The organism is Rhizobium sp. WYCCWR 11146 (genome assembly GCF_013591995.1).
Lineage (GTDB): Bacteria > Pseudomonadota > Alphaproteobacteria > Rhizobiales > Rhizobiaceae > Rhizobium > Rhizobium indicum.
In genome coordinates this window covers 90,689-195,085 of record NZ_JACCEY010000016.1, presented here as the reverse complement: position 1 = coordinate 195,085, position 104,397 = coordinate 90,689, and the positions used below count along the sequence as shown (strand labels likewise).

The 104,397-nt window shown below is 61.0% G+C and carries 94 protein-coding genes; 50 read left to right on the top strand and 44 right to left on the bottom strand.

Annotation, left to right across the window (positions count from 1 at the left end; genetic code table 11):
* The first annotated feature begins 81 nt into the window (after positions 1-81).
* Positions 82-612: a TIGR00645 family protein gene (locus tag HX899_RS10870; protein ID WP_138330357.1), complete on the top strand. Its 531-nt coding sequence runs from the start codon at positions 82-84 to the stop codon at positions 610-612.
* An 83-nt stretch (positions 613-695) separates the two neighbouring features.
* Here HX899_RS10870 and HX899_RS10865 read toward each other — a convergent pair whose 3' ends face one another.
* Entirely contained in the window at positions 696-2,378 is a 1,683-nt protein-coding gene (locus HX899_RS10865) for a hypothetical protein (protein ID WP_181292421.1), read from the bottom strand.
* A 481-nt stretch (positions 2,379-2,859) separates the two neighbouring features.
* Here HX899_RS10865 and HX899_RS10860 point away from each other — a divergent pair, with 481 nt between their 5' ends.
* Both HX899_RS10860 and HX899_RS10855 read left to right on the top strand, forming a co-directional pair.
* Positions 2,860-3,585, top strand: coding sequence for a helix-turn-helix transcriptional regulator (locus HX899_RS10860; RefSeq protein WP_138330685.1), 726 nt, complete (start codon positions 2,860-2,862; stop codon positions 3,583-3,585).
* Positions 3,586-3,631: 46 nt separating this feature from the next.
* The gene (locus HX899_RS10855) at positions 3,632-4,093 is read left to right on the top strand and encodes a PAS domain-containing protein (protein ID WP_171598465.1); all 462 of its coding nucleotides are present in this window, start codon (positions 3,632-3,634) and stop codon (positions 4,091-4,093) included.
* Positions 4,094-4,104: 11 nt separating this feature from the next.
* On the opposite strand, the gene HX899_RS10850 is transcribed toward HX899_RS10855, so the two are convergent.
* The 3 genes from HX899_RS10850 to HX899_RS10840 form a co-directional block, all read right to left on the bottom strand.
* Positions 4,105-5,235, bottom strand: coding sequence for a DUF2333 family protein (locus HX899_RS10850; RefSeq protein WP_138330354.1), 1,131 nt, complete (start codon positions 5,233-5,235; stop codon positions 4,105-4,107).
* A 151-nt stretch (positions 5,236-5,386) separates the two neighbouring features.
* Positions 5,387-6,460, bottom strand: coding sequence for a hypothetical protein (locus tag HX899_RS10845; protein ID WP_138330353.1), 1,074 nt, complete (start codon positions 6,458-6,460; stop codon positions 5,387-5,389).
* Between the two features lie 76 nt (positions 6,461-6,536).
* Entirely contained in the window at positions 6,537-7,139 is a 603-nt protein-coding gene (locus HX899_RS10840) for a thymidine kinase (protein WP_062944413.1), read from the bottom strand.
* Positions 7,140-7,375: 236 nt separating this feature from the next.
* On the opposite strand from HX899_RS10840, the gene HX899_RS10835 reads away from it, so the two are divergent.
* From HX899_RS10835 to HX899_RS10815, 5 genes are all read left to right on the top strand, one after another.
* Positions 7,376-8,332, top strand: a complete 957-nt coding sequence (locus HX899_RS10835; protein WP_181292420.1) for a choline ABC transporter substrate-binding protein — start codon at positions 7,376-7,378, stop codon at positions 8,330-8,332.
* A gap of 72 nt (positions 8,333-8,404) precedes the next feature.
* Entirely contained in the window at positions 8,405-9,250 is an 846-nt protein-coding gene (choW, locus tag HX899_RS10830) for a choline ABC transporter permease subunit (RefSeq protein ID WP_138330351.1), read from the top strand.
* Positions 9,247-10,299: a choline ABC transporter ATP-binding protein gene (choV, locus tag HX899_RS10825; protein WP_171598467.1), complete on the top strand. Its 1,053-nt coding sequence runs from the start codon at positions 9,247-9,249 to the stop codon at positions 10,297-10,299. Before choW ends, choV begins: the two co-directional genes overlap by 4 nt.
* A gap of 31 nt (positions 10,300-10,330) precedes the next feature.
* Positions 10,331-11,080 carry a HugZ family protein gene (locus tag HX899_RS10820; protein ID WP_138330349.1) on the top strand — a complete coding sequence of 250 codons (750 nt, stop codon included), beginning with the start codon at positions 10,331-10,333 and terminating at the stop codon, positions 11,078-11,080.
* 115 nt (positions 11,081-11,195) lie between these two features.
* Positions 11,196-11,513: a helix-turn-helix transcriptional regulator gene (locus HX899_RS10815; protein WP_003561417.1), complete on the top strand. Its 318-nt coding sequence runs from the start codon at positions 11,196-11,198 to the stop codon at positions 11,511-11,513.
* 230 nt (positions 11,514-11,743) lie between these two features.
* On the opposite strand, the gene HX899_RS10810 is transcribed toward HX899_RS10815, so the two are convergent.
* Positions 11,744-13,717 carry a PhoX family phosphatase gene (locus HX899_RS10810; RefSeq protein ID WP_181292419.1) on the bottom strand — a complete coding sequence of 658 codons (1,974 nt, stop codon included), beginning with the start codon at positions 13,715-13,717 and terminating at the stop codon, positions 11,744-11,746.
* A 292-nt stretch (positions 13,718-14,009) separates the two neighbouring features.
* Here HX899_RS10810 and HX899_RS10805 point away from each other — a divergent pair, with 292 nt between their 5' ends.
* Positions 14,010-15,335 carry an aspartate aminotransferase family protein gene (locus HX899_RS10805; RefSeq protein ID WP_181292418.1) on the top strand — a complete coding sequence of 442 codons (1,326 nt, stop codon included), beginning with the start codon at positions 14,010-14,012 and terminating at the stop codon, positions 15,333-15,335.
* A gap of 83 nt (positions 15,336-15,418) precedes the next feature.
* Here the strand turns inward: HX899_RS10805 and HX899_RS10800 are convergent, their stop codons facing one another.
* Positions 15,419-16,333 (bottom strand): HD-GYP domain-containing protein, encoded by a 915-nt coding sequence (locus tag HX899_RS10800; protein ID WP_181292417.1) that lies wholly within the window; start codon positions 16,331-16,333, stop codon positions 15,419-15,421.
* Between the two features lie 482 nt (positions 16,334-16,815).
* Here HX899_RS10800 and HX899_RS10795 point away from each other — a divergent pair, with 482 nt between their 5' ends.
* Entirely contained in the window at positions 16,816-17,919 is a 1,104-nt protein-coding gene (locus tag HX899_RS10795) for a branched-chain amino acid ABC transporter substrate-binding protein (RefSeq protein WP_181292416.1), read from the top strand.
* Positions 17,920-17,991: 72 nt separating this feature from the next.
* Here HX899_RS10795 and HX899_RS10790 read toward each other — a convergent pair whose 3' ends face one another.
* Positions 17,992-18,387 (bottom strand): hypothetical protein, encoded by a 396-nt coding sequence (locus HX899_RS10790; protein ID WP_181292415.1) that lies wholly within the window; start codon positions 18,385-18,387, stop codon positions 17,992-17,994.
* Between the two features lie 42 nt (positions 18,388-18,429).
* On the opposite strand from HX899_RS10790, the gene ade reads away from it, so the two are divergent.
* Both ade and HX899_RS10780 read left to right on the top strand, forming a co-directional pair.
* Positions 18,430-20,127, top strand: a complete 1,698-nt coding sequence (ade, locus tag HX899_RS10785; protein ID WP_181292414.1) for an adenine deaminase — start codon at positions 18,430-18,432, stop codon at positions 20,125-20,127.
* 58 nt (positions 20,128-20,185) lie between these two features.
* Positions 20,186-20,386 carry a hypothetical protein gene (locus HX899_RS10780; protein WP_072640662.1) on the top strand — a complete coding sequence of 67 codons (201 nt, stop codon included), beginning with the start codon at positions 20,186-20,188 and terminating at the stop codon, positions 20,384-20,386.
* A 255-nt stretch (positions 20,387-20,641) separates the two neighbouring features.
* Here HX899_RS10780 and HX899_RS10775 read toward each other — a convergent pair whose 3' ends face one another.
* On the bottom strand, positions 20,642-22,288 hold the full coding sequence (locus tag HX899_RS10775; protein ID WP_181292413.1) for an alpha-glucosidase family protein: 1,647 nt from the start codon (positions 22,286-22,288) through the stop codon (positions 20,642-20,644).
* Positions 22,289-22,574: 286 nt separating this feature from the next.
* Between HX899_RS10775 and HX899_RS10770 the strand changes: the two genes are divergently transcribed.
* From HX899_RS10770 to HX899_RS10745, 6 genes are all read left to right on the top strand, one after another.
* Positions 22,575-24,155, top strand: a complete 1,581-nt coding sequence (locus tag HX899_RS10770; protein WP_011653015.1) for a peptide ABC transporter substrate-binding protein — start codon at positions 22,575-22,577, stop codon at positions 24,153-24,155.
* A gap of 48 nt (positions 24,156-24,203) precedes the next feature.
* Positions 24,204-25,127 (top strand): ABC transporter permease subunit, encoded by a 924-nt coding sequence (locus tag HX899_RS10765; RefSeq protein ID WP_003541883.1) that lies wholly within the window; start codon positions 24,204-24,206, stop codon positions 25,125-25,127.
* On the top strand, positions 25,124-26,041 hold the full coding sequence (locus HX899_RS10760) for an ABC transporter permease (RefSeq protein ID WP_018495229.1): 918 nt from the start codon (positions 25,124-25,126) through the stop codon (positions 26,039-26,041). The genes HX899_RS10765 and HX899_RS10760 overlap by 4 nt, the downstream gene beginning before the upstream one ends.
* 2 nt (positions 26,042-26,043) lie before the next feature.
* Entirely contained in the window at positions 26,044-27,051 is a 1,008-nt protein-coding gene (locus HX899_RS10755; protein ID WP_138330340.1) for an ABC transporter ATP-binding protein, read from the top strand.
* Positions 27,044-28,030: an ABC transporter ATP-binding protein gene (locus HX899_RS10750; protein WP_138330339.1), complete on the top strand. Its 987-nt coding sequence runs from the start codon at positions 27,044-27,046 to the stop codon at positions 28,028-28,030. The genes HX899_RS10755 and HX899_RS10750 overlap by 8 nt, the downstream gene beginning before the upstream one ends.
* Before the next feature lie 130 nt (positions 28,031-28,160).
* Positions 28,161-29,081 carry a sugar kinase gene (locus HX899_RS10745; protein WP_138330338.1) on the top strand — a complete coding sequence of 307 codons (921 nt, stop codon included), beginning with the start codon at positions 28,161-28,163 and terminating at the stop codon, positions 29,079-29,081.
* Between the two features lie 240 nt (positions 29,082-29,321).
* Here the strand turns inward: HX899_RS10745 and gstI are convergent, their stop codons facing one another.
* Positions 29,322-29,513, bottom strand: coding sequence for a glutamine synthetase translation inhibitor GstI (gstI, locus tag HX899_RS10740; RefSeq protein ID WP_027664062.1), 192 nt, complete (start codon positions 29,511-29,513; stop codon positions 29,322-29,324).
* A 432-nt stretch (positions 29,514-29,945) separates the two neighbouring features.
* Between gstI and HX899_RS10735 the strand changes: the two genes are divergently transcribed.
* Positions 29,946-30,986 (top strand): glutamine synthetase beta-grasp domain-containing protein, encoded by a 1,041-nt coding sequence (locus tag HX899_RS10735; protein WP_003541898.1) that lies wholly within the window; start codon positions 29,946-29,948, stop codon positions 30,984-30,986.
* A 245-nt stretch (positions 30,987-31,231) separates the two neighbouring features.
* Positions 31,232-32,413 carry a glycosyltransferase family 1 protein gene (locus HX899_RS10730; protein WP_181292412.1) on the top strand — a complete coding sequence of 394 codons (1,182 nt, stop codon included), beginning with the start codon at positions 31,232-31,234 and terminating at the stop codon, positions 32,411-32,413.
* A gap of 6 nt (positions 32,414-32,419) precedes the next feature.
* Here the strand turns inward: HX899_RS10730 and HX899_RS10725 are convergent, their stop codons facing one another.
* Positions 32,420-33,433, bottom strand: a complete 1,014-nt coding sequence (locus tag HX899_RS10725) for an alpha/beta hydrolase (protein ID WP_181292411.1) — start codon at positions 33,431-33,433, stop codon at positions 32,420-32,422.
* 162 nt (positions 33,434-33,595) lie between these two features.
* Here HX899_RS10725 and HX899_RS10720 point away from each other — a divergent pair, with 162 nt between their 5' ends.
* Positions 33,596-34,033, top strand: a complete 438-nt coding sequence (locus HX899_RS10720) for a MarR family winged helix-turn-helix transcriptional regulator (RefSeq protein ID WP_138330335.1) — start codon at positions 33,596-33,598, stop codon at positions 34,031-34,033.
* A gap of 92 nt (positions 34,034-34,125) precedes the next feature.
* On the opposite strand, the gene der is transcribed toward HX899_RS10720, so the two are convergent.
* The 3 genes from der to HX899_RS10705 all read right to left on the bottom strand — a co-directional run bounded on the left by der (position 34,126) and on the right by HX899_RS10705 (position 37,040).
* On the bottom strand, positions 34,126-35,547 hold the full coding sequence (gene der, locus HX899_RS10715) for a ribosome biogenesis GTPase Der (protein WP_168270630.1): 1,422 nt from the start codon (positions 35,545-35,547) through the stop codon (positions 34,126-34,128).
* Positions 35,548-35,565: 18 nt separating this feature from the next.
* Entirely contained in the window at positions 35,566-36,249 is a 684-nt protein-coding gene (locus tag HX899_RS10710; protein ID WP_181292410.1) for a tetratricopeptide repeat protein, read from the bottom strand.
* A gap of 206 nt (positions 36,250-36,455) precedes the next feature.
* Positions 36,456-37,040, bottom strand: a complete 585-nt coding sequence (locus HX899_RS10705; protein WP_138386881.1) for an NnrU family protein — start codon at positions 37,038-37,040, stop codon at positions 36,456-36,458.
* A 121-nt stretch (positions 37,041-37,161) separates the two neighbouring features.
* Here HX899_RS10705 and HX899_RS10700 point away from each other — a divergent pair, with 121 nt between their 5' ends.
* Positions 37,162-38,148 carry a polysaccharide deacetylase gene (locus tag HX899_RS10700; RefSeq protein WP_181292409.1) on the top strand — a complete coding sequence of 329 codons (987 nt, stop codon included), beginning with the start codon at positions 37,162-37,164 and terminating at the stop codon, positions 38,146-38,148.
* A gap of 209 nt (positions 38,149-38,357) precedes the next feature.
* On the opposite strand, the gene sbmA is transcribed toward HX899_RS10700, so the two are convergent.
* Entirely contained in the window at positions 38,358-39,623 is a 1,266-nt protein-coding gene (gene sbmA, locus HX899_RS10695; RefSeq protein WP_181292408.1) for a peptide antibiotic transporter SbmA, read from the bottom strand.
* Positions 39,624-39,746: 123 nt separating this feature from the next.
* Positions 39,747-40,931 carry a YbfB/YjiJ family MFS transporter gene (locus HX899_RS10690; RefSeq protein WP_181292407.1) on the bottom strand — a complete coding sequence of 395 codons (1,185 nt, stop codon included), beginning with the start codon at positions 40,929-40,931 and terminating at the stop codon, positions 39,747-39,749.
* 166 nt (positions 40,932-41,097) lie between these two features.
* Here HX899_RS10690 and HX899_RS10685 point away from each other — a divergent pair, with 166 nt between their 5' ends.
* Entirely contained in the window at positions 41,098-41,673 is a 576-nt protein-coding gene (locus tag HX899_RS10685) for a PadR family transcriptional regulator (RefSeq protein ID WP_138386877.1), read from the top strand.
* 266 nt (positions 41,674-41,939) lie between these two features.
* Here HX899_RS10685 and map read toward each other — a convergent pair whose 3' ends face one another.
* The 6 genes from map to glpK all read right to left on the bottom strand — a co-directional run bounded on the left by map (position 41,940) and on the right by glpK (position 48,027).
* Entirely contained in the window at positions 41,940-42,698 is a 759-nt protein-coding gene (gene map, locus HX899_RS10680; RefSeq protein WP_181292406.1) for a type I methionyl aminopeptidase, read from the bottom strand.
* A gap of 146 nt (positions 42,699-42,844) precedes the next feature.
* A complete protein-coding gene (locus HX899_RS10675) occupies positions 42,845-43,906 on the bottom strand; it encodes an LLM class flavin-dependent oxidoreductase (RefSeq protein ID WP_181292579.1) in 1,062 nt (353 codons plus the stop codon).
* A 254-nt stretch (positions 43,907-44,160) separates the two neighbouring features.
* A complete protein-coding gene (locus HX899_RS10670) occupies positions 44,161-44,628 on the bottom strand; it encodes an SRPBCC family protein (RefSeq protein ID WP_138330325.1) in 468 nt (155 codons plus the stop codon).
* A 100-nt stretch (positions 44,629-44,728) separates the two neighbouring features.
* Positions 44,729-45,988, bottom strand: a complete 1,260-nt coding sequence (locus HX899_RS10665) for an RNA polymerase sigma factor (protein WP_181292405.1) — start codon at positions 45,986-45,988, stop codon at positions 44,729-44,731.
* Positions 45,985-46,359 carry a YciI family protein gene (locus tag HX899_RS10660; protein ID WP_003561490.1) on the bottom strand — a complete coding sequence of 125 codons (375 nt, stop codon included), beginning with the start codon at positions 46,357-46,359 and terminating at the stop codon, positions 45,985-45,987. The genes HX899_RS10665 and HX899_RS10660 overlap by 4 nt, the downstream gene beginning before the upstream one ends.
* A gap of 174 nt (positions 46,360-46,533) precedes the next feature.
* Positions 46,534-48,027, bottom strand: a complete 1,494-nt coding sequence (gene glpK / locus HX899_RS10655; protein ID WP_181292404.1) for a glycerol kinase GlpK — start codon at positions 48,025-48,027, stop codon at positions 46,534-46,536.
* Positions 48,028-48,183: 156 nt separating this feature from the next.
* On the opposite strand from glpK, the gene HX899_RS10650 reads away from it, so the two are divergent.
* From HX899_RS10650 to xdhC, 4 genes are all read left to right on the top strand, one after another.
* On the top strand, positions 48,184-48,960 hold the full coding sequence (locus tag HX899_RS10650) for a 3-hydroxybutyrate dehydrogenase (RefSeq protein WP_181292403.1): 777 nt from the start codon (positions 48,184-48,186) through the stop codon (positions 48,958-48,960).
* A 27-nt stretch (positions 48,961-48,987) separates the two neighbouring features.
* Positions 48,988-50,454, top strand: a complete 1,467-nt coding sequence (gene xdhA / locus HX899_RS10645) for a xanthine dehydrogenase small subunit (RefSeq protein ID WP_181292402.1) — start codon at positions 48,988-48,990, stop codon at positions 50,452-50,454.
* 181 nt (positions 50,455-50,635) lie between these two features.
* Positions 50,636-52,975, top strand: a complete 2,340-nt coding sequence (xdhB, locus tag HX899_RS10640; protein WP_181292401.1) for a xanthine dehydrogenase molybdopterin binding subunit — start codon at positions 50,636-50,638, stop codon at positions 52,973-52,975.
* Positions 52,976-53,268: 293 nt separating this feature from the next.
* Entirely contained in the window at positions 53,269-54,084 is an 816-nt protein-coding gene (xdhC, locus tag HX899_RS10635; protein WP_181292400.1) for a xanthine dehydrogenase accessory protein XdhC, read from the top strand.
* Here the strand turns inward: xdhC and HX899_RS10630 are convergent.
* Entirely contained in the window at positions 54,060-54,251 is a 192-nt protein-coding gene (locus HX899_RS10630) for a hypothetical protein (protein ID WP_181292399.1), read from the bottom strand. The genes xdhC and HX899_RS10630 overlap by 25 nt on opposite strands.
* Positions 54,252-54,352: 101 nt before the next feature.
* On the opposite strand from HX899_RS10630, the gene gcvA reads away from it, so the two are divergent.
* The gene (gene gcvA, locus HX899_RS10625; RefSeq protein ID WP_011653043.1) at positions 54,353-55,249 is read left to right on the top strand and encodes a transcriptional regulator GcvA; all 897 of its coding nucleotides are present in this window, start codon (positions 54,353-54,355) and stop codon (positions 55,247-55,249) included.
* 88 nt (positions 55,250-55,337) lie between these two features.
* Here the strand turns inward: gcvA and HX899_RS10620 are convergent, their stop codons facing one another.
* Both HX899_RS10620 and HX899_RS10615 read right to left on the bottom strand, forming a co-directional pair.
* Complete coding sequence (locus HX899_RS10620; protein ID WP_138330318.1) at positions 55,338-55,670, bottom strand: hypothetical protein; 333 nt, start codon at positions 55,668-55,670, stop codon at positions 55,338-55,340.
* Positions 55,671-55,833: 163 nt separating this feature from the next.
* Complete coding sequence (locus HX899_RS10615) at positions 55,834-56,520, bottom strand: Type 1 glutamine amidotransferase-like domain-containing protein (protein ID WP_171598471.1); 687 nt, start codon at positions 56,518-56,520, stop codon at positions 55,834-55,836.
* Between the two features lie 113 nt (positions 56,521-56,633).
* Between HX899_RS10615 and puuD the strand changes: the two genes are divergently transcribed.
* The 6 genes from puuD (at position 56,634) to HX899_RS10585 (ending at position 64,137) form a co-directional block, all read left to right on the top strand.
* Positions 56,634-57,872 carry a urate hydroxylase PuuD gene (puuD, locus tag HX899_RS10610; protein ID WP_138330316.1) on the top strand — a complete coding sequence of 413 codons (1,239 nt, stop codon included), beginning with the start codon at positions 56,634-56,636 and terminating at the stop codon, positions 57,870-57,872.
* Positions 57,869-59,179 (top strand): guanine deaminase, encoded by a 1,311-nt coding sequence (gene guaD / locus HX899_RS10605; protein ID WP_138330315.1) that lies wholly within the window; start codon positions 57,869-57,871, stop codon positions 59,177-59,179. The genes puuD and guaD overlap by 4 nt, the downstream gene beginning before the upstream one ends.
* A 121-nt stretch (positions 59,180-59,300) precedes the next feature.
* A complete protein-coding gene (locus HX899_RS10600; protein WP_138330314.1) occupies positions 59,301-60,443 on the top strand; it encodes an alpha-hydroxy acid oxidase in 1,143 nt (380 codons plus the stop codon).
* Positions 60,444-60,573: 130 nt separating this feature from the next.
* Positions 60,574-61,731: a PspA/IM30 family protein gene (locus tag HX899_RS10595; protein WP_181292398.1), complete on the top strand. Its 1,158-nt coding sequence runs from the start codon at positions 60,574-60,576 to the stop codon at positions 61,729-61,731.
* Positions 61,732-61,735: 4 nt separating this feature from the next.
* The gene (locus HX899_RS10590; protein WP_138330312.1) at positions 61,736-62,383 is read left to right on the top strand and encodes an OB-fold-containig protein; all 648 of its coding nucleotides are present in this window, start codon (positions 61,736-61,738) and stop codon (positions 62,381-62,383) included.
* Positions 62,380-64,137 (top strand): flotillin family protein, encoded by a 1,758-nt coding sequence (locus tag HX899_RS10585; RefSeq protein WP_138330311.1) that lies wholly within the window; start codon positions 62,380-62,382, stop codon positions 64,135-64,137. Before HX899_RS10590 ends, HX899_RS10585 begins: the two co-directional genes overlap by 4 nt.
* A gap of 76 nt (positions 64,138-64,213) precedes the next feature.
* Here HX899_RS10585 and HX899_RS10580 read toward each other — a convergent pair whose 3' ends face one another.
* The 8 genes from HX899_RS10580 to HX899_RS10545 form a co-directional block, all read right to left on the bottom strand.
* Positions 64,214-64,954, bottom strand: coding sequence for a metallophosphoesterase (locus HX899_RS10580; protein WP_181292397.1), 741 nt, complete (start codon positions 64,952-64,954; stop codon positions 64,214-64,216).
* A 3-nt stretch (positions 64,955-64,957) separates the two neighbouring features.
* Positions 64,958-65,314, bottom strand: a complete 357-nt coding sequence (gene uraH, locus HX899_RS10575) for a hydroxyisourate hydrolase (protein ID WP_003541961.1) — start codon at positions 65,312-65,314, stop codon at positions 64,958-64,960.
* Positions 65,311-65,832 carry an ureidoglycolate lyase gene (locus HX899_RS10570; protein WP_171598473.1) on the bottom strand — a complete coding sequence of 174 codons (522 nt, stop codon included), beginning with the start codon at positions 65,830-65,832 and terminating at the stop codon, positions 65,311-65,313. Before HX899_RS10570 ends, uraH begins: the two co-directional genes overlap by 4 nt.
* Complete coding sequence (locus HX899_RS10565; RefSeq protein WP_003541963.1) at positions 65,816-66,178, bottom strand: DUF86 domain-containing protein; 363 nt, start codon at positions 66,176-66,178, stop codon at positions 65,816-65,818. Before HX899_RS10565 ends, HX899_RS10570 begins: the two co-directional genes overlap by 17 nt.
* Positions 66,175-66,675 carry a 2-oxo-4-hydroxy-4-carboxy-5-ureidoimidazoline decarboxylase gene (uraD, locus tag HX899_RS10560; RefSeq protein ID WP_138330308.1) on the bottom strand — a complete coding sequence of 167 codons (501 nt, stop codon included), beginning with the start codon at positions 66,673-66,675 and terminating at the stop codon, positions 66,175-66,177. The genes HX899_RS10565 and uraD overlap by 4 nt, the downstream gene beginning before the upstream one ends.
* Positions 66,675-67,598 carry an allantoinase PuuE gene (puuE, locus tag HX899_RS10555; RefSeq protein WP_181292396.1) on the bottom strand — a complete coding sequence of 308 codons (924 nt, stop codon included), beginning with the start codon at positions 67,596-67,598 and terminating at the stop codon, positions 66,675-66,677. Before puuE ends, uraD begins: the two co-directional genes overlap by 1 nt.
* A gap of 114 nt (positions 67,599-67,712) precedes the next feature.
* On the bottom strand, positions 67,713-68,420 hold the full coding sequence (locus HX899_RS10550; protein ID WP_181292395.1) for a DUF1045 domain-containing protein: 708 nt from the start codon (positions 68,418-68,420) through the stop codon (positions 67,713-67,715).
* 114 nt (positions 68,421-68,534) lie between these two features.
* The gene (locus HX899_RS10545; protein WP_181292394.1) at positions 68,535-69,713 is read right to left on the bottom strand and encodes an FAD-binding oxidoreductase; all 1,179 of its coding nucleotides are present in this window, start codon (positions 69,711-69,713) and stop codon (positions 68,535-68,537) included.
* Here HX899_RS10545 and mnmD point away from each other — a divergent pair.
* The 3 genes from mnmD to HX899_RS10530 all read left to right on the top strand — a co-directional run bounded on the left by mnmD (position 69,712) and on the right by HX899_RS10530 (position 71,063).
* Positions 69,712-70,428 (top strand): tRNA (5-methylaminomethyl-2-thiouridine)(34)-methyltransferase MnmD, encoded by a 717-nt coding sequence (gene mnmD, locus HX899_RS10540; RefSeq protein WP_181292393.1) that lies wholly within the window; start codon positions 69,712-69,714, stop codon positions 70,426-70,428. The genes HX899_RS10545 and mnmD overlap by 2 nt on opposite strands.
* Positions 70,429-70,509: 81 nt before the next feature.
* A complete protein-coding gene (locus tag HX899_RS10535) occupies positions 70,510-70,758 on the top strand; it encodes a type II toxin-antitoxin system ParD family antitoxin (RefSeq protein ID WP_105006971.1) in 249 nt (82 codons plus the stop codon).
* Positions 70,755-71,063: a type II toxin-antitoxin system RelE/ParE family toxin gene (locus tag HX899_RS10530; RefSeq protein ID WP_181292392.1), complete on the top strand. Its 309-nt coding sequence runs from the start codon at positions 70,755-70,757 to the stop codon at positions 71,061-71,063. Before HX899_RS10535 ends, HX899_RS10530 begins: the two co-directional genes overlap by 4 nt.
* On the opposite strand, the gene HX899_RS10525 is transcribed toward HX899_RS10530, so the two are convergent.
* Positions 71,057-74,410 carry a response regulator gene (locus HX899_RS10525; protein ID WP_171598475.1) on the bottom strand — a complete coding sequence of 1,118 codons (3,354 nt, stop codon included), beginning with the start codon at positions 74,408-74,410 and terminating at the stop codon, positions 71,057-71,059. The two genes, HX899_RS10530 and HX899_RS10525, sit on opposite strands and share 7 nt — an antisense overlap.
* 319 nt (positions 74,411-74,729) lie before the next feature.
* On the opposite strand from HX899_RS10525, the gene HX899_RS10520 reads away from it, so the two are divergent.
* Positions 74,730-75,038 (top strand): hypothetical protein, encoded by a 309-nt coding sequence (locus HX899_RS10520; protein WP_138330303.1) that lies wholly within the window; start codon positions 74,730-74,732, stop codon positions 75,036-75,038.
* Positions 75,039-75,163: 125 nt separating this feature from the next.
* On the opposite strand, the gene HX899_RS10515 is transcribed toward HX899_RS10520, so the two are convergent.
* Entirely contained in the window at positions 75,164-76,549 is a 1,386-nt protein-coding gene (locus HX899_RS10515; RefSeq protein ID WP_138386855.1) for an MFS transporter, read from the bottom strand.
* Positions 76,550-76,745: 196 nt separating this feature from the next.
* The gene (locus HX899_RS10510; protein ID WP_171598477.1) at positions 76,746-77,693 is read right to left on the bottom strand and encodes a dihydrodipicolinate synthase family protein; all 948 of its coding nucleotides are present in this window, start codon (positions 77,691-77,693) and stop codon (positions 76,746-76,748) included.
* 161 nt (positions 77,694-77,854) lie between these two features.
* On the opposite strand from HX899_RS10510, the gene HX899_RS10505 reads away from it, so the two are divergent.
* The 3 genes from HX899_RS10505 to HX899_RS10495 all read left to right on the top strand — a co-directional run bounded on the left by HX899_RS10505 (position 77,855) and on the right by HX899_RS10495 (position 82,134).
* On the top strand, positions 77,855-78,883 hold the full coding sequence (locus HX899_RS10505; RefSeq protein WP_138330301.1) for a LacI family DNA-binding transcriptional regulator: 1,029 nt from the start codon (positions 77,855-77,857) through the stop codon (positions 78,881-78,883).
* A 155-nt stretch (positions 78,884-79,038) separates the two neighbouring features.
* Entirely contained in the window at positions 79,039-80,154 is a 1,116-nt protein-coding gene (locus tag HX899_RS10500; protein WP_138330300.1) for a DNA alkylation repair protein, read from the top strand.
* A 246-nt stretch (positions 80,155-80,400) separates the two neighbouring features.
* A complete protein-coding gene (locus HX899_RS10495) occupies positions 80,401-82,134 on the top strand; it encodes a DEAD/DEAH box helicase (RefSeq protein WP_029872329.1) in 1,734 nt (577 codons plus the stop codon).
* 53 nt (positions 82,135-82,187) lie between these two features.
* Here the strand turns inward: HX899_RS10495 and HX899_RS10490 are convergent, their stop codons facing one another.
* A complete protein-coding gene (locus tag HX899_RS10490) occupies positions 82,188-83,087 on the bottom strand; it encodes a DMT family transporter (protein WP_138330299.1) in 900 nt (299 codons plus the stop codon).
* A 469-nt stretch (positions 83,088-83,556) separates the two neighbouring features.
* Here HX899_RS10490 and HX899_RS10485 point away from each other — a divergent pair, with 469 nt between their 5' ends.
* The 4 genes from HX899_RS10485 (at position 83,557) to HX899_RS10470 (ending at position 88,174) form a co-directional block, all read left to right on the top strand.
* The gene (locus HX899_RS10485; protein WP_138330298.1) at positions 83,557-84,966 is read left to right on the top strand and encodes a circularly permuted type 2 ATP-grasp protein; all 1,410 of its coding nucleotides are present in this window, start codon (positions 83,557-83,559) and stop codon (positions 84,964-84,966) included.
* Positions 84,966-85,907, top strand: coding sequence for an alpha-E domain-containing protein (locus HX899_RS10480; protein ID WP_003561792.1), 942 nt, complete (start codon positions 84,966-84,968; stop codon positions 85,905-85,907). Before HX899_RS10485 ends, HX899_RS10480 begins: the two co-directional genes overlap by 1 nt.
* Before the next feature lie 12 nt (positions 85,908-85,919).
* Positions 85,920-86,744, top strand: a complete 825-nt coding sequence (locus tag HX899_RS10475) for a transglutaminase family protein (protein ID WP_138330297.1) — start codon at positions 85,920-85,922, stop codon at positions 86,742-86,744.
* 368 nt (positions 86,745-87,112) lie between these two features.
* On the top strand, positions 87,113-88,174 hold the full coding sequence (locus HX899_RS10470) for an HD domain-containing phosphohydrolase (protein ID WP_171598479.1): 1,062 nt from the start codon (positions 87,113-87,115) through the stop codon (positions 88,172-88,174).
* 79 nt (positions 88,175-88,253) lie between these two features.
* On the opposite strand, the gene araD is transcribed toward HX899_RS10470, so the two are convergent.
* From araD to chvE, 6 genes are all read right to left on the bottom strand, one after another.
* Positions 88,254-89,993: an L-arabinonate dehydratase gene (araD, locus tag HX899_RS10465; RefSeq protein ID WP_138330295.1), complete on the bottom strand. Its 1,740-nt coding sequence runs from the start codon at positions 89,991-89,993 to the stop codon at positions 88,254-88,256.
* Positions 89,994-90,054: 61 nt separating this feature from the next.
* Positions 90,055-91,488 (bottom strand): aldehyde dehydrogenase family protein, encoded by a 1,434-nt coding sequence (locus tag HX899_RS10460; protein WP_181292391.1) that lies wholly within the window; start codon positions 91,486-91,488, stop codon positions 90,055-90,057.
* Between the two features lie 68 nt (positions 91,489-91,556).
* Complete coding sequence (gene araD1 / locus HX899_RS10455) at positions 91,557-92,552, bottom strand: AraD1 family protein (protein ID WP_181292390.1); 996 nt, start codon at positions 92,550-92,552, stop codon at positions 91,557-91,559.
* Between the two features lie 118 nt (positions 92,553-92,670).
* A complete protein-coding gene (gene mmsB, locus HX899_RS10450) occupies positions 92,671-93,876 on the bottom strand; it encodes a multiple monosaccharide ABC transporter permease (protein WP_011653085.1) in 1,206 nt (401 codons plus the stop codon).
* Positions 93,873-95,411, bottom strand: a complete 1,539-nt coding sequence (gene mmsA / locus HX899_RS10445; RefSeq protein ID WP_181292389.1) for a multiple monosaccharide ABC transporter ATP-binding protein — start codon at positions 95,409-95,411, stop codon at positions 93,873-93,875. Before mmsA ends, mmsB begins: the two co-directional genes overlap by 4 nt.
* Positions 95,412-95,503: 92 nt before the next feature.
* A complete protein-coding gene (gene chvE, locus HX899_RS10440; protein ID WP_029872335.1) occupies positions 95,504-96,568 on the bottom strand; it encodes a multiple monosaccharide ABC transporter substrate-binding protein in 1,065 nt (354 codons plus the stop codon).
* Positions 96,569-96,839: 271 nt separating this feature from the next.
* On the opposite strand from chvE, the gene HX899_RS10435 reads away from it, so the two are divergent.
* From HX899_RS10435 to HX899_RS10425, 3 genes are all read left to right on the top strand, one after another.
* Positions 96,840-97,844, top strand: a complete 1,005-nt coding sequence (locus tag HX899_RS10435) for a LysR family transcriptional regulator (protein ID WP_129421650.1) — start codon at positions 96,840-96,842, stop codon at positions 97,842-97,844.
* A gap of 160 nt (positions 97,845-98,004) precedes the next feature.
* A complete protein-coding gene (locus HX899_RS10430) occupies positions 98,005-98,478 on the top strand; it encodes a hypothetical protein (RefSeq protein ID WP_138330293.1) in 474 nt (157 codons plus the stop codon).
* 311 nt (positions 98,479-98,789) lie between these two features.
* Positions 98,790-99,674: a Hint domain-containing protein gene (locus tag HX899_RS10425; RefSeq protein WP_180195029.1), complete on the top strand. Its 885-nt coding sequence runs from the start codon at positions 98,790-98,792 to the stop codon at positions 99,672-99,674.
* Between the two features lie 347 nt (positions 99,675-100,021).
* Here the strand turns inward: HX899_RS10425 and HX899_RS10420 are convergent, their stop codons facing one another.
* On the bottom strand, positions 100,022-100,303 hold the full coding sequence (locus HX899_RS10420; protein ID WP_181292388.1) for a hypothetical protein: 282 nt from the start codon (positions 100,301-100,303) through the stop codon (positions 100,022-100,024).
* A 281-nt stretch (positions 100,304-100,584) separates the two neighbouring features.
* Between HX899_RS10420 and iolG the strand changes: the two genes are divergently transcribed.
* Entirely contained in the window at positions 100,585-101,577 is a 993-nt protein-coding gene (gene iolG, locus HX899_RS10415; RefSeq protein ID WP_138330291.1) for an inositol 2-dehydrogenase, read from the top strand.
* A gap of 350 nt (positions 101,578-101,927) precedes the next feature.
* Here iolG and HX899_RS10410 read toward each other — a convergent pair whose 3' ends face one another.
* On the bottom strand, positions 101,928-103,178 hold the full coding sequence (locus tag HX899_RS10410; protein WP_138386850.1) for an ROK family transcriptional regulator: 1,251 nt from the start codon (positions 103,176-103,178) through the stop codon (positions 101,928-101,930).
* 227 nt (positions 103,179-103,405) lie between these two features.
* Between HX899_RS10410 and xylF the strand changes: the two genes are divergently transcribed.
* Positions 103,406-104,397, top strand: a 992-nt coding sequence (gene xylF / locus HX899_RS10405; RefSeq protein ID WP_181292578.1) for a D-xylose ABC transporter substrate-binding protein, incomplete at its 3' end; no start/stop codon positions are given.

The following is a 104,397-nucleotide window of genomic DNA, read 5'->3' as shown; positions in this document are numbered from 1 at the left end:
CGAAAATCGATTTCGATTTTCGGGTCGATGCGCTAGGCGTTTATGTGGCGGTCAACGATTGCGGCTTCTTAGGGTGAAGACATGAAAGCATTGGAAATCTTCGTCGAGCGGATCATCCTGTCGAGCCGCTGGATCCTCGTGGCCTTCTATATCGGCCTGGTGCTGGCGCTCGCTGTTTATGCCGTTTCCTTCGGCTACAAGCTTCTGAAGATTGCCGCCAGCGTCTTCGTACTGGACGAAGCTGGGATGATCCTTGCCATGCTCAGCCTGATCGATGCGGCCCTCGTCGCAAGCCTGATCGTCATGGTGATGATCTCCGGCTACGAGAATTTCGTCAGCCGCTTCGACGAGGTCGACGAGACCGACAGCGAAGTCTCCTTCCTCGGCAAACTCGATTCAGGCAGCCTCAAGATCAAGGTCGCCTCCTCGATCGTCGCCATCTCCTCGATCCATCTGCTGCAGGTCTTCCTCAACGCCGACCAATATGCGGACGGCAAGATCATGTGGCTGACCCTTATGCACCTTGCCTTCGTCGCCTCCGCCGTCATGCTCGGCTTCCTGGAGAAGCTGATGAGCGTCACGTCGAAAAATGATCTGAAGGATAAGGACTGACAGGCGGCACGAGGCGCCTTCGGCGCTTGAACAAACAGAAGCCCCACGCAAAACGCCGAGCTCTGCTCTTTCGCGCCCTGAGATCAATTGACCGAAGCAGCGACAGGAGCGATCTCTGCCTCAGCTTTTCGCGGGCATCGAAGGCTTTCCTTCGCCTCCGGCCCACAGACACGCAAGCCGGGCTCTTCATCATAAGGGATGATACCATTAATGATGCCAAGCTTGAGCGCCTCAGTAGGAAGTATGATCCTTCCTCGCTCGGTTGATGTGGCGGGCATCATCGTCCCGTATGTCTCGGCATTGACGCCCATCTCGTCGAAATAAGCGAAAAATGTCGTATATTCAGTCGTTGTGGGCCTAACGACGCCGATCGCAGAATATCCGACAAGCCGCGGCGTTCCGCTCATCAGGACAAGAGTACAGGTCGAAAGGCAGTACGCCCGCCCGGCAAAGACTTCGCCCTCGGTCCATCCGTTTTTGGCGATGCTGGCTTTGCAACGCGGATCCAACTTTGGACAATTGGGCAACAGCGTTCTGCCAATCGAGGTCTCCAGACCTGCAGCACGGATCATACGCCCCATCGCGAAAGCCGCATCCATGTCCCCGCCATTAGATTGAAGGACGATCGGCAGCTTTCTTTCGCCGAGCGTCGTCAACATCGCCTTCAGCCGAGCCGGCGTATCCGGCGTGATGTCTCCGTCCGCAGAAATCCACTGCGTGCACTCTTCCCGGCAGTTGCCATTGGACATCAGGAGGAAGTCCATCGGCTGGGTTTTTGGCAGTTTCTCGCTTGTCTCTGCGGCCGCATCCTGCACGGGGGCTTGAGGGACAGGCGCCTTAGCCACCACAGGGGCTTCGGCTACCGGATGGCTATGACAGACAGTCTCTGCCACTGCATCCGGGGCGCAGAGCGGCATACCGGGCCACTCATTGTAGGACAACATGTCCGTGATGAGACCTGTTCGAAGTGCCTCTGTAGCCGGTACGATATTGATGTTGTCAGGCGTGGCGCTCATCATCAGACCGATCACATCTTCGCTGACGCCCATTTCCTTCAAATAGGCCGTCAAAGCAGCGGTAGCCTTCTTTCCAAGTTTGGTGGAACTGCCCTGCCCCGCCACCTTGCGTCCAACCTCCTTGCGGGAGATCTCCTTCTTCTTGCCGTTCACGATCTTGTATTCGATGCGATAGGAAACACGCACCTTGTTGTAGACGGTCGTGATCTGGTGGACGCCGATAAAGGCCCATTGCGACGAGACACGCGACACACCGCCCGCCAACGCCAGCGGACAAGCAGAAAAGCAGTATGCACCGGACGAATAGGTGTAACCGACCGCGCTACCGTCCTTGGCAATAGCGGCTTGGCAGCGCGTATCCCCAACCGGGCAATCTTTGAGCCGCGTGCCGCCGACCGCCGTTTCCAGCCCGGCCTTGCGGATCATCCGGCCCATCGCATAGGCGGCATCGACGTCGCCGCCTTCCGAACGGAAAACGACAGGCAATTTACGGCCGCCGATCTTCTTGAGTATTTTTCTCAGCCGCGCGGGCGTATCGGACGTTATGCGCCCCTCCGCCGATATCCATTCCGGACAGTTTTCCTGGCAGAGGAGACTACGCACGAGGATGAAATTCATCGGGGGATGCGCTGCCTTCTTCTCCCCGGCGGCCTGCGAGGTTGCCGCGCCGATCGGCAAGGTCAAAAGGAGAAAAACAAGTAACAATCTGGAAAATAGACACTTCACCAAAAAGGAAATTGCAAAGCGCACGATTAAATTGCCTCAGTTGTACTGAGCATACGCTTAGCAATTGGCTTGACTGGCAGCAAGTCGGATTTCGCCGCCTGCTACCATCCCTTCTTATCTCTGTTCTCTCACCCCAATCAGGCTGACATGGCGACCCGCTGCGGCGGCCTTCACGCAGTTCACTTGCTCCCGCGCAAAGTGCTGCACGTAGGCCGGTCTACCGCCTTTGCGCCCGTGCCGGAGAGACCCGAGCTCTCCCCCCGAAACTCTCCCAAGTGATTCTCTCCTTGCCCGGTTGCGCAAGACCATTGCTGTGCCGCCATGAAAGAACTCTAAGGTACCGCTACGCTATTTTCGCAAGTCGAAACTCAACCAAAGCGCGAATTGCCGTGGCTAATTTTTCACAATTCGAATGAATCAGCTTGCGTTAGGTCAATTGGGGCTAGCATCTCGCCGATTTTCTGTATTTGATAGCGGTAACATTGGGGCTGCCGGGGGCGTACAAATGTCTTACATGACTACCTCTGAAAGACAGTCATTGCTTTCGGCAGAACTTTCGACCGCACGAACGCGCAACCTGTTTGCACAGGCGCTTGGCAGGGTCTCTACAGCCTTCGGATTGTCGCATGCGACGCTGATGCACGCCCCCTCCCCAGAAGATCTTCTCTTGAAACCCCTGCTGATCGAGAGCTCGCTTCCGGCCGCCTATGTCAGGGATTTCGACCGCGCCCACATGATGCGCGGCTGCCCTTTCGGCGTAAGGTTAAGAGCGTCTGCCGTGCCGCCGGCCTGGCACCTCAACGACGCCTCCAATGGTCAGGCTTTCCCCGCCGAACTTCGTGCCCTGATGCTGCGCCATGCCATACCAGCAGGCGTTGCCATGCCGACCATTGCAGCCGACGGCCAGCGTCTGGTCTTTTGGTTCTGCGGCGAGCGCGCCGCACTCGGCCAGAGCGAAATCAACGAGCTGGCAATGATCATTCTCCATGCACTCGATGCATACAATGCAGTCAAACGCAACGAGGAATGCGCGCATAACGCGCTATCAACTCGAGAACTAGAGGTTGTGCGCTGGACTGCCCAGGGCAAGACCTCGATCGAAATCGGTCAGATCCTCACGCTCTCGGATCATACGGTGAACGCCTATATGACGAACGCGATCAAAAAACTCGATTGCGTCAACCGGACCCAGTTGGTAGCTAAGGCAATTCGATTGAAGCTGATCAACTGAGGAATCAGAAGAGAGTCGGCACGTCGTCCCGTGATCTGGGGGAATCGTGCCTCTTCACTTCGAACAGCCCGTTATTGACAAGACAGAACAATCCCGCGCCCACATCGGCATCACCGATGCGGAAGTCGTCCAGATGCTTGCTGCCTATCGTCTTTTCGGCTTCTGGCGCATCGACATCGAGACCGGACATTTCTTTGCAAGCGAGGATGTCCACGCGATCTTCGGACTCTCCTACAGCGACGGCCCTGTCAACCTGACAGAGCTGATGTCGCGCATCCACGAGGAGGACCGCAGCCTGATCGCCCAAACCTTCGAAGAGGCGAGCCTTCACGGCGTCGGCTTCCATTTCGTTTATCGCGTCGACAACCGGCTTGGCGGCTACAAGCTGGTGCGTAGCGTCGGCCGCTTCCGAAACGATGGAAGCGGCCGCGGCATCGTCGGCATCACCTATGAATTCGTCGAGAAACTGCGCGTCGTCGGCTTCGAGGACAACACGAAACCCCGCTGACTCCAGACGTTTTAGCGGTCAAGCACCGAGCGGACCTCGACGAGGTTCGAGCGCACCCTCAGAATATAGAAGCCCATGGTGGCGAGATGGCTCGGCATGATCCAGCCATCCTCGCGCCCGTTCGAGATGATCGCCGGCTGGATGCGCAGCGCCGCCTGAAACTGCCGCATGGTCCCGCCCCAGATCGCTCCGAGATTGCGTTCCGCCAGCACCTGCGAGAAATCCGCCTGGGCGGCGGCCATGATCGCGTAATAGCCGTAGAGCTGGCCGTAAGCGAACCAGAACCGGTCGTCGGCGCGTGTATCGAACCAGCCGCGATTGTGGTTTTCCGAGCGCTCGGCGAGCATGTCGGAGGTGCCGCCGAGATCGTTGGCAATACGGTCGATGAACTGCATCAGATTGTCGGCGCGGCCGTCGAAAACGACGTTGCAGAGGGCGAGATCGGTGTTGAATTTGCGCAGGCTGCCGATCGCAGAGCGGTAATAGGAGGGCGTCGGCGTCTTCGGCCCGAAGGGGTTGAGGCCGAAATACCAGCTGTTTTCGTCGAACTGCAGATTGCCGCGCGCGCTCTGCAGGTCGTTGTTGATGCCCGAGGTGCCGCGCACACGCCCGAGCGTATCGACAAGCTCCGCCGAAGTCCGCCGGACCGCCTGGTTGATGCCGCGCTGGAAAGAGGCCTTGTTGTCGAGGAAGGGGGTGTGATCCCAGTCGATGCCGAAGAAGCCCATCTTGTAAAGCAGCATGGAGGAGATCCATGCGTTCTGGTTGACATTGAAATCGGTCAGATCGGCCGCGACGTCGACGATCGCCGAGCGTTGGCAGGTCTTCGGCGCCGTCGCATTGGCGCTCTCGGCGGCCGGCACTTCCTGCCCGGCGGCAACCTTGCGTTCGGAAAGCCGGTACTGATCGACGAAGGCGGGGTTGAAATTCGTCCAGACCTGCGTCTGCAAGAAGAAATAACCGTAGAGTACGACCAGCAGCGCCACGAAAGCGATGACCGGCAGCCGGATCATCCAGCTCCGGCGCTGATACCAGCCGTGCGCGGCAAGAAAGGGCCAGAAGGCCCAGGCGGAAAAAAGGCGGGCCCAGCGGCCGATCGTCTGGCCGATCAGCCTGAAAAAACCGGCTATCCGGTCAAGCATCGTCGTCTCCTGTCAGGCGAGGCGAACATCGGGACATTGCCGCCCCGCTGCATCCCACATATGCGCTCGATGGGCAGAGCACAACACGAGCCCTTCGATTTTTCGGAATGAAAGCATTGCGCAAGAGCGATACTGCCCGCGCCCTTGCTGGTCAGGAGCGCAGGAAAGGCAGGCTGAAACGAAAAGACCTGCGCGCCGTGTCGATCAGAGGCGCTCCCGATGTTTCCGGCGGCGGCTCGGCATAGGTCGGAAACCTTCTGGCGAATTCGAGATCGGCGCGGCTCTTGCGCCGCTCCAGATCCTGGGCGACCAGCATGCCCTTCTCGAACAACCTGATCGGTGCCGCGATATCGGGAAAAAGTTCCGGCTTGATCCTCACCTTCATGCCCGGTCGGTCGGTGTCGACCTGCGCCTGGTAGATAATCAGCCGCTCTTCCACGTCGATCAATAGCTTGCGCAGCAGCACGTTGCAGGCGGCGATCCGGCCGTTCAGCGAATCGACGAAGGCCTGGAACAGGCCGATGAAGCGCTCACGCCGCTGGCTGTCGTCGCGCATCTCGTGCTCCCCGGCGGAAATCCGCTCGGCCTCCGCCTTCAGCGCCCGCCGCTCCGCCTCCATCTGCTCCCAATGCGCCCTGTTGCCATAGACGCCGATACGGCCTTGGGTCGTCAGCGCTTTGGCATTGAGCTCCTTCATCTTGAGGCGGGCGATATCGATGGAAACGACCAGCCGACGCCTCTGCTCAACGATATCGACAAGGCTGAGTTCGGCGGCCTTGTGCCGTTCGGTGAGCACGGCGCGCTGGCCGGCGATTAGCCCCGCGAGCGCGTCCGATTTCGTCAAAAGGTCGAGCAGCCGCTCGATGACGGGCGCCTCACGCACGCGTTCGGTATACATGCGCCACATCCGTTGACGCGACACCCAGCCGGCCATCTTCTCGCGCAGCGTCAGCCCCCGGAAACTGTCGAGATCGGCTGAAACTTCGGCCGTCAGCCGATCAAGGCAAAAGACCAGCTCGGCCAGTTGACCGTCGAGCGCCGCAGCATCGGCGATGTAGGCCTGGAAGCGGGCATTCTGCTCGAGGAAGACCTCGTCGGCCGATCGCGTTTCGTCGCCGCCGAAGGAGCTGATCGCAGCCACGCAATAGGCTCCCTCGGCCGCAATCCTTTCGGCAAGGCTGCCTGCGGCTTCATACTGGCTGTCGAATGGCGGGGGTTTGCGCACCAAGTCTCTCCAGGGAATCTCCTGCCTCCAAGCTAGTCGCTTGCGGCGCCAAAGAAAACAGGCAGCGTCACCGGCTTCAGACCGGCTCGGCGATCCAGGCACCGTTCATTGCGTCGTCCCAGTGCCTGCGGCAGAGCGAGACATATTTCTCGTTGCCGCCGACATCGATCTGCGCGCCTTCGTGCAACACTTTTCCTTCCGCGTCGAGCCGCACGACCATCGTCGCCTTGCGCCCGCAATGGCAGATCGTGCGCACCTCGCGCATCTCATCGGCGATCGCCAGCAGTTCTTGCGAGGCCGGAAACAGCTTGCCCTGGAAATCGGTTCTCAGCCCGTAGACCATCACAGGGATGTTGAGCCTGTCGACGACGCGGGCAAGCTGCCAGACATGGACAGGCGTCATGAAATGCGCCTCGTCGACGAAGATGCAGGAAATCGGCGCGCCCTCGCCACTCAGTCCCTTGATCAACCGGAACAGGTCCTCGTGCGACTCGAAAGGAATGGCGCTCGCCTCCAGCCCGATCCGCGAGCCGATGACGCCCCGACCAGTGCGCTCGTCGAAGGCTGCGATCAGCTGCACCGTGCGCATGCCGCGCTCCTGGTAATTATAGGAGGCCTGCAGCAGCATCGTCGACTTGCCGGCGTTCATCGTCGAGTAGTTGAAATAGAGTTTTGCCATCCGATTTCTCCTTGATCGGCTTATTGAAAGCTCGGAATGGCAAAGAAAAGCCCTGAGTGAGCGATAATCACAGGAATCCGGCTCGAAAACCGCCGAAAGCCCCGAAAACAAGGCATTGCCAAAAAATCCGCGGACGTCGCAATCGCATGGGTCGATACGGCGCAAACGCACTGAGGTCGCTTGTCAAACTCGGTTATTGATGGTTGGCTTGGGAACTTAAAGACTGGGAGTCTAAAATGAAAACAACAAGCACGTTCAAACTCGTTACCGCAACTGCCGTCGCCGCCCTCTCCGTTGCGACCGCCGCCTTCGCCGCAGACCCTGACAGCTGCGCCACCGTCCGCTTCGCGGACGTCGGCTGGACGGATATCACCGCCACCACTGCCACCGCATCCGTGATCCTCAAGAGCATCGGCTATGAGACCGACGTCAAGGTTCTCTCGGTGCCGGTCACCTACACGTCGCTGAAGAACAAGGACATCGACATCTTCCTCGGCAATTGGATGCCGACGCAGGAAAAGGACGTCCGTCCCTATATCGACGATAAGTCGGTCGAATCCTTCGGCCCCAACCTCGTCGGCGCCAAGTACACGCTCGCCACCAATGCTAAAGGCGCCGAGCTCGGCATCAAGGACTTCAAGGACATTGCCGCCCACAAGGACGATCTCGACGGCAAGATCTACGGCATCGAGCCTGGCAATGATGGCAACCGCCTCGTCATGGACATGATCGAGAAGAACGAGTTCGGCCTCAAGGATCTGGAAGTCGTCGAGTCCTCAGAGCAGGGCATGCTCGCCCAGGTCGCCCGTGCCGACAAAGCGGGCAAGCCCGTTGTCTTCCTCGGCTGGGAACCCCATCCGATGAACACCAACTTCAAGCTGACCTACCTCACAGGCGGCGACAACGTCTTCGGCCCTGACTTCGGCGGCGCCAAGGTCTTCACCAATGTCCGTGCCGGCTATCTCGACGAATGCCCGAATGTCGGCTTGATGTTGAAGAACCTGACGTTCTCCCTCGACATGGAGAACCAGATCATGGGCAAGATCCTCAACGACGGCAAGGAACCGGAAGCTGCGGCTTCCGAATGGCTGAAGGCCAACCCCGCAGCACTCGAGCCCTGGCTTGCGGGCGTTAAGACCCGCGACGGCAGCGGCGAAGCCCTCGCGGCCGCCAAGACCGGCCTCGGCCTCTGATGATACGAACGGGGCGGCTCGCCGCCCCGTTTCATTTTTGTCCGATTGTTGTTTTTCTGGATAGGCGCGCCCTTGAACTGGATCACCGAATTTAAGATTCCCGTTGGCCCCTGGGCCAAGTCCTTCGTGGATTGGCTGACCTCGAACGGCGAATGGTTCTTCAACCAGATCGCCTTCCTGCTGTCGAGCGCCATAGACGGCCTGCTCTTCGTGCTGCAGAAGCCTCATCCGTTGATCGTCATCGCGGCCATCACCGCCATCGCCTTTTGGCTGCGCCGGTCGATCGCGGTCGCCGTCTTCACCTGTCTCGGGCTGCTGCTGATCGTCAACCAGGACTATTGGAAGGAAACGACGGAGACGCTCGCCCTCGTGCTCGCCGCTACCTTCGTCTGTATGGTGATCGGTATTCCGCTCGGCATTGCCGCCGCCCGCCGCCCTTGGGTCTATGCTGCCATGCGCCCGGTGCTCGATCTTATGCAGACCATACCGACATTCGTCTATCTGATCCCGGCGCTCATCCTGTTCGGCCTCGGCATGGTGCCGGGCCTGATCGCGACCGTCATCTTCGCAATCCCCGCCCCGATCCGGCTGACGCGCCTCGGCATCATCTCGACGCCGCCGTCCCTCGTCGAAGCCGCCGTCGCTTTCGGCGCGACGCCGTTACAGGTGCTGCGCAAGATCGAGCTTCCCTTTGCCACGCCGCAGATCATGGCGGGTCTTACCCAGACCATCATGCTGTCGCTGTCGATGGTCGTCATCGCCGCTCTTGTCGGCGCTCCCGGGCTTGGCGTGCCCGTCGTCCGTGCGCTGAACACCGTCAATATCGCCAAGGGCTTCGAGGCGGGCTTCTGCATCGTTATCCTGGCAATCATTCTCGACCGGATGTTCCGCACCGCGGGTGAAGGAGGCGCTGCATGACCGCGGTAAGCTTTAACAATGTCAGCATCGTCTTCGGCGATCGGCCGGAAACCGCGCTTGCCATGGTCGACCAGGGCAAATCGCGCGACGAGATCGGCGCCGCCACCGGTCTGGTGCTCGGTGTGGCCAACGCCTCGCTGACGATCGAGGAAGGCGAGATCCTGGTGCTGATGGGTCTTTCCGGCTCCGGCAAGTCGACGCTGCTGCGCGCCGTCAACGGGCTCGCTCCCGTGGTGCGTGGCGATGTCGCGGTCTCGGCGGCCACCGGCCCCGTCAACCCCTACAGATGCAATGCCAAGGCGCTACGCGAGCTGCGCACCCACACCGTCTCCATGGTGTTCCAGCAATTCGCCCTCCTGCCCTGGCGCACCGTCGCCGACAATGTCGGCTTCGGTCTCGAGCTCGCCGGCATGCCGGAAGCCGAACGCAAGCTCCGAGTCGGCGAGCAGCTCGAACTCGTCAACCTGACGAAATGGGCCGATCGCAAGGTCAACGAGCTTTCCGGCGGCATGCAGCAGCGTGTCGGGCTCGCCCGCGCCTTTGCCACCGGCGCCCCGATCCTGCTCATGGACGAGCCTTTCTCGGCGCTCGACCCCTTGATCCGCACCCGCCTGCAGGATGAACTCCTGGAATTCCAGCGGCGGCTGAAGAAGACCATTCTCTTCGTCAGCCACGATCTCGACGAGGCCTTCCGCATCGGCAATCGCATCGCCATCATGGAGAGCGGCCGCATCATCCAGTGCGGGACGCCGCACGATATCGTCAAGAACCCCGCCGACCAGTATGTCGCCGATTTCGTGCAGAACCTCAATCCGATCAACATGCTGACGGCGGCCGACGTCATGCAGCCAGGCCTCGGCCAGACTGCCGCCGGCATGAGCGTCAGCGCCACTGCCCGCGCTGCGACTCCGCTCATCGATATCCTCGATGCCCTTGCCCGCCAACCGGGCAGTATCGGCATCGTCGAGAACGGCGCGATCGTCGGCACCATCTCGGCTCAGGATATCGTTGCCGGCCTCACCCGCCATCGCCGGAAGGAGGAAGCTTGATGTTTTCCATCCGCTTTGCCACAAAGCGGATATGAAAGATCAGCCTTCCCCCTTACGCGAAACAGACGACGATGCCCGCAAGCTCGCCCGCGTGCTGCTGCGCTCCGCACGGCACGCGGCGATTGCCGTTCTCGATCCCGAGACCGGCTTTCCCTCCGCCAGCCGCGTGCTGATCGCCACCGATATCGACGGCACGCCGGTCATCCTGGTTTCGCAGCTGTCGGCCCATACCAGGGGGCTCGCCAGAGACCCGCGCGCCTCGCTCCTGACCGGCGAGCCCGGCAAGGGCGATCCCCTTGCCTATCCTCGTCTGACGACCCAGTGCGTGGCAGAACCCATCGAGCGCGGCAATGCATTCTACGAGCGCATCCACACGCGTTTTCTCGCTCGCCACACCAAGGCGAAGCTTTATATCGACTTTCCTGATTTCCTGTTCTTCCGACTCAGACCGGAACAGGCCAGCCTCAATGGCGGCTTCGGCCGGGCCTACCAACTCGATGGGAACGATCTCATAATCCAGTCGGCCGCGAACGAGGAGATTGCCGCCGGGGCAACAGAAGCAGTGCGAGATTTAGTAGAACGTCACCCCGATGTGGAGGAAAGCCTCGCTATCAGGCTAAAGGCGCCGGAATCGGGTTCTTGGCGCATTTGTGGTATCGATCCCTCAGGTTTCGACATGATTTCCGGCGATTTTCTGTTGCGATACGAGTTCGAAACCCTCGCTGTGGATGTCGATCACATTTGTTCAAACATATCTAAAATAGCATACTCGATACCTTAAATTTAGGTATATACAATCTTCGAGCCCAGTTGCTAGTTTTTGATGTCAGTCAAAATCCCGGCTGGCGGCCTGCGCCAACACGCTTGATGTACGTTTCGCATTAGGAAGATAACATATGGAAACCTCTGATTTGGCCGATCACACGAACGTGGCGGCAGCTTTATTGTCGGCCATGGCAAACCCGAAGAGATTGCTGATCCTGTGTAGCCTCGTGAAGGGAGAAGTGGCCGTCGGCGTGCTTGCGACGCAGGTCGGGCTTAGCCAGTCGGCTCTCTCTCAGCACCTGTCGAAACTGCGCGCCCAAAAGCTGGTCAAGACCCGCCGGGACGCACAAACCATCTATTATTCGAGCACCTCCGAGCCGGTCATGAAGATCCTGGCAACGCTCGAAGACATCTACCTCGTGCAGAACCGGAATAGATCCGCCGCTTAATGATAGCGCTGACATGAATGTCGGCCGATGCCATGCTGCAAGGGAATGTTCCCAGAGGCTTGGCAACGATATTTCAGCACGTGAACCTTATGGCACGACCGGCAAATTTGCGATTTGCCGGTCGTGCTTTTGGAATGGCAACCCGGTCGCGCCGGAGCGCCCGTCCCGCAATCGATCTTTTTAGCGCAATTCCAGACGTAAAACTGCCGCGCACTTTTGCCGGAATTGTTTTAACTGCCGACCACGTCGTTGTTGATGCGGCTCAGCACCACCAGCGACGGACGGGCAGGCATGCCGGGTTTGAAGTCCGGCCAGTTGGTGCCTGCATCCTCCATCGAAGTCGCATCCTCGTTGTCAGCCATCCGCAATTCGCCCGGATGCTGGACCGAGAGGAAGACGCTGCTGCCGTCCGGGGTGAAGGTCGGCGAACAGGCTTCCGAACCGACGGGCGCAATATAGAACAGTTTCGGCAACGCACGGCCCGGGCCTTCGGTATCCATCACATAGACGGAATCGGCAATGCCTTCTGGCGGCGGGCCGTCGGTGGTGACCCAGAGGCGCCCGACCGGATCGACCGCGAGATTGTCGGGGTCGGTGAACCAGCCAGCGGAGGTCGTGGCCGGATGGAACATCGCCTGATCCTCGGCCTTGGCAGGATCGCCACAGAGAATGAAGACATCCCATTTGAAGCTGTCGGCTGCATAATCCGGCTTTTCGGGGCCGCCAGGTGCTGCGAGTTCCAGCAGGTGGCCATGCGGGTTGGGGCCGCGCGGATTGGCGATGTTGACCATCTCCTTCTCGTCGTCGCCCTCACCCTTCGGCAGCCGGTCCTCGTTCTCCGTCATGGCGACGTAAAGCTTGCCGGTGCCGAGATGCGGGATGAAGCCTTCCGGCGCGTCCATCGGCGAGGCGCCGACGAGATCGGCCGCAGCGCGCGTCGCCAGTACGACGTCGGCCTGGCTCTTGAATCCGGCTTCCGCCGTCAGCGGCCCCTCGCCGGCAATGAGCGGGATCCAGCGCATCGTGCCGTCGCTTTCGAACTTGGCGACCGAGAGGGTGCCGTGGTCGAGCAGGTTCCTGTTGGCGGCGCGGTCGTTCGGGTTCCAGGGATCGTGGGTGACGAAGCGGTAGATATATTCGAAGTCGTCGTCGTCGCCCATGAAGACCACCACGCGGCCGTCAGGGGCGACGCAACACTGGGCGCCCTCATGCGTCATGCGGCCGAGCGAGGTGCGCTTGATCGGTTTTGCGGAGGGATCGAACGGGTCGATCTCGACCACCCAGTCGAAACGCATCCATTCGTTCGGCTCTTCCTCGAACTTGAAGCGCGGCTCGACGCGGCTGATGGAATAGATGTCGTTTTCGTCCTCGTCCCAGCCCTGGCGCTCGACCAGCTCCTGGTTCGGCAATTTCTTGTAGTCGCCGGAAAAGACGTCCATCGCGCCTTCCTCGCCTGAAAGCATCGTGCCCCAGGGGGTGATGCCGCCGTTGCAGTTCGAGATCGTGCCGAAGACGACCGTGCCGGTCGGATCGGCCTTGGTCTTCAGACGGTCGTCGCCGGCAGCGGGACCGGAGATGCCGATTTCCGTGCTCATGTGGACGCGGCGATTGTATTTGCCGTCCTTGACGATCGCCCACTTGCCGTCCGTCTTCCTCACTTCGAAGATCGAGACGCCGAGGGCGGCCATGATCGCGCGGATCTGGTTATCCGTCAGCTTCTCGCGGTAGTTTTCGTCGGTCAGGCCGGGAAACATCAGGAAAGGCGTTGCATATTCATGGCTGACGACCATCAACCCATGGTCGGAGCTCTTCCCGCCCCGGGGCAGCGGCAGAAACTGCGTGAAATCGTTATTGTAGCCGAACTGTCGCTCGGCAGCCTTACCATCAAGCGTCGCGATATCGAATTCCGGGCTGTCGGCAAACAGTGCATCACCCCAACGCGCCAGGATCTGGCGCTCATAGCCCTCCGGCCAGTGGTCGGCGGTATCGCGCACGCGCTTGAGTTCCGGAAAAGTCAGGCTGGAGCCGGCAGCCTCGGCATGACCGGTTCCGAGCGCCGGCGAAAGTGCCGCAGCGCCCATCGCTGCGAGAAAGCCCTTGAGCACGCTGCGGCGGCGAACGCCCTCTTCGAGAATGGCGCCATAACTTGGCGCGAATGCATGGCGCCGCGTCGGGCGCGCCCTTGTCTTCTGGCGGTCAGACATCAGTATCTCCGATCGAAATATCGTTTGATTTCAGTGAATTGATGAAATGCAATTGCGCCCTTCGAGCCATCGGTTCTTGTAACAAGCCGAGGCAAAGGATTGATGACGGGCCGCCTGCAGTGCCTGACCCTGGATATTTCCGGATCGAGCGACGCTCGTTGAACCTCCCATCAGGAGGGGCTCTGGGGACTTTTCCCGTTGACGCCTTGGGAAGCCCTGATAATTTGACCGGGCAGTAAAAATATGGGCGTAAAGCCCCCGGGAAAGGGCCGTCGGCGGCCAGGAGAACAGCATGTCCAATCGCCTCAATGCACCGAACGATCTTCGCGCCTTCTGGATGCCGTTTACGGCAAATCGCCAGTTCAAGAAGGAGCCGCGCTTGTTCGTCGGCGCCAAGGACATGTACTATACGACCCATGACGGCCGTCAGGTGCTGGACGGCACGGCTGGCCTCTGGTGCGTCAATGCCGGCCACTGCCGCCCGAAGATCACTGAGGCGATCCGCGAGCAGGCCGGCGAACTCGACTACGCGCCCGCCTTCCAGCTCGGCCATCCCAAGGCCTTCGAACTGGCGAACCGCCTGGTCGACATCGCCCCGGAAGGCCTGAACCACGTTCTCTACACCAATTCCGGCTCCGAATCCGTCGAGACGGCGCTCAAGGTGGCACTCGCCTATCATCGTGTGAAGGGCAATGGATCACGCTTCCGCCTGATCGGCCGCGAGCGCGGTTATCACGGCGTCAACTTCGGCGGTATCTCCGTCGGCGGCATCGTCACCAACCGCAAGATGTTCGGCACGCTGCTGACCGGCGTCGACCACATGCCGCACACCCACCAGCCCGGCAAGAACAACTTCACCCGCGGCGAGCCCGAGCATGGCGGCGACATCGCCACCGAACTCGAGCGCATCGTCACCCTGCATGACGCCTCCACCGTCGCCGCCGTCATCGTCGAGCCGGTGGCGGGCTCCACCGGCGTCCTGATCCCGCCGAAGGGCTACCTGCAGAAGCTGCGCGAGATCTGCACCAAACACGGCATCCTTCTGATCTTCGACGAGGTCATCACCGGCTTCGGCCGCCTCGGCGCCCCCTTTGCCGCGCAATATTACGACGTCAAGCCCGACATGATCACCGCTGCCAAGGGACTGACCAACGGCGTCATCCCGATGGGCGCCGTCTTTGTCACCTCCGAGATTCATGATGCCTTCATGAACGGCCCGGAACACATGATCGAGTTCTTCCACGGCTACACCTATTCCGGCAACCCGATCGCCTCCGCCGCGGCACTCGCCACGCTTGACACCTACAAGGAAGAGGGGCTGCTGACACGCGCCGCCGAGCTTTCCGACTATTGGGCCGACGCGCTGCATTCGCTGAAGGACTGCCCCAATGTCATCGACATCAGGAACACCGGCCTGATTGGCGCCATCGAACTCAACCCGATCGCCGGCGAGCCCACCAAGCGCGCCTTCACCGCTTTCCTGAAAGCCTATGAAAGCGGCCTGCTGATCCGCACCACCGGCGATATCATCGCACTCTCCCCGCCGCTGATCATCGAGAAGCACCACATCGACGAGCTCTTCGGCAAGCTGCGGACCATCCTCCAGAACAACATCTGAGAAAGCGCTGAAGGCCTCCGGCATCACGGCCTGCGCGGCGCTGTAAGTCCACGCAGGCCTTTTGTTGGGAAGACCGACAGCCCTCAGGTCACGGCGGCGACGGAAAGGCAGAGGGCGAATTTCTTCAGCAGCCGGCGATCGAATTGCCCTTCGTTGCCAAACATCCATTTCAGCGCTTGGCTCGCGCTCCATGGCGCCTTGTACGGCCGCACGGAGGTCATGGCGTCATAGACGTCGCAAATCGCAGCAAGACGCGCATGGAAGCTGACCTGCGCTTCGGAAAGCCTGCGGGGATAGCCCTTGCCGTCGATACGCTCATGATGGTTGAGGCAGACGTCGAGAACGATCTCCGGCAAGCCTTCCTGTCGTGACAGGATTGCGTGCCCCTTTTCCGGATGATCGCGGATCATCTTGATCTCGTCCTCGTCCAGGCGCCCTTCCTTGTTGAGGATCTCGAGCGGAATTTCGAGCTTGCCGACGTCGTGGAGCAATCCTGCCGTGCCGAGCATCTGCACGGTAGCCTCATCAAGTCCGAGGTGACGGCCGAAAAGGATCATCAGCGCACTCACCGAAAGGGAATGCAGAAACGTCACTTCGTCCTTGGATTTTAGACGCGTAACGCTGAGAAAGACAGTGGGATTGTCATCCATCGACTTGGAGACCGAGGAAATCACCGGCGCCACCTGATCGAAGCTGATCCCATCGCCATGCTGGAGCCGGCCGAAAACGCTTTCTAGGACCTGCACGGATTTCTGGATGGTTTCGCGTGCCGCCTTGGTGTCGATCTCGATATTGCCGCCTACCAGACCGTCGATGTCGAGGCCTCTGCTGGTGTTGATGATAACACCTTCAATGCCGCTCTTGCGAAGCCTCAGGGCATCGACTTCACGGCGCAGCAGAAATCTTCGCTTGGACAGAAGAGGGTCCTGCCATGCACCCTCGATCGCCTCCACAAACATTCCGTTGCGCACCTGTCTGGCTTCGATACGCTTGAGCATCCAGATCTCTGTTCCTGAAATATCTCTCTGTTTATTATCGACCGTTCTTTTGCATCGCAGCAATATATGCACGAACTATAATTCTACTCTAATTGGTAGAATCAAGTGTTAATCTCGAAACCGAATTCGACTATTCAGAAAGACGAAGAGTTTCGCGAAATTCGGCAGGTTCATCGACACCGCGCAGATGCGGGTACAGCACCCTCCAGAGATCTGCAGACGGCGCCACGATCGACGATTTTGGATTATTTCGCGCCGGATCGGCTCGATTTTCGTTTCATTTTGTTATCAACTTGCGAAATCTCACCAAAATTCCTAGAAATCTTGCCGTTGCACCCATTCGAGCCAAATATGGCCGGAGGGCGCATCGATCGCGCCGATATCGATCGTCCTTGGCACGGCCTGAGGGCCGTTGAACGATCCGGAAAATCCGGCGCGGCACCTCATCGCGGGTCGAATGACCCCATCCAAGGAGACAGACAATGACCCTCAAGACATTGACGGCGACCCTCGTCGCGTCGCTCGCCTTTGCGCCGCTTGCCCATGCCGATATCACCATCGGCCTGATCGCGCCGCTGACCGGCCCCGTCGCCGCCTATGGCGACCAAGTGAAGAACGGTGCGCAGACCGCCGTCGACGAGATCAACAAGAAGGGCGGAATTCTCGGCGAGAAGGTCGTCCTCGAACTGGCCGATGATGCCGGCGAACCGAAACAGGGAGTTTCCGCCGCCAACAAGGTCGTCGGCGACGGCATCCGCTTCGTCGTCGGCCCGGTGACATCGGGCGTCGCCATTCCCGTTTCGGACGTGCTTGCTGAAAACGGCGTGTTGATGGTCACCCCGACCGCGACGGCCCCCGACCTGACCAAGCGCGGTCTGACCAACGTGCTCCGCACCTGCGGCCGCGACGACCAGCAGGCCGAAGTCGCCGCCAAATATGTGCTGAAGAATTTCAAGGACAAGCGCGTCGCCATCGTCAACGACAAGGGCGCCTACGGCAAGGGCCTCGCCGACGCCTTCAAGGCGACGCTGAACGCCGGCGGCATCACCGAAGTCGTCAATGACGCGATCACGCCTGGTGACAAGGATTTCAGCGCGCTCACCACCCGCATCAAGTCCGAGAAGGTCGAAGTGGTCTATTTCGGCGGCTACCACCCGGAAGGCGGCCTGCTCGCCCGCCAGCTGCATGACCTCGCCGCCAACACGACGATCATCGGCGGCGACGGACTCTCCAACACCGAATTCTGGGCAATCGGCACGGATGCGGCAGGAGGCACGGTCTTCACCAACGCTTCGGACGCCACCAAGAGCCCGGATTCCAAAGCCGCAGCCGATGCGCTCGCCGCCAAGAACATCCCGGCCGAGGCCTTCACGCTGAACGCCTATGCCGCCGTCGAAGTGCTGAAAGCCGGCATCGAGAAGGCCGGCAGCGCCGAGGATGCGGAAGCCGTCGCGACCGCGTTGAAGGACGGCAAGGAGATCCGGACCGCCATCGGCAAGGTTACCTACGGCGAGACCGGCGACCTGACCTCGCAGAGCTTCTCGCTCTACAAGTGGGAAGCCGGCAAGATCGTCGCCGCCGAGTGATTGGCGGACCTAGTAAAACAGGATCGGGCGCTTCGCGGCGCCCGATTTGTATTTTGACAGAGGGGCTGCCGGTCAATCCCGCTGCCTCTTATTCTCATGCAGATAGCTTTCCACTGTCGGGTGTTTATTAAGCACCATCGGCTGACGATAAGTCCAACTGGGTGTCGGGTTCGAAACACGCGCGTAGAAACTGGAGATCAAGACACGCTTCAGATCTTCGTCAGAAGCGACACTTCCGGTCGACTTTTCGAGAATGACCTCACTCACCTTCCCATGCTTGTCGGTCCTGAGTATCGCAGAGTTGTTCACACATCCGCTCAACAACAGGACAGCCGCGCAAGCTGCCGAAATAATTGCTTTCATATCATGGCCTTGAGTTGGAAATTGACATCTGTATTCTCGCTTCACTAGCACTGCTGCCACAGAGGCAAAAGCCACCGGAAATACAACCCAAATGTTTTCCAGCATTCGTTCGGCATCAGCGGCAAAAATCAGTCGAAGAGGTAGATTATGACCACCAAGCTCGAACGTCTCATCGACCAGGGCGTCGGCCGCGTGCCGGCTGACATCGTGTTGAAGGGCGGCCGCTTCTTCGACCTCGTCACCGGTGAACTCGTCCGGTCCGACATCGCCATCGGCGCCGATCGCATCGTCGGCACCTCGGGCAGTTATAACGGCGAGAACGAGATCGATATCTCTGGCAGAACAGTCGTTCCCGGCTTCATCGATACACATCTGCACATCGAATCCTCGCTGGTGACGCCGCATGAATTCGATCGCTGCGTGCTGCCTTATGGCGTCACCACAGCGATCTGCGATCCGCACGAGATCGCCAATGTGCTTGGCGTCGAGGGCATCGAATTCTTTCTCGCTTCGTCGCTTGAGACGATCATGGACATCCGCGTCCAACTGTCCTCCTGCGTGCCGGCGACACATCTCGAAACCTCCGGTGCCGATCTGCCGATCGAGCGCCTCCTGCCCTTCCGCCACCATCCGAAGGTGATCGGACTTGCCGAATTCATGAATTTCCCCGGCGTGATCCACAAGGATCCCGTCTGCATGGCCAAGCTCGACGCCTTCCAGGGCGGCCATATCGACGGTCATGCGCCGCTGCTCTCAGGCAACGACCTCAACGGTTACCTCGCGGCCGGCATCCGCACCGAGCACGAATGCACGACCGCCGGCGAAGCCTTGGAGAAGATCCGCAAGGGCATGCATATCCTCGTGCGCGAGGGTTCGGTCTCCAAGGATCTCGCGGCGCTGATACCCATTATCACCGAGCGGCTTTCACCCTTCCTCGCGCTTTGCACCGACGACCGCAATCCGCTCGATATCGCCGAACAGGGTCATCTCGATCACATGATCCGCACGGCGATCGCAAGCGGCGTCGAGCCCCTGGCGATCTACCGCGCCGCCTCGATTTCGGCCGCCCGCGCCTTCGGCCTCAAAGACCGTGGCCTGGTCGCGCCGGGCTGGCGCGCCGATCTGGTGGTGCTCGACAGTCTGGAAAACTGCCGCGCCGACATGGTTTTCTCGGCCGGCCGCCGCGTCACCCATGCGCTCTTTTCCTCGCGCAGACCGGTTGCCCCGATCGGCCTCGACAGCGTCAAGGCCCGCCCCGTCAATGCCGCTCATTTCGGCGTGCCGGTCGCCGAAGGCGAAACGCCTGTCATCGGCGTCATGCCCGGCAAGATCATCACCGAGCATCGCCGCTATCGCCTGCCCGTCAGGGGCAACGAGACTGCGGTCGACCTTGCCAACGATATCATCAAGGTCGCCGTCATCGAGCGCCACGGCAAGAACGGCAACCATGCCAACGGCTTTGTCCAGGGCTTCGGCCTGAAGAAGGGTGCGATCGCCTCGACCGTCGGCCATGACAGCCACAATATCTGCGTGGTCGGCGTCAGCGAGGACGACATGGCGCGCGCCGCAAATCGCCTCAGCGAGATCAAGGGCGGCTTCGTTGTCGTCGAAGACGGCAAAGTCACCGGCGAAATCGCCCTGCCTATCGCCGGCTTGATGAGCCTCGAGCCCTACGAGACGGTCCGCGACACGCTGCACCATCTGCGTAAAGCCGCCTTGGCGTTGGGCGCCACGCTGGAAGAACCCTTCCTCCAGCTCGCCTTCCTGCCACTGCCGGTCATCCCGCACCTGAAGATATCCGACCGCGGCATGATTGACGTCGACAAGTTCGCACTGATTGGGTGACGGGATCCTTGGCAAATTCCGCGACAGCGCTTATTTTGCGGTAACGTTGGAGCCGATCATGACGAAGCTGGAACAGATTGAAAAAATCGTTACCGAACTCGATAAGTACGAGTTCGAAGCCTTTTCGGCGTGGTTTGAAGCCCTTCAAGCCGAACGCTGGGACAGGCAGATGGAAGCAGATGCTGCTGGTGGCAAACTCGATCATCTCGCTGAGAAGGCCTTTGCCGATTTTCGTGCCGGAAAGACAAGGCGGCTTTGAAACACCACGCAACTCCCGCCTCCTGGGAGACCTATGATCGCTTGCCTGAACAGATACAGAAGCTGGCTGACGAAAACTTCGATCTGCTCAAACAAGATCCCAGACATCCCTCCTTGCATTTCAAGCGCGTCGGTCGCTTTTTGGTCGGCGCGCGTCGGCACATCCTGGAGAGCTTTAGCTGTCTGGGATGGAGATGACGTCATCTGGTTTTGGATCGACTCGCACGCGGATTACGATAAGCTTTTGAAATAGCCATCAAACCCGCGCACAAAACCCGTCCAGCGCCGCAAGCTTCACGAGCCCCGCGCCAGCCACCGCCTCGAAGCCCGGCATCTCGAGCGGTTCCCCGAGCACCATGCCATCGGGCAGGCGGAATTCCGCCGGTTTGCGCGTCAGGTTGAAAACGAAGAGCAGTTTTTCTCCGTTCTTTTCGCGGGTGAAGGCGAGCAGATCCTGGTTGGTGCCGATGAAGGTCATGTCGCCGTCGATCAGCGCCAGGTGGCTCTTCCGAAATGCGAGCGTCCTGCGATAGTGATGCAGCACAGAGCTTTCGCTCTCTTCCTGCGTATCGACGGAAAGCGCTGCCTGCTCGTAAGGCACCGGCAGCCAGCTCTTTTCCGCCGAGGTGAAGCCCGCATGCGCCTTGCCGGCTTCCCAGGGCATCGGTGTGCGAGATCCATCGCGGCCCTTGAAGGCCGGCCAGAAGCGGATGCCGTAGGGGTCGCGCAGATCCTCGAAGGCGAGTTCCGCCTCGGGCAAGCCGAGTTCCTCGCCTTGATAGAGGCAGATCGAGCCACGCAGCGCCGCAAGCACCGAGATCGCCAGCTTGGCGATGACAGGCCGCTCTTCCTCCGTCCGCGCGAAACGGCTGACATGGCGCATGACGTCGTGGTTGGAAAAAGCCCAGCAGACCCAGCCGTCCGTGACTGCTTTCTGGAAGGCCTCGACGCAGCCCCGAATATGCTCGGCGGTGAAATCCGGCCCGAGCAGGTCGAATGTGTAGCACATGTGCAGCTTGTCGCCGCCACTCGTATAGGCGCCAACCGTCTTCAGCGAACGCGCCCCATCGCCGACTTCGCCGACGGTCGTGCGATCCTCGTACTGATCGAGCAACGCCCGGAAGCGCTTGAGGAAATCGACATTTTCCGGCTGCGTCTTGTCGTAGAGGTGGTTCTGCATGCCGTAGGGATTGCTGTCGGGCGCATCGAGGCCTGCGTCATCTTCATCAGGCTCGTGCGGCGGATTGCTCCTCAGCAGCTTGTCGCAGAAATAATAGTTGACCGTATCCAGCCGGAAGCCGTCGACGCCGCGGTCGAGCCAGAACTTCACCGTCTCCAGCACCGCATCCTGCACGGCCTTGCTGTGGAAATTGAGGTCCGGCTGCGAGGTCAGGAAATTGTGCTGGTAATATTGCCGGCGCACGCCATCCCATTCCCAGCCCGGCCCGCCGAAGATCGACAGCCAGTTGTTCGGCGCCGTACCGTCAGGCTTCGGATCGGCCCAGACATACCAGTCCGCCTTGGGATTGGTCCGGCTCGATCGGCTCTCGACGAACCAGGGATGCCGGTCGGAAGTGTGCGAGATCACCTGGTCGATGACGACCTTGATGCCCAGCCTGTGCGCTTCGCCCATCATTTCGTCGAAATCGGCCAGCGTCCCGAAGATCGGATCGACGTCGCAATAATCGGAAACGTCGTAGCCCATGTCGGCCATCGGCGACTTGAAGAAAGGCGAGAGCCAGATCGCGTCGACGCCGAGGCTGGCAATATGCTGCAGCCGGCGGGTGATTCCCCTGAGATCGCCGAGACCATCGCTGTTGGTGTCCTGAAACGAGCGCGGATAGACCTGATAGATCACCGCGCCACGCCACCAGTCCGCACTCCCGCCTGCCTGCAATGCCATCGGCTACATCTCCTGCCTCGTTTGCGCTCGTCACACTAAAGCGGACGAAACAAAAGACAACCATGTGAAGCGGTTATGAAGGTGTTGCGAAACGCCGCGACACGTCGTCGCGATCCGACAAGGGGGAGACGTATATAGGCTTGTCCACAACCCGTTTCCACCCTCCGGATTTGGGGTTGCAACGCAAAGCCTTTGCGATAATGTGCGCGCTGACCTGCACGTAAGAGGTCAAACACCGGGAACAAATGTCTAATAAAGGCGAAAAGCCTAGAAAGGTGGACCCACCATGAACCATTTCGCGAAAAAATTTCTCGCCTCTGCAATGCTTGGCACATTGCTGGCGTTTTCGGCCCATGCGGCCACGCTCAACATTCACAATGGTGGCGACCCGCAGTCGCTCGATCCGCAGAAGCTTTCCGGCGACTGGGAGAACCGTATCGCCGGCGACATTTTCGAAGGCCTCGTCACTGAGGACGCCAAGGATAATCCGATCCCCGGCCAGGCTGAAAGCTGGACGATTTCGCCTGATGGCAAGGTCTACACCTTCAAGCTTCGCGACGGCATCAAGTGGTCCGATGGCCAGCCGGTAACGGCAGGAGACTTTGTCTTCGCCTTCCAGCGCCTCGTCGACCCGAAGAACGCCGCTGACTATGCCTATCTGCAGTTCACCATCAAGAATGCGGAAAAGATCAACAAGGGCGAGATCACCGATCTCAACCAGCTCGGTGTTAAGGCGATCGACGACAAGACGCTCGAAATCACCCTCGAAAACTCGACCCCTTATTTCCTCAATGCCTTGATGCATTACACCGCCTATCCGCTGCCGAAGCATGTCGTCGAGGCGAAGGGGCAGGATTGGGTCAAGATCGGCAACATCGTCACCAACGGCCCTTACAAGCCGGTCGAATGGGTTCCGGGCTCGCATGTCACGACGGTCAAGAACGACCAGTGGTACGACACCAAGGACCTGAAGATCGATGGCGCGAAGTTCTTCGTGCTTGAAGACCAGGAAGCCGCGCTGAAGCGCTACCGCGCCGGCGAGTTCGACATCCTCACCGACTTCCCGACCGACCAGTACGAGTGGATGAAGAAGAACCTGCCTGGCCAGGCGCATGTCGCTCCCTTCTCCGGCCTCTACTATTACGTCGTCAACTCGCAGAAGCCGCCCTTCAGCGACAAGCGTGTCCGCCAGGCTCTCTCCATGGCGATCAACCGTGAAGTGATCGGCCCGCAGATCCTCGGCACCGGCGAACTGCCGGCCTATTCATGGGTTCCACCGGGCACGGCGAATTACGGCGAGCCGGCCTATGTCAGCTGGAAGGACCTGCCCTATAGCGAGAAGGTCGCCGAAGCCAAGAAGCTTCTGACCGAAGCCGGTTTCGGTCCGGACAAGCCGCTTCACGCTGTCCTCAGCTACAACACCAACGACAACCACAAGCGCATCGCCGTCGCCATCGCTTCCATGTGGAAGCCGCTCGGCGTCGATGTCGAGCTCGTCAATGCCGAAACCAAGGTGCATTACGACCAGATGCAGCGTGGCCAGGTCGAAATCGGCCGCGCCGGCTGGCTCGCCGACTACAACGACCCGGACAACTTCCTGAACCTCCTGGTGACAGGCGTCCAGATGAACTACGGCCGCTGGTCGAATCCCGAGTACGACAAGATGATCAAGGAAGGTAACGCCGAGACCGATCTCACCAAGCGTGCCGCGATCTTCAAGAAGGCCGAGCAGCTGGCGCTCGATGAATCCGCCGCCCTGCCGATCTACTACTACGTCTCGAAGAATGTCGTTTCGCCGAAGATCGAAGGCTTCGTCGACAATATCCAGGACATCCACCGCACCCGCTGGCTGTCGATGAAAGAGTAAGGGAAAACGGTCCTTTCCGCGCACTGCGGAAAGGACCGGCCCACGATCATGATCAAATACGCCCTCCGTCGCCTGCTATCGACGATCCCCGTTCTGTGGATCGCCGTCACAGCCTGCTTTTTTGTTTTGCGCCTTGCCCCCGGCGGCCCTTTCGATGGCGAAAGGCCATTGCCGCCGGTGATCTTGAAAAACCTTGCTATCCACTACAATCTCGACAAGCCGCTCATCCAGCAGTACCTGATCTATGTCGGTGACCTGCTCCGAGGCGATCTCGGCCCGTCCTTCGCCAGCGAAGACTTCACCGTCGCCCAGCAGATCATGATCGGTCTGCCCTACACCTTCACCATCGGTACGGCTGCCTTCCTGATTGCCATCATTGTCGGCGTGGCGGTCGGCTGTCTTGGGGCGCTCTACCAGAACAAGGCGCCGGATTATATTCTGGGCGCGCTCATCCTGATCGGCGTCGTACTGCCGAACTTCCTGATTGCGCCCATCCTGCAGCTCGTCTTCGGCATCCATCTTGCGTGGTTTCCGGTCGGCGGCTGGGGTGACGGCTCGATCAAATACCTCATCCTGCCGATCGTCGTTCTAGCCCTGCCGCATGCCGGCCGTATCTCGCGCATCACCCGCGGCTCGATGATCGAGGTAATGAACCAGAACTTCATCCGCACCGCTAAGGCCAAAGGCATCGGCCCCCGCCTGACGGTCATGCGCCATGCGCTGAAGCCCGCGCTGATGCCTGTGGTCTCTTATCTCGGACCGGCTGCAAGTTACCTTCTCACCGGCTCGCTGGTTGTCGAAAGCATCTTCGGATTGCCCGGCATCGGCCGCTATTTCGTCAACGCAGCGCTGAACCGCGATTACGGCATGGTTCTCGGCACGGTCATTTTCTACATGGTGCTCATCGTGTTCCTGAATCTTCTCGTCGATATCGCCTATGCGTGGCTCGATCCGAAAGTGAGAAACCGATGATCCTCAACCCCGCAAAACGCGAGCTGCTTGCCCAGGAGCTTCTGGAGGCGGAGGGCCTTGCGCCCGAAAGCCGCTCGCTCACCAAGGATGCCTTGCGCCGACTCGGGCGCAACAAGGCGGCCGTCCTGTCGATCGTTGTCCTGACGGTTCTGATCCTCGCCGCCTTCCTCGGCCCCTGGTTCATTCCCTTCAACTACGAGGATCCGGATTGGGCGGCCTTCCGCATACCGCCCTCGATCGAGACCGGCCACTATTTCGGCACCGACCCGAACGGCCGCGACCTTCTCGCTCGCGTCCTTTACGGCACCCGCGTCTCGCTTGCCGTGGCGTTGACGGCGACCGTCGTCTCCGTCTTCATCGGCGTGCTCTACGGTGCGGTCTCAGGCTATATCGGCGGCAGGCTGGATGCGATCATGATGCGCTTCGTCGACATTATGTACGCGCTTCCCTATATCCTCTTCGTCATCCTGCTGATGGTGATCTTCGGCCGCAACGTCTATCTGCTGTTTGCCGCGATCGGCGCGCTGGAATGGCTGACCATGGCCCGCATCGTGCGCGGCCAGACGCTGTCGATCAAGCATCGCGAATTCATCGAAGCTGCCCGCGCATCCGGGCAGCGGCCGTTCAAGATCATCATCAAGCACATCATCCCGAACCTCGTCGGACCCGTGGTCATCTTCGCAGCGTTGACGGTGCCTGAAATCATCGCCACCGAAAGCTTCCTTTCCTATCTCGGCTTCGGCGTGCAGGAACCGCTGACCTCGCTCGGCACGCTGATCGCCGAGGGAACCGATGCCATGGAAAGCATGCCGTGGCTGCTGGTCTTCCCGGCGAGCTTCCTCGTGGCCCTGCTGCTCAGCCTGCTCTTCATCGGCGACGGCCTGCGCGACGCGTTCGACCCGAAGGATCGATAAGAATGTCCCAAGAAACACAAAAAGACACCCTTCTCGAACTCAAAGACTATTCGATCACCTTCAAAACGCCGGATGGAGAGGTCAAGGCAGTCTCCAACATGAACCTGACGGTCAAACGCGGCGAACGCATCGCCATCGTCGGCGAGTCCGGTTCGGGCAAGAGCCAGACCTTCCTCGGCATCATGGGCCTGCTTGCCAAGAACGGCAAAACCACGGGACAGGCGCTGCTCGAAGGCAAGGACGTGCTGGCGCTGAAACCGCGCGAGCTCGACCAGATCCGCGGCAAGGACATGGCCATGGTCTTCCAGGATCCGATGACCGCCCTCAATCCATCGCTGAAGATCTCCCGGCAGTTGACGGAACAGCTCGAGGTTCACGGCGGGCTAACGGCGCGCGCCGCATCCGCCGCAGCGCTCGACATGCTGAAACGTGTCGGCATCCCCGACCCGACACGGCGCTTTCACCTCTACCCGCATGAGCTCTCCGGCGGCATGCGCCAGCGCATCGTCATCGCCATGGCGCTGCTCACGAGGCCGAAGCTTCTGATCGCCGACGAGCCCACGACCGCACTCGACGTCACCATCCAGGCGCAGATCCTCGATCTCTTCAACGACCTGACGGCGGAGATGAACACGGCCCTGATCATGATCACCCACGACCTCGGCGTCGTTGCCGGCCTCGCCGACCGCGTCGCCGTCATGTATGCCGGCCGCATCGTCGAGGAGGCGCCTGTCGACGAGCTCTTCGACAACCCGGCCCATCCCTATACCGCGGCACTGCATGCCTCGATCCCGCGGCCGGACCAGGATGTCGACGACCTCGTCGTCATCCCCGGGCGTCCGCCGAACCTGCAGCACCTGCCGAAGGGCTGCAATTTCTCGCCGCGCTGTTCGCAGGTCCAGGACGATTGCATCGACCGCCCGCCACCGCTCGAAACCCTGGCGCCGCACCATTGTGCCGCATGCTACCACCCCTTCCCGCGTCGCGAGGAGCTGTTGAATCATGGCTGAACGATCGCTTCTGAGGGTCGAGAACCTGACGACCCAATTCGAACTGCCGGCGAAAGGCCTCTTCAAGCCGCCGATTTTTCTCACCGCCGTCAACAATGTCAGCTTCGACCTCAGCGAAGGCCGCACGCTCGGCATTGTCGGCGAATCCGGCTGCGGCAAATCCACGCTCGGCCGCTCCATCCTGCGGCTGTTGAAATCGCAGAAGGGCCGCATCCTCTGGCAGGGACGCAACCTTCTCGACCTTTCGGACGAGGAAATGCGCGCCGCCCGCCGCGACATGCAGATCATCTTTCAGGATCCGATCGCCTCGCTCGACCCGCGCATGACTGTTGGAGACATCATCGCCGAGCCGCTCACCGTCTTCGAGCCGAAGCTTACGAGAGCCGAGCGCACCGAACGTGTCCGCGAGATCATGACCGCCGTCGGCCTGGTGCCGGAAATGATCAACCGCTATCCGCACGAATTCTCCGGCGGCCAGGCGCAACGCATCGGCATCGCGCGCGCAGTCATCACCAAACCGAAGCTCATCATCTGCGACGAGCCGGTTTCGGCCCTCGACGTCTCGATCCAGGGTCAGGTCATCACGCTTCTGCGCAAGCTGCGCAAGGAATTCGGCCTGACGCTGATCTTTATCAGCCACGACCTCTCCGTCGTGCGCCTGATCTCAGACGATGTGCTGGTGCTCTATCTCGGCAGGGTGGTGGAAGCAGGCAGTTGTGCTACCGTCTTCGATCACCCCGCTCATCCCTATACGCAGGCGCTTTTCTCCGCCGCGCCGATCCCGGATCCGAAGCTGGCGCGCCTGCGCACCCGCATCCGCCTGCAGGGTGACCCGCCCTCGCCGCTCAATCCGCCGAAGGGCTGCGTCTTCTCACCGCGCTGCTGGAAGGCGACCGACATCTGTCGCACCGAAATGCCGCCGACCGAGGAGGTCCGCCCCGGCCAGAAGGCCGCCTGTTATCACATGGACAGGCCATGAGTGATACGAAGGCCGCGCAAGCGGCCTTTGCCTAGCCCGCGAAGGCGGGTTTCCATTCCCGAATATAGGCGCTTGCCACCTTCATACTCTCCGCGTATCAGCGGATGAAGACCAATGCCGGGAGGACAAGGTGAGCAGACGGTTTCTATCGATCGGTGAATGCATGGTGGAACTCTCGCAGGCAGGCGATGGTCTGCTGCGCAAGGGCTTTGCCGGCGATACCTTCAACACCGCCTGGTATGCCCGCGCCTGCCTTGCCGCCGACTGGTCGGTCGACTACTTCACCGCGCTCGGCGACGACGCCATGTCGGACGAGATGGCGGCCTTTATCGACAAGGCGGGCATCGGCACCAGCCTCATTCGCCGCATCAGGGGCAGGACGCCGGGCCTTTACATGATCAACCTGAAGGACGGCGAACGCTCCTTCAGCTACTGGCGCGACAGCTCGGCTGCCCGCAGCCTGGCCGCCGATCCGGACCGCCTGCGCGAGGCGGTGGAGAGCGCTGAAGTCGTCTATTTCTCCGGCATCACGCTTGCCATACTGCCGCATGAGGATGCCGAGACTTTGCTTGCCGAAGTCCGTCGCGCCAAGGCCGCAGGCAAGCTCGTCGTCTTCGATCCGAACATCCGCCCGCGGCTCTGGTCGAGCTACGACGTAATGCACACGACGATCAGCGAAGGTGCCCGCTCCTCCGTGCTCGTCATGCCGAGCTTCGACGACGAGGCGGCCCATTTCGGCGATGATTCCATCGAGGCGACGATCCATCGCTACCGCGCATTGGGTGCCGTCCATATCGTCGTCAAGAACGGCGCGGAGGGTGTTACGCTGAATTTTGCCGGCGAGCAGACCTTCGTTCCGGCCGAAAAGGTGGAGAAGGTGGTCGACACGACCAGCGCCGGCGACAGCTTCAACGGCGCTTTTCTCGCACGATATCTCGAAGCAGGCGATGCACCTGCCGCCGCCCGCTTCGCAGCAAAGGTCGCTGCCCGCGTCGTCAGCGAACATGGTGCATTGGTCGTAAGGGAAAAGCTTGGATTGGATGGCGGCTAAAGCGGCGCGATCTTTCAGATTCGCTTAGCGAGACATGCTTTTAGGCCGCACATGCTGACGCAGTATGAACGCCATGTGCGAGCGCTCCCCGCCTTGTCGGCATCGTTTGCCCCGCTGCTAGAGCATGATGCCGAAAAGTGTGCGCGGTTTTCGGACGACATCATGCTCTATTTCTTTGATCTAGATCAGGATTCAGATTTCAGGCCGATCAGGCCTAAAATCATCCTGATCTAGGGGAAATCAGGACTTCGTCGGCCGATCGGCGTCGCGAACTGCCTCGTCATGGTACCAACAGCTGTCGAGCGCAGCATCGCAGACGTCTGCGGCCTCGCGCTCCATCAGCCTGGCGCGTTCGAACCGGTTGGCGTTTCGTATCGCCTTAACGGGAAACTGGTAGATCGTTGCGGATTCACGATGGAAACCGGTGGGCATGAGATCGCCTCCATTCAGCTCGGCGCATCAACATTTCAGGACCATCTACATAGCACAATGCACATAGTTTATGCAAATTGCATAAAATAACGGCAATGTTGCAATTGTAATCGGTCGGCATGCTGTCTCAGCTAAAAGCTTCCGATAATTTGTTTAACACTTCATCATTTCAGCCTAACGCCACAATTTTCATCCGGTTCCAGATGAAAAAACTGCGTTTTGATGGGCGATACCGCCTGCGAGCGTTAAAAACAGCCCGATTTTCCAAAAGGGAAAAAATCGGCCGGCACGCTGATTCGCGATCTTTCTTTCGCATAGCGCCAAAACTGGCACGCTACGTGCTTTTAAAGCGTCATCCCTGGCGGTCGGATGCGCTTGCGCGCCGAGATCACCTCCGGATTTGCTCACCTTCGTAGCATTGAGAGAGTCACGATGACAAAATATAAGCTCGAGTATATTTGGCTCGATGGGTACACTCCGGTACCGAACCTGCGTGGCAAGACGCAGATCAAGGAATTCGACGTATTCCCGACGCTGGAACAGCTTCCGCTCTGGGGCTTTGACGGCTCCTCGACGCAGCAGGCTGAAGGCCGCAGCTCCGATTGCGTGCTGAAGCCGGTCGCCATCTATCCCGACCCGGCCCGCACCAACGGCGCTCTCGTCATGTGCGAAGTCATGATGCCGGATGGCGTCACGCCGCACGCATCGAATGCCCGCGCCACCATCCTCGACGACGAAGACGCCTGGTTCGGCTTCGAGCAGGAATATTTCTTCTACCAGAACGGCCGTCCGCTCGGCTTCCCTGAGCAGGGCTACCCCGCTCCGCAAGGCCCTTATTACACCGGCGTCGGCTATTCGAACGTTGGCGACGTTGCCCGCGAAATCGTCGAAGAGCATCTCGACCTCTGCCTCGCTGCCGGGATCAATCACGAAGGCATCAATGCCGAAGTGGCCAAGGGCCAGTGGGAATTCCAGATTTTCGGCAAGGGCTCCAAGAAGGCTGCCGACCAGATCTGGATGGCACGCTACCTCCTGCAGCGCCTGACCGAAAAGTACGGTATCGACATCGAGTATCACTGCAAGCCGCTCGGCGACACCGACTGGAACGGCTCGGGCATGCATTGCAACTTCTCGACCAAGTACATGCGCGAAGTCGGCGGCAAGGCCTATTTCGAAGCGCTGATGGCGCAGTTCGACAAGAACCTGATGGACCACATCGACGTCTACGGTCCTGACAACGACAAGCGCCTGACCGGCAAGCACGAGACGGCTCCGTGGAACAAGTTCTCCTACGGCGTTGCCGACCGTGGTGCCTCGATCCGCGTGCCGCACTCCTTCGTCAAGAACGACTACAAGGGCTATCTGGAAGATCGCCGCCCGAACTCGCAGGGCTGCCCCTACCAGATCGCTTCGCAGGTTCTGAAGACGATCTCGGAAGTTCCGACCGCAAGCTCGGCTTCCGCTGCAGCTTGACCTCCCAGGCGGCGCCGGTCCACGACCGGCGCCGTGACTTTCTTCTTTCGAATGAAAAAACGCCGCCAGCCACTGACATAATCGGGGCGATCAGGCCGGCGAAAGCCCTGCAATCCCTGCAATAGGGGCTGTAATATTTCCATCATGGTCATGCCTCAAAATAGAGAAGCGGGAATCGCCGTTCCGGAACCCCGCTTTGGGGTTGAGCGTTGGCATATCACTGCGACGCGGATGGAAATCGTGACATGCTGCAACGTCCGGCAAACACTTATAGCGGCGAGAGCTGGGCCAATGCCGCAGCCGCCGGGACCCTGCCTGAGAGGCTGGTGATTGTCACCGATGCCTGGCACCCACAGGTCAACGGCGTCGTGCGCTCGATCGAGAACACCAACCGCGAACTGGCGAAGATGGGCGTCGAGGTTTCGATGGTGACGCCGGAGCGCTTCAACAGCATCCCCTGCCCGACCTATCCAGAGATCCGCCTGTCGATCGCCAATTACCGCCGCATCGCCCGCGAGATCGAAAAGCACAATCCGTCCTACGTGCATATTGCCACCGAAGGTCCGCTGGGGCTGACCGCCCGCCGCTGGTGCCTGAGAAACCGCATGCCGTTTTCGACGAGCTACCACACCCGCTTCCCGGAATACGTTTCCGCGCGCCTGCCGATACCGAAGAGCTGGCTCTACTCCTTCGTTCGCTGGTTCCACAATGGCGGCGCCGGCTGCATGGTGGCGACGCCGAGCCTTGCCCGCGAACTGTCGGAAAAGGGCATCCGCAACCTCATGCCCTGGAGCCGCGGCATTGACGCCACGCAGTTCCGTCCGATGGCGCTCGAGGAAACCCCGTTCGGCTTGGCGCGCCCGATCTTCATGACCGTCGGCCGCGTGGCGCTGGAAAAGAACCTGCCGGCTTTCCTCGATCTCGATCTGCCGGGCTCCAAGGTCGTCGTCGGCGACGGTCCTGCCCGCGCTGAGCTTGAAAAGCAATATCCCGACGTCTTCTTCGCGGGCGTGCAGTTCGGCGAGGATCTGGCGAAAACCTACGCCCAGGCCGATGTCTTCGTCTTTCCCTCGCTCACCGACACCTTCGGCAACACCATCCTCGAAGCACTGGCATCGGGCGTGCCGGTCGCAGCCTATCCGGTCACCGGCCCGCTCGACATCATCGGCGAGGATAGCGAAGTCGGGGCGCTCGACCAGAACCTGCAAGCCGCCTGCCTTGCCGCTCTTTCCGCCTCGCGCGGCAAGGCGCGTGAGCTTGCCATGCAATATTCCTGGGAAGCGGCGACGCTGCAGTTCATCAACAATATCCGCGCTGCCAACGGCGTCATCACGCCGAAATGGAAGAAGGCCTGGCAGTTTGCCAAATCACTTCCAAGAAGCAGAAAGCCCGGCGAAACCGCCGGGCCTCTCCCGTCTGCAGACTGATTGGTTTTACTTGTGAAGCGCGCTGCGAAGCGTGTCGTTCGCGACCGCAATCGCACTGCGCGCCGCAGGCGTTTCGGCAATCGCGTTCAGCAGCACAAAGTCGTGGATCGTGCCGTTATAACACATCGACGTGACCTTGACGCCGGCCTGGCTGAGCTTGCGGGCATAGGCCTCGCCTTCGTCGCGCAACACGTCGTTTTCGTCAACGATGACCAGCGCCGGCGGCAGGCCGTTCAACTGCTCCAGCGACGCCTGCAGCGGTGAGGCCGTCGGCTCCTTGCGCTTGGTCTCGTCGGGCAGATAGGCGTTCCAGAACCACTTCATCGCTTCCTTGGTCAGCCACGGCCCATCGGCGAACTGGTTGTAGGACCCATTGTTGAAATTGGCGTCGGTGACGGGGTAGAACAGCACCTGCTGGTCGATGGCAGGACCGCCACGCTCCTTGGCAAGCAGCGTCACCACCGCCGCCATGTTGCCGCCGACGCTATCGCCTGCGACCGCGAGCCGGGAGGCATCGACCTTGAACTCCTTGGCATGTTCGGCGACATATTTGGTCGCAGCATAGGCCTGCTCGATGGCAACGGGATAGCGGGCTTCCGGAGAGCGCTCGTAGTCAACGAAGACGACGGCGGCATCGGCGCCGTTGGCGATCTCGCGCACCAGCCGATCATGTGTATCGGCATCGCCCAGCACCCAGCCGCCGCCATGGAAATAGAGAATGACCGGCATCGTGCCCTTGGCATGTTCCGGGCGGACGATGCGCAGCTTGATGTTGCCTGTCGGACCGGCCCTGATGACCCTGTCCTCTTCCTGGGCGGCAAGCTTCTTCACGTCGCCCTTCTGCGCGCCCGCCAGAACATTGCGGGCATCGGCCGGCGACAGCGTGTAGATCGGCTTGCCGCCGGCAAGCCCGTCGATGAATTTCTGCGTTGTCGGTTCGAGTACCGGATCGGCAAGCGCGCCGACGGCGGAGGCTGCGAGCAGTGCTGCTGCGGAAACTGCGGTCTTGATGGTCGACATTGTCTTGTCCTCTCGGGTTCGATGTTCGTCCTGAACACCGTTTTTATATCGCGCACAATTGTTTATTGGACAATTTAAACTTGCGCATAGCAGCCATGCATAAAAATCGCTTACGATTATTTATCGCGCGATATAACTTCCATCAGTTCTGGAGATAACCCCATGCAGGATCAGCTGAAGCTCGACAATTTCATCTGCTTCGCCGTCTATACGGCAAGCCACGCACTGAACCGCGTTTACAAGCCGCTGCTTGAGACGCTCGGTCTCACCTATCCGCAATATCTGGCGATGGTTTCGCTCTGGGAACAGGACGGCCAGACAGTCGGCGGCTTGGGTGAAAAGCTCTTCCTCGAATCGAGCACGCTGACCCCGCTGCTCAAACGCCTCGAAACCGCAGGTTATGTCAGACGCGAACGCAGCCGGGAGGACGAACGCGTCGTCGTCATCCGCTTGAGCGACGAAGGCATTCGCCTCAAGGAAAGGGCGATCGGCATCCCGGGTTGCATCGCCGCTGCCAGCGGTCGCGATGCAGTCGACCTCACCCGCCTCCAGGCCGAGATCGTGGCGCTGCGTGAGGCGCTGAATCGAAGCGTGGTTTAGCTGCTAACCGGACTGGGTATCACAGTGCTTATGGTACCCCCTCTGCCCTGCCGGGAAGAGGGGGTGTTCCCACTACGAATGGCCCCCGAACCCTACGTTCGTCTCTTCTTGCCTTCGAACGGATTGTCAGGCGAGCGGAAATGGATGCGGATCGGCACGCTCGGCATGTCGAAATCGGCGCGCAACCCGTTGATCAGATAGCGCGTATAGGATTCCGGCAGCGCATCGGACCGGGTGCACGAGATCATGAAGGCCGGCGGGCGGGCCTTCACCTGCGTCATATATTTCAGCTTGATGCGGCGGCCGGAAACGGCCGGTGGCGGATGCTGGATCTGCTGCGTCTCCAGCCAGCGGTTGAGCCGCGCCGTCGAGATGCGTTTGTTCCAGACCTTGTCGGTATCGATGATCGACTGCATCAGCTTGTCGAGCCCCCAGCCGGTCTGGCCGGAGATCGGCACGGCGCGGATACCGCGCGCCTGCGGCAGCAACCGGTCGGTCTTTTCGCGCAGATCCGCAAGCACCGCCTGCCGATCTTCGATCATGTCCCACTTGTTGAACGCGAGCACGGCGGCACGCCCCTCGCGCAACACCAGGTCGACGATCTGCAGGTCCTGCTTCTCGAAGGGGATGGTCGCATCGAAGACGATGACGACGGTTTCGGCGAAGCGGATGGCGCGCAGCGCATCGGCGACCGAAAGCTTCTCCAGCTTCTCGATCACCCGCGCCTTGCGGCGCATGCCTGCCGTATCGAACATCTTGATGGTGCGGCCGCGCCAGTCCCATTCGACCGAGATGGAATCGCGGGTGATACCCGCTTCCGGTCCCGTCAGCAGCCGGTCCTCGCCGAGGAAGCGGTTGATCAGCGTCGACTTGCCGGCATTCGGCCGCCCGACGATCGCCACGCGCAACGGCTTCGTATCGTCATAGGTCGGCTCTTCGTCCTCGTCGCCCTCGTCTGATGATTGCGGAATGTCGACGTCGGTAACCGCCACATCCTCTTTCTCGGGATAGGCACGGTCCTCGCCGATCGCCGCGACGATCGCATCGCGCAGGTCGAGCATGCCCTGCCCGTGTTCTGCCGAAATCGGCGTCGGCTCGCCGAGCCCTAGCGTATAAGCGTCATAGAAGCCGCTGTCGGAGCCGCGCGCTTCGGATTTGTTGGCGACAAGCACCACCGGCTTGCCGCGCCGGCGCAGCATTTCGGCAAGGTCGGTATCGACGGGCGTCAATCCGCTCTTGGCGTCGACGACGAAAAGCGAAAGATCCGCCTCGTCGATCGCCGCTTCGGTTTGCGCCCGCATCCGGCCCTGCAGGCTTTCCGCGTCGGCCTCTTCCAGACCAGCCGTGTCGATGATCGTGAAGGTCAGGCCCATCAGCCGCGCATCGCCCGGCCGGCGGTCGCGGGTCACACCCGGCGTGTCATCGACAAGCGCCAGCTTCTTGCCTACCAGCCGGTTGAAAAGTGTCGACTTGCCGACATTCGGACGACCGACGATCGCGACCGTGAAACTCATATCTTGTCCTTAACGCGATCAGCCCTGAGCGGCGGGCGCCTTGCCGGATGCGGTAATCAGATCAAGCATCATGTGGGCGCGATTGGCAACATTGCGTGGGCTGTCGGTATCGTCGACGATCGACTGGAACCACTGCCGCGCCTGCGCCATGTTGCCGGCTTTGTAAGCGGCAAGGCCGAGTGCCTCGCGCGCCGAATGACGGAAGGCGTTGCCCGGAACGGCCATTTCCTCGATCGCCGCCGAAACCTGTTCGTAAGTGCCGTTCTCGATGAGCAACCAGCCGGCACGCATCTTGGCGGCATCGCGCACGGCAGCCGGAACGGCATTGTCCTTGCCGATCTCGTTGAAGGCGGCGATCGCCGCGGCGGCATCGCCCTTCTGCACCTGGACGGTCGCGGCCCGCATGCGCGCCAGCACGGGGTAGGCGCCATGGCCTTCCTTCTCAAGCTTGTCGAGCGCGGCCAGCGCCTCGTCGTTCTTGTTCTCGTCGGCTAGCTTCATCGCCGCCAGGAACTGGTCGCCGGTGCCGGAGGAGCGGTTGTCGTCCCAATAGTCGTAGAGAACCCTGCCGGCGGTGCCGACGACGATCAGGATGGCGACGACGACGATATAGCGGCCGAACCGGCGCCAGACGCCCTTCATCTGGTCAGACCGCAATTCCTCATTGACTTCACGGATGAAGCTGTCGTCGTTGAATGCCATTCTCGTCTCCGGCCGCGGAAATACCCATACACCATGCAAAACGCATATTGTCGGGCCTTCTACTCCATTTTGCCGCCGTTGTAAGGGGGATGTGAAAGATTAGAGCGCCGCACGTCCGACAGGACGCGCTAAGGACGCTCTAAGACTTTGAATCCGCGCATAATCCTTTCCAAAAATCGGAATCGATTTTTGGGGTTATGCGTAGGTCAGATGACGAGCGGCGAAACCCCGATCAACCATTCGTGCAGCTTCCAGATGATCAGCGCCCAGACGACGATGCCGATGACGATCGCATAGAGGTCGTATTTGGCCGAGACGAACGGTCGGAGCGTGATTTCGCCTGACCGCTGCCGCCGTTTCAAGGAAATGCGCAGGATGACGCCCCAGGCGAGAAAGGCGGTAAACAGCAGAACCGACGACGTCTCGCCATTGGCGAGCAGGTGCGCCAGCGCCCAGATCTTCACCGACAGCACCATCGGATGTTTGGTCTTGGTCGCGATATGCCCCGCCGGCAGCAGCGAGGCGACGAGACAGATCATCGCGATCAGCATCAGCGTGATTGCTATATGCGCCATCCAGACCGGTGGATTGTAGAGCATTCCGGTCACCTGCCGCGCCTGCCCGAAGCCGTAGATCAACAGGATCAGCGTGGCGATGCTGGCAATGGAATAGGCCGCCCGCCAGCCCTTCTCGCCGAGGCTTGCGATCATCGAACGGCGAAAGTCCGGCACCAGCACCCGCACCAGATGCACCCCGAGGAAAAGTATGATGCCGACGATAAGCAATGTCATTGCGGATCCCTTCCGTGCCGTTTGTCATGGCTTACCGGCTGGCGCGAGAAAATGCCAGCGCGACCGCAGCTTCGCCGCAATTCTGTCGGAGGGAAACCGCGAACAAATTGTCGCGGTGCCCATGTCTCGTTCCCTCCTCTCCGCCTGCCTTTCTGTTTCGCTCCTCGTTCCGGCAATTGCCCAGGCGGTCGACCGGCCGAAACAGCTCGTCATCATTTCCTTCGATGGGGCCCACGACAACGCGCTGTGGCTGAAGAGCCGCGAGATGGCGGCGAAAAACGGCGCCCATTTCACCTATTTCCTTTCCTGCACTTTCCTGATGAACGAGGCGGCGAAGAAGGCCTACCAGGCGCCGCACCAGAAACGCGGAAAATCCAATGTCGGCTTCGCCCAGAGCGACGACGAGATCCGCGAGCGCCTCGGCAATATCTGGCACGCCCATCTCGAAGGACATGACATATCGAGCCATGCCTGTGGCCATTTCGACGGCCGCCTCTGGAGCGAGGCCGACTGGTCGGCCGAATACGCCACCTTCCACGCGACGCTTGAGAATGCCTGGAAGAGCGTCGGCCTGCAGGAGCCGGCCGGCTGGCAGGATCTGGTCGATCACGGCATCAAGGGCTTTCGCGCCCCCTATCTCTCGGCAACTGCGGGCGCCGACATGATCGCCGCCGAAAAGAAGGCGGGCTTCAGCTATGATGCGAGCCTCGTCACCAAGGGCCCGGCCATGCCTGTCGAGGAAGACGGCATCATCCGCTTCGGCCTGCCGCTGATCCCGGAAGGCCCGAACGACAAGCCGATCATCGGCATGGATTACAATCTCTTCGTCCGCCATTCCAAGGGTGAGGAGGATACGGCCGATTCCGCGGAATTCGAGGACCGCGCCTATGCCGCCTTCAAGGAGGCTTTCGACAAGCAATATGCCGGCGCCCGCATCCCACTACAGCTCGGCTTCCACTTTGTCGAAATGAACGGCGGCGCCTACTGGCGTGCGCTCGACAGGCTGGTCAGCGACGTCTGCCACCGAAAGGATGTGGCCTGCGTCAGCTATTCGGAAGCGATCCCGATGATCGAGGCGCGCGGGAAGCTGCAGACGTCAGGTCTCTGAAGAGTCAATTATCTGGACGAACCGACGTGCCGTGCGGCCCCTCATCCGCCTGCCGGCACCTTCTCCCCGCTGGGGGAGAAGAGATTCGTTGCAACGCTGCGATTCCCCCTTCTACCCGGCGGGGAAAAGGTGCCCGATAGGGCGGATGAGGGGGGGGCCCAAGCGCGAACTTTCCGATTGCTCGCAGAATATCCCCTACCCCTCAGCCATCAACCGTCGGCATGAACGACGCCCGCGTCACGCTCCAGGTAGCGCTGGTCAATCTCCGGCAACGGCTCGTCGTCGATTGCCGCCTCGAAGGCCTTGAGGCGTTTGTGGATCGAGAGCAGTTCAATGATCGTCGTCCAGGAGTTGACGAGATACTGGAACGAATTGCTGACCTGTCCGAAGGCGGTCGAGATCTGCTGGAAGATACCGTAAGTGATGGTGCCCGCCACGATCGTCGGCACCAGCATGAAAACCACGAAGAGCGCGTCGGCCTGGATATAGAAATAACGGGCGACATTGAAATACATGTAGTGGAAATACATGCGGTAATAGTTGCGGCGAACATTGCCGAAGAGCTCCCTGACTGTCAGCGGCTCAGCCCGTTCCGCATGGTCCTCGCCATAGACCAGCTCCTTGCGATACGCCGCTTCGACGCGCTGGTTGCGAAAATTCAGCCCCGGCAGCTTGACGCCGGCGACCGCCAGCAGAAGCGTCCCGAACGCCGACCAGAACAGCGCCAGCCAGAACAGCGAATTCGCCACCGGCCCGATGAACGGCAGTTCGGTCACGTAATGCGACAGCGCCAGAAGGATCGGAAGGAATACCACGAGCGTCATCACCGAGTTGATGAGGCTGATACCAAGACCTTCGAGCGTGCTCGAAAAGCGCATCGTATCCTCCTGAACGCGCTGGGAGGCACCTTCGATGTGACGAAGCTTTTCCCACTTCGACATGTAGAAATTGTTCATCGCCGTTCGCCAGCGGAAGATGTAATGGCTGGTGAAGAAGTCGGTCATGATCGATACAAACATGCTGAGGAATGCGATCTGGCAGAAGACCCACATCAGGCTGTAGAAATTGTCGACGGAGATGCCTGGCTGTTTCGACAATGCGTTCTGCAGAAGGTCACCAAACGGCCGGCGCCAGTTGTTGATCACAACGCTGATCTGGACGCCGAAATAGGTCACGAAGATGATCAGTGCCGAACCCCAGATCGACCAAATCTTCCAAGGGTGGTTCAGCGCCTTCAGATGCCATGCACCGCAGAAGATTACTGCCGATAGAAGGAAATAGCCGTAGAACCAGACATTTTCGGGCAGCAGGAAGAACGAAAGGTCGATCGGCTGCTGCTCTTCTGGAACCGACGCATAGCCGAGCGATGCACCAAGGCTGGCGGCGAAGAGATACCAGCCGGCAATGGAAATCAGGGTCCAAACGACGAGCGAAGTAAAGAACGCCTTTGGCTGCGGAAAGAAGGAATGAAACACGGGGAGCTTTGCTTTCCTGAACTGTGAGTCTCGAAAGTGTCGTGACACTGATTGTGCCGGAAACTAAGGCAGTTCGAAGGAAGCAGCAATGGGTTCAGCCGATTGTTACGGAGATGTAACCGGTTAGGCGATTTTCTTGATCACCGGCATTACCAGCGCTGCGCAGGCGACAAGTGCCACGGCGGCGATCATCGTGGGCAGGGTGAAGCTGCCTGTGCGCTCGGCGATCCAGCCGGCAACGACAGGCCCGACGATCTGGCCGACACCAAAGGCGGCCGTCATCATCGCCAGGATCCGCCGCGGGCTCTCAGGCGAAAGCTTGCGGCCGATCTGCAGCCCGTAGGCGGTGATTGCCAGGAAGGTCGCCCCGAACAGCGCGCCGCCGATCAGCGGTGCAACGGAAGGCGGCAGCGCCACGGTCGCAAGCACGCCGGCGGCCTCGACCAGAAGGGCTGCGACATAGACGCCGCCCAGCCCGAGCGGCTTGACCAGCGGCTTCCAGGCAAACAGCGCCACCGCAGCCGTCAGGCCGGCGATGAACCAGCAGAGGAATTCGACGAAGGGCCCGGTTGCAGAAAGGCGCGCGATGGTGACGAGGAAGGTCGCGGTGATGACATAGCCGAAGCCGAACAGGCCGTAGGACAAAGTCAGCAACACCATCGGCCGGTTCCAGATGAGCGCCGGCTCCTTGCCCGACTGCGCCGATTGCGCCGGCGCCGACGGCAGCAGCAGGAAAACGACGACGAGGCTTGCCGCGCAATAAAGCGCCCCGCCGATCCAGTCGGCGCGCCAGCCGCCCGGCCCGTCGTGAAAGCCGAGGCCGATCAGAAACACCATGACCGAGGACAGGGCGATGCCCACCCCTGGCCCGCCGAAATGTGCCGCCTGCACATGATCGTTGCCGGCAGCAGCCCCGTGGCTGAGCACGATCGACGATGTGAAGACCATCGCAAAGGCGCTGGCGACACCAGCCAGGAAACGAATGATGGCAAAGACGGCGACGGAATCGGTGGCGGCCATGGCGGCAAGCAGGATGGCGGTTGCTAGCAGCGACAACAGCGCCACCAGCCGCTCCCGCCCCGCCGCCCAGCCATAGGCTGCAAGCACGGCGCCGACGAGATAACCGACGAAATTGGCCGACGCGATGAAGCCTGCATCCGCTGTCGAAAGTGGCACGCCGCTGATCATCCCCGGCAGGATCGGCGTGTAGGAGAAGCGCCCGAAGCCCATGGCGGCGGCCATGGCAACGGCACCGGCAGCGGCGGTGGAGACAAGGTTCGGCGGGGAGTTTCGGGTGCTGACGAGCATGCCGCGTTTATCACGCCGCAGCACCGGCATCACAATCAAGTAATTCTGATCGATCGATCAATTTCCCGAAACATCAAAAATTCTCTGTCGCGCTTGAAAGCTACTATCGTACGATATATGTTTTACGACATAGCTAACGATACGTCTAACGATGAAAGGAAGAACCATGAGAGGTTTTAAAGGCGGCATGTTCGGCGGCGATTTCCGCATGGGCCGCAAATTCGCGGCGGGCGACCTGCAGCTGGTCATCCTGGCGCTGCTCGCTGAGCAGCCGCGCCACGGCTACGAATTGATAAAGATATTGGAGGAGCGCTCCGGCGGCTTCTATGTGCCGAGCCCGGGCGTCATCTATCCCGCGCTGACCTATCTCGAGGAAACCGGCCTCGCCGAGGTGGAGGCCGAGGGCGCCAAGAAGCTCTACCGCATCACCGAGACCGGCCGCAGCCGTGTCGAGGAAAATCGCGCCATGATCCTGCAGACCTTCGCCAAGCTGGAACGCATCGGCGAGAAGATGGCCCATGTGAAGCGTGTCTTCGAAACCGACCAGCGTGGCGGCGACGAGGGCGATGACGGCGACTTCATGCAGGACGGCGGCGATATCCGCGCCGCCCGTATGCTGCTGCGATCGGCCCTGCGGATGCGCTATCCCTGGTCTAAACCCGAAGCCGCCCGCATCGCCACCATCCTCGAACGCGCCGCCACCGAAATCCTGCAGGGCGGCAGGCCGGGAACGCGGGGTTAAAAAGGAAGGCTGGCCACCAAAGCTCGGTGAGTTGACGTGTGCGCTAACCTCTCCTCCCTCATTCCTGTGCTCGTCACAGGAATCCAGTGCGCCCAAGTCCTTGGGCGCGGGAAACTCTCTTCAACTCCCATATGGAGTCATTCACCGCGCAGACGCGCGTTGGCTGGATTCCTGTGACGAGCACAGGAATGAGGGAGGAGAAGTGGGCGCGCGTCACAAGACGTCCTGGAGATGCCAACCTCGAAGGGCGAGGCACCCCTAACGCCCTACCCTCGCTCATCCGGCAAGGTCAGAACCACCGGCCCGTTGCGCGTCGCCACCACCGTGTGTTCGTATTGCACGGTCGGCGCCTTCGGATCGGCATAGAGCGTCCAGGCATCGTCGCCGCCTTCGGCCCATGTCGCGCCGAGTGAGAGAAACGGCTCGACGGTGAAGACGAGACCTTCCGTCATCATCCGTTTTTCCGAAGGGTCCGGCCACGTCGAGAGCTCGGCCGGCTCCTCATGTAGGGAGCGGCCGACGCCGTGGCTCGCCAGATTGGCGACCAGCGTATAGCGGTTCTTCTGCGCGAAGGCGCCGACGGCTGTGCCGATCTTCGCCAGCGGCTCGCCCGATTTGACCTGGTTGAGCCCGATCCAAAGCGCCCGCTTGCCGTCGCGGCAGAGCCGCTCGATCTTCGGCTTGACCGGCGGCATCGTGAAAGAGGCGCCGGTATCGGCGAAGAAGCCATCCTTTTCCGCCGAGACGTCGATATTGATGAGATCGCCGGCGCGGATGACGCGCGGGCCGGGAATACCGTGGGCGATTTCCTCATTGATGCTGATGCAGGTGGCGCCGGGAAACTGGTAGCAGAACTCCGGCGCCGAGCGCGCGCCCGAATCCTCGAGCACTTTGCGGCCGATCTGGTCGAGTTCCAGCGTCGTCATGCCGGGTTCCATCGCCGTCGCCATCACCTGTATGGCGTTGGCGCAGATGCGGCCGATCTCCTTGAGCTTTACCAGTTCGTCGTCGTTTGCGATAACCATTCGTCTGTTCCGGCCTTGCGCAGGACGGCCGCGGCCGCCTCAGAGCGCCGCGCGTTCGACAGGACGCGCGAAGTACGCTCATCACGTTGAAGTGGCGCACAATCTTTTTTCGAAAATCGATTCCGATGTTCGACGTTATGCGCTCGTCAGGCCGTGGCTTTCGCCTCTTCGCTGCTATCAGTCAACGCCTTTCTGACGATCGGCGCGACTTTCGTTCCGTAAAGCTCGATGCCACGCATGATCTCGGCATGCGGCATCAGGCCGATCGCCATCTGCAGCAGGAAGCGGTCGTTCTTGAAGAGCGCATGATGGGCGATGATCTTTTCGGCGACCACTTCGGGATCACCGATGAAGAGCGCACCGTTCGGCCCGCGCGACATGTCGAAATGCGCTCGGTTCGTCGGTCCCCAGCCGCGCTCGCGGCCGATGCGGTTCATCACCTCGGCCTGCGGACCGTAAAACTGGTCGGCGGCGGTGGCCGTCGTATCGGCGATGAAACCGTGGACATTGATGCTGGTCTTCAGCTTCGACTGATCCTGCCCCGCCCGGCGCGCGGCCTCGCGGTAGAGATCGAAGAGCGGCGCAAAACGGCGCGGCTCGCCGCCGATGATCGCCAGCGCCACCGGCAGGCCCAGCGCGCCAGCGCGCGCCACCGACTGCGGCGTACCGCCGACCGCGACCCAGAGCGGCAACGTATCCTGCAGCGGCCTGGGATAGACGCCGCGCCCGTTGATCGGCGCGCGAAGTTCACCCTTCCACTCCACAACCTCGCTGTCGCGCAGCGCCAGCAGCAGATCGAGCTTCTCCTCGAAAAGCTGGTCGTAATCTTCAAGATTGTAGCCGAACAGCGGGAAGGACTCGATGAAGGAACCACGCCCCGCCATGATTTCGGCCCGGCCGTTGGAGATCAGATCGAGCGTCGAAAACTGCTGGAAAACGCGCACCGGATCATCGGAGGAGAGCACGGTGACCGCACTGGTCAGCCGGATATTCCTGGTCTTGACGGCAGCCGCCGCCAGCACGACCGCCGGAGCAGACGCTGCATAGTCCGGCCGGTGATGCTCGCCGAGCCCGAAGACGTCGAGCCCCACCTGGTCGGCAAGCTCGATTTCCTCGATAAGATGCTTCAGCCGCTCCGCCCCTTCCGCGCCCTTGCTGCGGGAGGGGTTGGGATTGACGTCGGCGAATGTGTAAAGCCCCAGTTCCATCATCGGCATCCTGTTGAATTCTCGGCTGAGATAAGGATGCCGGGGATAGAGCGCAAATACAAATTCTGGAACGGAATGTTCGAGAATTTCGATGGGCGGCATGATGTCTTTGGGAATCTGGAAGATCGATCGGCGACCAATTCGAATCTGAATTCAACGACTTCGAAGCGCCGGCGGAATCATCTTTCGAACGGTCTTAGACGATGCTTCAACTGCCAGGACAACGCGGTCTCGCCGCGCCGCCTCGCCCCCGCTCACATCTTCGCCAGCAACTCCGCCAGCTGGTCCGCTGCCTTGCCCCATCCTTCGTGGAAGCCCATCTTCTCGTGCGCCTCCTTGTCCTCGGCGCGCCAGTGCAGCGCCTTGGCCGTATATTTCGTCCGGCCGTTGCCGAGATCTTCGAGCAGGATGACGCCCGTGAAGAAAGGTTTCTCGGAAGGCACCCAGGCGCTTGTATAGGCATCGGTGAAGACGATCTTTTCGTTCTCGACAATCTCGAGATAGACGCCGTGGTTCGGGTATTGATTGCCCTCGGGGTCATGCATGACGACGACACTGGAACCGCCGGGGCAGACGTCGAGCGTTGCTTCCGCCACCCCCCAGGGACGCGGCACGAACCACTGCTTCAGCAGGTCGGGATCGGTCCATGCTTTGTAGATCTTCTCGCGCGGCGCGTCGAATTCGCGAACGAGGACGAGTTCATGCTGCGTGCTGGCGGTCATGTCGACATCTCTCCATGTGAATGAAACCTGTTTCCTGTCAGGTTGTTACAAGGACGTGTCGAAGTTCGCCGTTCCGACAGCCCGCCGGCTTTTTCGCATTTTATTTTGCGATCGGCTGCGGGGTCTCTTCCTGCATCTTGTCGATCTGCCGGCGGATATGGGCGGCCTCAGCCGCCGAATGCGCCAGTGCAATGGCGCGGTCGAAGGCTTCTCGGGCTTGGCTGGTCAGACCAAGCTGCTTCAGCAGCCCGCCCCGCAGGCCATGATAGTAAAAGTAGCCGCCGAGTTTTTCGCCAAGCGGATCGATGAGGTCGAGCGCATCCTGCGCACCCTGGAGCTTGGAGACTACCACCGCCCGGTTGAGCGTTATCACCGGCGATGGCTGGAGACGCTCCAGCGCGCGATAGAGCAGATCGATCTCCACCCAGTCGGTATCCTCGGCGCGTTTTGCGCGGGAATGAACAGCGGCGATGGCTGCCTGAATCTGATAAGGAGCGGGCTTGCGGTGGCGCAGCGCCTTGTCGAGCAGCGCCAAAGCCTCGTTGATGAACGGCCGGTTCCAGAGCGACCGGTCCTGATCTTCGAGCAGCACGATCTCGTCTCCGGCATCGAAGCGCGCCGGCCGGCGCGAGATCTGCAGGAGCATGAGCGCAAGCAGCCCCATCAGCTCCGGTTCGGATGGGAAGATATGCAGCATCAAGCGCGCCAGCCGGATCGCTTCGTCGCTGAAGGCAGCCGCCTCATGCCTGGGATCGGCCTGGCTGTAGCCCTCATTGAAGATCAGGTAGATCATCGTGCTGACGATCGAGAGCCGTTCGGCTCTTTCCTGCGGACTCGGCGTTTCGAAAGGCACCCCAGCCTTGGCGACGCGCGCCTTGGCCCGGGTGATGCGCTGTTCCATGGCGCTTTCGGAAACCAGGAAGGCACGCGCGATCTGCTGCACCGAAAGGCCGGAGACGATGCGCAGCGCCAGCGCGATCTGCTGGGTTGCCGGCAGATCGGGATGGCAGCAGATGAACAGCAGCCGCAGAATATCGTCGCGATAATTGGAATCGTCCAGCCGCTCGGCGATATCGCTTTCGGCATCCTCGGTATCGGAGATGACGTCTTCATCAGGCAGAGCCTGGATCTTCGCCCGTTTGCGCACCGCATCGATGCCGCTGTTGCGGCCGACGAAGATGAGCCAGGCTGTGGGATCACGCGGTGGCCCTTTCTCCGGCCATGTCCGGATCGCCCTCAGACACGCTTCCTGAAACGCCTCTTCCGCGGTATCGAGATTGCGGAAATAGCGCAGCAGCGCGCCGAGCGCCTTCGGACGGGCCGATGCAAGCGCGAGGTCGATCCAGGCAATGTCTGTCATGATGAAGCATCTCCGGGCCTGAAGACGTAGAAAGGCCGAATTTCGTAAGAAGTGGAACCTGGATTGACGGATGAAAGCTGCTTCGAGAAGGCGATCGCCTCGTCGAGCGTTTCAAAGTCGACGACGTAGAAGCCGAGAAGCGCCTCCTTCGTTTCCGCAAAAGGCCCGTCAATGACCAAGGGCTCGTCCTTGCCCTTGCGCACCGTGGTCGCAGCCGTCGTCGGCATCAGCCGGCCGACGGGGCCGAGTTTGCCGGATGCAGCAAGCGGCTCCTGCACGGCGTAGAGTTTCTCCATGACGGCAGCTTCTTCCTCCTTGGTCCAGGCGAAGACGGTTTCCTCATGGGCGTAACAAAGGATTGCATAAAGCATCGCTCACTCCTCTTCTTGAATGACGAAGGAGTAACCGCTTACCCGACAGGCCGCATCAAAAAATTATTGATGGGAAATTCGTGATCTTCTCGAGCACGGCAACGCCGTGGTTGCAGAAATAGCCGAGTACCTCGCAGAAACGAGCGGAGTTATATCGCGGCTCCATCCGTCCCCTTACCCCTCGCTCAGCGTCCGCTTGACCGCATTCTTCCAACCCTTGAGCTTTGCCGCCCGCACCTTCTCGTCCATCTCGGGCTCAAACCGCCGATCGCGTTTCCACGTCGCCGAAAAACCGTCCCGGTCCGGCCACACCCCTGCCCGGCTGCCGGCGAGCCAGGCGGCTCCCAGCGCCGTCGTCTCGAGAATGACCGGGCGGTCGACCGGGGCATCGAGCAGGTCGGCGAGGCGCTGCATCGTCCAATTAGAGGCGACCATGCCGCCGTCGACACGCAGCACCGTGTCGTCGGCGCCGTTCTTCCAGTCCTTCTGCATGGCATCGAGCAGGTCGCGGGTCTGGTAGCAGACGGCCTCCAGCGCCGCCCGGGAGAGTTCGGCGGGACCGCTGTTACGCGTCAACCCGAAGATCGCGCCGCGCGCCTTGGCATCCCAGTGCGGCGCGCCGAGGCCGGTGAAGGCGGGCACGAGATAGACCTCCTGGGTCGGATCGGCGCTTTCGGCAAGGGCGTTGGTCTCCGCCGCGCTGCCGATGATCCCGAGCCCGTCCCGCAGCCATTGCACGGCGGCGCCGGCGATGAAGATCGAACCTTCCAGCGCATAGGTCGTCTCGCCGTTCAGTCGGTAGGCGATGGTGGTCAACAGCCGGTTTTTGGACCGCACCAAATCGGCGCCGGTATTGAGCAGCGCGAAACAGCCGGTGCCGTAGGTTGATTTCATCATGCCCGGCGCAAAACACGCCTGACCAATGGTCGCTGCCTGCTGGTCGCCGGCAACGCCGAGGATGGGGATGGCAGCACCGAAGATATCTGAATCGACAGTGCCGAATTCGGCGGCGCAATCCTTGACCTCGGGCAGCATGGCTGCGGGCACGCGGAGAATATCGAGCAGGTCTTCGTCCCAAGCATTCTCGGCGATGTTGTACATCAGAGTGCGCGAGGCGTTGGTGGCGTCGGTGACAAAGCTTTTGCCACCCGTCAGCCGCCAGATCAGGAACGTATCGATCGTGCCGAAGCAGAGATCGCCCCTGGCGGCGCGCGCCCGCGCGCCCTTCACGTTAGCCAGCATCCAGGAGAGCTTGGTGCCGGAAAAATAAGGATCGAGGATGAGGCCGGTCTTCTTCGTGAACAGCCGCTCAAGATCCTGCCTTTTCAGATTGTCGCAATAGCTTGCCGTGCGCCGGTCCTGCCAGACGATGGCATTCTGGATCGGACGGCCCGTCTCGCGCTCCCAGACGACAACGGTCTCACGCTGGTTGGTGATGCCGAGTGCGGCAAGATCCCTAGCCTCGATCCCGGCGTCGCGAAGCGCCATGTGGACGGTGGAGACGACCGAATCCCAGATTTCCTCGGGATCGTGCTCGACCCAGCCGGAGCGCGGATAGATCTGGGTAAATTCTTTCTGGCCCTTGCCGGCGACATGCATGTCGCCATCGAAGACGATCGCCCGCGTCGACGTCGTTCCCTGATCGATCGCCAGAACATATCCGCTCATGAAAACCTCCCTCAGCATGTCAATTGTCGAAGCAAATCAATAGGACACGGATGCGGGCGAGAAAAGCGAATAAAGCGGAATTGCCAGCCCGCGGGCTTTGGGCATAACTTCGCAGCCAACGCTGCAACGCAGCATCGCGATTTCAGGGAGAACAGCATGAGCAGAACAGTCGTCGTCACCGGTTCCACCAGCGGCATCGGCCTTGCGATCGCCACTGCCTTCGCCGAAACGGGCGACAACATCGTCATCAACGGTTTCGGAAAGGCCGATGAAATCAAGGCGATCGTCGAACGGCTTGAATCATTGTCCAAAGGCCGGGCGCTCTATCATCCGGCCGACATGACGAAGCCCGCCGAGATCGCCGACCTGATCGAAACGGCAGCCAAGACCTTCGGCGGCGTCGATGTCGTAGTCAACAATGCCGGCATCCAGCACGTCGAGAAGATCGAGGATTTCCCGATCGAGAAATGGGACCAGATCATCGCGATCAATCTGTCGAGTTCATTTCATACCATGCGCGCCGCGATCCCGCTGATGAAGGCGAAAAAACACGGCCGCATCATCAACATCGCCTCCGCCCACGGGCTCGTCGCCTCCCCCTTCAAATCCGCCTATGTCGCGGCAAAACATGGTATATTAGGCCTGACGAAGACGGCGGCGCTGGAGCTTGCCGAATTCGGCGTAACCGTGAACGCCATCTGCCCCGGCTACGTGCTGACGCCGCTCGTCGAGAAGCAGATACCGGATACCGCCAAGGCCCGCGGCATGACCGAGGAACAGGTAAAGAGCGAGGTCATCCTCAAGGCGCAGCCGACGCATGAATTCGTCAAGGCCGAGGAAATCGGCGCGCTATCGCTCTACCTTGCCAGCGATGCGGCCCGGCAGGTGACCGGAACGCATATCTCGATTGACGGTGGCTGGACGGCGGCTTAACCATTTGGAAAAACAACCGGGAATATCATGAACGACAGCATCCGCTTCATCCTGAATGGCGAGGACATCACGCTCACTGATGTCAGGCCAACCGAGACGCTTCTCGATTTTCTGCGGTTGAAGCGACGCCTGACGGGCACCAAGGAGGGATGCGCGGAGGGCGATTGCGGCGCCTGCACCGTGCTCGTCGGCCGGCTGGCGGACGGCAAGCTCGCCTATGAATCCGTCAATGCCTGCATCCGTTTCATGGGCTCGCTGCACGCCACCCATGTGGTAACGGTCGAGCATCTGGCCGGCAGGGACGGCGCGCTGCATCCGGTGCAGCAGGCATTGGTCGATTGTCATGGCTCGCAATGCGGCTTCTGTACCCCGGGCTTCGTCATGTCACTTTATGGTCTCTGGCTCGCCAAGGAAAAGCCGAGCCGCCAGGAAATCGAAAAGGCGCTGCAAGGCAATCTCTGTCGCTGCACGGGCTATGAGCCGATCGTCAAGGCCGCCGAGCAGGTGAGCCTGATGCGGCCGAGCACGCTCTTCGACCCGCTGGAACGGACGCGCTCTGAAATCGTTGCGCGGCTTTGGGCAATGCAGGCGAGCGGCACGATCAGGATTGCCAATGGCGAAGACCGGCTGATCGTGCCGGCTTCGATGCAGGCACTGGCCGAAGTCCTCTCGCAGGAACCCGACGCAATTATCGTCGCCGGCGCGACCGATGTCGGCCTCTGGGTGACGAAGCAGCTGCGCAGGCTAAGCCCGGTCGTCTTCATCAGCCACCTCAGCGAATTGCAGTCGGTCACGGAAGGCGAGGACGGCGTTACCATCGGCGCCGGCGTCAGCTACACCAAGGCCTTCGAGGCGATCTCCACGAAAATCCCGGCGATCGGGCGGCTGATCGATCGCATCGGTGGCGAGCAGGTGCGCAACATGGGCACGATTGGCGGCAACATCGCCAACGGCTCGCCGATCGGCGACAGCCCGCCACCGCTGATCGCGCTCGGCGCGACACTGACGCTGCGGTCCCTGCAAGGCCAGCGCAGAATGCCGCTCGAGGATTTCTTCATCGCCTATGGCAAGCAGGACCGAAAGCCCGGCGAATTCGTCGAGAGCGTCTTCCTCCCCTATCCGGCAGCAATGAGCCGCTTTGCCGCCTACAAGATCACTAAGCGCCGCGACGAGGACATCACTGCCGTGCTCGGCGCCTTCCTCCTGACGCTCGACGAGGCCGAAATCGTTACCGACATCCGCATCGCCTTCGGCGGCATGGCGGCAACGCCGAAACGCGCCCGCACGGTGGAGGCGGCGCTGATCGGCAAATCATGGACGGAAGCGACGATCGACGCAGTCCGCCCCGCATTCGACGCCGATTACCAGCCGCTGACCGACTGGCGCGCCACGGCGGAATACCGCCAGCTGACGGCGAAGAACCTGTTGACGCGGTTCTATCTGGAAACGGTGGGAGCGCCGGCGGAGCTGAAGCGGTTTGAGGAGGTGGCGTGATGAAGATGATACATGTCAGCGCAAAGCACCCCCCTCATCCGGCTGCCGCCACCTTCTCCCCGCTGGGGAGAAGGGACTGCCGCGCCGTCTCTTTTCCCCCTTCTCCCCTCGGGGAGAAGGTGCCCGAAGGGCGGATGAGGGGGCCGCACGGCACCACACGTTCTCGCGAAGGAGGTATCTAATGGACAAATCCACCTTCGAAGACCGCAAGGCCATCATCGCAGGCCCGATGCACGGCTCGCTGCGGCATGATTCAGCGCATAAGCATGTCACCGGAACCGCCGATTATATCGACGATATTCCCGAACCCGCAGGTCTGCTGCATGGCGCCCTCGGCCTCTCCGACCGGGCGCATGCCGAAATCCTCAGCATCGACCTTTCCGCGGTCGCCGCCTATCCCGGCGTCGTCTGGGTCTTCACCGGCAAGGACGTGCCCGGCGTCAACGACGTCAGCTCAAACGGGAGCCATGACGAGCCGCTGCTGGCTGAAACCTTGGTTCAGTTCCACGGCCAGCCGATCTTTGCCGTCATCGCCGAGACGCGTGATGCCGCCCGCTGCGCCGCGCTACTGGCAAAGATCGACTATCGCGACCTGCCGCATTGGAGCGATATCGACGGCGCCCTCGCCAATGGCAGCCCGCTCGTCATCACCCCGATGACGCTGCGGCGCGGCGAGCCGGACACGGAAATGACCAATGCTGCCATGCGTCTGAAAGGTCAGATGCGCATCGGCGGGCAGGAGCATTTCTACCTCGAAGGCCATATCGCCGTGGCGATCCCCGGCGAGGACGACGAGGTCACCGTCTGGTCCTCGACGCAGCACCCGAGCGAGATCCAGCACATCGTCGGCCACGTGCTCGACATTCCTTCGAACGCCGTGACCGTCAATGTGCGCCGCATGGGCGGCGGCTTCGGCGGCAAGGAGACGCAAGGCAATCAGTTCGCAGCCCTCGCCGCCATCGCCGCCAAAAAGCTCGGCTGCGCGATCAAATTCCGCCCTGATCGTGACGAGGATATGAGCGCCACCGGCAAGCGCCACGATTTCCTCGTCGATTACGAACTCGGCTTCGACGCCGAAGGCCGCATCCATGCGGTCGACGCCACCTATGCGGCGCGCTGCGGCTTCTCCTCCGACCTCTCTGGGCCGGTGACCGACCGTGCCCTCTTCCATGCCGATTCCAGCTATTTCTATCCGCATGTGCATCTGACCTCGAAGCCGTTGAAGACGCACACCGTCTCCAACACCGCCTTTCGCGGCTTCGGCGGGCCGCAGGGCATGCTCGGCGCCGAACGCTTCATCGAGGAGATCGCCTATGCCGTCGGCAAAGACCCGCTCGATGTCCGCAAGCTGAATTTCTACGGTCAGCCGGGTTCGGAGCGCATACTCACCCCCTACCATCAGGAGGTTGAGGACAACATCATCGCCCGCATCGTCGAGGAGCTGGAGGAAACGGCCGAATACCGGGCGCGGCGCAACGCCATCATCGCCTTCAACCGCGACAGCCGCTATATCAGAAAGGGCATCGCGCTGACGCCGGTGAAATTCGGCATCTCCTTCACCATGACCGCCTTCAACCAGGCCGGCGCCCTCGTCCACATCTACCAGGACGGCTCGATCCACCTGAACCATGGCGGCACCGAAATGGGCCAGGGCCTCTATACCAAGGTGGCGCAGGTGCTGGCCGACAGCTTCCAGGTCGATATCGATCGCGTCAAGATCACCGCGACGACGACGGCCAAGGTGCCGAACACCTCGGCCACCGCCGCCTCCTCCGGCTCGGACTTGAACGGCATGGCCGCCTATGACGCCGCCCGCCAGATCAAGGAACGGCTGGTCGCCTTTGCCGCCGAGAAATGGGATGTTGGGGCCGCCGACGTCGTCTTCCTGCCGAACCGCGTGCGCGTCGGCGAGATCGAGATCCCCTTCCCCGATTTCATCAAGCAGGCCTATTTCGCCCGCGTCCAGCTTTCTGCCGCCGGTTTCTACAAGACGCCGAAGATCCACTGGGACCGCAAGGCCGGCCGCGGCACGCCCTTCTATTATTTCGCCTACGGCGCCTCCTGCACCGAGGTTTCGATCGACACGCTGACGGGCGAATATCTGATCGACCGCACCGACATCCTCCACGATGTCGGCCGCTCGCTGAATCCGGCGATCGATATAGGCCAGGTCGAAGGCGCCTTCGTGCAGGGACTGGGCTGGCTGACGACGGAAGAACTCTGGTGGGACGACAAGGGCCGGCTGCGCACCCATGCCCCCTCGACCTACAAGATCCCGCTCGCTTCCGACCGTCCGAAGATCTTCAACGTGCGCCTTGCCGAATGGTCCGAGAACACTGAGGCCGCCATCGGCCGCTCCAAGGCCGTCGGCGAGCCACCCTTGATGCTGGCGATCTCGGTACTGGAAGCCTTGTCGATGGCGGTAGCAAGTGTGGCCAACTACAAGGTCTGCCCGAGGCTCGACGCCCCGGCGACGCCGGAACGGGTGCTGATGGCGGTCGAGCGGATGAAGCGGGTGTAAGAGATGGAAACGCGTCCGGCTCGTTTGTTGGTTGAGCAGGACGGGCAGAGAGCTTGGAGTGAGCGATACCCCCCTCTGTCCTGCCGGACATCTCCCCCACAAGGGGGGAGATCAGCAAGACGGTATGCTCTGCGCCTCGCTATCCTGCCGCTACATCACCAAAGTTCGGTTCTACGCTACGATTTCTCTGTTCCGGGAGGCCGCCGCCTCATACCGATCTCCCCCCTTGTGGGGGAGATGTCCGGCAGGACAGAGGGGGGTGACACACCTACCAACGCATCGACCATCCACCGATGACCGACATCCTCCCCTTCCTCACCGCCCACCCCGACAGCATCCTCGTCGACATCACCGGCACGCAGGGCTCGACCCCACGCGAGGCCGGCACCTTCATGCTGGTATCGCAAACCGCATTGTGGGGCACGATCGGCGGCGGCCAGTTCGAATTCATGGCGATCGCGAATGCGCGGGACATGTTGGCAGGAACCGGCGGGATGGCGGAGATGGATATCCCGCTCGGGCCCGACATCGGTCAGTGCTGCGGTGGGCGCACGCAATTGTGGTTTCGCCGGGTGACGCAGGCGGTTGCCGAAGAAATCGAGGCCAGGCTAACCAGTGAGATCGAGCGCCTGCCCGAGGTCTATCTCTTCGGCGCCGGCCATGTCGGCCGGGCGCTGGCAACAACCCTTGCGCCGCTGCCGCTTTCGGTGACGGTCGTCGAAACACGGCAGGAGGAACTCGCCAATTTGCCTCCCGAGACGAAGGCGCAGCTCGTGCCGATGCCCGAAGCGCTGGTGAAGGATATTCCGGCCGGCGGCGCGGTCGTCATCCTGACGCACGACCACGCGCTGGATTTCCTCATCGCCCGCGAAGCGCTGGAAAGAACGGATCTCGCCTATGCCGGCATGATCGGCTCGGCAACCAAGCGCGCCACCTTCGCCAGCTGGCTTTCCCGTGAAGGCGGCGGTGAGCGTGCCTGGCTCGAGCGGCTGACGCTGCCGATCGGCGGCGCGGCGGTCAGGGACAAGCGCCCTGAAGTGATCGCCGCCATGACCGCCGCCGAGATCCTGACGGCGCTTGGCGCCTACCGCATGCGCTCGTCTTCGTAATAGGGATCGCGCCCGTCGAGGAAACCGAGATCGCGCTTGACGCGATCGGGCGCCGTGTCGGGATCGAGGCTGGGCATGCGCCAGATCCGCGCCAGCCGGCCGCCGATGCGCCGGAAAATTCCGATGGTCGGCTGCGGCGGGCTCTGTTCGATAGCATAGCAATCCATGACATCACCTCGATAGTTTGATGGTATGAGTTGCAGTTTGCGGCCAAAAATGCTGCAATTCCAATCGAACAACCGTCTGCCTGCATCAAGAGAACTTATCCATGAAACTGTCCAAACAATTCCCGCTGAATGCGTTGCGCGTCTTCGAGGCCGCTGCCCGGCTCGGAAGTTTCACCAAGGCGGGCGATGAGCTCGGCATGACGCAGACCGCCGTCAGCTACCAGATCAAGCTGCTGGAGGAGAATGTCGGCGAGCCGCTCTTCCTGCGCCGTCCCCGCCAGATCGCACTGACAGACACCGGCGAGCGGCTGGCGCCGAAGGTGACCGAAGCTTTCGCTATGCTGCACGACGCGATGGCAACGGCCCGCGACAGCGTCGAAGGCACGCTCGCCATCAGTTCGACCCATACCTTCGCCTCGAAGTGGCTGGCGCCGCGCCTCGGCTCCTTCCACTTGAAGCATCCGGCCATCGCGGTGCGCTTTCAGGCGAGTTCGGATATCATCGACTTCGCCCGCGAGCAGATCGATGTCGGCATCCGCTGGGGCGACGGCAACTGGCCGGGGCTGGCGCTGCACCGGCTGATGGGACTGGAGTTTACGCCGATGCTGAGCCCGAAGCTGGCGGAGGCGGCAGGCGGCATCAGGGAGCCACGCGATCTCCTGAACTTCGACCTCTTCGACGCCGGCGACATCTGGTGGAAACAATGGTTCGAGGCAGCCGGCGTTACGGAGACGGATCTCGATCGGCGTCCGCGCAACCAGCTCGGCTCTCAGGCGGTGGAAGCCGATGCGGCGATCGCCGGCCATGGCGTCGCCATCCTTCATCCTGCCTTCTATGCGGCCGAGATCGCGCTCGGCCGGCTCTATCAACCCTTCGAACTGACCCGCAGCGACGGCAAAGCCTACTGGCTCGTCTACCCGGAAAACCGTCGCAACGTGCCCAAGATCAAGGCCTTCCGCAACTGGATCCTCGAAGAGATGAAGGCAGCCGGAAATTGATACATGTCACCTAAAAATGTGCAGCCAATTTCAGACAACGACATGCCGGACCCGGTTCGTGAGCCGGGTCCGGTCCGCTGGCTCGGCTTCAAAATCCCATTTCCGGCGCATAGAAGCAGCGCGGCGTGTCCTCGTTCGGGAACAGACAGAGATGATAGTCGTTGTCGCCGGATTGCATCGCCTTCGTCATCGGCAGCAGGAAGACATGAGCATGGGTGACCAGCCGGTGGTCGCCCGGCATCAGCGTCACACGATATCCGCCTGGCGTCACCGCCACGCTTTTCGAAGGGATCATTTGGCAATCGCCATTATGACTGTTGCCGTTGCAACAATAGGGGTCATAACTCCACCCCGAAGGTGCGTCGTGAGCCGTCGCCAACGACGCATACGCAATCATCACACACGTCAGAATGCTGCGCATGGGCATCTTCTCCGTCGATGAATGCGCCGCCGATGATCTAACGGTTCTTATTTTATTCCGGCGGCCCGCAAAATAACTGTAATCGAGTCGTCGTAGTTCAAGGCCTGCTGAATTAGCAGATCAAGTATGAGGCAGAGATAATACACAGCCTTCTCGGCAGCTTTTAGGCACGCGACAGCAGATCGGCGATGCGGCTGCGATCGGCAGCTTCGGCAAAACCGCCGGAAATCGTCAGCGGAGCGCCGAAGATCTCGACGAACCCGTTGCCGAGGATGAGACCTTCGCCGTCCCGGCACGCGAGAATGGGTCTTGCCGTCGTCTCGCTGTAGCGCAGCAGCGCGGAGAGATAGCCGGGATCGTCGTTCAGATGCGGGAAGAATTCGAAGGGCAAGAGATCAAGAGCCGCGCCATCCTGCACCGCATCAGGCGGACCGCCGGAAAAGAGCGCGTCGACGGCGATGGTCGGCGTCATCAAAATCGCCCCGGCGCTGGTTCCGACGAGAATGCCGTCGTCCAATGCCCATGAGCGCAGCTTGTCCAGCATGCCGTTTCGGCGCAGCCGTCTCAGAAAATCGCCGGTATGCCCACCGGAAAGATGGATGGCGTCGCAGGAAAACAGCCGGCCGATCTCTTCGTCACCGGAAAGCACGTCGAGATCGAAGAAGAGATCGAGGGAAAGCCCGTAGCTGCGATAATACCGCCGTTTCTCGTTGAAAGACTCCCGCTGCGGGTCCGGACCGGATGCGATGTAGCCGATGCGGTTTCCGCGCGCGAGGACGAGCGCGGCAAGCCGGCGGTCCATCGGCGCGTTTTCGGCGATGACCTGATCGCTGTAGAGTGCGGTGATCATTCCATTGCTCCTTTGGCCGCGTCAGCGATTGAGCGTGTGGTCCTTCAATCTCCTCTTCCCTCCCCGCCAAAATTTCCGCAATGTCACGAGTCGGAGGAAGATAGGGGAACTCGATGTATGAATATGCCATAGCATGGGAATGGCTCGCCTTCGCGGCGCGCTGGTTCCATGTCATTACCGCGATCGCCTGGATCGGATCGTCCTTCTATTTCATCGCGCTCGATCTCGGACTGGTGAAACGCCCGCATCTGCCGCCCGGCGCCTATGGCGAGGAATGGCAGGTCCATGGCGGCGGCTTCTATCATATCCAGAAATATCTGGTGGCGCCCGCCCAGATGCCGGAGCACCTGACCTGGTTCAAATATGAGAGCTATTTCACCTGGATATCAGGCTTCCTGATGCTGTGCATCGTCTATTACGGCGGCGCCGACCTCTTCCTGATCGACCGGCATGTGCTGGATATCAGCCCGCCCGTCGCGATCCTGATCTCGCTGGCATCGCTTGCCCTCGGCTGGGTCGTCTACGATCTGCTCTGCAAGTCGCCGCTCGGGCGGAACACCTGGGGACTGATGGCGGTGCTCTATGTCGTGCTCGTCTTCATGGCCTGGGGCTATACGCAGCTTTTCACCGGCCGCGCCGCCTTCCTGCATCTCGGCGCCTTCACCGCGACGATCATGTCGGCCAACGTCTTCATGATCATCATTCCGAACCAGAAGATCGTCGTCGCCGACCTCATCGCCGGACGGGTTCCCGATCCCAAATATGGGCAGGTCGCCAAGCAGCGCTCGCTACACAATAACTACCTGACGCTGCCCGTCATCTTCTTCATGCTGTCGAACCATTACCCGCTGTCTTTCGGTACGCAGTTCAACTGGGTGATTGCGGCTCTGGTCTTCCTGATGGGCGTCACCATCCGCCACTGGTTCAACACCACGCATGCCAGGAAGGGCCGGCCGACCTGGACCTGGATCGTCACCGTCATTCTTTTCATCCTGATCATGTGGCTTTCGACCGTGCCGAAGCTGCTGACGGGCGAAACGGATGCGGCGGCGGTCGCGCCCGCCTTCCAGCAATTCGCCGGCGATCCGCATTTCCCCGCCGTCAAACAACTGGTCTCGACGCGCTGTTCCATGTGCCACGCGGCCGAGCCGGTGTATGAGGGTATCGTGCGGCCACCCAATGGCGTGATGCTCGAAAACGACGCGGAAATCGCCGCCCATGCCCGTGAGATCTATATACAGGCGGGCCGCAGCCATGCCATGCCGCCCGGCAACATCACCGACATCACGCCGGACGAGCGCAAGCTGCTGGTCGCCTGGTTCGAGAGCGCAGTCGAAGGCAAGAAACAATGACGACGACACTCCTGCGCGGCCGCCTGCTTTCCTTCCATCGCGCGCCGCTAAGCCTCGTTGACAGCCAAAGCTACCTTTACGAAGAGGATGGCGGCCTGTTGGTCGAAGATGGGCTGATCACGGCTATCGGCCCCTATGCCGACGTCAAGGCAAAAGCAGCCGCGGACACGACCGAAATCGACCACCGCCCGCATCTGATCATGCCGGGCTTCATCGACATGCACCTGCATTTTCCGCAGATGCAGGTGATTGCCTCCTACGCCGCCAACCTGCTCGAATGGCTGAATACCTATACCTTTCCCGAGGAATGCCGTTTCGTCGAAAGCGCGCATGCCGAAAGGATCGCCACGCATTTCTACGACGAGTTGATCCGCCACGGCACGACGACGGCGGTCGCCTATTGCTCCGTGCACAAGACCTCGGCCGACGCTTTCTTTGCCGAGGCGATGAGGCGCAACATGCGAATGGTCGGCGGCAAGGTGATGATGGACCGCAATGCCCCGCAAGGCCTGCTCGACACGCCCGAGATGGGCTATGACGAGACCCGCCAGGTGATATCGGACTGGCACGGCAAGGGCCGCAACCACGTCGCCATCACTCCGCGCTTCGCCATCACCTCGACAGCGGCGCAGATGGAAGCGACATCAGCGCTTGCCCGTGAATTTCCCGACATGCACATCCAGACGCATCTTTCGGAAAACCACGACGAAATCAAATTCACCTGCGAGCTTTATCCCGACGCGCTCGACTATACCGACATCTACGCCCACTACGGCCTGCTCGGGCCGAAAAGCCTCTTCGGCCATGCCATCCACCTGTCCGAGCGCGAAGCCGATGCCATGAGCGAGGCAGGTGCCGTCGCCGTCCACTGCCCGACCTCGAACCTCTTCCTCGGCTCCGGCCTGTTTCCGCTGAAGGCGCTGGCGCGGCGGGAAAAGCCTGTTCGCATCGGGGTAGCGACCGATATCGGCGGCGGTTCCAGCTATTCGATGCTGCGGACGATGGACGAGGCCTACAAGATCCAGCAGTTGCTCGGCGAACGGCTGAACCCGCTGGAAAGCTATTACCTGATGACGCGTGGCAATGCCGAGGCCCTGTCGCTGGCGGACCGGATCGGCACGCTGGAACCCGGCACCGAGGCCGATCTCGTCGTCCTCGATGCGACGGCGACATCGGCGATGGCACTAAAGATGGAAGTGGTTAAGACGCTGCCCGAGGAGCTTTTCCTACTGCAGACGATGGGCGACGACCGAGCTGTTGCAGAGACCTATGTGGCCGGTGTTGCGTTGAAAGCGCAGCTACGATGACACATCTCGTTGCTCTTGAAATCACCCCGTAACAGCTGTCCGACAAGGCCAATTTCCCATAACGCTTCTGCCAATTTCATGTTATGGCCGATGGCCGTATTCAGACGTGAAGGTTCAATTCATGGCCACTCCGCTCACCATCGCCGACTTGAAAAAGCTCGCACGGCGCCGTGTGCCGAAGATGTTTTTCGACTATGCGGATTCGGGTGCCTGGACGGAATCGACCTATGCGGCAAACGAGAGCGATTTCAGCCAGATCAAGCTGCGCCAGCGGGTGATGGTCGACATGACCAACCGCACGCTGGAAACGACGATGATCGGCCAAAAAGTGTCGATGCCCGTGGCCCTGGCGCCGACCGGCCTGACCGGCATGCAGCATGCCGACGGCGAGATGCTGGCGGCACGCGCTGCCGAGGAGTTCGGCGTTCCCTTCACGCTTTCGACGATGAGCATCTGCTCGATCGAGGACGTGGCGTCAGCGACGACACGCCCCTTCTGGTTCCAGCTCTACGTGATGAGGGACAAGGATTTTGTCCTCAATCTCATCAACCGCGCTAAGGCGGCCGGATGCTCGGCGCTGGTGCTGACGGCTGATCTGCAGATCCTCGGCCAGCGGCATAAGGACCTGCGCAATGGCCTGTCGGCGCCGCCGAAATTCACCCCGAAACATGTCTGGCAGATGGCGACCCGGCCCTTCTGGTGCCTGGACATGCTGCAGACCAAGCGCCGCAACTTCGGCAATATCGTTGGCCATGCGAAAAATGTAACCAATATCGCCTCGCTCGCCGCTTGGACACATGAGCAGTTCGATCCGCGGCTTTCCTGGGCGGATGTCGCCTGGATCAAGGAACAATGGGGCGGCCCGCTGATCATCAAGGGCATACTCGATCCGGAGGATGCGAAGGCCGCCGTCGACACCGGCGCCGATGCGATCGTCGTCTCCAATCATGGCGGGCGTCAGCTTGACGGAGCCCCCTCATCGATCAGCATGCTGCCGAAGATCGTCGACGCCGTCGGCGACCGTATCGAGGTCCATCTCGACGGCGGCATCCGCTCCGGCCAGGACGTGCTGAAGGCTGTGGCGCTCGGCGCCAAGGGCACCTATATCGGCCGCCCCTTCCTCTACGGCCTCGGCGCCATGGGCAAGGAAGGCGTATCTCTGGCGCTCGGCATCATCCGCAAGGAGATGGACATCACCATGGCGCTCTGCGGCAAACGCGACATCAACGACGTGAATTCATCGATCATCGACGGGCGGCAGTGACCTGCCGCCAGCGACGGACGCAGCAACGGCTCCCTAAATATCTCGATACTGGACGCTGCCCTCAGTCCTTCTAACTGCGCGTTAAGGCTAGGTTGTATTTTTAGCGCGACCTCTTGAAAGCACAAAAGCGGTGCTTTATGTTTTGCCTATGGCTACCACAGGCAAGACACCGCATCCATCGCTGCTGCGCTACACGCTGGCGCCTGACGACAGTGCCCGGCACGCGCTGGACGACACCATTGCCGCCTACCTCAGGATGATCGAAATCCTGACCAGCCTCGTTGCCGATAAGGCGGGCGCCAATCTCGTCGTGCTGCATGACCTTGCCTATGAAACTGTCCGCGAGCAGACGGGCCTGCCGGCAAGGCTGGTCACGCTCGGCCTTCGCGATTTCGCCGCCAATCGCGGCGTGACCGCCGATCCGCCGCATCTGCCGCTCGATGACAAGCTCTTCGCCATCAAAGGCCCCTCGGACCTGACGATCGCCACGGTGCACGGACGCGTTGCCGTGCCCTTCGATGTCGCGGGTTATTCACGGGGATGGGAGAGTATTTTTCCAGCCTACCTCGTTGCGGGCCAGGACCGTTACGAGATTCACATCGGCGTCACGCCGAATTCCGCTCGGATGGAGGAAAACATGACGAACGAAGGCATTCTCTCACGCATGGGTCGCCTGATCGCGGGCATCGCGAATGCGGCGGTCGACAAGGCGGAAGGCGTCAACAAGATCGCCGTCATCGAACAGGCGGTCCGCGAGATCGATGCGGCGGCTGATGAGGCCCGCACCGATCTCGGCAAGGCGCGCGCGGAGGAATACCGCATCCAGAGCCGCAGAGACGAAATCGTCGAAGACATGAACGCGCTCGACCAGAAGATCCGCCTCGCCGTCTCCTCCGGGAGGGATGACCTGGCAAAGGCCGGCGTCGCCCGTCAGATCGATCTCGAATCCCAGATCGCAGCGCTCGACAAGGCGCTGGCCGATGCCAGGGAACAGTTGGATGAAGGCCAGAAAGCCTTGCAGGCCGTGCTCGCCACACGCCGCGAGGCGGACGCCCGCCTTGCCGATTTCAAACGCAGTCTCGCCCGGCATCCCGAACAGGCAGCGGCCGGTCACAGCCAGCCCGCACCGGGTGCAGATGCTGCGCGCGCTGCTGCGGCGGTCTCGCGGCTGACCGGAGTTCCCGCTGGCGAGCATGGCCACAGTTCCGAATTGGACGAACTCGACCGACTGCACCGCGAACAGGCAATCGAAGCCCGGCTCGCACGCTTCAAGGCGGATAACCGATAACACGATGGCACTCCTTTTCGCCCCTGAATGTGCGCCCTTCGCCATCGCCGCAGCGATCCTTGTCGGCCTGACCGCGATCGAGATGCTCGCGATGGTCATGGGTTTTTCGATGACGGAATTCCTGGGAAAGCCGGAGGTTCATGGCCATGACGGCATCCTGGCTTATCTCTCCTGGCTCAATCTCGGCGGTGTTCCGCTGCTGATTCTCATGATGCTGACGCTCGGCTTCTTCGCGATGACGGGCTTTGCGTTGCAGGCCGTCGCCAACGCCTTCTGGGCGCCGCTGCCAAGCTTGATAGCCGTCATACCTGCCGCGCTCGCAACCATCCCCATGGTCAGGGCATCGAGCAGAACCGTGGCGCGGATCGTACCGCACGACGAAACCTATGCGGTCGATCTCGACGCCTTGCTCGGCCGGACAGCCGAGGTGTCGATCGGCCCGCTCGATCAGGGATTGCCGGGCCGCGTCCGCGTCAAGGATCAGCATGGAAACTGGCATGTGCTTCGAGCCCGAGCCGCCAAGGGCGAAGGTCCACTCTCGATCGGCGCTTCGGTTCTTCTCGTGGATCACAAGGCAAATGTATTTATCGCCATTCCCGCGCCGGTCGACCCCACCGATGCGGACAATCAATCTTTGAGGGAGCAGCAATGATGTACGACGTTATTCTACCAGCCGGCATTGGGATTGTTCTGATCTTCGGCATCGGTTTTGTCCTCGCCTCGCTTTACACGCGTTCCAGCAGAGACGAGGCCTATGTGCGCACCGGTCTCGGCGGCCAGAAGGTAGTGCTCGACGGCGGTTCGGTCGTCCTGCCGATCTTCCATTCGACTGCCCGGGTTAACCTGAAGACACTGCGGCTCGAGGTTCGCCGCGGTGAAGGCGATGCACTGATCACCAAGGACCGCATGCGCGTCGATATCGGCGCCGAGTTCTATGTGCGCGTGAAACCCGATGCCTCCTCGATTGCGCTTGCAGCTCAGACACTCGGCAACCGCACCAACGACGCCGAGGCTCTCCGCATCCTGATCGAGGCGAAATTCGTCGACGGCCTTCGCTCGGTGGCCGCGACGATGAATCTCGACGCGCTGCAGGAACAGCGCATGGATTTCGTCAAGGCCGTGCAGGAAGCTGTCGGCGCCGATCTCCAGTCGAACGGCCTCGAACTCGAATCCGTGTCGCTGACACGCCTCGACCAGACGGATATCAAGCATTTCAACGCTAACAACTTCTTCGACGCGCAGGGTCTTGCGGCATTGACCCGCATCACCGAGGGACGCAAGAAGGAGCGAAACGAGATCGTTCGCGACACCGAAGTCGCCATCGCCCAGAAGGATCTCGAGGCCCGCCAGCAATCGCTAACCATCGAGCGGACCAAGCGGGAAGCCGAACTCAGCCAGGAACGGGACATCGCCAACAAATCCGCGGCGACACGCGCTGAAACCGCGCAGCAGGAGCAGGCCGCAAAACGCGCCGAGGAGGAAGCCCGCATCGCTTCCGAACAGGCGATCGCCGAACGCGAGGCATCTGCCAAGCAGGCTCGCGAAAGCGCCAACATCGACGCCGCCCGCGCCGTCCAGCAACGCGAAACCGAGGCCAAGCGTGACCTCCAGATCGTGGCACAGGAAAGCGCCATCGCCGTTGCCAACAAGAGCCGTGAAGAATCCGAAGCGAAGGCGGCTGCGGAGACGGCGCGCGCGCTGGCGATAGCGGCGGAGGAAAAAGTCGGCACCGCCAAGGCGATCGAGATTGCCGAACGCGAAAAGCAGATTGCCGTCATCGACGCACGCAAGAAAGCCGAGACGGAAGCGACCGCCGTCACCGTCGGCGCCGAAGCTGAAAAACAAGCGGCAAGCGACCAGGCCGAGGCCATCAAGACGCTGGCGACCGCCGAGGCGGATGCGGCGATCATCAAGGCCAAGGGCATTCTCGAAACCGGCAAGGCCGCGGCTGAGAGCGAGGCATTGCTCAACGACGCTCGCAACAAGTTGAGCTCTGCCATCATCGAGTTCGAGATCACCCGCGAACGGATCCGCATCATTCCGCAGGCGCTCGCCGAGGCGGTCAAGCCGATCGAGAAGATCTCCGATATCAGGATATTCGATACCGGCGGCATGCTCGGCCGCGGAAACGGAGCGACCGGCGGAAACGGTATCGGGCTCGGCGAAGGACTGGCTAGCCAGCTCCTCTCCTATCAGGCGAATAAACCGATCCTCGACAAATTGCTGAAGGAAGCCGGCTTCGACGGCGACGATGCCATCTCATCCCTTCTTGGAAATCTCGATGGCGCAAAACCGGTAAGACCGGCAACGCCCGCGGCAGCCCCGGCAAAGCCGGCAACACCGACCGTAGCCCCGACACAAACGATCATCCCTCCGGCGCCGAAGCCGGTACCAAAGAAGGACTGATCGCCGCGCAAGCGGGTCTGGACTAGAACAGGATGATGTCGCCCGAAAACTGCTCACACTTTTCGGGCATCATGCTCTATCTCACCCAACCCGCTGCCAGCGCGCCTGCCCAGTCGGCACGGCCCCTTTCGGCGGCCAGTGCCGACATCGCCATATGGTCATAGGCGACGGTTAGGAACTGCCATGTCCATCCGCCCGCTGCCTTTTCCAGAATGGCATAACTCGCCAGCGGATGGCCGGCTTCCACCTTGTGGTAATAGGGCAGTTCGTCGTCATAGGCCGGGCAGCCGACGCTGCCTGGATTGACGATCAGGCGGCCATCGGAGAGGCGCACAGCGCGGGGAATGTGGCTGTGGCCACAGAGGATCAGCGGCAGGTCGATGCCTTCGGCCAGCGCCTCGATCGCTTCGATCGGTTTCAGGAAGACGACGCCCTCCGGCGAGACCGATTCCAGCCAGTAGAGATTGTCATCCTTCGGCGTCGCGTGGCAGAGATAGACTTCGCCGCGATAGATGGTATCGAACGGCAGGTTTCGAATCCAATTAAGATGAGACGACGACAATTGACCGTAGGCGGCCGCATCCGAAGCATGCATTGCCGCCGGATCCTGCTCGATCAGATAGCCGTCGTGATTGCCGCGGATCGACGTCAACCGGAGCGGCATCAGCAAGTCTGCCGTCTTGCCGGCCTCGAGCGGGCCGCTGAAGAAATCGCCGAGATTGACGATCTCATCGATCTCCTGCGCACGAATATCCGCAAGCACGGCCTCGAGCGCCAGATGGTTGCCGTGGATATCGGCAATTGCCGCAAACCGCATTTTTTAACTCCCTCGGTAGGTGGAATAGCCATAGGGCGAAATCAGCAGCGGCACATGGTAATGCGCCGTGACGTCGGCAATACCGAAGCGGATCGGTACGAGATCGAGGAAGGCGGGATGCGGCAACGGCGTGCCGCTGGCCCTCAGATAATCGCCGGCGTGGAAGACCAGTTCATAGGTGCCGGCCCGAAAATTTTCGCCAATGAGGATGGGGCCGCCATCAACCCGGCCGTCGGCATTGGTCTCCACCGTCTTCAGATGCCTGCGGATCTCGCCGTCGAGCTGGAAAAGATCGATCCTCAAGCCTTCGGCCGGCTTACCGAGAGCGGTGTCGAGAACATGTGTGGTCAGTCCGGTCATGGGGCTGGCTCTTTAATGATATAAGGGGTTTCGAAGAAGTATTCTTCCAGATTATTGCCTGGCCCGTCACGATCGACGACCAGGAAATCTGAGGCTTCACCGAGCGCCATCAGCGGATGATGCCAGACGTTGCGGCGATAGTTCACGCCCTGGTCGCCGCGCGCCAGAAACACCTGCGGCCTGCCCGGGCGGCCGCTTTCGTCCTCGGAGACGACGACGAGAAAAGGACGGCCCGAGACCGGCGAGAAACTCTGGCTGCCGAAAGGATGGCGCTCCATCATGGTGACTTCATAGGGGAAGCTGCGCGGCTGGCCGCGAAAGAGGTTAATGATGACGCGCGCACCCTCGCCCGTCGCCTCAGTGGCGGCGAGCGCATGGAAACGCTCCGTCGTGCCGCCATTGATGAGCCGCATCGAGGCGGGATCGGCTTCGATCACCTCGCCGAAGGGAGCAAAGGCGGATCTCGTAAGCGGACGGATGTCGAGACGTGGGGGCAATCGCTCACTCACCTTCGGCATGCCAGTGACGGATGGCATCGATCGCGGAAAGAAGCTCCGGCAGCGTGCGATACGTCGCCTCCCAGATGTCGGAAGGATCGAGATCGAAGACGCCGTCGAGGATACGGTTGCCCGTGCCGCAGATTTTCGTCCACGGCAGATCGGGATGCTCGGTCGCAAATTCCGGATGAGTCACCAGCAAGCGGGATGCCGCGGCACCGATGGTGAAGTGGCAAAAGGTAACCGCCTTGAAAGTGAGCTTGTCCCCGGCGAACGCCGCCCCATCCATTCCGCCGACGAAAGACAGCGCTTCGGATGCCGCCTCATACATCTCATTGAGATAGTCGATCGCGCGCCGCTCGTTCATTCAGCCTCCGGCAGCATCGTCGTCAGGCGCAGCAGCGCGATCCGCTCGACTTGCGCCGTCGCGGTCGCAAATTCTTCGTCCCTGCCATTGCCGATCCGTGTTTCGAAGGCCGACAGGATATCGTCCTTGCCGAGCCCCTTGACCGCAATGATGAAGGGAAAGCCGAATTTTTCGACATAGGCCGAATTGAGTTCGGTGAAGCGGGCATGTTCGGCCGGGGTCAGGCGGTCGAGACCGGCGCCGGATTGCTCCTTCCGGCTGTCTTCGGTGAGTTCGCCCGCTATCGCGAGGCGCCCGGCAAGGTCAGGATGGGCGCTGAGCACGCCGAGGCGCTCCTGCGGGCTTGCCGCCTGGAAGACAGCGGTTAGCGACGCATGCACGCCGGCCGCCGTCAGCGGCTCCGGCACCTGGCCGGCGTCATAGGCGCGCTCGGCGATGAAAGGCGAATGTTCAAAGACGCCGCCGAAGCGGGAGACGAAATCCTCGCGCGACATCATCAGAGCGCTTCCGGCTGATGATGCTTGTGCCAATGCTCGGCGATCTCGATGCGGCGCGGAATCCAGACCTTGTCATGCTTCAGCACATATTCGATGAAGCGCTTCAGCGCTGCCGCCCGGCCGGGACGTCCGACGAGGCGGCAATGCAATCCGACCGACATCATCTTCGGGCTGCCCGCCTTGCCTTCCTCATAAAGCGTGTCGAAAGCGTCCTTCAGATAGGTGAAGAACTGATCGCCGGCATTGAAGCCCTGCGGCGTCGCAAAACGCATGTCGTTGGTTTCGAGCGTATAGGGGATGATCAGGAAGGGTTTCCCGTCGACGCCCTTCACCCAATAGGGCAGGTCATCGGCATAGGAATCGGAGGAATAGAGGAAACCGCCCTCCTCCTGCACCAGCCGAAGCGTATTGTCGGAAGGCTTGCCCTGATACATGCCGTAGGGCCGCTCGCCGGTGAGTTCGGTGTGCAGGCGCACGGCTTCGAGGATATGCTTGCGCTCCAGATCTTCGGGAAAATCCTTATATTCCAGCCAGCGGTAGCCGTGGCTGGCGATCTCCCAGCCGGCCTCCTTCATCGCAGCGACAGCCTCGGGGTTGCGGGCCATCGCCAGCGTCACGCCGTAGACGGTCACCTGCACCTTGAGATCGGTGAACATTCGCCAGAGCCGCCAGAAGCCGGCACGCGAACCATACTCATAGATCGATTCCATGTTGAGGTTGCGCTGCCCTGGCCAGGCGGCCGCACCGACGATCTCCGACAGCAGGTTTTCGGAAGCCGGATCTCCGTCAAGGATCGAACTCTCGCCGCCCTCCTCGTAGTTGACGACGAACTGCACGGCGACGCGTGCCTCGTCCGGCCATTTCGGATCGGGCGTCAGACGCCCGTAACCGACGAGATTGCGCGGATAAGTCTCGGATACCATCAAATCACCTTCTGAAAAGACGGGGAACGGTAGCATCCGCAGCCGGAATGTCGAGACGGAAACTGCTCGGCCGGATTTGCGTTTACGGCACAAGCCTTCAGCTCATCAGCAGATTCAAGCGATTTTGCGCGCGCTGACCTTGCCCATCGGATGCAGCGAGTGAACGCGGAAAGGACCGCCAGTGCCCTCTTCGATCATCAGGGCAACGTTGGAAACCATTACAGGTTCGCAGAGGACAGGCTCGAAGATCGTCCGCAACACCGGCTCGATGCGCGGCATGTCGATCGCGTTGATAGGCCCTGTCACAGGCATATGGAAGCGGAACTCCTCCATCACATAGGGATGGCCCCAGCGATGCAGATTGGAAAATTGCGTCGCCGACAGCCCGTCCGGATCGCTGCGTTCGATCTCGGCCTCGCTGAGCGGTGCGCGAAAACGATCGAATTCCTGCACGATCGCCGAGGCGAGATACTGGATCTGCTCGCAGGGAGTGCTCGGCAGCAGGCTGTAGAAATTGCCGAGCCGGGCGACTTCGATACGCGGAATCTGAAAGGGAACGAAGGTCCCGGAAAAACGCATCAGATCGCGCAGGAGTTGCGATTCGGGCATGTTGTGGGACAGGTGGAACGGCGCCTTCAAAACGCCGTGAAAGCCGTAGCGCCGCGGCACGGCGGTATGGAAGGCGATCTCGTGAATACCGAGGCCACGAACTGCCGGAGGCTCCATCATATCACCCGAAAACACGTTTCGGCCAAGCCAATTGGCGGCCACGAGCGACAACGGGTCGCTCGCCGGAGGCGTGAAGCAAATGGCATAGCGCATGCAATTTCCTCCATCAAGGAAGTGAGCACCGTTCAGATCCGGCGCTGTCGATGCGCAAGCAGATAGGTGATTTGCATGACAGAATAACGAAACGCAGCGGCGTCTAATTCACGTTTAACGTGAAGCCGCCGCGATGTGGCTTGAAATTGCGAAGCTTTCCGGCAGCAAAAATCCGCAGTCTGTATCGCCTGCGATACATATCGCCGCCTCCGCCAACCGGTGGGCGAGGCCAAAGCTGACCTTGAAGCCGCCGGTGAGCGCGATCAAGCGCCGGTGGTCGGGATGGCGGCCGATCATTGGATCCCGGTCGATCGCCTTCGGGCGAAGCCCGGCCCAGCGCTCGACAATAGGGGCGCCGCGAAGCGTCGGTACGATGCCGCGCGCCGCCTCGATCAGCACGTCGAGCTGGACGTCGGTGGATGTAGGATCGTCAAAACGGTTCTCGCTGGTGCTGCCGATTGCCGCGTGCCCGCCCTCATGCGCGACGACATAGAGCCCGTCGAGGAAGATCGTCGGCAGCGCCGGGTCGATATCGGCTTTCAATAATGCCGCCTGCCCCTTGACCGGCTGGCCGAGCGGTTGTTTCAGCCCCGGCGTCAGACCTTGCAACAACGGAAAGGACTGATGGCCGGCAGCCAGGATGCAGTGACTGAAAACAATGGTTTCGCCGTTGATTTCGGCCGTACCGCAATCGGGATCGAGGCCGGCAACCGTCGCATGCTCCAGGATGCGAACATGCTTTGCCCGCCGCAGGAAGGCGATGAGCGCTGCGACCAGCAAGCGGGGCGCAACGCGGGCGGCGAGCGTGTCATGCACGAAGCCGCTCTCGCCGGCAGACGCCTCGATCCAACCGTCTACATCAGGCCCGTCGAGCACATGCCAGTGGAAGCGACGCTCGCCCGCCCGCCAATGGCGTTCGGCGTCCTCGAAATGGCCGCGCGCTATTGTGTTGAGATGAGGCTTCGGCAGCGGGATCAGCCGTCCGGAACGGCGGTAGCCGGCAGAAAGTCCGGTCTCGGCTTCGAGCGCGGCGATCTCGGTTTCGAGCGAGACCAGCGCATCGAACTGGAACTGCTTCTTCTCCGACCACCGGTCCGGCATATGCGGCATCAGCGCGCCCAGCAGGCCGCCGCTTGCACCTTCGCCCAATCTGCCTGCGTCACTGACAAGAGTCCGGATGCCCCGGCGCTCGGCATGGACGGCCGCCCAGAGACCCATGATGCCGCCGCCGACGATCAGCAATTCTGAGGACGATTGACCTGAGACCGGCTGAGGACTATCGGCTTTTTCCATGACAGACGTGAACCCCGATCAGATTGGCGCGGGCGCGCCGCAGCCGCTCGAATGGCGCGACGGCGATATGCCCTATTCCACCGCATTTGGCGATCATTTTTATTGCCAGACCGACGGGCGGCTGGAATGCGGCCATGTTTTTCTCGCCGGCAACGGCCTGCCGGAGCGCTGGAACGGGCGGCAGGCATTCCTGATCGGAGAGCTCGGCTTCGGAACCGGCCTGAACTTCGCCGAGACCTGGCGGCAATGGAAGCTCCACCGTGCAGACAGCCAGCACCTGCATTTCACCTCCTTCGAACTCCACCCGATGCGCGGCGAAGAAATCGGCCGGGCGCTGTCGCACTGGCCGGAGATCGATGCAGAACGCGAAGCGCTGATGGCGGCGTGGCCGCAAGCACCTGATGGCATCGTTGAGCTCGATCTCGATGCCCAGACGACGCTCCGCGTGGTCTGCGGTCATGCTTTGCAGGGCGTCGCGGCAACCGAAGACGGCTTCGACGCCTGGTATCTCGACGGCTTCGCCCCGTCGCGCAACAGCGATATGTGGTCGGAGGAACTGATGCGGCTCGTCTGTGAGAAAAGCGCAGCCGGCGGCACTTTCGCCACCTATGCGGCGGCCGGTTTCGTGCGCCGCAATCTCATCGCCGCGGGTTTTGCCGTCGAGCGCCGCACGGGCTTTGCCGGCAAGCGAGAGATGCTCTGCGGCATCAAGTAATCTCGGGAAGTACGATCGATTCAAGCCGCTGCGTTGCTAACAGTTATCACTTCGTGCGATAATCGCCCGAGAGGAACGAATATGGCCAGCAGCGCGAATCTTGGACAGCAACTCGAAAACTATGTGAATGAACTCGTGAAATCGGGGCGTTACAACTCTCGCAGCGAAGTTCTGCGGGAAGGTGTCCGGCTTGTCGAGGAGCGGGAAAAACGGCTGATGGCGCTCGATCTGGCGATCGGCCAGGGGATCGCCGACGCGGAAGCAGGCCGCTTGAAGCCCATCAGCGATGTCGCCGCCCGCCTTGCAGCCAAATATGACGGCCGTTCGTGATCGTCCTCATTACCGCCCAGGCGGAGGCGGATCTCGAACGTATTGGCGACTATATCGCTGAGGACAATCCGCAGCGGGCGGCAAGCTTCATTCACGAACTGCTGGAACGGTGTGAGCGTCTGGCGGAAACGCCGAACGGTTTTTCATTGGTTCCACGCTACGAACATACCGGCGTTCGCCGCCGTCCCTACGGCAACTATTTGATCTTTTATCGCGTCGGCGAGGATCGTATCGAGATCCTGCATATCCTCAACGGCGCTCAGGATTTCGAGAGCATCCTGTTTCCCGAAGGTTCAGATCAGTAGCTGGTGCGCTCCGGCAGTTGCTCGCTCGTTCCGAGCCACTGGCGGATTTTTTCCTCGAGCAGTTCGGGGCTGATCGGCTTCGACATGTAGTCGTCCATGCCGGCATCGAGACAGAGTTCGCGGTCGCTTTCGAGCGCATGGGCGGTAACGCCGATGATCGGCACCCGGTGCCCCTGCCCCTTTTCGCGTTCGCGGATCGTCTGGGTGGCTTGATGGCCGTTCATGACGGGCATTGAGACGTCCATCATGATGATGCGCGGCGTATGCCGCTCCCAGGCGGCGACTGCTTCCTCGCCATTGTCCACGACGAGGAAGGAAAGACCCGTGCCTTGCAGGATCTGGGTGAAGACGATCTGGTTGACCTCGTTGTCCTCGGCAACGAGCACGTCGACGAATTCAGCGGCCCGTTTCTGCGGCGCAGGCGCCGGCACGGCCACTTCCGTCTGCAGCCGGGCAATCTCGGCCTCGGAAGCCTGCTTGACGCGGCTGGCGCGCACTACTTCAACGACGGTGTTGCGCAGCACGTTGGCGCGCGCCGGCTTCATCAGATGCGCGTGGCCGTTCAGCGCCGCGAATTCCTTTTCGGTGCCCGAAATATCCATCGACGTCAGGAAGATGATCGGCAGTTCGACGAAGCGAGGGTCGGCGCGCAGCCGGCGCGCGACATCGGCGCCGTTCATATCAGGCATGTGATAGTCGAGCACGACGGCATCGACGGTAACGCCGAGGCCGGCCGCCGCTTCCAGGATCGCAAGCCCGGTACCGCCGCCTTCTGCGGCCACGCCGTCGAAGCCCCAGAGCGACAGCTGCTCGGTCAGGATGCGCCGGTTCACTTCATTGTCGTCGACGACGAGGATACGCGCGCCCTGCACGTTGATCGGCAACGGCTTCGGCTCAAGGCGGGCAGCCGCGACCGCAAACGGCAGGTTGACGGTGAAGACCGAGCCCTTGCCCCATTCGCTCTCGACGTTGAGATAACCGCCGAAAAGGTCGACAAGCCCGGCCGTGATCGCAAGACCGAGGCCGGTTCCCTCATGCCGCCGGGTCGATGAGGCGTCCACCTGCGAGAATTTGTCGAAGACCGATTCAAGCTTCTCCGACGGGATGCCGATCCCGGTATCCTCGATGCGGATGCTCGCCGTGATCTCGCCGCCGGCGGCCGGCTGGAAGCCGACATCGACGAAGACATGGCCGCGCTCGGTGAACTTGACGGCGTTGCCGACGAGATTGGTGACGATCTGGCGGAAACGCCCGGCGTCGCCGATCACGGCGGCGGGCAGGTCGGGCGCGGCTCGCACCAGGAGCTCGATGTTCTTCTCGGCGGCGTGCGAGGACAAGAGTGTCGCCACGTCCTCCACCGCTTCGGTGATGTCGAAGGCGGCTTTGCGCAGTTTCATCTGCCCGGCGTCGATCTTCGAGAAGTCGAGGATATCGTTGATGATCGTCAGCAGCGCATTGCCCGATTTGACGATGATGTCGACGAAGGTCTTCTGGCGCGTATCGAGGTTGGTCTTAGCGAGCAGCTCCGCCATGCCGAGCACGCCGTTCATCGGCGTACGAATCTCGTGGCTCATATTGGCGAGGAATTCGGATTTGGCGCGATCGGCGGCTTCGGCGCGCGACAGCAGCAGGCGCAGCTCCTCTTCGCGGCTCTTGAGTTCGGTGACGTCAGTAAAAAGCGCCACCCAGTGCTGACCCTTGCTGACCGTCGCATCCATGTTCACCCAGCGCTCGCCGCCGACATGGAAGACGGTGGAAATCGGCAGCCTGGCAGCGATATTGTCGCGCCAGCCCTGCAGGATTTCGGCGGCCGCATCGTGGAAATCGCCACGCGCCGCGCAAAATTCGAACATGCCAATCCAGCCCTCGCCAGGCTCGAGATAGCTGGCCGGAATCTGCAGGATGTCAGAAAGCGCCTCGTTGGACATCCTGATGATGCCGTCCTGAACGATGGCCAGGCCCTGCGGCATGGCGTGTGTCGCGTCGCGCATCAACTCGCCGAGATGTTCCAGCGCGGCGCGGGCCTCGTGGACTTCATTTTCCCGCTCACGCACGGCCGTGATGTCGGCATAGGTGAGCAGAATCCGGTCGTTCGAGATACGGCGGCTATCGAAGATGACGGATTTGCCACCCGCCCAGCCAAGCTCGATCGGCTCGGGCTCCTCGGTTTCGAACAGGTGCTTGCGGAAAGCGTAGATCTCCTCGGGCGTCTGCGTGCCGTCGTAGCGACCGAGCTCATAATTGCGGCGGATGACGTCGATGAAGGGGCGGCCGTCGAAGGGATCGTCGAGCGGCAACTCCCAGATGCTGTAGAACTCGTCGTTGACGGAGAGGATCCGGTGATCGTTATCGAGGATCAGCACGCCGATCGGAAGCGAGCGCAGGATATTCTCTATATCCCGGTGCAGCACCTCTTCGTGCTTCTGCGCCTCGATCAGCGCCTTCTCTCGTTCCTTGAGTGGCGAGATGTCCGAAAAAGAGCCGACGACATAGGGCCGACCATCCGCTGTCACGACGCGGTTGACGCGCGAGAGGACGGAATAGATATGGCCCTCCTTGCTCGGCAGCAGGCTTTCGATCTCCTTCGACTTGCCTCCCTCCAACGCCAGCAGGTTTTCCTGGTAGATCGCCTCGCCCCCGTCCGGACCGAACATTTCGTGTTCGGTCATCCCAAGGACCCGGGAACGGCTATGGCCGCTGAAGGTCTCGTAATACTGGTTGGCGTAGACGAGGCGATGCTTCTCGTCGCGCACGAAGGCTGCGACCGGGAGGTCCTCTAGGATGGTCCGCAGCAGGTCGAGCTCATTGACGCTCTCGTGCCAGGCCGTGTCGCCGACAGCCGCAGGCTTTGCGCCGTTGCGATAGGCGGCGTTGACGACCAGCGGCCGGCCATCTTCGGCAAAGATGCCGATCGGCTGGTCGAGCTGTTCCAGCGCCTCGCGCACGCGGGCGAAATCGGCGGCGGCGGCGCTATCGTCCGCGGCCCGGCGCGGCGGCGCTCGCACTTCGAAAATGCCGAGCACATAAGCCCGGTCCGGTGACGGCGAAAAACTTTCGATCTGGATGCGTTCATGGCCGACACCCGCCGCATCGAAGCAGATGGCGTTTTCCTCGGTGCCGAACACCAGCGCGCGGCGTTCCTTGTCCTCGCGCTCCTCTTCCTCGGGACGGTCGAGAAGCTCGCGGCTGCGCCTGCCGATGAAATCGGAGATCTCGCGGCCTAGAAAGCGGGCATAAGCCTCGTTGACGGCGATATAACGCAGCTCGCTGTTCTTGACATAGGCCGGGGTATCCAGATCAGCGATCCGGCGGCAAGCCAACTCCAGAAGTTCCCCGGCTGATTTCAAAAAATATCGCTCCCGCAATAAATGAAATATCGACTACAAAAACTATAACGCCAAGGCTTTTAACAAGGTTTTAACCATAAATTTCGACAGCGGAATTTTAGGAGCCAGCTCACCAAGCTGAAGATAATTTGAGATTACCAGCCCCGGCTTGCACGAGACTGAAAGGACGCCCGCCATAAATCCTTTCGACGTCGGGATCCGTTGAAATCATGACGAAAATTTAATGCCGAAAGCGCTTGCGCGGCCATTGCGCCGCCGCGATCCGGGCCGAGTCTGCGGCATGGCTTTATGGAAGCCATGCCCATGAAAGGAAAATACCATGTCCGTTCTTCATAAAACCATGGCGACGGGCCTGATTGCGCTGACCTTTGCCGGCGCCTCGCTCGCCACCGCCACCACTGCCGATGCCCGTCCACGCGATGCCTTCTGGGGCGGCCTTGCCGCCGGCGTCGTCGGCGGCGCCCTGCTGTCGGAGGCCGCCCGTCCCGCTTACCCTGTTTACCCTGCCTATCCTGTTTATCGCCCCTATCCCGTCTATAGGACCTATTACCGGCCGTCCTATTGCCATATCGAATGGCGGCACGATCGCTGGGGCGAGCCTTATCGCGTCAAAGTCTGCCCGGAATAGGAAAACCGCATCCGGCGCCGCTTGACCTCCCGGCGGCGCCGACCCAGTGCCCTCAACGACGACCAAATGAAACTGGCGGATTTTCATCCGCCAGCTCAAAGTCGATCAGACCGTATTTTCAATCGTTACGGAGAAAGCTCCTCCAGTACGCGGTCCTTGGTTTCTATCGCAAACAACATCGTGATGATTGCACCGACGATCAGAATGGCTGCGAAGCTCGCAAAGACATACTGGATGCCCATGGAAGACATCACCGTACCGACGAGGATCGGGCCGGCCGATGATCCCAGGCGAAGCCAGGCGCTGCCGGTTCCGGTTCCCAATGCCCTGAGGCGCGTCGGATAGATCTCTGCCGAGTACAGGTAAAGGGAGAATGTGACGGTCTGGACGATCGCATAAGCGAGGCCGGCTAGAACCAAGACCTGGATGGGAGAGGTCGCGCCGAGCCATGCGAGAGCCAGCAGCGGCACGGGAGCGAGAAGCAGCGCACCGGTGTACCAGCGCTTGCGTCCCACTTTGTCGATGAGCAGCGCGCAGATGACGGCGGCGATCACGCCTCCGACCGACGTCAGGAACCCATAAAAGATGCTGGTTTGAAGCGGGAGGTTGAAGACCTGTCGATACAGGGTCGGCAGCCAGGTGATCGTACCGTTGGCAACCGTATAGGCGGTAAACCACATTGCCCAGATGGAAAGCGTCCGCTTCAGGTAAATGCCCTGGAAGAGCTCGCGCCAGTCCGACTTTCGGCGGACCGGCGCCTGGATGAGCTTCGGTTCGGGCAATTCCTTGCCGGCTGCACGAGCACTTTCTTCCATGCGGGTGACGATAGCGTTTGCTTCGCCATAGCGGCCGTTGGCAGCTAGCCAACGCGGTGATTCCTTCAGGAACCAGCGCAGAGGAACCATGATGATTGCGGGAACGAGACCGACGACGAACATCGCCTTCCAGCCGTAAACCGGCACCAAGAAGTAGCCGATCAGCCCGGCGCCGACGAGGCCCAGCAGGAACATGACCTCATAGAGGAGGAAGAACTTGCCGCGCCCCTTCGATCCGATCAACTCGTTGATATAGGCGCTGGCGACCGGGACCTCGCCGCCGGTGCCGATCCCCTGGACGAAACGGAAGGCCATCATCATGCCTGCCCCGGCAGCAAACAGGCATGCGACATCCATGCTGACGAAGAGCAGGATGGTGAACAGGAGAACTTTCAGCCGGCCGATCTTCTCGGCGAGCCAGCCAAACAGGATCGCACCGATCAACTGCCCCAGATAGCCCATCGACAGGATCATGCCTGTCTGTGAAGGGGTCAGGCCCCACTCGCGCACGAGGACGGGCATGGCATAAGCGATGGCGATGACCGTGTAGCCGTCGAAGAACGTTGCGGCGCCGACGATATTGCGCGCCCAGAATACCTCGCGGGTGATGGGAAGGCGCTCCAGACGAGCGCTGATTTCGGCCTGAGGATCAGCGACAGTCGCCGTCTCAGCCGGCATTGGCTGCATGACATTCATTGGTTCCTCCTTCTCGCCCCGTGGCCTACCACTCTCCCGGCCAGGGGCGCTCCTGCTTGATGGTTGCTACTGCGCGTCAGTTCGTCCTGTCAGAGCAATGGCCTTCAAAGACGTTCAAGTCTGCCTCGGCGGGTTTCCATGGTTTCCTCCTCCCTTCGGAATGCGCCCCTGCGACCTGCGCAGGGGCGTCAAGAGGTCACTCGGCAGCCAGCAACTGGTCAACGCGGCCAATACCGGCGGCGTCGAAGGCAGCAAAGATCTCTGCTTCGGCCTTTTCGCCAAGGTTCTTCAGCGGCTCGCGGATCGTGGCGTGATCAAGGATACCACGGTGGACAAGGCCGAGTTTCAGGGCCACGGTGCCTTCCATGTGAGAGCCGCGGTGATAGACGGCACGCGTCACCGGAAGAAGGCGTTCGAAGATCTTGCGCGCTTCCGGATAGTCCTGCGCCTTGCCAGCTTTGATCAGGTCGATCAGCAGTTCCGGCGCGATATTGCCATAACCGACGAGCAGACCGTCGACATCGAACATGGTTGGCAGCAGCCATTCATCATGGCAGCTCAGAACCTGCAGCTTTGGATTGGCCTTCTTCAGCTCCGGAATTTCGACATACCAGCGCTTCATATTGCGCACGCCGTTCTTGGTGGCGACGACGCCTTCCTGTGTGGCAATCGCAAGCTGTGTATCGAGATCGTATGATGCCTTGGTGGCGTCGGGATATTGGAACAGGATGCACTGGAGGCCAGACTCCTGCCAGATTGCCTTGTAGCGATCCTGAGGCGCTCCCTTCTGAAAGCCGAAACGCAGCCAGCCGTGGTTCGGATAGACGAGTGCGCCGGTGGCACCAGCCGCCTTGCATTTCCTGGCCTCTTCAGCGGCGACCCTCGTGCCTTCACCGGTAATCCCGGCAATGATCGGAACGGCACCGTCGACCGCTTCGACATAGGTGCGGATGAGAGCAAGGCGCTCCTCTTCCGTGAGGAAGGTGCCCTCGCCGGCATGGCCGAGGATGACGAGGCTTTTGACGCCTTCCATCGAGACCAGCCATTTGGCGATTTTGGCATTGGCTTTGTGATCAATTTCACCGTCGCGGGTGAAAGCGGTAACGGGGGCCGGGCTCAGCCCGCGCATATCCATCGGTTGCATATTGGTCTCCTCCTTCGTGCAATCGCGGTTCGCTCGCGATCGGTATAGGATCGTTTACGGGAACGTTCCCACTATCGTTCTCGAATTCTCTGGAGTCAATATCTTTTTTGAGGCATGCTGGAGAGCGGCGGCTCAATGCCGACTCGAATGGAAAAGGCTCAATGAATTCAAAGACGGATGAAGTTCAGGGGCAGACCCGTGTCACTATTCACGGCGTCGCTGCCGCAGCCGGTGTCTCCAAGTCTACCGTGTCCCGCATTCTCGACGAAAGGCTTCCCCGCTCCGACAGCGAGACCGCGCGTCGCGTGCGCAAGGTTGCCGAAGAGCTGGGATACGTTCGGGACGTTTCCGCAGCGAGCCTTAGGCGTGGCAACACAATGACAATCGGGGTGATCGTGCCCAGGCTGACGGATACGGTCATGGCCATGCTTTACGAAGCACTGGCCAAGGCCTGCAGCCGTAGTGGCCGCTTCGCGATTGTCGCAACGACCGACGACAAGCCGAAGGCAGACCGGCTTGCGGCCGAGTCTCTGCTGAAGCGCGGTGTCGATGGACTGATTCTTTCGACGGCGCGGGAAGACGATGACTTTCCGGACGAGCTGGCAAAACGCGGTATTCCCTATGTCCTGGCCCTCCGGACGGATGGCCACAGCCTCTCGTCGGTCGGCGATGACAGGCTCGGTGGTTACCTCGCGGCCCGCCATCTCCTCGATCTCGGCCATCGCAAAATTGGCGTCATTGCCGGTCCATCCTATGCCTCCAGTTCGCGAGGCCGCGTGGAGGGTTTCCGCCACGCCCTGGAAGAGGCTGGACTGAATGCAGATCCCTCATACATCATTCCCTCGACATTCGGCATTGAGTCCGGTGCGGTAGCCGTCGAAACCCTGATGCGTCTTAGTCCGCGCCCAACCGCTGTTTTCGCCGTAAACGACAATACTGCCATCGGCGCCTTGTCGGGACTGACGAAACTTGGCCTTTCCGTGCCGCAGGACATCTCGATCGTAGGCTATAACGACATTCCGATTGTCAGCCACCTCCCCACGCCGCTGACGACGTTGCGGGTGCCGTTCGAGCAAATTGCGTCAAACGCCCTTGATCTTCTTGCCGGTGACAACAGTCCTGCCGACGAGCGTATTCGGATCTCGGCCCCAACCCTTATTCCAAGGAAATCGACGGCACCGATACGCTAAAGCTCGCGCCACACGCATACCCCCACTATCTGCACACGATTGCTCGAGTGGGTGCGATCACTCTATTCTCCGATAGCAAATCGCCAGATGTTTCGCAGACCATGCTGCCCTCATTCGGCCGGCATGCGGTGGTCGCATAAAGAGGAAGGACCAGCATGCCGGAACCGCTCAAGAACTTGCTGCATGAAACATTGGTCGGCGATATGGCCGATCGTATTGCCGGCAACGCGCAGATCTTCGATAAAAACCGCTTCGTGACGCTGGCGACCGAGGGCCTCTCCGCGCTGGAGCTGATGGAGCGGTCGGCGCTGATCCGCGACGCGCTGTTTGCCACGCTTCCCGGTGATTTCCGGGAGGCCGCAGCCATTCTCAAGGCCAGCCTGCCCGCCGCCGGCAGGCCGGGGCTCTCAGGCTGGATGCTGCTGCCAGTCAATCAGTTCATCGCCGCACGCGGCCTTGATCACTTCGATCTCGGTCTCGATCTCCTGAAGGCGCTGACGCCGCATTTCACCGCCGAATTCGGCATCCGCCCCTTTATCCACCGCGACCAGCAGCGCGCGCTGGCCATCGTTTCAGGCTGGGTCGACGATCCCGACCAGCATGTGCGCCGGCTGGCGAGCGAGGGAACGCGGCCGCGCCTGCCCTGGGCGATGCGCCTGCCGCAGCTCGTGAAGGATCCGGCGCCGATCCTGCCCATCCTGACCGCGCTGATGGATGATCCGGAGGATTATGTGCGCCGATCCGTGGCCAACAGCCTGAACGATGTCGCCAAGGATCACCCCGATCTGGTCGCCGCCTTCATCGCCGGCCATATCGACGGCGCTTCCTCCGAACGCCGCTGGCTGCTGAAACATGCCTCGCGCACGCTGCTGAAGAACGGCCACGCGCAGGCGCTCGCCAATTTCGGCTTCGCCGCCAGCGATTCGCTCGAGTGCGAACTGCGGCTCGTAAACGGCGAGGTGATGTTCGGCGAAGGGCTGGATTTCGAAATCCGGGTGACGAATGCAGGCGAGCGAGCGCAGTCGCTGATGATCGACTACGCCGTTCACCATGTGAAGAGCGACGGTTCGCTCTCACCCAAGGTGTTCAAGTGCAAGGCGATAATGCTCGCTCCGGGGCAAAGCCATACAATTGAGCGTCGCCACGCCATGCGGCCGATCACGACGCGGCGTTATTATCCAGGCGAACATCGCATCGCCATCCTCGTCAACGGCGCGGAGACCGCATCGCAAAGCTTCGTCCTCGTCATGCCCTCACCTGACCAAGGCTGAGGCTTTCTTGTGCACCGCACTTGACTTTCCACGCGAACTAGCCCAAATGCGGGTCAGCTTTCACCCTTCCGGCCGCCGCGTGAGCGTGCCCCTGCTGAAAAATACAGATGCAGGAAGAAGGGACAAAAGCGCATTTCGATAGAGCGCCGCACTCCCATGAGCGGCCAGAAGCGCTGGAAAGCTTTTTCCAACTCACAAGTTCCCACTTCACGCGGGGTTCTTGACGCCAGAATGAAACCGGATCGCATGGTGCGTTCCGGCGATAGTCATTGTGGCGCCCCGAAAGGTTATACCTTGACTAATTTTGAATCGCTTGGTGTCTCCAAGCCGATCGTCGCTACTTTGTTCCAGCTCGGCATCGAAACGCCGACGCCGATCCAGGAACATGCCATTCCTCTCCTCCTCGAAGGCCGCGACCTGATCGGCCTTGCCCAGACCGGCACCGGCAAGACCGCTGCTTTCGGACTGCCGCTTATCGAAAAGCTGCTCGCCGATGAACGGCGCCCCGACAACCGCACGACGCGCACGCTGATCCTTGCGCCGACCCGCGAACTGGTGAACCAGATCGCCGAGAGCCTGAAGAAATTCATCCGCAAGTCGTCGCTGCGCATCAATGTCGTCGTCGGCGGCGTCTCGATCAACAAGCAGCAGCTTCAGCTTGAAAAGGGCACAGATATTCTCGTCGCCACGCCCGGCCGGCTGCTCGACCTCATCAATCGCCGCGCGATCACGCTGACTGCCGTTCGCTATCTCGTGCTCGACGAAGCCGACCAGATGCTCGACCTCGGCTTCGTCCACGATCTGCGCAAGATCGCCAAGATGGTGCCGAAAAAGCGTCAGACCATGCTGTTCTCGGCGACCATGCCGAAGGCGATCGCCGATCTTGCCGGCGAATATCTCGTCGATCCCGTCAAGGTCGAAGTCACGCCTCCAGGTAAGGCTGCCGACAAGGTCGAGCAGTACGTTCATTTCGTCGCCGGCAAGAACGACAAGACGGAGCTGCTCCGCAAGTCGCTGACCGAAAACCCCGATGGCCGCGCCATGGTCTTCCTGCGCACCAAGCACGGTGCCGAGAAGCTGATGAAGCATCTCGAAAACATCGGCTATTCCGTCGCCTCGATCCACGGCAACAAGAGCCAGGGTCAGCGCGAGCGGGCGCTGAAGGCCTTCCGCGACGGCAGCATCAAGACGCTGATCGCCACCGACGTCGCCGCCCGCGGCATCGACATTCCGGCCGTCAGCCACGTCTACAACTACGACCTGCCTGAAGTGCCCGACGCCTATGTGCATCGCATCGGCCGCACGGCGCGTGCCGGCCGCGACGGCATCGCCATCGCTTTCTGCGCTCCCGACGAAGCCAAGCTGCTGCGTGATATCGAGCGCCTGATGGGCATCGACATCACTGTCGCCAGCGGCGAAGCGCCGGCAAACATCGGCGGCGGCCCCCGTCGCGCCAACGGCAACGGCAACAACCGCAATCGCAATGGCGGCCAGGGTCGCGAAGGTCAGGGTCGTGGCGAAGGCCGTGGCGACCAGAATCGCTCCGAGCATCGCGGCAGCCGTCAGGAACGCCGCCCGCGCCGCGAAGGTGAAGGCAGCGAAGTCCGCGCCGGCGGCGAGGAGCGTCGTCCGCGTCCGGAGCGCCCGACCAGCCGCAACGAGGACTTCCGCGGTCAGCGCCGCGGTGAAGCGACCCCGGATCTCGGCCCCGACAACGATCTGGCCTCGACCTCCGATTTCCGCGCCTCTGCAAAGCCGCAGCGTCCGGCCCATCACGGCGCCCATGCCAATGGTGAGCCGAGCGGTCATCACCGCGGCAACAGCCGCCATGCCCACGGCCGCCCGGCCCGCAAGCATGGCGAGGACCGCGGCCCGCAGCAGGCCCAGGCCGGCGAACCGCGCCGCGACGGCAACGGCGGCAATCGTCGCGGTGGCTCCGGCTCCCGCAACGGTGGCGGCCAGCGCCGCGAACGCGCCTGAACGTCGAACGATTGAAAAGCAAAAAGGCCGGAGATCTCCGGCCTTTTTGTTATCTACGCCTCTGCAGGCCTATGCTCTCTGAACGCCCTGCGGTTCGTCAGATAGACGCCTGTCACGACCACCACGGTGCCGACGATCAGCGGCAGGGTCAGCGGTTCCCCGAAGGCGATGAAGGCTTCGAGAGCAACCGCCGGCGGCATCAGGTAGATCAGCGAGGCGGCGCGTGACACCTGACCCCGGCGGATCAGATAGAGCAGCAGCCCGACGCCGCCCATCGATAGACCGAAGACCGACCAGGCCAGCGCGCCATAGGCCTGCGCGGCGCCATCGAAATGCTGATGCTCGAAGACCAGCGACAGCGGCAGCGTGAGGATCAGCGCGCCGACATATTGCAGGGTCGCGATGGTTCGGAGGTCGCCGGCTTGCAGGTGTTTCTTTTGATAGAGCGTGCCGTAGGTGACGGACGCCATGGCGACGAGATTGATCGCCAGCGGCAGGGCGGCATGCGTGAGATCGGCGGTCGCCGGATCGAGCAGCTTCGGCGAAATGGCGATGGCAATGCCGACGAAGCCAAGGGCAAGGCCGAGTTTCTGTGCCTGCTGCAGCCGCTCGCCGATGAGGAAGGGAGCGGCCATCGCCGTCAACAGCGGCTGCAGCGCCGCGATGATGCCGGATATGCCGGCCGGCACGCCGTTGGCGATCGCCCACCAGAGGCCGGCGAGATAGAAGCCATGCAGGAAGAAGCCGGAATAGACGGCGCGCAGCGCCGCCGCCCGGCTCGGCCATTGCGCCCGCACCACCAGGCAGAGCGCCAGGAATGCCGCCGCCGACAGCGCGTAGCGTATCGAAAGAAAGGTGAAGGGCTCGGAATGCAGCGAGGCGTATTTCGCCACCACCCAGCCCGTGGACCAGAGCAGGACGAAGACGGCGGGGGCAAGGCGATCGAGGGACATGGAGCGGCTCGGGAGAGAAGAGGTGCCGTGCTGATAGCCCTACCCGGCCGCCGCCGTCAAAGGCGAAGCGTTGATGCTTATCTGAAATTTCGCTGATGGCAGCGATCCAGTGGCGGTCGCGCCAGCCCGCGGTTGCCCGCGCATGACCATATTCGACCGTCTACAGCGCCGCGCGTCTTTTCGAGAGGCGCAAAGGACGTTGTAGCACTTTCATTGCGGCATAATTTCACCCTTAAAGCGGAGTCGATTTAAGGGTGAAATTATGCAGTAGGCCGAACGAAAAACAATCACATGCTCAGATTTTGCGCAAGCATCGAGATCCACCATCCGCCATGCCGCACCGCATCACTTTAAATGCCCAGATTTTCACCCGTTTCCAGCAGCGCAAAATCTTTTCCTCGAAATGCGCATGGTTCTTGCATTGCCATTTGCGTTGTATTCAAATGAACAAAAAAGGGGAGCCGAGCCTTTGGCATTTGATGAAATGATTACCGGGGACGAAAGTTCTCGCCCGCCTTATGAAAAATACTTCGAGTGGTACAACAGCCAAGACCGGGCGCATCTGATTGCCAAATCCCGCGATGCGGAAAACATCTTCCGGAAGACCGGCATCACCTTCGCGGTCTACGGCCATGCCGACAGTTCCGAAAAACTCATCCCCTTCGACATCATTCCCCGCATCATCTCCGCCCGCGAATGGCGCAAGCTCGCCCAAGGCATCGAGCAGCGGGTGATCGCGCTTAACGCCTTTCTCGACGATATCTACCATAAGCAGGAGATCATCCGCGCCGGCCGCGTTCCGCGCGAGCTGATCGAAAACAACGTCACCTTCATCCCCGAAATGATCGGTTTCCGGCCGCCCGGCGGCGTCTACACCCACATCGTCGGCACCGACATCGTGCGCACCGGCGAGGACCAGTTTTACGTGCTGGAGGATAATGCCCGCACGCCCTCCGGTGTCAGCTACATGCTGGAAAACCGGGAAACCATGATGCAGATGTTCCCTGAGCTCTTTCACGAGAACAAGGTGCAGCGTGTCGAGGATTATCCCTATCTGCTGCGTCAAAGCCTCGCCTCGCTCGCCCCTCCCGGCTGCAAGGGCAAGCCTCGCGTCGCCGTGCTGACGCCGGGCATCTACAATTCCGCCTATTACGAGCATTCGTTCCTCGCCGACATGATGGGCGTCGAACTGGTCGAGGGTGCGGATCTGCGCGTCATCGACGGCAAGGTGAAGATGAGGACGACACGCGGTTACGAAGCGATCGACGTGCTCTACCGCCGCGTCGACGACGATTTCCTCGATCCCCTGACCTTCCGATCCGATTCCGCGCTCGGCATTCCCGGCATCATGGATGTCTACCGCTCCGGCAACATCACCATCGCCAATGCGCCGGGCACCGGCATTTGCGACGACAAGGCGATCTACTCCTATATGCCCGAGATCGTCGAATTCTATACCGGCCGCAAGGCGCTGCTCGAAAACGTGCCGACCTGGCGCTGTTCGGAAGCCGACAGCCTGAAATATGTGCTGGAACACCTGGAAGAGCTCGTGGTCAAGGAGGTGCACGGCTCCGGCGGCTACGGCATGCTGGTCGGCCCGACGGCGTCGAAGAAGGAGCGCGCCGATTTCGCCGAGAAGCTGAAAGCCAAGCCGAACAATTACATCGCCCAGCCGACGCTGTCGCTCTCCACCGTGCCGATCCTCGTCAACAAGGGCATTGCGCCGCGCCATGTCGACCTTCGCCCCTATGTGCTTGTATCCGACAAGGTACAGATCATTCCAGGCGGGCTCACCCGCGTGGCGCTGAAGCAAGGCTCGCTGGTGGTCAATTCCAGCCAGGGCGGCGGCACCAAAGACACTTGGGTATTGGAGGACTGATGCTCGGAAGAACAGCAAACGGCCTCTACTGGATGTTTCGTTACATCGAGCGCGCCGAAAATATAGCCCGCCTGATCGATGCGGGGTTGCGCATGTCGCTGACCCGCAGCAGCACTGGCGATGACAATTGGGATGGCGTGCTGCAAAGTGCGGGCGTGCGCGAGGCTTATGACGAAGGCCACAACAAGCTGACCAACGCCGACGCGATCGACTATCTCCTGCGCGATCGCACCAATCCGTCGAGCGTCATGTCTTGCATCGATTCCGGCCGCAACAATGCCCGCATGGTGCGCACGGCGCTGACGCGTGAGACCTGGGAAGCCACCAACGAATGCTGGATCGACCTGAAGTCACTGCTCGAAAAGCGCGTCAAGGCGGCCGAAATGCCAGAGGTGATCGATGTCATCAAGCGCCGCGCCGGCCTCATTCGCGGTGCCTTCCATGGCTCGACACTGCGCAACGAGCTCTATAATTTTGCCCGCATCGGCACCTTCATCGAGCGGGCCGACAATACCAGCCGCATCCTCGACGTGAAATATTACGTGCTGCTGCCCTCGGTCTCGGCTGTCGGCTCTTCCCTCGACAACGTGCAGTGGGAATCGATCCTGCGCTCGGTCTCCGCGCACCGTGCCTATAGTTGGGCCTATGACGGCGAATACCGGGCAATGAACATTGCCGACTTCCTGACCCTCAATGTCCAGATGCCGCGCTCGCTTGCCTATTGCTACGAGAAGATCGTCAGCAATCTCGGCTATCTGGCCCAGGATTACGAGGCGCGGCTCCCTGCCCACGATACCGCGGATTCAATCCGCACGACACTGCAGACGAGGGCGATCCGGGATATCATGGATCAGGGCCTGCACGAGTTCCTGGAGGATTTCGTCTCGCGCAATAACAAGCTCGGCGCGGAAATTTCCGACGGCTACCGGTTCTATGTATAAGCGGATAACAATATGAGACTGAAGATCAGCCACCTCACCGAATACCGCTACGACGAACCGGCGCAATTCTCGCTGCAACGGCTACGGCTGACGCCGCCGACAAACGCCACTCAAAAAGTACTCGGTTGGGCCCTGAAGGTCGAGGGCGCTACGCCGGAGGTCGAATATGACGACCAGTACGGCAATCACGTCAATCTGGTCTCGCTGGAAGGCGAGCAGGACGTAACGCGTATCCTCGCCGAAGGCGAGGTCGAGACAGGGGATAACAACGGCGTCACCGGCCCGCATACCGGCTTCTGCCCGCTTTGGCTCTTCCTGCGCGACACGCCGCTGACCAAGGGTGGCAAGCTGGTGAAGGAACTGATCAAGGGCGTTGGTGGCGATAACGAGCTTGCCCGCATGCATGCGCTGATGGCGGCGATCCACGAAACGGTCGATTACAGGCCCGGCACCAGCAATACCGAGACGACGGCCGAGCAGGCGCTGGAGAGGAAGAGCGGCGTCTGTCAGGACCATGCGCATATTTTCATTGCCGCCGCCCGCGCCCTGCAGGTGCCGGCGCGTTACATCTCCGGTTATTTGATGATGGAGGAAAAGATCGAACAGGCGGCGACCCATGCCTGGGCAGAGGCGCATATTCCCGGCCTCGGCTGGGTCGGCTTCGATCCCGCCAACGAGATCTGCCCGGATGCCCGTTACATCAGAGTCGCCTCCGGCCTCTGCTATCGTGATGCCGCGCCGATTTCAGGCATGCGCATCGGCACGCCGGGCGAAACGCTGTCGGTCACCGTGAAGGTCGAGGATGGCGGACAGATGCAAAGCCAGAGCCAAAGCTGAGCCGGGCATACAGACAGCTTTACCGCACCTGCGATAGGGCCGATGGAATAGCTGCCGAACGCGCCGCGAAACAAACATGTTGGACTTGAATATAGAGCCCGGCGGTCCCGAAATTTCGCCTGATTCCGGCACGCGGCGCACGTTATAATTGCCGTTCCTCAATTTTTCATTGCAGACTAAACTCTATTTTAAGGCCGCAGGCACAAGCTTGTCTGCGGCGACGCCTGGTGTATTTCGGCAGGCGCCGTTCAAGAAGCGGCATGATGCAGGCTTTCATGATGATGTTCAGCTGCCGGCACGGATGAGGCGACGAACGCGCCCTCCGATGAGGGCGGCCTGTTTGTTTCTGGGATTTAACGGGATCGTCCATGCCTCTTCTTATCGTCGACGACAGCGAATCTAGCCTTCTCGCCCTTGAGACCGCCGTCCGTGGTTTCGCCGGCTGTGTGGTCGAAAGCTTCACCAATCCGCTCGAAGCCCTTGATCGCTGCCAGGCCGTCGATTTCGACGTCGTGCTGGTCGATTATATGATGCCTCAGATGAACGGTATCGAGATGATCCGCAGGCTGCGCCGCCAGCCGGGCTATGAGGATGTGCCCGTTGTGATGATCACCTCGCAGGCGAAGCGGTCGGTTCGGCTGGAAGCGCTGGAGGCCGGCGCCACGGATTTTCTCGCCAAGCCCTTCGACCCGTTGGAACTGCAGGCGCGCGTCCTCAACCTGATGGCCCTGCATAAGGCCCAGCTGGCGCTTGCCGACCGGGCAAAATCACTCGACATGGCCTTCCGGCATGCCACAGAACAGGCCGACATGCGCGAACAGGAGATCATCTGGTGCCTTGCCCAGGCGATGGCCTCGCGTGACGGCAATACCGGCGATCATATCGAGCGCGTCGCCAATATCGCCGAGCTGATTGCCGAAGGCCTCGGCCTCGATCGCATCCAGCGGCGCAATATCTATCTCGCCGCTCCCCTGCACGATATCGGCAAGATCGCCATTCCCGACGCCATCCTGCAGAAGCCGGGTAAGCTCGAGCGGCACGAGATCGAACGCATGCGCGAGCATGTCCCGATCGGTGTCGCCATTCTTGCCAACAGCTCCGCCGAGCTTTCGCGCGTCGCAACCGCCATCATCGCCGGCCATCATGAGAAATGGGACGGAAGCGGCTATCCCAAGGGCCTGTCCGGCGACGCAATCCCGATCGAAGCCCGCATCGTCGCTGTCGCCGACGTCTTCGAAGCGCTCTGCTCCGACCGGCCCTACAAGCAGGCATGGCCGATCGAGCAGGCCTACGAGGAAATCATCGCCTGCAGCGGATCGCATTTTGACCCCGCCTGCGTCGCCGCGTTCCGCCGCAAATGGCCGGCGATCCGCGCACTCTTTGAACACGGCGCCGACGAAGACCACCGCATGGCGGTGTTGAACGGCTGATTGCCATCGGCCGGGAAGAACAAGAAAAAGGCGGGGCAATGCCCCGCCTTTTCATCTATTTCAGTCTCTTTCCACCCTGTCAGTGGCTGTCCTTGCCGACAGCGTTTCCGCGACATCCCTTGAGGAAGTCGAGGTCGGCGCCGGTATCGGCCCCTTCGACATGCTGCTGATGCAGGAAGGCATAGCCTGATTTGGGCAGATCGTGGTTCGGCTGCCATTCGGCAAGCCGCCGCGCCAGTTCCTCCTCGGAAATGTCAAGATGCAGACGACGGTTCGGCACGTCGAGCTCGATCATGTCGCCGTTTTTCACGACCGCCAGCGGCCCGCCGACAGCCGCTTCCGGCGAGGTGTGCAGGACGACGGTACCGTAGGCCGTTCCGGACATGCGGGCGTCGGAAATGCGCACCATATCGAGGATGCCCTTCTTCAGCACCTTCGGCGGCAGCCCCATATTGCCGACCTCGGCCATCCCGGGATAGCCCTTCGGCCCACAGTTCTTCATGACCATGATGCAGGTTTCGTCGATGTCGAGGTTATCGTCGTTGATCTTGGCCTTGTAGTCGTCGATGTCCTCGAAGACAACAGCCCTGCCCTTGTGCACCAGCAGATGCGGCGAAGCCGCCGAAGGCTTCAGCACCGCGCCCTTCGGCGCGAGGTTGCCGCGCAGCACGACGATGCCGCCCGAAGCTGTCAGCGCCTTTTCGGCCGGCAGGATAACGTCTTCGTTCCAGTTGACGACGTCCTTGACCTCGTCCCAGACGGTTTCGCCGGATACCGTCAGCGCGTCCTTGTGCAGGAGGCCTGCTTCGCCGAGGCGCTTCAGCACCACCGGCAGGCCGCCGGCATAGAAGAACTCCTCCATCAGATACTTGCCCGACGGCATCAGGTTGACGATGGTCGGGACGTCACGGCCGCAGCGGTCCCAGTCATCAAGCGAAAGATCAATGCCGACACGGCCGGCGATGGCGAGCAGGTGGATGACGGCATTGGTCGATCCACCGATGGCCGCGTTGGTGCGAATGGCATTCTCGAAGGCTTGCTTCGTCATGATCTCGGAGGGCTTCAGGTCATCCTTGACCATCTGCACGATACGCCGGCCGGTCAGCTGCGCCATGACCTTGCGGCGGGAATCGACGCCCGGGATCGCAGCATTGCCAGAGAGCGCCATGCCGAGCGCCTCGGCCATGGAAGCCATGGTGGAGGCGGTGCCCATGGTGTTGCAGGTGCCTGACGAACGGCTCATCGAGGCTTCCGCCTCGAGGAATTCGGCCTGCGTCATCTCGCCGGCCTTCACCATTTCGGAAAACTTCCACAGATGCGTGCCCGAGCCGACCCGTTCGCCACGGAAATAGCCGTTCAGCATCGGTCCGCCTGTGACGACGATCGAAGGCAGGTCGCAGGAAGCCGCCCCCATGATAAGCGACGGCGTGGTCTTGTCGCAGCCCACCAGCAGTACGCAGCCATCCATCGGCTGGCCGCGGATTGCCTCTTCTACCGCCAGCGCGGCAAGATTGCGGTACATCATCGCGGTCGGGCGGAAGGTGTTTTCGGATGCCGAGAACACCGGCACCTCAAGCGGGAAGCCGCCGGCCTCCCATACGCCCGCCTTCACCTTCTCGGCGAGCTCTCTGAGATGACCGTTGCACGGGGTCATATCCGACCAGGTGTTGAGGATGCCGATCACCGGCCGGCCGTCGAACAGGTCGTGCGGATAACCCTGGTTCTTAAGCCAGCCGCGGTGATAAATCACGTCGCGGCTCGTACCGCCGTACCATTCCTGCGACCTCAGCCTGCGCGGCCATTCCGCTTTCTTTTTCATCGTCTCTATCCTTCAGGATATCGCCGGACCGCCTCGTACGGCCCGGGTTATCGCACTTGTCTCAAGCCAGGGTGTAGGCGGTCTTGACGGTTGTGTAGAATTCGGCGGCGTACTTGCCCTGCTCGCGCGGGCCGTAGGACGAGCCCTTGCGGCCGCCGAACGGCACGTGGAAATCGACGCCTGCCGTCGGCAGGTTGACCATCACCATGCCGGCCTCGGAATTGCGCTTGAAGTGCGTGGCATGCTTCAGGCTGGTGGTGGCGATGCCGGCGGAGAGCCCGAACGGCGTGTCGTTGGCGATGGCAAGCGCCTCGTCGTAATCCTTCGCCCGGATCACCGAGACCACAGGCCCGAAGATCTCCTCGCGCGAAATGCGCATCTGGTTGGTCGCTTCGGTAAACAGCGTCGGCTGCAGGTAGAAGCCGGGCGTGTCGCGCGAGATCACCTCTCCGCCGAAGGCGAGTTTGGCGCCTTCCGACTTGCCGATCTCGATATAGTCGGTGTCGGTCTTCAGCTGCCGCTCATCGACGACGGGGCCGATATGTGTGCCGGCCTTCAGCGCGTTGTCGACGACGAGTGTCTTCAGCTTGTCGGTGAGTGCCGCGACGAACTTGTCGTGGATGCCTTCGGTGACGATCAGGCGCGAGGAAGCGGTGCAGCGCTGGCCGGTCGAGAAGAAGCCGGAATTGGCGGCGGCCTCGACGGCGACGTTGAGATCGGCATCGTCAAGCACGACCATCGGGTTCTTGCCGCCCATTTCCAGCTGGAACTTGCGGTTATGCTCGATGGAGGCGGCGGCGACGCGCCTGCCGGTGCCGGTGGAACCGGTGAAGGTGATGCCGTGAACGTCGGGGCTTTCGAGCATGGCCTGGCCGACGACCGAGCCCTTGCCCATGACGAGGTTCAGCACGCCCTTCGGCAGGCCGGCGCGGTTGAGGATATCGACGATCGCCCAGGAACAGGCGGGCACCAGTTCGGCCGGCTTGAACACGATGGTGTTGCCGTAGCAGAGCGCCGGCGCGATCTTCCAGGCCGGAATGGCGATCGGGAAGTTCCACGGCGTGATGATGCCGATGACACCGAGCGCCTCGCGGGTGATCTCGACGCCGATATTCGGGCGAACCGACGGAATGACTTCACCGGCCAGCCTGAGCGCTTCACCGGCGAAGAATTCGAAAATCTGCGACGCGCGGATCACCTCGCCGGTGGCTTCCGGCAGCGTCTTGCCTTCTTCGCGGGCAAGCAGCGCGCCCAGTTCGTCCTTGCGCGCCATGATCTCGTCGCCCGTCTTCTTCAGGATGACGTGGCGCTCCCAGATGCCGGAGAGCGACCAGGCCGGGAAGGCGGCTTTGGCGGCGGCAATGGCGTTTCTCGTGTCATCAGCGCTTCCGTCGGCATAGAGGCCGACGACCTCATTCGTATCCGACGGGTTGATGTTCTTCGTCGCGTTCGAGCCGACCCATTCGCCGGCGATCAGATTTTGATAAATGGTCATGGGCTTAACAAGCCTCCTTTACCGTTTACGAGCAAAGAGCCGGCCGCCGAATGCGGCCAGGTCCTGAATTACAGCTGCCTGACGGCGATCTCTTCCTCGGCGGCCACCTTCAGCGGGTTGCGGAGCGCCAGGCCGAATTCGGCAACTTCGATCTCGAAGACGTCGCCCTCTTCGGTCTTGACGCCGTCGGCAAAGGAAAGGGTCGCCGTGCCGAACATATGGACATGAACATCGCCCGGAGCACGGAAGAGGCCATATTTGAAATGGTGATATTCCAGATTGGCGAAGGTGTGCGACATGTTCGCCTCACCTGATAGGAACGGCTTTTCGAAGATCACCTTGTCGCCGCGCTTGATGCGCGAAGTGCCGCGAATATCCTCAGGCGCCGCGCCGACGCGGATTTCCGGGCCGAAGCTGGCCGGGCGCAGCTTCGAATGGGCGAGATAGAGATAGTTGATCCGCTCGGTAACGTGATCGGAAAATTCGTTCGACAGCGCAAAACCGATACGGAAGGGCGAGCCGTCCTTGGCGATCACGTAGATGCCGGCCATCTCCGGCTCCTCGCCGCCGTCGAGCGCGAAGGAAGGCGAGATGAGCGGCGCGCCGGGGGCTGCGGCGCCATGGCCGTTGCCCTTGTAGAACCATTCGGGCTGGACGCCCTTTTCGCCGGCCTTCGGCTTGCCGTTCTCGAGACCCATCTTGAACATCTTCATCGAGTCCGTGAGGGTTTCCTCGGCGGCTTCGGTGGTCTTCTTGTGCATGGAATCGCGCGTTGCCGCCGAGCCCAAATGTGTCAGGCCGGTGCCGGTCAGATGCAGGTGCGCGGCATCTGGATGGGTGATCGGCGGAAGGAAGCGGCCTTCCGCATAGGCCTTTTCAAGATCGACGGCATCGCCGTAGCCATGGGCTTCGATGACCGAGGCAAGAGACTTGCCGCCGTCTGCGGCTTCCATCGCCAGCGCATAGACGCTGACGGCGTTCTTGACCGACCTTGCAGCGTCGCCCTGCTCACGCACGGCGACGATGATCTCTCCGTTTGCACCCTTGATCTGTGAAATAAGCACGTCTTCGATCCTTCTCGTTTCGGCGAAGACAGGAAAAAGCTCCGCCTGTCCGGCTCCATCAGGAGCCGGAATCCATCATTCATAGGACTGCGAATGCCTGGCTGGCGCCTTGAGGCGCTCAGCCCTTGTTCTTGTTGTAAACGTCGAAGAACACTGCGGCGAGAAGCACGAGGCCCTTCACCATCTGCTGGAAGTCGATGCCGAGCCCGACGATCGACATCCCGTTATTCATGACGCCCATGATGAACGCGCCGATGACCGCGCCGGTGATCTTGCCGACGCCGCCGGACGCCGAGGCGCCGCCGATGAAGCAGGCCGCAATGACGTCGAGCTCGAAACCGACGCCGGCCTTCGGCGTTGCCGAGTTCAGGCGAAGCGCGATGATCATGCCGGCAAGGCCTGCAAGCACGCCCATATTGACGAAGGTGTAGAAGCTCAGCCGCTCGGTATTGATGCCTGAAAGCTTGGTCGCCTTCGAATTGCCGCCCATGGCATAGATGCGACGGCCGATCGTGGTCCGGCGAGTGATGAAGGCGTAGATCGCAATCAGCACCAGCATGACGACGAGAACGTTCGGCAGGCCCTTATAGGTGGAGAGCAGATAGCCGATCCACAGGATGGCGAGCGAAACGACCAGGTTCTGGACGATGAAGAAACCCATCGGCTCGACATCGATCCCGTGGTCTTCGTTCACCTTGCGGCGGCGCCAGGCGAGGTAGAAGAGGATGACAGGCAGGATCACGGTCAGGATCAGCGAGGTCGACTGCACGGGTGTGCCGGCAATGTCGATCATGTCGCCCGGCAGGAAGCCGGTGCTGATAACCTGGAACTCCTTCGGGAACGGACCGATATTCTTGCCGTTCAGAACTGTCAGCGTCAGGCCGCGGAAAACAAGCATGCCGGCGAGCGTCACGATGAACGACGGAATGCGATGATAGGCGATGAAATAGCCCTGAGCCGCGCCGATGATACCGCCCACGATCAGGCAGATCAGTCCGGCAAGCCAGAAATTCATGCCCCATGACACGGTGAAGATCGCCGCGAGCGCGCCGACGAAGGCGACGATCGAGCCCACCGACAGGTCGATATGGCCGGCGACGATGACGAGCAGCATGCCGAGCGCCATGATGACGATGAAGGAGTTCTGCAGAACAAGGTTCGTCAGGTTGACCGGCTTGAAGAGAATGCCGCCGGTATAGAACTGGAAGAACACCATGATCGCGACGAGTGCGATGAGCATGCCGTATTCACGAATATTGCCGCGGATATAATCGGCAACGGAAACGACGTTGCTATGCTCGGTTGTCGGGTTGACCGGAGTCATTGTCTCTTCTCCCCTGAGCGCATGATAGCGCGCATGATAGTTTCCTGGCTTGCTTCTCCCTTCGGCAATTCCGCGACGATGCGTCCTTCGTTCATCACGTAGATGCGGTCACATGTGCCAAGCAGTTCGGGCATTTCCGACGAGATCATCAGAACGCCCTTTCCATCGGCGGCAAGCTGGTTGATGATAGTATAGATTTCGTACTTTGCGCCAACGTCGATGCCGCGGGTCGGCTCGTCGAGGATCAAAATATCGGGATCGGAAAACAGCCACTTCGACAGCACGACCTTCTGCTGGTTGCCGCCCGAAAGATTGACCGTTTCCTGGAAGACGCCGGAGGAGCGGATGCGCAGCTTCGACCGGTAATCGGTCGCGACCCTCATCTCCTTGATGTCGTCGATGACGCTATTGCTCGAAATCCCATTGAGGTTGGCAAGCGTCGTATTGTGCAGGATGCTGTCGCTGAGCACGAGACCGAGTTGCTTGCGGTCCTCGGTGACATAGGCAAGACCGGCGTCGATCGCCTTGCGCACAGTGCTGACATCGACAGCCTTGCCATTGACGAAGACCTCGCCGCTGACTTTGTGGCCATAGGATTTGCCGAAAACACTCATCGCGAATTCGGTGCGGCCGGCACCCATGAGACCGGCAATGCCGACGACCTCGCCCTTGCGGACGTTGACGTTGATGTCGTGCAGCACTTGGCGGTCGCGGTGCTGCTGGTGATAGGCGTTCCAGTTCTTCACTTCGAAGATCGTCTCGCCGATCGGCACGGAGCGCGGCGGATAACGGTCGGCCAGATCTCGGCCCACCATGTTCTTGATGATGATGTCTTCGCTGATCTCGTCCGTGTGACAGTCGAGCGTCTTGACGGTCATGCCGTCGCGCAGGACCGTGATCTGGTCGGCGACCTTGCGGATCTCGTTCAGCTTGTGGGAAATGATGATCGAAGTGATGCCCTGGTTGCGGAACTCGATCAGCAGATTGAGCAGCGCGTCCGAGTCCTTTTCATTGAGCGAAGCGGTAGGTTCGTCGAGGATGAGCAGCTTGACGCTCTTCGACAGCGCCTTGGCGATCTCGACGAGCTGCTGCTTGCCGACGCCGATGTCGGTGACCAGCGTGTTCGGAGATTCCCGCAGACCCACCTTGGTCAGCAGCTTCTTCGTGCGGTTGAACGTCTCTTCCCAGCTGATGACGCCGTTCTTGGCATTCTCGTTGCCGAGGAAGATGTTCTCGCCGATCGAAAGCAGCGGCACGAGCGCCAGTTCCTGGTGGATGATGACGATGCCGATTTCTTCGGAGTCCTTCAGGACCCTGAAGTTGCGCGTCTCGCCTTCATAGACGATGTCGCCTTCATAACTTCCTGTCGGATAGACGCCTGATAGCACTTTCATCAGGGTCGATTTGCCGGCCCCGTTTTCGCCCACCAATGCGTGGATCTCACCCTGGCGAACCTTGAGGTTCACGTTCTCCAGCGCCTTGACGCCCGGGAACGTCTTGGTGATGCTCCGCATTTCGAGGATGGTATTGTCCATAGTCAAAGTTCCAGCGCCTCCAGCCGTCGAGCGGCTAGGCGATCATAAAATCGAAGACCGGAACCCGCAAGCGCGGGTTCCGGTCCCTCTCATTACTTCAGCTTGTCTTCGGTGTAGTAACCGCCGTCGACGAGGATCTGCTTGTAGTTGGTCTTGTCGACGGCAACCGGCTTCAGCAGATAGGACGGAACGATCTTGACGCCGTTGTCGTAGGTCTTCGTGTCGTTGACCTCGGGCTCCTTGCCGGACATGACGGCATCGACCATGGCAACGGTGACCTTGGCGAGTTCGCGGGTGTCCTTGAAGACCGTCGAGTGCTGTTCGCCAGCAATGATCGACTTGACCGACGGAACTTCAGCGTCCTGACCGGAAACAACCGGGAGCGGCTGGTCCGGAGTACCGTAGCCGACGCCCTTCAGCGACGAGATTATGCCGATGGACAGACCGTCATAGGGAGACAGGACGGCATTGACCTTGGCGTCGGTGTAGTTCGCCGAGAGCAGGTTGTCCATGCGGGCCTGGGCCGTTGCAGCGTCCCAACGCAGCGTGCCGACCTTGTCCATGCCGGTCTGGCCGGACTTCACGACGAGCTTGCCGCTGTCGATGTAAGGCTGCAGAACCGACATTGCGCCGTCATAGAAGAAGAAGGCGTTGTTGTCGTCCGGCGAACCGCCGAACAGTTCGATGTTGAACGGGCCCTTGCCGTCCTTGACGCCGAGGGCGTCGACGATGGAGCCAGCCTGCAGAACGCCGACCTGGAAGTTGTCGAAGGTGGCGTAGTAGTCGACGTTGGCCGAGTCGCGGATCAGGCGGTCGTATGCGATCACCTTGATGTTGGCGTCATGAGCCTTCTGGAGAACGTCGGAAAGCGTCGTGCCGTCGATCGAAGCGATGACGAGAACCTTGGCACCCTTGGTGACCATGTTTTCGATCTGCGAAAGCTGGTTCGGAATATCGTCGTCAGCATACTGCAGGTCGGTCTTGTAGCCAGCGGCCTCGAGCTGCTTGACGATGTTGTTGCCGTCGTCGATCCAGCGAGCCGAAGACTTCGTCGGCATCGCGATGCCGACAAGCCCCTTGTCCTGCGCCATTGCCGGCATAACGAACGAAGCGACGCCGAAGGCAGCCGCAGCCATCAATGAGATAATGGATTTCATTTCTCTCTCCCTTGTTAATAGAGCAGCGGACGAAAAATCGCCCGCCCCGAAACTGTGGCAGGTTCCGTATTGGATAGTTACTTCAGATGGTGAGAAACGAAGTAGGTCTCCTCCACGATCTCACACGTGTTGAGTGCCAACCAGCACACGGCGGCAAACTGGTATGGATTCCTATAACTGTCAAATAGAATAAGTGGTAATATGCATAACAATTTTGGTATATCGTTAAAAAGTATTACTTTTGATGGAGCGCAGTGAGGAGGCTGCAACCATGACGATTGTTTCTGAGCCATTTTCGATGGATCACGTCGATATCCACAGCGATAATTTCGGCGATGACAGCCTGTTACGCGCAGGACTTAAGCTGAATCACCTGCGCATGATCGTCGCAATCGAAGATAGCGGACAGATTTCCGCCGCAGCCGAGGTTCTGAACATTTCGCAGCCTGCCGCGTCGCGGATGTTGTCCGAAATGGAATCGATCACCAAGACGTCGCTCTATGAGCGCGTGGCCCGCGGCGTGGTGCTGACGACCTTCGGCGCAGCGCTTGCTCGAAGGGCTCGGAAGATCCTCCTGGAGCTGCGCGAGGCGAGCCGCGAGATCGGTGAATTGAAAAGCGGCAAGGGCGGCTCGGTCTTCATCGGCGCAGTGACGGCGCCGGCCATGAGCCTCGTCGTGCCGGCAATCAACAAGGTGCGCAAGGCCTATCCCGGCATTGAGATCAACATCCAGGTGGAGACGAGCAACGTGCTTGCCCGCGAGCTGCTCGCCGCCCGCCATGACTTCATCATCGGCCGCATTCCCGATGATCTCAATCCGCGCCTGTTCGAGGTGAAGGAGATCGGCATCGAACGGGCTTGCCTGATCGTGCGCAGCCGCCATCCGCTCATGAAGCAAAAGACGAGCAGCCTCGCCGAGGTCAGGGATTACGACTGGGTGTTCCAGCCGCCGGGTACGCTGCTGCGCCGCACGATCGAGGACGTCTTCCTGTCGCGTGGCGTGGCGTTGCCCGAAAACATCGTCAACACCTCCTCGCTGCTTTTGACCTGCGCCATCATCTGCGAAACCGATGCGATCGCTCCCGTCGCCGTCGATGTCGCGCAGTTCCTTGCAAGCCAGGGCTCGAAGGCTTCCGATGTGCGCATGCTGCCGATCGATTTCGACATCAACGTCAAGCCCTACAGCATGATCACCGCCAGAGAACGGGCGCTGCCGCCGAGTGCAAGGCTGCTCTACGACATCATCCTCGAGGAGAGCCGCAAGCAGGCCGGCTGACGACAGCCGCAAGCCCTGCGCCATCTTGCTCTCTTTTAATACGCCTCGAGCAATTCCAGCAAAAGTGTGTAGTGGTTTTGCGTCCGGAATTGCGTGAACAAGGAGATAGAGCATTTCCGTGGTTCGAAGAAAAAGCGGAAATGCTCTCAAGGAAGGCGGGATGCTGTTCGGGCAGTCGGTATTTCAATCAGTCCTCGAGCGGCTGAAGGCGGAGGACGAGACGGACGAAGGCGCCGAGGCGCCGGCGGCCCATCGGGTGCCGGGCCTTGCGACCGGGCTTGCCTTCGATGTCATGGAAGGTGTCTCGGCCGCCTCACAACGCGTCGGCCAGGCCTATTTCGACAATCTGGATCTCGATCCCGCCGCCGCGCTCGCGGAGGAACCGGCGTCTGCGCCTCCACCCGAGCCCGTCATGCCGGACCATCTCGCCCGCATCGCTCCGGAAGAGATCGCTGCAGAACTGGCGATCGTTGCCGCCGATACCCAACAGACACTGAACGAGAAGCGGCGCGCCTTTGCCAAGGCCAATCATCCTGATGGCGTCGCAGAGCCTTTCCGCGACAATGCCAACAGGCGCATGATGATCGCCAATCTGCTGATCGACGACGCGATGCGCCGCCTGTCGCACAGCTGAAGCTTTCTCGCGAACGCAGGCAAACATTCCGAGGCTTTGGAAGAGCCGCCGTTTCCGGCTCGATTCGCGAGCTCTATATGGGCTGTTTTTCCTGCGCTTCAACCGGTGCTCATGGTGCTCAGTCTGATTCTTTCGCGCTCGGGTAGCAGAGAAATATGCTGCTTTTTACTACCGGCAATAGCGTATTTCGGGACCCCCGTAGACCATGCCTACGCCCTTGTCGGTAGGACCTAGCGCAATTTAGCGAAATTGAATGCGATACAACCCAGTGTAACATAGGGCGGTGTAAATGTTTTCAGGAGAGCGCCGACATGTCATCTACGGAAGATCCGAAGCTACCACGCAATACTGCGCGCAGACATTTTCTAGGTGTAGCCGCAGCCGCCGGAGCTCGTCTTGCCGGCGTGGCCGCCTTGGCCACAGCAATTACCACCTCTCCGGCCAACGCGCTGGGGCGGCTTTGGGGACGGGGCGGCACCGGTGGAAACGGCGGCTCTGGCGGGGGCGGTGGCTCAGGCGGAAGTGGTGGCTCCAGTGGCGGTGGCGGCAGCGGGAGCGGCCCACAATGTTTCCTGCGGGGAACGGCGATCCTCACGGATTGCGGTGAGAAGCCTGTCGAGGATCTGCGCATCGGCGATCGCATTGCCCTTCCTGACGGTAGCACCCGTCCGGTAAAGTGGGTCGGCCGCCAAAGTTTCAAGAAGAGCGGCGCGCGCTGGCAGAAGGACGTCGTGCCGATCCGGGTTTCCCGCCACGCACTGGACGGGCACACACCTCATTCGGATCTCTATCTGTCGCCTGGCCATGCGCTGCACCTGAACGGCATTCTGATCCAGGTGAAGGACCTCGTGAACGGCAAGACGATTGCATCGGTCACTCCCGCCGCCGACGTATCGATCGATTACTATGCCGTCATGCTCGATACGCACGAAGCTATCCTTGCCGAAGGTGCTGAGGCCGAGTCCTTCCATCTGAAGAACAGCAATCACGAGAACTTCTGCAATTTTCCAGAGTACGAGCGCCTCTATGGCAAGGAACGCATCGTGATGACATCTTTTGCGCCGTTGCTGGGAGGTGGCTGGTCACATTTGAAAGCGCTTCTCCTGCTCGGCGTTTCGCCGCTGGTCCCGATGCACGATCCATTCGGGGATGCCTGCGAAAAGATCGACGCGAAAGCCAAGGAACTGTCACTCTGACAGGACGGGAATGCGCCGGAGATCGGGCTGGCTGCACGCGAAGCCGTGCGTCGGTTTTGCGATCGTATCAAACAAAAACGTCAAGCGTGGCGCGCATCGGAAAGATCGCGCCACGCTTCGATTATTCGGCCCTCTTCTCTTCGTCTACTGCCGCTCGTCCCCGCCCGCGTCATCGGGTGTGACTACTGCCGCCGTGTCCGGTGAAGGCCCAGATCAGCATATAGAGACACCCACACCGCCGGCCAGCACCCCCGACGGTATTGCCTCTGCCCTTCCTCGACAATGCGACGAAGCGGATGATGCTCGCCAATCTGCTGATCGAAGCGCTGCGGCGAATCGCCCGCTGATTATTCCGCCTGCCCGTCCTTGGAAGGCTTTTCAGCGGTCGCCGCAGGCCCTTCTTCTTCCTCGGCGTCAGGCTGCGCGGCCGGCTCGGCGGCTGGTGGCTGCGGCTTGAAGGTCCAGAACAATATATAGAAGGAATAGGCGCCCGCCCCGCCCGCGAGCACGCCCCAGAACGGATCGCCGGTGACGAACTCGACCACGGCCCAGCCGAAGCAGACGGCAACGATGGCAACTCGCACCCAAAGGCGCCGGTATGCCGGATGGTTCGGATCGATCAGCTGCATCTTTACCCCGCGGTCGGATATGTCGCACTGCCCTCGGCCTGTGCCGCGCTTGTCTCTAAAGCCTTTCCTGGCCAGATTAAAGTATTCTGTTGGCTCAAACGGTATCGAATGTTCGAGAAGCCGGCTCCAGCAGAACGCTTCAATCCGAGCCGGAAATGCTCTGGTTCGAATCTTGCAAATGTGAAAGATCCGAGGCCTTGACGCGACGCAGAGAAGGTGGAATGAAAATTCCAGAAATTTGACAATTCGGTTTATTTGTTCCGAATTCAAGGGAGGTTGGAATGACAGTGAGATTTGGTCTTCTTGGCGCCGGCCGCATCGGCAAGGTTCATGCGAAGGCTGTCAGCAGCGACGCCAATGCAAAGCTCGTCGCGGTCGCCGACGCCTTTCCGCAGGCAGCTGAAGCCATCGCCTCCGCCTATGGCTGCGAGGTCCGCACCATCGAGGCGATCGAAGCCGCCAAGGATATCGACGCCGTCGTCATCTGCACGCCGACGGATACCCATGCCGACCTGATCGAGCGCTTCGCCCGCGCCGGCAAGGCGATCTTCTGCGAAAAGCCGATCGATCTCGACGTCGCCCGCGTCAAGGCCTGCATCAAGGTGGTGGAAGAGACCGGCGCCAAGCTGATGGTCGGCTTCAACCGCCGCTTCGACCCGCATTTCATGGCTGTCCGCAAGGTCATCGACGAAGGCAAGATCGGCGATGTCGAGATGGTGACGATCACCTCGCGCGATCCCGGCGCCCCGCCGGTCGACTATATCAAGCGGTCGGGCGGTATCTTCCGCGACATGACGATTCACGATTTCGACATGGCCCGCTTCCTGCTCGGCGAAGAACCGGTGTCGGTTTTCGCGACCGCTGCTGTTCTCGTCGACAAGGCGATTGGCGAAGCTGGCGACTACGACAGCGTTTCGGTGATCCTGCAGACCGCATCCGGCAAGCAGGCGATCATCTCCAACTCCCGCCGCGCCACCTATGGCTATGACCAGCGTATCGAGGCACACGGCTCCAAGGGCCTCGTCTCCGCCGAGAACCAGCGTCCTGTTTCGATCGAAGTCGCCAACGGCGACGGCTATACCCGCCCGCCGCTGCATGATTTCTTCATGACCCGCTACACCGAAGCCTATGCCAACGAGATCGCCAGCTTCATTTCGGCGATCGAGAAGGGCTCGAAGATCTCTCCATCAGGCGCCGATGGTCTCGCAGCGCTGGCACTCGCCGATGCCGCGGTCCAGTCCGTCAAGGAAGGCAAGCTCATCAAGATCGGCTGACGGCCCTCTCCGGACCGGAAGCCATGCATGAGATGGCCGGGCGCTTGCCCGGCCATTTCGCGTTTCAGAGATCTTTTGGTGAACGGCGTGCTGCGACGCCCCCCTCTGGCCTGCCGGCCATCTCCCCCACAGGTGGGGAGATTGGCTGGGCGCGCGCTCGCCCGACAACAGGCATCACAGCACGACGAAACGCTAGACGGGCGGTAAGGTTTAGCCACTTGTGATCTCCCCACCTGTGGGGGAGATGGCCGGCAGGCCAGAGGGGGCTGGCACGGCACACCCCTCAAAGTCGCATACTACCGACTGGCCCGTTGCTGCTGCAATCACCACACGTCGGTTGAAAGAAACCCTCACCCCGATTCCTGAATAATCGCCGATGCCTGGATTCCCTGAACGCCCGACAGAACGATATCCTCGTCGATCACCGACAGCGCCCGGTTCAGATGTCCTTCGAAGACGAGAATCTGCTCGTCGGCCACCACCCTGATCTCGGGCATGCCCTCCATGCGCACGATATGCGATTGGCCGAGACCCTCTTCGATCCCTTGCCGAAGCAGGTCGTAATAACGCGTGCCCGGCCCGGTGATGGCGATCGGCATGCGCTCCGTCAGGCTCAGCATGCGCGACAGCCCGTTGCCGAGCGCCAGCCCCGCCTGGCGGAAGGCAAAGGCGGGGACGCGGTGGCCCTGGCGCGCCTTTGCGGCGATCTTGTCCAGTTCCGCCACCGGCACGAACTTTGCGGGGATCGTATCGAGCGGCACTTCGAAGGCACTGCGCAGGATCGCGTAGAAACCGGCATAGGCCTCGATGCAGCCACGTGTGCCGCAGCGGCAGAGCCCGCCATTGGCCATGTGCAGCATGTGCCCGAAATTGGGTGCCGATATTTCCTGGCCCGTCTGGTTCCCGCGCCTGACGATGCCGAGCCCGACGCTATGGCCGAGCGAAAGGGCGGCGAGCGAGCGGAAATCGGCGCCCTTCAAGATCTCCTCACGCGCGCCGAGCGCTGCCGCGACCAGCAGCGTCTCGTTGTCGAGGATCACCTTGGCCTGCCATTCCGGCCGGAGTGCTGATTCGAAATCGATCTGCTCGCTGCCGAAGATCGGCGACCAGACGAGAACCGGCTCGGTGGAATTGACCAGCCCCTTGCTGCTGATCGAGATCAGCAGCACCTTTTCTTGGCTGATCTTCGAGCGATCGAGAATCCGCAAAAGCCCGGCCCGCACCGCCGCGACAAAGCGGACGGCACCCGCAGGATCATGGGAACGTTCCTCGCTGAAGCGGTCGATCAGCTTGCCGGCATAATCGACCAGCGAATATTGCACCGCATCCGAGGAGATGATGACGACGATGAGATAGCCGCAATCGCGCCGCTGGCGCAGCAGCACGCGCGGCCGGCCGCGGCCGCTTGCCGGCTGCTGTTCCGATTTTTCGATGACCTGGGCTTTTTCCAGCTCAGTGGTGATCGCCGAGATGGTGGCCGATGACAGCCCGGTGGAATCGGATATTTCGGTATGCGCGAGCGCACCGTGGCGACGCAGCACGGACAGCACGAGCACGCTGTTTCTCTGCCGGACCAGCTCCGTGCTCGACTTGGTCAGCATGAATGCCGCCCTCTCCTCCTGCTTGCTCTTCCCGTGGTTTCCACTGCATCTCCAGCCGCTGTTTCGCAAGGAAATTAAGCTGGCAGTGCAGTGTTGACAGTTGAAAAAATCTCTGACACTAAATTTCTCGACTGTCGAGAAAAAAATCCGAACCTTTCTCGACAGCTATTCGCGGTGGCCGGAGGAAGCATGGGCTGGGCCGGTCGCAATCCACTCGGGAGGACATTATGAAGTCTATTTTGAAATTGATGGCGGGTGCTGCCATCCTCGTTTCCGTGCATACCGCTGCCATGGCTGCCGATCTCGTCGTCGGTGTTTCCTGGTCGAATTTCCAGGAAGAACGCTGGAAGACGGACGAAGCCGCCATCAAGAAGGCTCTCGAAGCCAAGGGCGCCAAGTATATTTCCGCTGACGCGCAGTCTTCTGCCGCAAAGCAGCTGACCGACGTCGAATCGCTGATCTCGCAGGGCGCCAACGCGCTGATCATTCTCGCCCAGGACTCCGATGCGATCGGCCCGGCCATCGAAAAGGCCGCCGCTGAAGGCATCCCCGTCGTCGGCTATGACCGCCTGATCGAAAACCCGGCTGCCTTCTACATCACCTTCGACAACAAGGAAGTCGGCCGCCTGCAGGCTGAAGGCGTTTTCAAGGCCAAGCCGGAAGGCAATTACGTCTTCATCAAGGGCTCGTCTTCCGATCCGAACGCAGACTTCCTGTTCTCGGGCCAGCAGGAAGTGCTGAAGGCCGCTATCGACGCCGGCAAGATCAAGAACGTCGGCGAAGCCTATACCGACGGCTGGCTGCCGGAGAACGCTCAGCGCAACATGGAGCAGTTCCTGACCGCCAACAACAACAAGGTTGACGCCGTCGTCGCTTCCAACGACGGCACTGCCGGCGGCGCCATCGCGGCGCTCGACGCGCAGGGTCTGGCCGGCTCCGTTCCGGTTTCCGGCCAGGACGGTGACAAGGCAGCCCTCAACCGCATCGCTCTCGGCACGCAGACGGTTTCCGTCTGGAAGGACAGCCGCGAACTCGGCCAGCGCGCCGCTGAAATCGCTCTCGACCTCGCCGGCGGCAAGGACATGAGCAAGATCGACGGCGCCCAGGCTTTCAAGGGCGGCCCGAAGGGCGTTGAAATGCAGTCGGTCTTCCTGAAGCCGCTTGCGATCACCAAGGACAATCTGAACGTCGTCATCGACGCCGGCTGGATCTCCAAGGC

Bases quoted from the DNA above. Each gene is read 5' to 3' on its own strand.
- xdhB (WP_181292401.1), top strand. From the start codon at position 50,636: ATGGACAAATCCACCTTCGAAGACCGCAAGGCCATCATCGCAGGCCCG.
- HX899_RS10835 (WP_181292420.1), top strand. From the start codon at position 7,376: ATGAAAACAACAAGCACGTTCAAACTCGTTACCGCAACTGCCGTCGCC.
- HX899_RS10775 (WP_181292413.1), bottom strand. From the start codon at position 22,288: ATGGCATTGCAGGCAGGCGGGAGTGCGGACTGGTGGCGTGGCGCGGTG.
- HX899_RS10410 (WP_138386850.1), bottom strand. From the start codon at position 103,178: ATGCTGACCAAGTCGAGCACGGAGCTGGTCCGGCAGAGAAACAGCGTG.
- HX899_RS10590 (WP_138330312.1), top strand. From the start codon at position 61,736: ATGGCACTCCTTTTCGCCCCTGAATGTGCGCCCTTCGCCATCGCCGCA.
- iolG (WP_138330291.1), top strand. From the start codon at position 100,585: ATGACAGTGAGATTTGGTCTTCTTGGCGCCGGCCGCATCGGCAAGGTT.
- HX899_RS10795 (WP_181292416.1), top strand. From the start codon at position 16,816: ATGACCCTCAAGACATTGACGGCGACCCTCGTCGCGTCGCTCGCCTTT.
- HX899_RS10585 (WP_138330311.1), top strand. From the start codon at position 62,380: ATGATGTACGACGTTATTCTACCAGCCGGCATTGGGATTGTTCTGATC.
- HX899_RS10535 (WP_105006971.1), top strand. From the start codon at position 70,510: ATGGCCAGCAGCGCGAATCTTGGACAGCAACTCGAAAACTATGTGAAT.
- HX899_RS10660 (WP_003561490.1), bottom strand. From the start codon at position 46,359: ATGCTTTATGCAATCCTTTGTTACGCCCATGAGGAAACCGTCTTCGCC.
- HX899_RS10500 (WP_138330300.1), top strand. From the start codon at position 79,039: ATGCCGGAACCGCTCAAGAACTTGCTGCATGAAACATTGGTCGGCGAT.
- HX899_RS10495 (WP_029872329.1), top strand. From the start codon at position 80,401: ATGGTGCGTTCCGGCGATAGTCATTGTGGCGCCCCGAAAGGTTATACC.
- HX899_RS10840 (WP_062944413.1), bottom strand. From the start codon at position 7,139: ATGGCAAAACTCTATTTCAACTACTCGACGATGAACGCCGGCAAGTCG.
- HX899_RS10815 (WP_003561417.1), top strand. From the start codon at position 11,196: ATGGAAACCTCTGATTTGGCCGATCACACGAACGTGGCGGCAGCTTTA.
- gcvA (WP_011653043.1), top strand. From the start codon at position 54,353: ATGAAACTGTCCAAACAATTCCCGCTGAATGCGTTGCGCGTCTTCGAG.
- HX899_RS10790 (WP_181292415.1), bottom strand. From the start codon at position 18,387: ATGCTGGAAAACATTTGGGTTGTATTTCCGGTGGCTTTTGCCTCTGTG.
- HX899_RS10735 (WP_003541898.1), top strand. From the start codon at position 29,946: ATGACAAAATATAAGCTCGAGTATATTTGGCTCGATGGGTACACTCCG.
- HX899_RS10470 (WP_171598479.1), top strand. From the start codon at position 87,113: ATGCCTCTTCTTATCGTCGACGACAGCGAATCTAGCCTTCTCGCCCTT.
- der (WP_168270630.1), bottom strand. From the start codon at position 35,547: ATGAGTTTCACGGTCGCGATCGTCGGTCGTCCGAATGTCGGCAAGTCG.
- HX899_RS10550 (WP_181292395.1), bottom strand. From the start codon at position 68,420: ATGCGCTATGCCATTTGCTTCACGCCTCCGGCGAGCGACCCGTTGTCG.
- puuE (WP_181292396.1), bottom strand. From the start codon at position 67,598: ATGGTATCCGAGACTTATCCGCGCAATCTCGTCGGTTACGGGCGTCTG.
- HX899_RS10435 (WP_129421650.1), top strand. From the start codon at position 96,840: ATGACGATTGTTTCTGAGCCATTTTCGATGGATCACGTCGATATCCAC.
- puuD (WP_138330316.1), top strand. From the start codon at position 56,634: ATGTATGAATATGCCATAGCATGGGAATGGCTCGCCTTCGCGGCGCGC.
- HX899_RS10810 (WP_181292419.1), bottom strand. From the start codon at position 13,717: ATGTCTGACCGCCAGAAGACAAGGGCGCGCCCGACGCGGCGCCATGCA.
- HX899_RS10600 (WP_138330314.1), top strand. From the start codon at position 59,301: ATGGCCACTCCGCTCACCATCGCCGACTTGAAAAAGCTCGCACGGCGC.
- HX899_RS10820 (WP_138330349.1), top strand. From the start codon at position 10,331: ATGAAAGATCAGCCTTCCCCCTTACGCGAAACAGACGACGATGCCCGC.
- HX899_RS10425 (WP_180195029.1), top strand. From the start codon at position 98,790: ATGTCATCTACGGAAGATCCGAAGCTACCACGCAATACTGCGCGCAGA.
- HX899_RS10505 (WP_138330301.1), top strand. From the start codon at position 77,855: ATGAATTCAAAGACGGATGAAGTTCAGGGGCAGACCCGTGTCACTATT.
- HX899_RS10850 (WP_138330354.1), bottom strand. From the start codon at position 5,235: ATGCTTGACCGGATAGCCGGTTTTTTCAGGCTGATCGGCCAGACGATC.
- HX899_RS10630 (WP_181292399.1), bottom strand. From the start codon at position 54,251: ATGGATTGCTATGCTATCGAACAGAGCCCGCCGCAGCCGACCATCGGA.
- HX899_RS10670 (WP_138330325.1), bottom strand. From the start codon at position 44,628: ATGACCGCCAGCACGCAGCATGAACTCGTCCTCGTTCGCGAATTCGAC.
- HX899_RS10870 (WP_138330357.1), top strand. From the start codon at position 82: ATGAAAGCATTGGAAATCTTCGTCGAGCGGATCATCCTGTCGAGCCGC.
- mmsB (WP_011653085.1), bottom strand. From the start codon at position 93,876: ATGACTCCGGTCAACCCGACAACCGAGCATAGCAACGTCGTTTCCGTT.
- HX899_RS10705 (WP_138386881.1), bottom strand. From the start codon at position 37,040: ATGACATTGCTTATCGTCGGCATCATACTTTTCCTCGGGGTGCATCTG.
- xdhA (WP_181292402.1), top strand. From the start codon at position 48,988: ATGAACGACAGCATCCGCTTCATCCTGAATGGCGAGGACATCACGCTC.
- glpK (WP_181292404.1), bottom strand. From the start codon at position 48,027: ATGAGCGGATATGTTCTGGCGATCGATCAGGGAACGACGTCGACGCGG.
- chvE (WP_029872335.1), bottom strand. From the start codon at position 96,568: ATGAAATCCATTATCTCATTGATGGCTGCGGCTGCCTTCGGCGTCGCT.
- mmsA (WP_181292389.1), bottom strand. From the start codon at position 95,411: ATGGACAATACCATCCTCGAAATGCGGAGCATCACCAAGACGTTCCCG.
- HX899_RS10620 (WP_138330318.1), bottom strand. From the start codon at position 55,670: ATGCGCAGCATTCTGACGTGTGTGATGATTGCGTATGCGTCGTTGGCG.
- HX899_RS10755 (WP_138330340.1), top strand. From the start codon at position 26,044: ATGTCCCAAGAAACACAAAAAGACACCCTTCTCGAACTCAAAGACTAT.
- HX899_RS10690 (WP_181292407.1), bottom strand. From the start codon at position 40,931: ATGCTCGTCAGCACCCGAAACTCCCCGCCGAACCTTGTCTCCACCGCC.
- HX899_RS10515 (WP_138386855.1), bottom strand. From the start codon at position 76,549: ATGAATGTCATGCAGCCAATGCCGGCTGAGACGGCGACTGTCGCTGAT.
- choV (WP_171598467.1), top strand. From the start codon at position 9,247: ATGACCGCGGTAAGCTTTAACAATGTCAGCATCGTCTTCGGCGATCGG.
- HX899_RS10800 (WP_181292417.1), bottom strand. From the start codon at position 16,333: ATGCTCAAGCGTATCGAAGCCAGACAGGTGCGCAACGGAATGTTTGTG.
- HX899_RS10720 (WP_138330335.1), top strand. From the start codon at position 33,596: ATGCAGGATCAGCTGAAGCTCGACAATTTCATCTGCTTCGCCGTCTAT.
- HX899_RS10805 (WP_181292418.1), top strand. From the start codon at position 14,010: ATGTCCAATCGCCTCAATGCACCGAACGATCTTCGCGCCTTCTGGATG.
- HX899_RS10510 (WP_171598477.1), bottom strand. From the start codon at position 77,693: ATGCAACCGATGGATATGCGCGGGCTGAGCCCGGCCCCCGTTACCGCT.
- guaD (WP_138330315.1), top strand. From the start codon at position 57,869: ATGACGACGACACTCCTGCGCGGCCGCCTGCTTTCCTTCCATCGCGCG.
- HX899_RS10770 (WP_011653015.1), top strand. From the start codon at position 22,575: ATGAACCATTTCGCGAAAAAATTTCTCGCCTCTGCAATGCTTGGCACA.
- HX899_RS10700 (WP_181292409.1), top strand. From the start codon at position 37,162: ATGTCTCGTTCCCTCCTCTCCGCCTGCCTTTCTGTTTCGCTCCTCGTT.
- HX899_RS10490 (WP_138330299.1), bottom strand. From the start codon at position 83,087: ATGTCCCTCGATCGCCTTGCCCCCGCCGTCTTCGTCCTGCTCTGGTCC.
- HX899_RS10685 (WP_138386877.1), top strand. From the start codon at position 41,098: ATGAGAGGTTTTAAAGGCGGCATGTTCGGCGGCGATTTCCGCATGGGC.
- HX899_RS10710 (WP_181292410.1), bottom strand. From the start codon at position 36,249: ATGGCATTCAACGACGACAGCTTCATCCGTGAAGTCAATGAGGAATTG.
- HX899_RS10750 (WP_138330339.1), top strand. From the start codon at position 27,044: ATGGCTGAACGATCGCTTCTGAGGGTCGAGAACCTGACGACCCAATTC.
- HX899_RS10860 (WP_138330685.1), top strand. From the start codon at position 2,860: ATGTCTTACATGACTACCTCTGAAAGACAGTCATTGCTTTCGGCAGAA.
- map (WP_181292406.1), bottom strand. From the start codon at position 42,698: ATGGTTATCGCAAACGACGACGAACTGGTAAAGCTCAAGGAGATCGGC.
- HX899_RS10480 (WP_003561792.1), top strand. From the start codon at position 84,966: ATGCTCGGAAGAACAGCAAACGGCCTCTACTGGATGTTTCGTTACATC.
- HX899_RS10580 (WP_181292397.1), bottom strand. From the start codon at position 64,954: ATGCGGTTTGCGGCAATTGCCGATATCCACGGCAACCATCTGGCGCTC.
- HX899_RS10565 (WP_003541963.1), bottom strand. From the start codon at position 66,178: ATGAACGAGCGGCGCGCGATCGACTATCTCAATGAGATGTATGAGGCG.
- ade (WP_181292414.1), top strand. From the start codon at position 18,430: ATGACCACCAAGCTCGAACGTCTCATCGACCAGGGCGTCGGCCGCGTG.
- xdhC (WP_181292400.1), top strand. From the start codon at position 53,269: ATGACCGACATCCTCCCCTTCCTCACCGCCCACCCCGACAGCATCCTC.
- HX899_RS10420 (WP_181292388.1), bottom strand. From the start codon at position 100,303: ATGCAGCTGATCGATCCGAACCATCCGGCATACCGGCGCCTTTGGGTG.
- HX899_RS10725 (WP_181292411.1), bottom strand. From the start codon at position 33,433: ATGTCGACCATCAAGACCGCAGTTTCCGCAGCAGCACTGCTCGCAGCC.
- HX899_RS10650 (WP_181292403.1), top strand. From the start codon at position 48,184: ATGAGCAGAACAGTCGTCGTCACCGGTTCCACCAGCGGCATCGGCCTT.
- HX899_RS10615 (WP_171598471.1), bottom strand. From the start codon at position 56,520: ATGATCACCGCACTCTACAGCGATCAGGTCATCGCCGAAAACGCGCCG.
- HX899_RS10520 (WP_138330303.1), top strand. From the start codon at position 74,730: ATGTCCGTTCTTCATAAAACCATGGCGACGGGCCTGATTGCGCTGACC.
- HX899_RS10730 (WP_181292412.1), top strand. From the start codon at position 31,232: ATGCTGCAACGTCCGGCAAACACTTATAGCGGCGAGAGCTGGGCCAAT.
- HX899_RS10675 (WP_181292579.1), bottom strand. From the start codon at position 43,906: ATGGAACTGGGGCTTTACACATTCGCCGACGTCAATCCCAACCCCTCC.
- HX899_RS10545 (WP_181292394.1), bottom strand. From the start codon at position 69,713: ATGGAAAAAGCCGATAGTCCTCAGCCGGTCTCAGGTCAATCGTCCTCA.
- araD (WP_138330295.1), bottom strand. From the start codon at position 89,993: ATGAAAAAGAAAGCGGAATGGCCGCGCAGGCTGAGGTCGCAGGAATGG.
- HX899_RS10570 (WP_171598473.1), bottom strand. From the start codon at position 65,832: ATGCCGAAGGTGAGTGAGCGATTGCCCCCACGTCTCGACATCCGTCCG.
- HX899_RS10765 (WP_003541883.1), top strand. From the start codon at position 24,204: ATGATCAAATACGCCCTCCGTCGCCTGCTATCGACGATCCCCGTTCTG.
- uraD (WP_138330308.1), bottom strand. From the start codon at position 66,675: ATGATGTCGCGCGAGGATTTCGTCTCCCGCTTCGGCGGCGTCTTTGAA.
- gstI (WP_027664062.1), bottom strand. From the start codon at position 29,513: ATGCCCACCGGTTTCCATCGTGAATCCGCAACGATCTACCAGTTTCCC.
- HX899_RS10665 (WP_181292405.1), bottom strand. From the start codon at position 45,988: ATGACAGACATTGCCTGGATCGACCTCGCGCTTGCATCGGCCCGTCCG.
- mnmD (WP_181292393.1), top strand. From the start codon at position 69,712: ATGACAGACGTGAACCCCGATCAGATTGGCGCGGGCGCGCCGCAGCCG.
- HX899_RS10760 (WP_018495229.1), top strand. From the start codon at position 25,124: ATGATCCTCAACCCCGCAAAACGCGAGCTGCTTGCCCAGGAGCTTCTG.
- uraH (WP_003541961.1), bottom strand. From the start codon at position 65,314: ATGACCGGACTGACCACACATGTTCTCGACACCGCTCTCGGTAAGCCG.
- HX899_RS10430 (WP_138330293.1), top strand. From the start codon at position 98,005: ATGCTGTTCGGGCAGTCGGTATTTCAATCAGTCCTCGAGCGGCTGAAG.
- HX899_RS10475 (WP_138330297.1), top strand. From the start codon at position 85,920: ATGAGACTGAAGATCAGCCACCTCACCGAATACCGCTACGACGAACCG.
- HX899_RS10780 (WP_072640662.1), top strand. From the start codon at position 20,186: ATGACGAAGCTGGAACAGATTGAAAAAATCGTTACCGAACTCGATAAG.
- HX899_RS10460 (WP_181292391.1), bottom strand. From the start codon at position 91,488: ATGACCATTTATCAAAATCTGATCGCCGGCGAATGGGTCGGCTCGAAC.